Consider the following 84,792-nt stretch of genomic DNA (forward strand, 5'->3'; position numbering starts at 1 on the left):
GAGGTTATGAGGCGGCCTGATTACGAGGTCAGTACGCAAGAACTACTAGCTGCGGGCATTATTTTTGCCCAACAGCTGAGAAAATATGGCTGTGCGCTGGGGGATTTATGAGGGGATCCTTCAGTGCTTCGTTAATGACTAAAAAAAGAATAGAAATGCTAAATGCTGAGCGGATTGATAAAAATCAAGCATGACCGCACCAGCTGATAGAAGCTGGGTAAATAGTGTGGTTATTATGAGGCGAGTTAGTATTATCTATCTCTTTCAATCAAGTAGCTCGTTTTTCTGAGGATCATAGATAATGGTTCCAGGGATTGTTTCCAAAAAAACCATCATATATAAAATCTCATTTGTGAACTCTCTTTGCTCATCATCCGCAAATAAAACACGGACTCTTTTATCTACACCAGATAAACCCTCTACAGAGTTAGGAGGCAAGATCTCTGCGATTTCGCATGATGATTGTGCGACCAATTCTCCAGATTCAAAAAATACTCGAATCCACCAATCTCCCCAACGCAGGAGAAGGTTTTGAGATTCTTCCTCAAACGGATCATCTTCATATTCAATTGAGAAATTTTCGGTTTCCTTAAAGAAACTACTTAATTGCTCACTTAGCTTCTCAATGTTAAGTTGGCAGCTTCCATCGGTAATTAAGCCTAATAAGTTGAAAGACATTTACTTACTCCTAACGCAGTAGCCTGTTTCTCCAATATCAATTCTTCTTATGGAGCCTGATTCTTGATGGCGGAAAGCTGGGAGAAAGCTGGGGGAGAAAGCTGGGACACCCACCAAAATAAATAGGCAATTTTATACCAAGCCACCACAACAATTGCCAAATCTTATTTACTGATTAGCGACTAGATCATCTGCTGATGCTTCGTTAATGACTAAAAAAGAATAGAGATGCTAAATGCTGAGCGGATTGATAAAAATCAAGCATGACTGCACCAGCTGATAGAAGCTGGGTAAATAGTGTGGTTATTATGAGGCGAGTTAGTATTATCCAACCCCACTCAGTCGATTACATGCCGTTTGTCCTCGTGTCCAGCAGTGGCCAGCTCTAATGCTATGCGCAGTAAGATACTCCCAGCTGCCTGCGGCGCTGCCAAAACTTCGGCTAAAGTGACTGACCAGTTGCAACCAGCTATCTTGTTCAATACCCAGCTCATGTAATAACTTGGGTTCTTCGGCGGGAATATAGCCGCGCTTATCGTCTCGAATGGCTCGCCCTGTCCAGTCTACCAGTTGCAGGTATTCTTCAAAATAGAATGGAATTTCATGGGGTTGGCGAGTGTCGAATTGGCGCTCAAAGGGTAACAGTTCGGACTTCACAATCTGATCATTCTGCTTCACTTTATATTGCTGAATACGCTCATAAATCGAGGTGAATTCTTGCTCTTCAACACGCTGGCACATATCGGCGCGGATGGGGTTTAAATCAACGTAAGTCATACAGGTAAGTAAAGCTTTTTCATCCAGTAAGGCTTGGCTTTTAAAGCGCCCCTCCCAAAAATGCCCTTTGCAGCTGTCTTCTTGATTGGCCTTGCGCGCAATGTCTTCATTTAAACAGCGCATAAACCAGCTGATGTTTTTAAGGCGACTGCGCCATTCAGCAATTAATTCAGCCACTACCGCTTGCTCTGCACCTGTTTGCTCTTTTCCCATTAACCAATCATCTACCAGCATGGGCATGGCAAACAACTGCTGCCAACGAGCTGCGACTTCTGCATCCGATAAGTTACGGTTTTCAGCTAAATTAATGTGCAATATCAGATGGTAATGATTACTCATAATGGCGTAAGCGCAGACATCGATGGTGAAAATGCTCGCCAGTTGCTTTAGTTTATCCAACACCCACGGCTTGCGATGTTCGTAACTCTGCTGGGTGTAGTGATCGATGCCGCATAAAAAAGCACGGCGCACGCAACGGCTGATGACATGATAGTACGGAGTTGATTCAGGGCAGATCAACTGACCGCGAGGTAAAGTCATGGCCACATCCTGCTCAATAAGTGGTTTTTAAACTATGGCTCAGGATGTGAATTAGTGCAAAAAGTGATGGAAAAGTGATGGATGTCCTGATATCTCCTGAAGATGAACTGCACATTGCACCTCTTCTCAATCAAGAGTGCATGATGTGTGGTGTGAGGTTAGAGACCTCCGGCTACTCGATTATAGCAAAACAGGTTCGTCCCGCATTCTTTCCCATGTTTGTACCATAAGCTTCTTGGCGGGGCCCCAACGGTAACCACCAAGCGCACCACTCTGCTGTATTACCCGGTGGCAGGGAATAAGTAAAGCAACAGGATTTGCTCCAATGGCGTTACCAACCGCTCTTGCAGATTGGGGTGCATTGAGTGCTGTGGCTACCTGAGAATAGCTGGCCACTGCGGCCGGTGGTATTTTCAGCAGCGCCCGCCACACAGCGATCTGAAAATTCGTACCTTTCACATGGAGCGACAGCGGACCATGTTTGGCAGCTGTATCACTACCAAAAAACGCATCAATAACATAGCACGTAGATGTGATGCTCTCTACGATCGAACTGAATGGCCAAGCGTTACGCAAGTCATCCAGCAGCTCTTCAATGTCATTGAAGTCCATGAACTCTGCCCTACAAACACCACGCTGTGTTACAGCTACAAACATAGGTCCCAGTGGTGTAGGGTGCACACCGTATTCGATACGTAGCTGTTTGCCCTTATTTTTATACTCCCCCGGTGTCACTGCCTCCAGCTGTACAAAGTGATCATGCAACCTTGAACTGCCGCTTAAGCCAATCTCATGTGAAACATCGAGCAGGGAGCGGGATTTATCTAACAACTCCTTGCTGCGTTCCAATGTCAGGACCTGCAGAAACCGCTTTGGCGTAGTACCCGCCCAGCGACAAAACAACCTCTGAAAATGATACGGACTCAGATGCACATGGGCCGCGATCGCTTCTAGATCGGGCTGGGTAGTTGCACGATCTACCAAGTAAGCCATAGCGCTTGCGATTCGGTCATAGTCTGACATGGATCGGCCTCTCAAACACGATTGATGGATACACCGCCATCTACCAACATCGCAGAACCAGTTGTGAAACTGGATGCATCGGATGCTAAGTACAATGCGGATTGAGCAATTTCATCTGGTGTCGCCATACGTTTGAGAGCATGCAGGTTATGCACAAACGCCAATGCTTCTGGCGTATTAGCAAACTCACGCCCTGCTGGCGTATCAGTACCACCAGGTAGAAGGGCATTGACCCGGATATCCTGAGGTCCATGCTCTGACGCCAGCACTTGAGTCAAACCAATAAGGCCAGCCTTACTGGCTGCGTAGGCAGCCATGCCTGGCATACCTGCGGTGTAACCAACGAAGGTAGAGGTGAAAATTAATGAGCCTCCTTTTCGCGCAGCCATAGCCGGCAGTTGGTACTTTGCGCCCAAAAATGCGCTGGTTAAATTCGTCGCAATAACTTGATTCCAGTCCGTGAGTGACATCTCCGGAACAGGGCCCATAGCCCCCAGAATGGCAGCATTGTTAAAAGCAATATCCAAGCCACCAAAGTGGCTTACTGCCTTATCTACCAAAGCTTTGGCAAAAGTCTCATCACTAACGTCACCCGCAAGTGCAAGAGCCTGCCCACCTTCCGTATTGATTAAGTCCACCAGTTCATCAAGCTCCCTCTTCCGCCTTGCAGCCACCACAACGGCAGCACCTTCTTTGGCAAAAAGCTTCGCAGTTGCATAGCCAATACCGGTGCTGGCACCAGTAACAATAGCAACTTTGTTGGCCAATATGTTCATCGATTATTTCTCCTAGCTCTGCTGACAATTTAAAGGGTACATGCCCAAACAGATGTCATATTAGAAGGCGAAATGGTTACTGCCGACCCGAATCTTGCTGAATTTCAATTGCGCTATAACGCTCGTTAGAGCGCAACTCACTGCTAGCCATCAAACCTAACATTTAATTCATCGATAACTGTATTACCTTGAATGAGTTGAACTTGAATTTTGTTCACATCAGGTAAGTTTTGAAATGGTCCCGATGGGTCATATGACTTGTAATATAAACGAACCCGACAACCATCAGATTCAACTTTCTGAACGTCCATTCTCATATAACTGAATTCACCACTAATTTGCCAATCTAGTTCCTTTAATGCGTTAACAAAAGTACCTGTATCTAAGTCTAACTCTGCTTTTCGAACTAAAGATTTAACGAACTCATATGTTTCTGAAGCTTTCATTTTTCTTCTGCGCTATAGCGGTTCAATAACCGGCGCGCGCTTTTTACGCTCCCGACATGGGCATTAACTAATGAGGTGAGAGTCCTCTGTAGGAAGATTGTTGTGTTAATAACTTACTGTTATTTAAAGATAAATTATAGCGAATGGCAAGGGCTTTTCCGTGAGGAAAGGTCTGGTATCACTGAAGGACATTTGGATGACTATTCATTACGGAGGATGAACTGCCCATTGCACATCTTCTCAATCAAGAGTGCATGATGGGGGGCTGGAGATGACTAAAAAAAGAATAGAAATGCTAAATGCTGAGCGGATTGATAAAAATCAAGAATGACTGCACCTTCTGATAGAAGCTGGGTAAATAGTATGGTTATGCGGCGAGTTAGTATTATCCGAACCCACTCAGTCGATTACATGCCATTTGGCCTCGCGTCCAGCAGTGGCCAGCATTTCTGCTGTGCGCAGTCAGATGCTCCCAGCTGCCTGCGGCGCTGCCAAAACTTCGGCTAAAGTGACTGACCAGTTGCAGCCAGCTATCTTGCTCAATGCCCAGTTCGTGCAAAAGATTTGGTTGATTGGCGGGAATGTAGCCACGCTTATCATCACGAATGGCGCGTCCTGTCCAGTCTACTAATTGCAGGTACTCTTCAAAATAGAATGGAATTTCATGGGGTTGGCGAGTATCGAATTGGCGCTCAAAGGGTAACAGCTCGGACTTCACTGTTTTGTCATTCTGTTTCGCTTTATATTGCTGAACTCGCTCGTAAATCGAGGTGAATTCTTGATCTTTAACGCGCTGGCACATTTTGGCGCGGATGGGGTTTAAATCGACGTAAGTCATGCAAGTAAGCAGTGCTTTTTCATCAAGCAAGGCTTGGCTTTTAAAGCGGCCTTCCCAAAAATGCCCCTTGCAGCTATCTTCTTGATTGGCCTTGCGCGCAATATCTTCATTTAAACAGCGCATAAACCAGCTGATGTTTTTAAGGCGACTGCGCCATTCAGCAATTAATTCAGCCACTACCGCTTGCTCTGCACCTGTTTGCTCTTTTCCCATTAACCAATCATCTACCAGCATGGGCATGGCAAACAACTGCTGCCAACGAGCTGCGACTTCTGCATCCGATAAGTTACGGTTTTCAGCTAAATTAATGTGCAATATCAGATGGTAATGATTACTCATAATGGCGTAAGCGCAGACATCGATGGTGAAAATGCTCGCCAGTTGCTTTAGTTTATCCAACACCCACGGCTTGCGATGTTCGTAACTCTGCTGGGTGTAGTGATCGATGCCGCATAAAAAAGCACGGCGCACGCAACGGCTGATGACATGATAGTACGGAGTTGATTCAGGGCAGATCAACTGACCGCGAGGTAAAGTCATGGCCACATCCTGCTCAATAAGTGGTTTTTAAACTATGGCTCAGGATGTGAGTTAGCGCAAAAAGTGATGGATGTCCTGTTATTCTCCAAAAAGTGATGGATGTCCTGATATCTCCTCAATAGCATTAGAAGTAGATTAACGAAAAAGGCGAGATTCTATGAGCACTAATCTAGTAACAACTGAATGGTTAGAGAAAAACTTAAATCGCCAAGATTTAGTCGTCCTTGATGCGACAATGGGTAGTATTTCAGGCGATAACAGCGACCTCGATAATAGGGTTTATATTCCAACATCTCAGCATTTTAATATCAAACATGATTTCAGCAATAGCTGTTCAGACTTGCCATGTACACTGCCGACATATGATGTTTTTTGTCAAAAGGTTAGAAAGCTTGGAATTAGGAAAAATAGTCTAGTAGTCGTTTATGACGCCAAGGGCATCTATTCATCCCCTAGAGCTTGGTGGCTATTGACTCTGATGGGTCACAAAAATGTCTTTGTACTGGATGGCGGTCTGCCCAAGTGGGTACAAGAAAATAGGCCGGTTACGATATCAGCCTGTGAGTCGAAAAGTAATGTTAAATGGGAAGGGCATTTATTGAGCGAACTAGCAGTCGATAAAGACAAAGTTGCAATGGCACTTGGTGAGGCAAATATCGTTGATGCCAGAAGTCATGAGCGTTTTTTGGGGGCTGTACCAGAACCAAGAAGGGGCATTCGATCTGGTCATATTCCCAGCTCTAAAAATCTACCATTTGAACGCTTACTAAGTCGAGGTAATTATCTTCCGAAAGAAGTTTTACAAGCTCGGTTTGACGCATTAGGGATAAACATGAGCGCACCCACTTATTTTTATTGTGGCTCAGGAGTAACGGCATGTATTGTGCTGCTGGCAGCTCTTGAGGCAGGAATGAAACAGCTAGCTATTTACGATGGTTCTTGGTCTGAATGGGGGGCGGATCTTGGGTTGGGAATTGAAATTGGAGCGTAAGCAATGGGATGGACACAACTTCACTGATATCTCACACACTATTTGATATCAGTCGTTAGATTAGTGACGTTCTTATTATTACTTGATTACTGCCGATGCCTGTTAGCATAAGCATCCTTGCAGGCATCGGCGCGGTTTGAATACTTGAGAAAATAAGCTGTTCGAGCATTTTATCAAAGCTAAAGTGTTATGCGGTGAGTTAGTATTATCCAACCCCACTCAGTCGGTTACATGCCGTTTGTCCTCGTGTCCAGCAGTGGCCAGCTCTAATGCTATGCGCAGTCAGATGCTCCCAGATGCTCCCAGCTGCGCTGCCAAAACTTCGGCTAAAGAAAAAGAGGTGGATGTCCCGTTATTCCGTTCGTAACTCTGCTGGGTGTAGTGATCGATGCCGCATAAAAAAGCACGGCGCACGCAACGGCTGATGACATGATAGTACGGAGTTGATTCAGGGCAGATCAACTGACCGCGAGGTAAAGTCATGGCCACATCCTGCTCAATAAGTGGTTTTTAAACTATGGCTCAGGATGTGAGTTAGCGCAAAAAGTGATGGATGTCCTGTTATTCTCCGTTATTCTATTATTTCAGGCAAATTACTCTTCATATGTGATCGTTTCTACTCCTTGGGAGCCAACTTCTCTAGTGAAGACTAACTCTCCCTCCTCATCATATTTATACTCAACATATTCCGTTAGCTCCCCCTTATTTGACAGCCTAGTTTCCCTCACTAAGTCCCCAGAGCTATCCACTTCCTCTTCAATTATAAATTCCAACTCTCCATCATTAGAGCAAATATACCTTTTAGTTACGGAGCTTTTATCTATATTCTGATGACAAGATTTATCCCATATCTCTGCCCTACAGCTTTGATAATTTATTGAGTGTTGTTGCCTTATCGACTCTGCTGGCCAATGGGTGAAATAAATCACCGAAAATAGAGTGCTTGCAGATCTTATTTCACATTTCACTACTACATCAAGATCATCAAAATATGCAATTACCCCCCCCTGTTCACGAAATATTTCACTTGAGATTTCTGTGCTCAAGGCCATAGATTCAAAATATTTCGTATTCATTGTTGTTCTCTTAAAAGCTTAAAAATGGCCCAAGGTCATATTCGCTACCCTTTTTGATCAGGGAGATCTGAGTAGGCAACTTAAAGAAGTTGTCTTGTACAACTGTTTTCATACTCTTTGGCTGAATTGGGGCAAACATATTCTGGGTTAACTTACCTTTTCTAATCCCCTTGTTTATCTGTTTCACAAAAGCTGGAAAAGCTGGTAAGGAAAAGCTGGGACACCCACCAAAATAAATAGGCAATTTTATACCAAGCCACCACAACAATTGCCAAATCTTATTTACTGATTAGCGACTAGATCATCTGCTGATGCTTCGTTAATGACTAAAAAAGAATAGAGATGCTAAATGCTGAGCGGATTGATAAAAATCAAGCATGACTGCACCAGCTGATAGAAGCTGGGTAAATAGTGTGGTTATTATGAGGCGAGTTAGTATTATCCAACCCCACTCAGTCGATTACATGCCGTTTGTCCTCGTGTCCAGCAGTGGCCAGCTCTAATGCTATGCGCAGTCAGATGCTCCCAGCTGCTTGCGGCGCTGCCAAAACTTCGGCTAAAGAAAAAGAGGTGGATGTCCCGTTATTCCCATAGCAAACAGCTGCTGCCAACGCGCTGCAACTTCACTATCTGATAGATTGCGGTTTTCAGACAAATTAATATGCAATATCAAATGGTAATGATTGCTCATAATCGCGTAAGCACAGATATCTACGGTGAAAATACTGGCCAGTTGCTTAAGCTTTTCAAGCACCCAAGGCTTGCGGTGCTCGTAACTTTGTTTGGTGTAGTGATCGATGCCGCATAAAAAAGCACGGCGCACGCAACGGCTGATGACATGATAGTACGGAGTTGATTCAGGGCAGATCAACTGACCGCGAGGTAAAGTCATGGCCACATCCTGCTCAATAAGTGGTTTTTAAACTATGGCTCAGGATGTGAATTAGTGCAAAAAGTGATGGATGTCCTGATATCTGACAAGCTTCAAATTTAGGAGGGTGTCCTGTAAATTCCAACCAGCAACAAGAATCAAGAGCCAGAACAACTAATTACTGGCATTTTTATTGATTATATATAGTGATAAAATCACTAAATTACCACATAAAAAAGGAATTCAATTTTGCTAAAGAAAAGCATAGCACTTGCCTTAGCTAGTTTATCACTGCTTGGCGGGTGCTCAACACCATATCAAGAATCAGGCATTATGAGTCAAGGAATTGTGAAGCCAATAAACAAAGAGATCACTCTTATCCGGTTTTACACGAACCAACACACACCAGTTCAGCATGCTTCAAAATTTGCGATGTTTCGAAGTGCTAAATTTGCCAGCGAGAATAATAAGCCTTACTTTTACTGCTTCAAGAGCTTAACAGATGCAGCAAATAACCAACCATCCCCCAATGCGGCAATTGATATCAGTCCACTGTCTACATCAGGTGCGTGTTATGTCCAGCTATTAGACTCCTATAAAAATGGATCTATTGAAACAAACAAAGCTATTCAAGAAAGAGATGAATTCATGGAAGGAGAAAACCATGAAAATTAATATTATGGCTTGTGCACTGGCAGCCTTAATTGCAACAGGATGTTCAGCTCCATATGAACCAAAACAAGGTGAAGAAACGGCGCGAATTAAGCCCCTAACGTCACACCCCTATCATACTATTTGTAAAAATGAACAGGAAAATGAACTAATTGGGAAAAGCGAAGATGGTTTTTACACCATCCCAGCTGGCGAGAGAATTTCACTTAAATTCAAGTATTACGAAACCAATGGCGTTGCTAGTTACTCGTGCTGGCCATCGCTTAGCTTTGTGCCAAAATCTGGAATAGATTATTACTCATCAGTTAAGTTACGTGGTGGCGCTTGCTACATAGAACTCCTTAAGAGGGATGATAGCAGCGAGGTAGGCTTATCGAATGAGAAAACGGTTAAGCCAATGACTTGTAAAAAATGGAACACTGGCAATTAAAGAGCCTGTAAATAACTTTGTGTAACTGCAGCGCAATTCGGGGACAGGCACCACTTTGATAGCGGCTATGTTGCGGCCAGATTGCCGAACAGCAGGGGAAACACATAAACGCACTGAGTGATAAGTAGCGTTTTCTTAGACGAATATCTGCCGCTGGGGTGCGGCAGTTAAGCCATCAAAAGCTTTTGAAGGATGATTCCACGGCGTTTCGTATAATAAAAAGTGACTTGTCTGAGGAAAGTACTCGATTATTGTACGTTCATGCGTTCGACCTGTGCCAGCAGTGCTTTTAAATTGTTTGTTACCTTATTTATACCGCACCTTTGGCTCAGGCGAAGCCCTTTATCGCGGAATAATTTCCGCTCCTACCCTTGTTGTTGCAACCTTGCCAATACCTGATGCAATGATGGCGAAACGTGGTGACCAAGGGCAAGAATCTCCGCGTCTGGCTCGGTTAGGTCGGGAATTTGAAAAGTGATCATATTGGCTGATACTGCGGCGCGCACGCCGTTGTTGGAGTCTTCAAACGCCAAACAATGCTCGGGTGCGATGCCTAAGCGCTCGGCCGCGAGCAAGTAAATATCAGGGGCGGGTTTGCCATGCTCCACCTCACAGCCTGTGGTGAAATGGTCGAAGTAGTGATCAAGTCGAGCCAATTTTAGCTTAGTGCCTGCGACCTCTTTCTTGGTCGAGGTGGCGACCGCCGCGGGTATGTTATTGGCTTTAAGCCAGTCTAACAACTCAATCACCCCGTCTTTTACTGGGATGGCCTGATGCAACACAATGGCGTTATAGCGCTCACGCCAAGCTTGATGTACGGCGGGGTAGTTATCGCGATAGTAGTTACGCAAAATATGCTCAATGCCCGTTGCATTACGGCCGATGATGGAAAGGTAGATGGTTTTATCAAACGGTACTTGTACTTCATCGCAAGCTTGCTGAAATACCTGCATACACACCCGCTCGGTATCGAGTAGTAGACCATCCATGTCGAAAATTGCGGCTTTAAATTTCATTGGTTTACTCTCTTGGGAAGCGTTGCCGTTATTGTCACATATTCTAATGCATTGAGGTATGGCTAGGTAGAGGCCATGGCGTGAGCCATTTTCAGCGTTAATTGCACCGCTTAGCTATTTTTGGCAGCATGCTTGCCACACGGAGTTTTCTAACGGAGTTGTATTCATGCATTACCATATTCACGCTATTGATCCTAAAGCCCATTTATTTGCCGTTACCCTGACCATTGAAGCAGCTCAAGCGCAACAAGTGTTGTACTTACCCGCATGGCTACCGGGCAGTTATATGATCCGTGATTTTGCTAAAAACCTGATTGATATTCAGGTGCAAGACGCCAACCAACAGCCATTAGCCTTAACTCAGTTAGACAAGCAAACTTGGCGAGTGAATAATGACGCAGGGCAAATTCAGTTAACCTATCAAGTGTATGCGTGGGACTTATCGGTGCGCACCGCCCATTTAGACACCACTCACGGCTTTTTCAATGGCAGCAGTGTGTTTTTAGCCGCGAAGGGCTTAGAAGAAACTCCTCATAGCGTGACCATCGCTGCGCCAGCATTAAGCGAGCTGGCCGATTGGATAGTGGCGACCAGCATGACCCGCACCGCCGGCGAACAATTTGGCTTTGGCGAATTCAGTGCGCCTAATTACGATGACTTGATTGACCATCCGGTGGAAATGGGCGATCTCACCATCAACACCTTTATCGCCGCTGGCGTGCCACACGATGTGGTGTTAAGTGGTAAGCATCGCTGCAATATGGCGCGCCTATGCCAAGATTTAAAAGCCATTTGTGAATATCAAATAAACTTGTTTGGCACGCCCGCGCCGTTTGCACGCTATGTATTTATGACCACGGTATTGGGCAATGGTTTTGGCGGCTTAGAGCATAAAGCCTCAACGGCCTTGATGTGTTCACGGGGTGATTTACCCACCGCGAGCGATCTTAATGCGCCGGTGGAAAAAGGCTACCGTACTTATTTATCCCTGTGTAGCCATGAGTATTTTCACAGTTGGAATGTCAAACGGATCAAGCCTGCGGAGTTCACCCCGTTTGATTTGTCGCAAGAGGCTTACACCCAACAATTATGGGCCTACGAAGGCATTACTTCTTACTATGATGACTTTATTACCTATCGCTCGGGCTGTGTCGATCAAAGCCAATATTTGACCATGCTCAGTGAAATTGCCACTCGCGTTTATCGCGGCAAAGGCCGCTTTAAACAAAGCCTGAACGACTCGAGCTTTAACGCGTGGACTAAGTTTTATAAACAAGATGAAAACGCCGCCAACGCCATTGTTAGTTATTACACCAAGGGCTCGCTGTTTGCGCTGTTTTTAGACCTGACCCTGCGCACCGAAAGCCAAGGCCAATACAGCCTAGACGACGTGATGCGCCAACTGTGGCAAGACTACGGCTTAACCGGCAAGGGCACGGATGTGACCAGCCATCAACGCATTGTTGAGGGCTTATTAAATCGCAACTGCGACGACATCTTTACATATCTGAGTAACACCGATGATTTACCCCTTGCAGATTTGTTCGCCAAAGTGGGCATCAAGATGGAACTGCGCAGCAGTAAAGGCAGCACAGATCAAGGCGGCGCAGGGGTAGAAGGTGACAAAATTGGCTTTGGCGCTCGCACCAAGGCTGAAGGTTTTGGTTTGCGGGTATTAACCGTGAGTCAGGGTAGCCCAGCGCATCAAGCCGGTTTAAGCGCGGGCGACTTATTAATTGCCGCCGATAACCTACAAGTAAACGCACAATTTGAACAACAGCTGCAAAGCTACTCAGTGGGCGCCGTGATCAAGCTACATTGGTTCCGCCGTGATGAATTAATGCAAGGTGAATTGCGGGTGACAGAAGCGGTTAAAGACACCGTGAGCTTAAGTATTAGTGACGCCGAATTAAGCAAACTGTGGTTGTTGTAACCGGTTGTTGTATAAGTGTTGTGGGAGCTGAGCTTGCTCAGCGAAAAAAATAACTATTCCCTGAGCAAGCTCAGGTCCCACAAAAAACACAGGCCGTGCAGCTTAACGGCATGTTGATGTACGGTGTGCCGCTATTTGTGGGGATGTCGTTTATTGCTAATCAGCCATTTGCGTAAGGTTTACCTACGCCAGCGCCGCCATTCACTTAGATTTTTGGTTATTCATTGGCCAAGTGTTTGGGTTGATAACTTGGTTTATCAATGAAAAGCGCTTTTTAAAGAAACTAAAAACCGCGAAAGTCATTAAAAGGTGCGTGGGACAGGCATCTTTTCTAACCGAGCAATTAAGAGACTGTCCCGCTCTTTCGTTCTTTAGTCCATGCGTTAAGGGTTGGAGCCGAAGTCATTCGGCGATATTGATAGTATTAAACATAGTAACCATTTGTTTTTTAATTACTTTAATGGTTCCTGTCCAATCATTTTTTACCCCGATTTTCTAAATAGGCTTAGGTTGTGATGCTACTTCACCTAATTTTATTTATTAGCTATAGCTACATTTATATAGCAGGGTAATTTAACATTACAGAGTAAGCTTTTCGGGGTTTAATTTCTTTCACAAGCTTCTATTTTGTCCATGTTATTAATCATAATACGGGCTATCTTATTTTTCGCCTGAGGGTCTGATGTAATCGTTTTTTGTAGCTCTAATGGCGTTGCCTCTACAATTACGTCAGTTTTACAAGCACAAATTTCTTTGGCGTTAGGGTACTTAATCTCGCAGCTCATTTGCATTGCCATTCTAAACGTTTCGTCGTGTGTCTTTTCACTGGCTTCATGCTCCACTGTTTTTTCCGTAGAACTACAGGCTCCTAATAACAAAGTGAAAGCTAAAACTACAAAAACTTTCATTAATACATTCTCCTAGATAATATGAAAAAATTAACTGATTTCAGCAAGGCGTAGGGAAGATAAAATACCTTTCCTATGCCTTGCTGGTACAGTATCGCGGAGTAATTTACCAGAACTAGTGACCATATGGTCGAATAAATGAGACATCTTTTTCTAAGCGAGCAATTGACAGGGTGGCTGTGCCGCTCTTATGCGTATATTTTCTGTTTTTTACGCGTTCTTGTTTTGAGCTTAGTGGTTAAAATATTTATCTGGATTATCATATATGATAACGATGAGTGGTAAACGAATGACTTGGAAAGTGGATTTTTATGATGGTGTAGAGGATGAAATTTTGTCAATGCCACCAAAAATCCAAGCTTGAATGATTAAACTCTTAGAGCTTATAGGTCGAGGCTTGTTTTGTTATCTAAAAGGCCAGCATGTGTATGTGTTAAGAGCTTTGCAGAAAAAAGAGAGCGAGGTTGCTCGTGGCAATCCTAGTTTTAAAACCTTGGTGAACTATGCTCATGCGTGCGGTTTCAAACTCGATTTAGGATTTAAACATGCTTAGTGGTACGTTATTTTAACGCACTGGCTGGTTACTAATGTTAAATTCCGCATCGTTTTCCAAGTGCAAAAAGCCGCTTTAATCCGGCTTACTTGTTGTAGTACCACTTGCCATTAAAATAAAGCAATCTTGTTCGCTGCTCGTTAAAAGAGCCAGGCAGGTCTCTTTGCCTAGCATCTTCGCGGTTTACCTTTAATTCCCTAATTCGGTCTATTCTGTCACCTGCTTGAGCAGGGTTTCAAGGGTAATACTCCCTGCTCGGTGCTCGATGCTATCGTTTTTATTAAAGGCGATATGGCCAGAGTTCAGCCCCTTGGTCATTTCGATAAAGCCAGCCAGTGCCGCGGGTGAAAACCCTTGCCCTGACATGGCTTGTTGCCAATGACTTTCAGGTATGGCGACCGCAGTTATTGGTTTATCAAGCTGTGCGGCCAAGTGATGCGCAACATCATGGGGTGAATAATCGGCGGGGCCGGTCAAATTGATCGCTCTTGTTCCCTGCCAATTCTCGCAAAGTACTTGGGCGGCAATTTCGCCGATGTCTTGGCTTGCGATCATCGGAATTTTACGTTCAAGAGGTGCAAGAAAGCTGGCTAACTCGCCTAGCGCTCTGGCTGGTGAGATTAATGGCTGCCAGTTTTCCATAAAATAAGCCGCACGTAAAAAAGCAACGTTTAAACCGGTTTGACTTAAGCGTTGCTCTAGCACTCTGTTCATGGCTATCCAACCTGTGCTTGATGCCTGCTCAGCTCCCACTGATGATAACGCCACCATTTTAGGCAATTTTGCCGCAATGGCAGCCTCGGCAATGGCATTCGCCATGACTTCTGCTTGCGTAAATAAATCAGCTCGCGTGTATTGCTGAGGGCTGATGATATAGGCGGCTGTTACACCTGACAGTGCATTAGCCAGCGTCGCCGAATTGCTTAAATCGGCAACGGCTACTTCTGCCCCTTGTTGTTGCCAATATGCCCCTTTCGTTGCATCGCGTACCACCACGCGCACCTGTTTGCCTGCTGTTATTAAGGCTTGAGCGGTGGCGGCTCCTGTACGACCACTCACCCCTGTCACTGCATATAGCTCTGCTTTAGTCATTATTTTCTCCCGTTATTTGACGCCGTTATAGAATCAATAACGCTGATCTTATAGACTGCAAAAACATAATAAAAATGCATGTTTGTAATGCTGAGTATGCTTAAAATGGATTTAAATGGGGTTGACCTTAACCTACTCAAGTTATTAGGCGCACTTTTAACTGCGCGTAGTGTCACGGTAGCAGGGCAAATGGTGGGCTTGAGCCAGCCGGCGGCGAGTCGAGGGTTGGCGCGGTTACGTCAGCTATTCAATGACCAATTATTAGTACGCAGTGCTCAAGGTTGGGAGTTAACGCCGCGCGCCGAGGCATTGTCGGGGTCAGTCGCGAGGCTGCTCGAAGACGCAACAGCCATTGTCGCGCCAGCTACGTTTGAGCCGAGCACGGCGCAGTGTCGGTTTACGATTGGCACCGCGGATCATTTAGCCGCGCTATTGATGCCTAAGTTACTGTCTAAATTGGCCAATCATGCGCCGGGGGTTGATTTATTAATCCCTGTCATGGCGGGTAACAATATTAACTTGGTTGCAGACGGCGGCGCAGATTTTGCTATTGGCGTTTATGATGATTTACCGGCAAGATTTTATCAACGCAGGCTGTTCAATGAAGACTTTGTCTGCCTTGTTCGCCGCGATCATCCGGTACTGGCTAAGCCCTTTACCTTGGCGCAATTTGCTTCATTGTCACATATCTCAGTGAGTATCACGGGGATGGGCAATAGTGCAGTCGATGAAGCCCTAGCTAAGCAGGGCCTGAAACGAAGAGTAGCGGTGCGGTTGCCGCACTTTTTAGCAGCGCCCATGTTAGTGGCTGAAACGGACATGGTGTTAACACTACCAAGACGGTTAGCGCAGCAAATTGCCAGTATGCTCCCTGTTGCAGTGCTGGCGCACCCTCTCAACATTGACTCTTTTACTCCTTCAATTATCTGGCATGGCAGGCAACACGACAATCCTGCGCATATTTGGCTACGAAACTTAATGGTAGAAATAGCCGAAGAGTTGTAATGAGGGTGAGAGTTGATTTTTTTCCTTAATAAAAACGGGCAATGTATTTCTTTTAGCTAGTCTGTAACGAACGGAGAGCGCCATGTCACCCATCCCGCAATCTAAAGATGAACTACTGTTTGCCATTAACGTTACCTTTACCAAGTTGATGCAAGATTATCGTGCTATTCCCACTAGCATTGCCCGCGAGCGCGGCGTGGAAGGCAATATTAAAGGTACGCAAATCAGTGTTTGCGACACAGTGGCTTACCTAATTGGTTGGGGCCAGTTAGTGTTGAAATGGCAGCGTTTGAAGTCGCAAGGGCTACCCGTTGATTTTCCGGAAACGGGTTATAAATGGAACCAGCTTGGCTTATTAGCAGAGCATTTTCATCAAGAATACCGCGATTGGCAGTACGATGATTTACTCAATCAGCTTGAATCCACAGTGGCTGATGTCGTTGACTTGATTTCAAGCTTAAATAATACCGAGCTTTATGAAAAACCTTGGTATAACCAATGGACATTGGGTCGGATGATCCAATTCAATACCTCATCACCAATGAAAAACATACGCACTAAGGTAAGGCGTTTTAATAAAGCGAAACAGTGACCTCTCTAGTCAAAAGCAATTGCCTGTGCCAGCTGAGCGTACTTGTACGATAAGCTCTCGCTGACTATGCCTACTGGGGCTCGCCCACCCTTAGCTGGCGACGGATACTTTTTATGGCTTAACCCTCTATTCCAAACTAGTCGTTCAGTGGCCAGCCTATAACACTGAGATTTGCTTTTACGTTCGTTTAGCTTGTAGGTGAATACTTTTGCTTATTAGATAATGACTGCCATACTTGCGTAAGAGGTGGTCTATGAAACCGAATTGTCGTTATTATTTGTTGTTTATACTGATCATTAGCAGCGGCCACTCTTACTCAGAAACGGTAAAAATAGGCTATTTTATTCTTCCCCCGCATATGGACGTCGGTTCCAAAGGTGAGGCGCAAGGCGCTTCAGTAAGCTATGTCGACGTAATATTTAAGCAAATGGGCTACGATGTCGAATGGGTAGGCCCGATGCCATATATGCGTTTGATGAATAAAATCGAAAAGGGTGAAATTGATGTTCTGCCCTTGATGCAAGAGTCTGAAAAGGAACCCCATTTTTATTTCCCTGACCATCCTTACTACCGCCCTCAGTCAGTGTTTATTATGAAAAAATCTCACCCTTTAGCCGAGATACGGTCTGTTGACGATATTCGAAACCTAAAAATTGGCTTTATCGCGGGCGTTGAGCCGTCACCGTTTATCCAAGCTCACCTGCAAGAGCTATCGATAGAGTACTTGCCACAACAAAACTGGCTTGAACTGAATTTGATGAAGTTACAACGGAGCCGAATTGACGCAATTTATGACTTAAATCAGATTTCAGCGTTATTACAAGCCAGAAAAATGGGTATGGAGGACGATTTAAAAATATTGAGCTTGCCTGAGCCTGTTGGTGAAATGTTTATCGGAATTTCAAAGAAATCTGCTTTAAGTAAAAGGATAATCAAAGATTACAACCGCTTACATGACAACTTCAAGGTTGAGTATGAAGATCTTTTGGCAGATGAGCTGCATCGATAATGATTCATTTAGGTTTAAAAAGCCCGATTTCAGATAATAAGTGCGACATTCATGGAAAGGCGTAGAAGAGGAAGCCAACTGCTGAAAGTGGTACGCTCTTCTCGCCAAAGAAACAAGCAGTACTACCATGAATTATCAGCAGTTGACCGAAGACAGAAGATACCAGATTTCTGCTCTTTTGGAACGGGGTGTTTCGGTTTCTGAAATAGCTAAAGCTGTTCAGTGCCATCGCTCTACGGTGTATCGAGAGCTTAAACGAGGATGCAACAATAATCGCTATTGTCCAAGTGAGGCCCACGCGTTATCTATCAAAAAGCGTACTTGCGCACGTAAATACCGTATACCACAAGAACGCGTTGATTTTATCCGTCTTCTTTTAGAAGCAGATTGGAGTCCAGAGCAGATTGCCAATGTATTAACGAATGTAGGTGCAGCCGTTAGTCATGAGTGGATTTACCGTTTTGTCGCTCAGGACAAGCGCTTGGGCGGTAAGTTATATCGTCATTTGAGGCAAGGCCACAAGCGGTATCGTCGTGGTAAAAAAGAGAAAGCGCCAGCAATAAAGAATGCTGTTTCGATTGATGACAGGCCGAGTATCGTTGACAGTAAAGAGCGGTTTGGTGACTGGGAAATCGACACGGTGTTAGGCAAGCATGGCATCGGGGCTATGGTGACGATTTTAGAGCGTAAAACCCGGTTTTACTTGGTAAAGAAAGTGCCATCTAAGTCAGCAGATGATGTAACCAAAGCAACCATTGAGCTACTCATGCCTCATAAAAAACATGTCCATACTATCACTGCAGATAACGGGCGAGAGTTTGCAGCTCATGAAACCATCGCAAAAGCGTTAGAAGCTGATGTGTACTTTGCTCACCCTTATAGTTCTTGGGAGCGTGGCGCTAACGAGAATGCGAACGGGCTTTTAAGGCAGTATGTAAAGAAAGGAACCGACTTAACAACAGTGACGGACATCGATATCGAGTTCGCTTTATCGCGGATAAATTATCGACCAAGAAAATGTTTAGGCTTCAAGCAGCCAGCCGTTGTATTTGAAGCAATGGCCTTTGCTGCTTGATATTGGAGAATATCGCACTTCGCAGTTGAATTCGGGAGTAACTTCTTATTAATTATAATGGCTTGTTTGTTGTTCCCCTAAGTTACTCAAACAAGCATAACCTACCGAGCAAGGGCCTACTTAATTCCTGGAGTTTCGAACCTTGAAAAGTGAGACAGGCTCTTTTGTCTTTTACAAATAGGCCCATTTAGGTCATTTTTCTCCTTATCTTTAGAAAATATTGACTATTTTCCACTGTCTACCTTGCAATACACAGTTCCTGTTATTATGATGTGTTTGTTGTACTGTGTAATGCACAGTAGCTAATGGAGAAGCAAAGTGAAAACACAGTTAAAAAAAGGTGCGCTTGAGATGTGCGTGCTGGCTGTATTAGCGCGTGGCGATAGTTATGCCTATGAAATAGTTAACACCCTTGCTCATTCAATGGCGATGAGTGAAGGAACTATCTATCCCTTAATGCGGCGACTACAGGCTCAAAAGTGGGTAACAACCTATCAGGTTGAATCTGTGAGCGGGCCGTCGCGTAAGTATTATTGCTTAACCGAGCATGGCCGAGAGAGTTTGTTGCAAATGCAACAAGAGTGGGCAGAGTTTATTAGTGAAGTGGAACAGGTACTTAAGATCGGAGAATCAAAATGAAGCAAGCTGATTTTATTGGTGAATTGAGATCGCAATTGTCAGGTATGGGTGAATTTGAGCGAAAAGAGATTCTTCTTGATTACGAAGAATATTTCCGCGATGGCAAAGCCAGTGGTCGCAGTGAAGCTGAAATAGCGAGCGCATTGGGATCGCCTAATCAAATAGCACAAGATATGCTGGAACAATACTCTGAACAGGTATTGCCAGTAACTTCTAATGCAGGCTATGTAACCAAGGAACACTCTGGACTTAGCTGGTTTAAACATGCTTGGCACCTGTGTAAACAAGCCCCTTTAATGTGGGCTTTACTCGCTGCGGTGTTTTTTGTTATTGAAATGACGACCGAATCCAGCGAATATTATTTATTATTATCATATATTAATGATGCTTTTTTCACTTATTTAGTTGTGCTTTTTGCCTTTGGTATCGAGCAAAATAAATCATTACTTAAATGTGTGTTTAATAATAGAAACCTGACCGCGCTGCCAAACATTTTTTTGGCGTTGCTGGTTTGGTTGTTGTTGATTTTTGTTATTGAATACACCGCCAGTGTCATTGGTGGGCGTGATTTTAGCCTCGCTTTTCCTGCTGCTGAATCTACTTGGCCTGAGTTGATATTTTCCATTCTGAGCGGCATTTTTTTCAGTGTCTTTGTGTTGCTTATTCCGGCTTTAATTGTAATAAATGAAATTCGACCTGTGCGAGCTTATCAAATGAGTGTTATAGCGGGACTGCAGTACTGGCGACAAATGTTAAGTGCAATTTTGATTAGCGTGGCATGGGGTCTAGCATTGGTTGTGATAGTGCTTGTGTTCTTAGCTATTAGTGCATCGATAACGGGATTAAGGTCGGAAATGGGGAAAATTCTTACTGAGGAGTTCTTTTTTACGGCATTAATTTGGTTCGCTCTGCTGCCACTTGGCATAATCAGCTATACCGCTTGGGCGGCGATTTTTCGCGATGGTTCGCTGAGTCATAAAGTGAGTTGAGTGAGCATAATAAAATGTTGAATATACAAGGGATTATTTGATGTTTCTTTTCCTTGCCATAAATAAATAGCAAGTTTAAACCTTTGGCTAGACTTAATACGTAAACTAATAGTAAGTTGACTGGGATTGCCCAATAAATCACTGGCCAAAGGAACGATATGTTCAACGTAAAATTAAAAAAAGAATTAGAACAAGCAAAAGTCTCTGCGGCACATAACCAAGCTATTTTGGATGGCATTAATAATAGCCTTGCTACCCTTTATTTCTCACTAGAAGGGCTGGTAACGGGGGCTAATGAAATTTTTCTAGGCTTAATCGGGCGTTCACTTGAGCAGTTAACAAATAAGCATCACCGTGATCTCTGTGACAAAAGCTATACTCAAGGCATTGAATATAAAAGCTTCTGGGAGCGACTGAGAAAAGGGGAAGTGATTAAAGATACAATCCCGTTCCTTGATGCGAAAAACAAGCTAGTTTGGTTAGAGTCGACTTATTTTCCCGTTAAACAGAATGGCAAGGTTAACAAGGTGATGAAAATTGCTGTTAACGTTAGCCAAGAAAAGTTGCAACTGGACGATCAGCAAGCTGTGTCTAACGCGTTGAATAAATCCATGGCGGTGATTGAGTTTTTACCTGATGGCACCATTATTCAGGCGAATAATAATTTTTTAAGAGCGATAGGGTATTCAAATCAGCAAATCAAGGGCAAGCATCATCGGATGTTTTGTCCTGATGAGTTTTACAGCGAGCATCCTCAATTTTGGCAAGAACTTGGCCGGGGCGAATTCAAAGCAGGGCAGTATGAGCGTCGTGATGCCAGTGGTCGGTCGCTGTGGCTAGAAGCGTCATATAATCCTGTTTTTGATCACAACGGCCGTGTTGTTCGCGTGGTTAAATTTGCTTCTGATATTACGCAACGAGTCGAGCAAGAGCATGCGGTGCGCGAGGCCGCAGAAGTGGCTTATGTTACCTCGGTAAAAACATCCCAAATTGCCAAGCAAGCTGCCGAGGCGCTAGAGGCAACTGTCACAACTTCGCAGTCAATCTCACAGCAGGTTGCAGAAACGTCAACGTCTATTTCTCACCTTAATGACCAATCAAAAAGCATTGAGGCGATTGTATCTACTATCAGTGATATAGCCGATCAAACGAATTTACTGGCACTGAATGCTGCCATTGAAGCGGCTCGTGCCGGTGAACAGGGCCGTGGTTTTGCCGTTGTTGCTGACGAAGTGCGCCAGCTTGCGGCGCGCACGAGTAAATCAACGGCAGAAATTGCCAACGTCGTGAAAGAGAACCGTGAACTGACAACGCAAGCAACCAAGAACATGTCGCGAGTTTCCGAGCATGCAGAAAAAGGCCGCCAGCAAATTTCAGAAGCGGCATCAGTGATGGAAGAAATTCGCAGCGGTGCTGAAAACGTTGCGCATACGGTATCTGGATTAAACGGCGGAAATTCATAGTTTTACCTCTATCTCTAAGCGCAACCTAGGCGCTCTCCGGGACAAGGGGTGAACGTATTTTATACAATCTGTGATTGGTTATTAGACGGGTATTTACCGCATGGATGCGGCAACTAAGCCATCAACAGCTTTTGAGGGGCGATTTTACGGCGATCCGTATGATAATTAATCATTAATGCGTTTACCCTGATTTGTTCCCCAGTAATGAATCCGCTGATTTGCACATTGCCACTTGATTAGGCCGGCCCCCGTGCTCAAGATAGTGATTCAAATAAATTCATTTTGTTACTCAAGAAAAACAGGCGGTTCAGATGAAGTATGTGGTTTACTTATCAGGTGAGATTCATAGTGATTGGCGCGAGCAAATTATCCAAGGCTGCGCGCGCAAAGGGCTCGATATTCAATTTACCTCTGCCATTACCGATCACGAATCCAGTGATGCCGCGGGCGATGGCTTAGGGGCTGAAACGTCTTCTTTTTGGCGTGACCATAAATCGGCTAAGGTAAACGCCATCCGCACCCAAACAGCGATAAAAAACTGTGACTTAGCCGTTATACGTTTTGGTGCTAAGTATAAACAATGGAATGCTGCGTTTGATGCCGGCTATTGTGCAGCACTGGGTAAGCCCTATATTACGCTACATGATGAAGATTTAATTCATGCCTTAAAAGAGGTGGATGGTGCCGCTCAATCTTGGGCAACCACTCCTGATCAAGTGATAGAACTGTTAGCGTATTTGGCCGCATAACCCTTGTAAATGCACTAAACATCATGGCTCTGGATTATTCCTCATTTATCTGCAGTGGTTACCAATCTGGCTGTACTGCGAGTTGATTGCGACAGCCAGAGCCATCATTTTGTGACCTCAGGTTTAACTCTTCTGCGTCATCATCCCCCCGCGGGTTTAAAGCTTTGGGTATATACTTAATCATCGCTCGGGGTAGGTATCTCGATTTAGCGAAATAACAGCGTAGGGGTCGGTTGGTGGCAAAACAAGCTATTGAGCTCAGCTACGCAGTCCGCTTTCATGTGGTGTTCAAATATTTTGGCCAACTTTGTCTATTGCTTGCCGCACTGACGTTGGCCCCCTTAGCGGTATCAATCTTCTTTAATGATCTGTCTATTAGCCTTAAATATGGCTTAGTGATCGCGGGCTTGGCGTTGTTGGGCGGCGCGCTGATCCAGCTTAACAGCCCCAGTAAAATTCAACCCAATGAAGGCATCGTGCTGGTTGCGATGATGTTCGTATTTACGCCGCTGGTGATGTCGTTTCCGATTATGGGCGCGGGATTAAGCTTTATTGATGCGCTCTTTGAAGCGATATCTGGCGTCACCACCACGGGGTTAAGTACACAAAGCTCATTGCTTACTGCCTCGCCCACATTTTTGTTTGCACGCGCTTGGATGCAGTGGTACGGCGGCTTAGGCATTGTGGTGTTGTCGCTGGCATTGGTCATGCAACCTGGCATATTAGCGAAGGGATTAGCGGTTGAAGAGGTTGAACAGGATAACTTGGTCGGCAGCACACGGGCTCATGCGCGACAAATACTGATGGTATATGCTGCCTTGACCCTGCTCGGGGTCAGTGGTGCTTGGTTGGCTGGGATTGGATTTTTTAATGCCGTGCTCTACACCTTTGCTGCGGTATCTACCGGTGGGTTTGCGCCAATGGACGGTAGCTTAGCGGCATTAAGCTGGCCGCTGCAAGCTGGGATCACGCTGCTTTGTTTTGCTGGGGCTATTCCCCTCACACTCTACTATCAAGTCGTTAAGCAGAGAAAGTTAAGTGCGGTTGGTTTTTTACAGTTGTGCACGCTGATGATAGCTTGTGCGCTCGTTGCTATTGCTGTCGCTACGACAATGACGTTAACCGGCGATATGAGCTGGTCGCAAGTGCTGCAACATGCACCTTTATTGGCTATTTCGGCGCAGTCGTCGGCCGGTTTTTCGTCTATGCCTACCGAACAATTAGATGCAGGCTCGAAGCTGATGTTGATTTTTTCAATGTTAATCGGCGGCAGTGCGGGGTCGACTGCGGGCGGCTTGAAGCTATTGCGACTATTAATCGTCATTAGCGTGTTGCGCCTAATTATTTTGCGCACCTGCCTGCCAAAACATGCGGTGGTTGAGCCTAGGTTGGCGGGGCGACGCTTAGGCAGCGATGAAATACAAGTCGCGCTACTGCTGATGCTGCTGTTCGTTGCGGTGGTTGCACTGTCTTGGTTGCCCTTTGTGGTAATGGGTTATGACCCGCTCGACGCCCTGTTTGAAGTGGTGTCTGCCACGGGCACTGTGGGGTTATCGGTAGGGGTGAGTAGTGCGTCTTTACCACCCTTGCTTAAAGGTATTTTATGCGCCGACATGCTACTCGGACGGCTAGAAATCATGGCCTGGCTGGTGGTGATATACCCAAGAACGTGGTTTGGTAGACGAATGGAGGATGCATGAGAACAGTATTTGTCGGCGCGGGTCAGGTTAGTGTTGAAACGGCTAAAGCCTTATCGGAAAAAGGCCACGAAGTGGTCATTATCGAAAACAATAAGGATAAAATTGATGAATTATCTGAAGAAATGGATTGTAGCTTTTTGCTGGGGGATGGCAGTCATCCGCAGATTTTGTGTGAAGTGAGCCCCAATCAAACCGATTTTTTGTTTTGCCTTACCAATAGCGATCAAGCCAATGTTATTGCCAGTTTAATCGGCCACTCCCTTGGCTTTAAGCGCATTGTCACTAGCATTACCGACCCGCAATTTGAGAGTATTTGTCATGAGTTAGGCTTGATGGATACCATTATTCCTTCTCGCACAGTTACCCGTTATTTGGTTGATATGGTGAGTGGCAGTGAGAATATTGACCCTTCTTCTGTCATTAAAGACGAGGCCCGACTCTTTATGTTGGTTGTGGCAGAGGAAGAGGCGGTCACTGCTATAGAGTTAGATTTACCTGAAGCGGCTCGCGCCATTTGCTATTACCGCGAGGGTGAATTTTCGCTGGTTGATGATACTGAGCCCTTTGTGGTTGGTGATGAGGTGGTGATCCTGACTGACAGCAAGCACTTAGCCGAGTTGAAAAAGCGCTGGCCGTCGACAGTTGTAGCGCAAGATTCAGATGAGCCAAAAGAGTAAGAATGATGGTTAATCCGAACTAGGTATAAAACCACTGCGACTAATTACTATTTGGCTCCATTTTTCGTCTGCTATGTGCTTGATTTTAATACTTCGAGTCTCATTAGGCGGGCTTTTCGTTTTGCAGCTGCGTTAACTCGATATATTACACTTTTGTTAATTGTGTTGTTTAATTGATATTTCTATCTTTATATTTCTGATAAATAACAAGGAGTGTTAACGTGGAAGCAGTTAAAGTCTTCAACAATAAAATATCAACAGTACTGATCACCGCGGCTATTTTTGGTCCTGTGGTGATGCCAGCCGTACAAGCAGCAGAGCAAACAAATCTTATCCAGCCGCAGATTGTCGGTGGTGGCCTTGCTAACACCAGTGAATGGCAATTTTATACGCAAATCTTAAACTCCAACACGCCAACCGCTTTTTGTGGCGGTAGCTATATTGGTGACGGTTATGTGTTAACGGCTGCACACTGTGTAAAAAACAAAGCCACGCGCTTTTTGCATGTTGAGGTAGCAGGGTTTGTTCTTAACGGCGGCGTTGGCGATCGTATTCAAGTTGCCGAAAAATTTGTGCATCCTCTGTTTAATACCACCACGTTAAATCATGATGTGGCGTTATTAAAGCTCGAGCGTGAACCGACGGTCGGTCAGCCAGTTAGCTTGGCGCAAGGCAGCGTGGCGCAATATGCGCGTACGGGTGACTTAATTACCGTGGCCGGCTTAGGTCGTTTAAGTGAAAACGGTGGTCGTGCGGGGCAATTAGAAGAAGTAGACGTGCCACTGGTTTCTGATGCAGTATGTAATCAAGCTGGCGGCGCTTATGCCAATGTTGGCGATGTGGCTTTTTGTGCCGGTTATCCACAAGGTCAAAAAGACTCTTGTAGTGGTGACAGCGGCGGCCCTATTGTTGTCGATACCGGCGGTCAGCGTGTACAGCTGGGTATTGTAAGCTGGGGTGTAGGTTGTGCTAGACCGGGTAAATACGGTGTTTATGCCGATGTTGCCGCCCTAAGAGATTGGATTGACGGTATTAAAGCCGGTGAGAAACCCCTTTCATTATCTTATGTTGCTAATCAAAAGCTAGCTGACTTTGCCTTAGGTACAGTGGTTAATCATACTTTCCGTATCCGCAATAGCAGTGACGGCGATGTATCATTTAACCGCTTAAACTTGAGCGCGAGCGGCGTGGCAACCGCGCCAGTCACTACTAGCGATACTTGTAGCAGTGCGACGCTTGCCAGCAAGCAAAGCTGTGAAGTGGGCGTTGAGTTTGGCGCTAGTCAGGCGGGTGTCGCCAAAGTTGCGTTAAATTTCAACGTCGACCAAAGTGAGCTAACTTACACGGCTAACGTCAGTGCCACCGCCGTTGACGAAGATGTTGTAATTCCTGATACCGGTATTACACCGTTTGTTGCGGGTAAAACCAAGCCAGTAAATGGTCAAGTTTACAGCTATGCAGGGCAATGTTTTAAAGCTAAAAACACCCCAGGTGTTTGGGAAACACCAAAAGCAGGTTCGTGGTTCTGGAGCGTTACTGCTTGTGCAACAACACCAACTGTTGAACCAACCATCGAGCCAACGGTAGAGCCGACAATGGAACCTACGGTTGAGCCTACTGTCGCTCCAACCATTGCGCCGACGATTGCACCAACGGTTGAGCCAACTCCGCCGCCACAAGGTGTGATTGAGTTCGTATTAGGTCAAACTAAGGTAAATAATGGCGACATTATCTCTTACCAAGGTGAGTGTTTTGCGGCGAAAAATAACCCAGGTACATGGGAGCCACCAAAAGTGGGTTCTTGGTTCTGGACTGCAGTTACTTGCCCATAATAGCTTGATTTAAAAAGTAACCAAAAGGGATGCATTGCATCCCTTTCTGTTGATTAAGCTAACGACTTGCCATGATCTGATCAGCATAAATATCATTAGCTCTAATTCAGGGGGGAGCGAAATAATATATTTTTGCAAAAGCTTAGGAACAGAATTAACCATGCGGAAAATGTGATATGACTACTTGATCTTCCACCAAGATTGAGTGTCATCTAGTTTGATATCTCCAAGCTCTTGAGGGCCAGACAGCTTCCACTTAATAGCTTCTTCAACTGTCAATTTGCGAATCCCGCAATTTTCAACACTACATGAAATAATTCGCCCATCGATTAATGAAACACCTTCAATGTTTCTCCCAGCTTCATCTAGCTCGATACATAAACAAGGATGGAAATTACAGCTTTCAAAGTAATCTCCAACGAGTACTTTACCAACAGAGTTTATTCTTTCGGCCATATTAAATTACACCTAACGCTTCTGGATTTATGTGGATGCTCTACAAGCCTCACGTGCTATCGCGCGGAAATATTAGTTTTGTAGAAAAATTAATTTTATTCAGTCTATTAAACGTTCTTTCACAATCTATAACAAGCAAGATATTGAAAGAGTCATTATACGTGTTTATAAACAGCCACCCGCTCGGTGGCTGTTCTGATTATGAATTAACCCTGCGAAAAGAACACCAGTGGCTGACTCTGCTGTTGATTTAACTTATCCGCCTCCACTCTCTCTAGCGAAGTGTTAGGTTTTATCGCCACTTCATTGGCGGTTAAAGTAAACGTTACCCGCGAGGTTGCCAGTTGGTAAGGATCGGCTTGTAGTGTTAGCGGGAGTGATAACATTTCACCGGGGGCGAGTGTGACGTCGGGTGAGTTTAGTAATGTAAGAGGCTGATCACTATTAATCACTAAACGATATTGCTGGGTATGCTGGGTTTTATTGAGCATTTTTACAGTGTAGGTATTTTCTACCCAGCCCTCATTATTTAATCGAAATAACTCACTGCGGTCGCGTAATACGTTGAGCTCAAGGGGTTTTAAGTTGATGCTTTGTACGATAGTGGCACTGGCAATTAACGTGGCAACGATGGCATAGCCCCATACCCTAATTCGACTTGGTTTGGCGGTTTGCCCTTGCAAGCTGCCCTCGCTGGCAAAGCGAATTAGGCCTTGCTCGTAACCAAAGTTTGCCATGGTTTGATTGCAAGCATCGGCGCACAGGCCGCAGTTAATGCATTCATATTGTAAGCCGTCACGAATATCGATACCGGTTGGGCACACTTGCACACATAAATTGCAGTCAATACAGTCGCCTAAGCCTGCTTGTTTCAGTTCAGCTTGGGTTTTGTTGCGTTTGCGAGGGCCGCGTCCTTCACCGCGAGCGGCATCATAGGTAATGGTTTTGGTATTGGCGTCAAACATGGCTGACTGAAAGCGCGAGTAAGGGCAGCAGTGTAAGCACATTTTTTCTCGCATTAAGCCAGCGTTTACATAAGTACAGGCAACAAAAAACCAGACCCAAAAACCCTGCCAGAATGACACTTCAAAACTAACTACGTCGGCCAATAGCGTATTAATAGGTAAAAAGTAGCCAATGAATGTGACGCCACTAACAAAGGCTATCAGCAACCAAGCACTGTGTTTGGTTAGTCTAAGGCTGGCTTTTTTCAGGCTCCATGGCGCTTGGTCGAGTTTTTTACGTTGGTTAGCACTGCCTTCAATTTTGTTTTCAAACCACACGAATATCAGCGTCCAAACAGTTTGCGGGCAGGTAAACCCACACCACACTCGGCCGTATAAGTTGGTTATCAAAAACAGCATGAAGGCGGAAAAAATAAGTCCACCTGCTAGTAAGGTAAAATCTTGTGGCCAAATGGTGATGCCGAAGAAGTAGAATTTTTGCTCGCTAATTGAGAGTAAAATTGCTTGGCGATCTTGCCACTCCAGCCAAGGCAGGATGAGAAACAATAAGAATAAAAAGCCACTGAAATACTGGCGAACACGTTGAAACTTGCCCTGAGTTTCACGGATGTAGATTTTGCCGTCAGGGCTGTTTGTTGCATCAATCACTTTAACGGGGATCGGTTTTGCTTCCATTTTCATTACCACATTGTTTTTTATTTTAGTGGTTGGAGCATGGCAAGAAGTATGCCGAAATTGCTTTACTGTAAGGTGTTGATTTTATATGTTTATTTAGTTTTTGTTGTTGCTTTTTTTCGTGATATTTCGCTAATTCGCTATATTTAGCGAATTAGCCATTGGGTCGCTAAGGTTATCTTTTATCATACGGCGTTTATTTACGCTTATGAATACCGAGCTTTTTCATTTTTGAACGAAAGGTACTCTCCGGTACGCCGGCAATTTGCGCGGCACCATGGGGGCCGCTGATCCGACCTTGAGTTTGTTTAATCAGTGCACGTATATACTCTGCCTCCATTTGCTTGAGGCTTTTGTTGTGGTTTTTCTGCTTGCCTCGATCAGCATTAAGTGGCGTGGTTAAAGTCAGGTAGTTGTCTTGGCAAATAATGGCTTCACGCTCTAATACATTTTGTAGTTCGCGAATGTTGCCCGGCCAAGAATAAGCCATTAACTCATTTAGGGTTTGGCTGGTAGCATGGGTGATTGATTTACCAAGTTTTTTGTTTAGTTGCGACAGGATGCTCGAGACTAATAAGGGCACATCTGCAATGCGTTGGGTAAGGCTAGGTACTTCAATAGGAAATACATTTAAGCGATAAAACAAGTCCATTCGAAAGCTGCCAGCTTCAACCATTTTACTCAAATCGCGATTGGTTGCGGCGATAATACGAATATCCACCTTGATGGTTTTACTGCCGCCCACCCGCTCTAATTCCTGCTCTTGTAACACGCGCAATAATTTTGATTGCGCCGCAGGGCTTAGCTCACCAATTTCATCTAAAAATAAGGTGCCTTTGTCGGCCAATTCAAAGCGGCCTTTACGACGCTCAAACGCACCGGTGAAAGCGCCTTTTTCATGACCAAATAACTCACTTTCCAATAAGTTAGGTGAAATTGCGGCGCAGTTTACTTTCACCAGTGGCCGATTTTGGCGTTGGCTTAAACTATGTAGGCTGCGCGCGACCAGCTCTTTACCGGTGCCGTTTTCGCCGCGTATTAACACCGTACTGTCGGTGCTTGCCACTAGCTTAATTTGCGCCATCATGGCATTGAATACAGGGGTGTTACCCACCATGCCATGAATATTATGTTCGTTGTCGATTTCGGTTTTTAGATAGAGGTTTTCATCTTGTAGCTGCTGCGATAAGGCTTGCACTTGTTTTAATGCATTGCGCAACGCTTGCTCGGTTTGCCGTTGTAGTGATATATCGCGAAATATTGCCACCACGCCAATCATGCGATCGTCTTTGTAAATAGGGGTAGAAGTGTATTCAACAGCAAAGCAGCTACCATCTTTGCGCCAGAACACTTCGTTATCGATATGTCTAGGTTTGCCGTCGTGTAAGGTAGCGTAAATATGGCATTCTTCCATTGGATAATGGCTGCCATCACTGTGGCTATGATGATGAAACTGATGAATAGATTGGCCGATTAACTCATCTGCACGCCATTGGGTCATTTGCTCGGCGGCCTTATTAATAAATACCGCATGGCCATTTAAATCAAAGCCATAAATTCCTTCACCCACGGCATCAAGCAGTAATTGGTTTTCCGGTAAAAACTCGGCTACGCCTTTTTTCATTGGTTAGTTCCATCATCCATGGGTTTATTCGTTGTAGTATACAAGTTTTCGCGAAATATCACGACATGTCTATTGGTATCAGTCCTAATTGTGCATGACTCACCCAGCCTTTACGCTTCTTTACCCAAGTTGACAGTCGCTTTAGGTCAATTCTTGTTATATTGCACTTTCTTCGTGTTTTAATCGTATGTCTGGTTTATTGGCAGCATAGTTAGGTGGGAATTTTTGATGACCAAGACAAAGTGGTCGATGTTACTGTTAGCGGGTGGTTTAGCGACTGCATTATATTACGGCTGGATTGGCGCAAGTGAAGCGGTTAAACCTAGTGCCAAAGCAGTGCGTAAGGTTGAGGTGGTGACAGACGAAGTGCAGGCTTATGGCGTTGCGCAGCATTTAAATTTGGTTGGGAGCTTAGCGGCGCAGCAGTCAGTTGATTTAGCTTTTCAAATATTTGCACCAGTGGCTAAGATTTTAGTTAACGCCAATGCTGAAGTGGTTCCTAATCAAGTGTTGGTGCAGTTAGATGACAGTAAGGCTCGTGCGGCCTTTGTTGAAGCGCAATCAGTATTAACTGAAGAGCAACGTAAACTCAAAGAGTTTCAACGTATTGTCAGTCGCGGTGCCATCACCCAAACCGAACTTGACGCGCAGCGCGCCAGTGTTGATGTCGCTAGCGCGCGGTTAGCAGCGGCGCAGGCAGCCCTTGATGATCACCAATTACGTGCGCCCTTTGCGGGTACGCTGGGGTTAATTGATGTCAATTTAGGTGACATGAAAGCCGTTGGCGAGGCGGTGATGAACCTAGATAACCTCAATGTTATGCAGTTAGATTTATCGGTACCAGAGCGTTATCTTTCACAAATTTCTAGGGGCATGAGCATTACCGCCAAGGCGCGTGCTTGGCCCGATCATGACTTTGTCGGCCAAGTGGTCGCCATTGATTCGCGCGTTAATCAAAACACTTTAAACGTGCGGGTGCGGGTGAATTTTGAAAATCCCGATCAGCGGCTTAAGCCGGGCATGTTTATGTCGGCAACAATGACCTTTCCTGAGCAAACGGCGCCGGTTGTACCGGTACAAGCATTAGAATATTCCGGCACCAAGCGTTTTGTTTATGTGTTGCAAGCTGATGGCACCGTGGCGCGTACTGAAGTGGTGTTGGGGGCTCGCGTGAAAAACGAGGTGTTGATTGAGTCTGGCCTAGCGGTAGGTGATCGCATTGTGGTGCAAGGTTTAGTGAATATGCGCGACGGCATCAAAGTACAAGATTTACAGACACCAGTGCAGGAGCCAAGCTAGATGTTACTTTCTGATGTTGCGATCAAGCGCCCTGTTTTCGGTATTGTATTAAGCTTACTGTTGGTGATTTTTGGCTTAGTGTCGTTTAGCAAAATGTCAGTGCGGGAAATGCCAGAGGTGGAAAACCCCGTTGTCACCATTAACACTTCCTACACCGGTGCATCAGCTTCAATCATGGAAAGCCAAGTCACCAAAACCCTAGAAGATCAGCTCAGTGGTATTAGCGGGATCGACAATATTACCTCCGTCAGTCGCAATGGCATGTCGCGCATTACCATCAATTTTTTGCTGGACTGGAATATTACCGAAGGTGTCAGCGACATCCGCGATGCAGTGGCCAGAGCGCAAGGGCGTTTGCCAGATGAAGCCGATGATCCAGTGGTATCGAAAGATAATGGCTCTGGTGAGCCCTCGATTTACATTAATTTAGAATCGTCAGAAATGGATCGCACCCAGCTGACTGACTATGCCGAACGCGTGCTGGCGGACCGTTTTAGTTTTATTTCTGGAGTGAGTGACATTGGTATCAGCGGCGCCTTGTATAAGGTGATGTATGTGCAGTTAGATCCTGTGTTGATGGCGGGTCGTGGCGTTACCTCTAGTGATGTGCTGAATGCATTAAAAAAAGAGAACATGGAAACACCGGGTGGTGAAGTGCGCAATGACGTAACCACCATGCCCGTGCGTACCAGTCGCCTTTATTTAGGGCCAGAAGATTTTGAGTACCTCGCGGTAAAACAAAACCCCAATGCCCCGCCAACCTATTTAAAAGACATCGCCAAGGTGTGGGTTGGTGCGCAAAATGAAAGCTCAACCTTTAAAAGTAACGGGGTGCAAAATTTAAGTTTAGGCATTATTCCCCAGTCTGACGCTAACCCTCTGACGGTAGCGAAGAAAGTGCGCGCTGAGGTGGATAAGCTACAAAGTGTCTTACCCGCGGGCACTCAGTTGTATGTGGATTACGATGCCACCCTCTTTATTGAGCGTTCTATTCAGGAAGTCTATAACACATTAATGATTACCGGTGGCTTAGTGATTTTGGTGTTGTATTTGTTTATTGGCCAAGTTCGCGCCACGTTAATCCCTGCTATTACTGTTCCGGTGTCGCTGATTTCGGCGTTTATCGTGGCGTATTTCTTTGGTTTTTCAATCAATTTACTGACGTTGATGGCGTTAATTCTGGCCATTGGTTTAGTGGTGGATGACACCATAGTGGTGGTTGAAAATATTCTGCATCATTTAGAGCAAGGTGAGTCCCCTTTGGTGGCCGCATTTAAAGGCTGTCGTGAGGTGGGGTTTGCAGTGGTTGCCACCACGTTAGTGTTAGTGATGGTGTTTATTCCCATCGCCTTCATGGAGGGCATGATTGGCCGCTTGTTTACCGAGTTTGCGGTGCTGCTTGCGATCGCAGTGAGCTTTTCTTCTTTTGTCGCACTGACCTTATCGCCAGTGCTGGCGAGTAAGTTGTTTAAAGGTGAATTAAAAAAAGGACCGATCGCACTAAAAATGGATGCAGGCTTTAGCCGCATAGAGCAAGGCTATCGTCGCTTATTAAGTAAAGTCGTGATTTATCCTTGGTTATCACCTGCTGTGATCTTGGCTTGTTTATTGGGCTGTTATTATTTAGTGCAAGAGGTGCCCAATCAGTTGGCGCCGCAGGAAGATCGCGGGGTGATTTTTGCTTTTGTGAAAGGCGCAGAGGGCACCAGTTATAACCGCATGATCAAAAATGTGGAACAAGTTGAGCGACAACTATTACCTCTGATTGGTCAGGGAACCATTCGCTCAATGAGTGTGCAAGCACCTGCTTTTGGTGGTCGTGCTGGTGATAACACCGCCTTTGTGATCATGCAGTTAGAAGATTGGGAACAACGTGATGTTAGCGCGTCTGACTCTTTGAAGTTGGTTAAAGATGCCTTAGTGGGAATACCGGATGTGCGTGTTTGGCCAATGCTGCCGGGCTTTCGTGGCGGCTCAAGTGATCCGGTGCAGTTTGTATTGCGTGGCAGTGATTATAAAGAGCTGTTTGAATATGCCAGCCAATTAAAGGAAAGGGTGCAACAGAGTGGTTTGTTTACTGGGCCAGATTTAGATTATGCCGAAACCACGCCTGAGCTGGTGGTACATATTGATCGCGCTCGCGCCGCACAACTTGGTGTGAGTGTGCAAGAAATTGCTGACACGCTAGAAGTGATGTTGGGTGGGCAGAGTGAAACCACCTTTATCGAACGCGGTGAAGAATACGATGTGTATTTGCGCGGCGATGAAAACAGGTTTAATAACGCCAGTGATTTAAGCCAAATATACCTGCGCACGCAAACCGGTGAGTTAATCACCCTCGACACCGTCACCGATATTGAAGAAGTGGCGTCGGCGCGGCGCCTGAGTCATTTGCAAAAGCAAAAGTCGATAACCTTAAGTGCCAACTTAGCCGATGGCGTGACTTTAGGCGAGGGACTTGCCTACTTAGAGCAACAAGCTCAGACCATATTACCTCCAGATATCAGTATGGATTACAGCGGTGAATCGAAAGACTTTAAAGATAACCAAAGTGATATCTTAATTGTGTTTGCACTGGCTTTGCTGGTGGCTTATTTAGTGTTAGCGGCGCAATTTGAAAGCTTTATTAACCCACTGGTGGTGATGTTTACGGTGCCCATGGGCATTGTTGGTGGCTTGCTTGGCTTGTGGTTAACGCAGGGCAGCTTAAACATTTACAGCCAAATTGGCATGATCATGCTAATTGGCATGGTAACCAAAAATGGTATTTTGATTGTTGAGTTTGCCAACCAATTACGCGACAAAGGCATTGCTTTTGAAGAGGCTGTGTTAGCGGCGGCATCAAGACGCTTACGCCCGATTTTAATGACCGCATTTACCACCTTAATAGGTGCTATTCCTTTGATTATGTCAACGGGAGCGGGCGCGGAAAGTCGCATCGCGGTGGGCACAGTGATCTTCTCAGGGATGGCACTGGCGACCTTAGTCACCTTATTCGTGATCCCGTCTATGTACCAGCTGATGGCGCGTCATACTCACTCGCCAGAGCATGTAAGTCGGTTATTAGCACAACAGCTTGCGGAGAAATAGCAGGGGAAGCATACCATTTCGCTTATTGAGAATCAGGCAAGGTAAGGTTCATCACAGGTTGTATTAGTGGTGTTAGCCTACCTTTTGATTCATCTCCCAAGCTGTGACTTGGTTTCTGCCGTTCATTTTTGATTGATACAACGCGGCATCGGCTTTGCGTAAAATAGTGGCTACTTTTTCTGGTTGATTAATGGTGTAAAGGCCAATACTGATGGTGGTTTTTAGTGGAGTGGCTTGGTCAATATCAATATTCAGCTGTTCTATCGCTAATCGAATACGTTCACCAAGGTCAACCGCACCGTATTGATCATTGGTAGTTGCTAATACAATAAACTCTTCGCCACCAATACGCGCGAGAATGTCATTGTCTCTAGTCATATTGCTTAATGCATTGGCGACTTCTATCAGTACTTTGTCACCAATATCATGGCCATGAGTGTCGTTTACTTTTTTAAAGTGGTCGATATCAATAGCAATAGCACACAAGGTTGCCTTGTTGCGCAGAGTGGATTTGATTAACTTGGGCGCTTGTTCATTAAATGCGCGGCGATTACTGAGTTTAGTCAGCGGGTCGGTTCTTGCTTCGTACTCAGCTTGTTCCTTGGCCTGTTCTAGCTCTTTAGTTTTTTTAATAACCTGATTTTCCAGTTCGGCTGAAAATTGCTCTAACTGATGAACATGAGATTTAAGAGCATGGTCGCGCTCGCGTTTTAAATCCAGTACTCGATAACCCATGGATGCCGTTAACAGGCACATTTCAATCATTGCACCAATCGCACCACTATAAATCGTAATGGGAAGATGAGGCACTAACCCCACCTGGCGCAGCGCAAACTGAATGCAAATAGCGGTGCCGTAGATAAACCAAGCTAAGGTAAATAACCGCACATGCTGTTTTTTTGCTAGCCATAAATAGAGGGCGATAAAGGGCACGAGTAAGATTACGCCCATGCTCGACATCATCAGCATGCCTGCGATTTCTGTATGCCCAAGCAACCCTAAGACGATGATGATAGGACCAATCCACATCGCGGTTAATGTTAGCTTGGATGCCCAAGGTAACAAGGTGTTGAGTTTGAGGTATTCACGGGCGAAAGCGAGGGCCATAAACAGATAAGCGCCACTCCAAATTACCGCATTGTTGATTGACACGCCGCCGGGCTGAAAAAACAAGCCCCAGTGGTTATCAAGATTCATTAGGCTAATGGCAGAGGTAAAAGTGAGCCCTGAATATAATAAAAAAACGCGGTCTCGAGTGGCGAAAAATATCACCAAGGCAATAAACGAAAAAATAAAAAAGGAGGTGTAAACGCCACCATAAAGCGCGGTTTCTATGGTTTCATGCTTGATAAAGTGATGGGGTCGCCAAATTGAAAATTGTGAAAACAATCCGCCCATTTTATGTTCAATGCGAGCATAAACAGTCAGCTCCTCACCTGGATGCAAGGTGATAGGAAATACTGCGCCGGGATTGGGGTAAGGCTTTTCTGCAATGGGTTTTTCGCGATGGTAGTGATATTGGCCTTCTATCTCGTCACGATGGGTGACCACATACATATCAATTCTATATGGCCCTGGGTCGGTATATTCTAATAGGTATTGTTGTTGCCTGGTATCGCTATTGGTGATCTGAAAGCGCATCCAGACCGGGTGCGTTAGTACGCCTCGTGTTACATCGCCGCTGTGTTGTTGCCAGTCAAAGGTCGAGCCAGTATGGTAAAGAAATTGGTCAATACTGAAACTATCATTTACATCATTAAGGGTGTAATAGTTGCGATCGGTTGAAGTCTCTGTTGATAAATCAATAGGGGGTTGAACACTGGCAATAGCAAGCGAACTCAGCAAGTATAGAGTCAAATAAAAAAGTTTTTGTAACAAACGTTTAGGTTTCATTTGGCTTCAATTTTGCTGAAATGAGAAAGATATAAATGTTGTATTTTTGTTAATGTTTTTATTTGTGTTTTACTTTGTGATAACAACGTTAGAATTATATATTGATAATGGCAATATATCCTGTTTATAACAATAGCAAATATAAAAAGGATCTCTATGCCACTCAAGCCAGACCAATTTGGTCTTTATCACCCAGCCAGTAATGATGACGTTATCGCATTAGTTAATTTTGCCCGTGAGCACAAAAAAAGCGTGCGCACTTGCGGCGCAGCCCATAGTCAAAGTTGGGCGATATATACTGATGCTGCGATGTTACAGCCAAATGTAACCAATCAGTCGCCACCTGAAGTAGATAGTAATGAAATAAATATTATTTTAGATCAGATGATGAAGGTTGAAGTAGTCGACTGCCCACTTAATATAGTACGGGCGCAGGCTGGTGTGCACTTAGGTTATGATCCTAGCGACATTACAGGTCAATCGAGTGAGCAAAATAGCCTGCTATATCAATTGTGGCATAACTATAAGTTAACGGTTTCAGAGCTAGGTGGCATTACCCATCAAACCGTCGGTGGGTTTATTTCTACGGGCTCGGCTGGCGGCTCGTTAAAATATTCTTTTCAAGACAACATCGTTGGCATTCACTTTGTCGATGGTCATGGCCGCTTACAGTATGCAAGTCGTTATAAGAATATTGATTTGTTTTATGCTGCAATGGTGTCGATGGGGTTATTGGGCGTGATAGTGGCGGTTGATTTACAGTGCGAGCCAGCCTTTAACATATGCGGCCAAGAAGCCACCGTGTCTTATGATGAGTGTAAGTTTGATATGTTTGGTGAGTCAAAGGATAAGCCTTCATTATTAGATTTTTTTAATAGCGTGGATTACGGGCGGGTTAATTGGTGGCCGCAACCTGGGGTAAACCGTTTATTGCCATGGCAAGCTCAAAGGCAGCAGCAAGTGGTTGGATTTAGTCCGCGTCCTTATGAGGAATTCACCAGTTATCCTGAAGCGGCAGAGCCAGTTATTAGTATTATTTATGCCATTTTGGGCAACTTAGACTCGCCAATACGCCTTTACGAAAAGGTGCAGACGGGTATCATCGCGCTAGAGAAAGTGATTAATAGTATTACTGATTACAGCCAATTTGGCATATTTGCGCCGCTGTTTGAAAAAATTATCGAAGCACTTAAGGACGTTTCGCCGTTAGCATTTGTGGCCTTAATTGAAAAGGAAAGAGGCTGGATTAAGCAGAATCTGCCGGTTATTTTGCAGCAAATTATCAATGTTTTTCAGTCGTTAGACAGCAATAAATTGGGTAAGCTCAAAGGTACGCCGCAGGTATTTCAAGATCATGCTCCTTTGGGGCTACCTATGGATAATGAAGCGTCAGACGAATTACTTGATATTGAGTTTTCTGAACTGTGGTTCCCAGTGGGCCGCACCAATGAGGTGATGCAAGTACTGCGCGATTACTTTGATAGTGCCGAAAATGATCAAGAGAAGTTAACCCGCACCGGTTTATTTACCATCGAGGTGTACATGGCTAAGGCTTGTCAGGCTTGGATGGGCATGGGTTATTCTGATCAAATGGATGAATGGAAAGAGGGTGCCGTTCGATTTGAACCACTGTGGTTTGTTGATTTTGATGAAGATCCAGCCTTAGCTTTCTATCCTCAGTTTTGGCAATTGTTTAAAGATAAAGGCATCCCGTATCGTTTACATTGGGGCAAAATGTTACCCAACCTTGGTCAGCCGGGTAGCCATGAATGGATGGATTATGTGCGCCAGCAATATCCAAAATTAGCCGATTTTCTTGCCTTACGCGCCGAGCTGGATCCGGAGCAAATCTTTGTCAGTGATTATTGGCGCGGACATTTAAAAATTGAGAGAAACGGCCACTAAAAGAGGCTAGCCGACTCATCATCTCAATTATCTGTTTCAATTTTCGAGTTGGCTAACTCACGTTGCAAGGGCGGGCATAGATTGCCGTCCTTTACTATTTGCTGTTGTAACCAACGGCGAAAAATTTGTGCTTTTTCACTGACCGGGCGGTTTTTCGCGGTAACCAAAAAATAGCCGTAGTCAGAGGCGATACTGGTCTCAAATAACCTGACCAGTTGGCCATTGGCCAGCTCTTCTCCCACTAAGCTTTGGCGTGCTAATGTTACCCCTTGTCCTGATACTGCTGCTGTGATTGCGAGGCTAGCATCACTAATGCTTAAGTTGTCTTTTAACTTCAAGGCCGGATAACCTGCGGCGCGAAGCCAAGTATTCCAGCTGGTATTGGTGGTCAGAAAATCATTAATAATAGTGACTTGAGTAAGATCAGGTGCGCTCGCTAATGACTTGTTAGCAAGCTTCATGCTCTCCAATAATTTAGGCGAACAGACCGGAAATAAGTTGTCACTCATCAAGGCTTCACTGTCGCAGTTCGGGTATTCACCTAAGCCAAAACGAATCGCTAAATCAAAATCCGATTGTGCTAAATCGACTACTTGTAAGCTTGGCGTTAAACGCACTTCAATCTCGGGATATTGCTCCAGAAAATGCCATAACCTTGGCACCAACCAACGGGAACAAAATGACGGTAACGCCGAGATATTTAATGCTCCAGTGGTGCTAGAAAGGGATACTTTTTGCATGCCGTCGGCGAGTAAAGTTAGGGATTGGCTGACATAAGGCAAAAACGCAAGGCCTTGTTCGGTCAAGCTTAAACGACGGCTGTGACGTACAAATAAGGGGGCACCCACTTGTTGTTCAAGGTTGCGAATGTGCTGACTAACGGCGGCTTGGGTAATAAATAAATCTTGTGCCGCTAAGGTAAAACTTAAATGTTTGGCCGCACTTTCAAAGCAGCGCAGCGACATGATGGGTGGCAGGTGAGTATTCATATAGATAAGTTTTACTTATGTAAAGATAAGAATCTATCGTTTGTTTATTAGTCAGGTCAAGCCTAAATTATTTATCAAACCTAGATGGATAGTGAGGCTTTATGCAATTAGTGACTAGATTGGTGAGTGTTGATAAAGGGTGGGCGAAACTTAAAAATATTTGCCTTGTAATAAGCTGTACTTACAATGAAATGCAGCGGCGCCGACGCACTCGTCAACAATTAGCACAGTTGTCGGCTCATCAGCTGAAAGACATTGGTATTGATCCTGCTCAGCAGCAAGAAGAAATTCGTAAATATTTTTGGCAACGATAGTGTGTGAGTGAGGTGTTATTGCTATTTTGGCTGACAGTCTCATTTGGAATTAACAAAGGCGTAAGTAATGACTGATATTCAAGGTAGCTGTTTATGTGGACGGGTGGTGTTTAGCTGCGACAATCGCTTTAGCCAATTTCATTTTTGTCATTGCCAGCAATGCCAAAAAACCTCGGGCTCGGCCCATGCAGCCAATTTGTTTACAGAGCCGAGTAATATTAACTGGCTCAAGGGGCAAGATCAGATCAAGCGCTTCGATGTGCCCGGTCGTGCTATTTCAAGCGCCTTTTGCCAACACTGTGGCTGTGCCATGCCGTACCTGTCTGGCACGGGTAAGGCTTTGGTGGTACCGGCGGGTTGTTTAGATGGTGAGCCGAATATCGCCGTGGATGATCAGATTTTTTGGGCAGAGCGTGCATCTTGGTATGATGCAGCCTTGGCTAGTCAGTGTTTTTTGGGGTTTCCTAGGGTCTGTTGATCTTTGCTGGTTAATTTTTGTTCGAGATAAAAGCGTTTTGAGCAAGGCGAGCAGTGTGTTGCTTAGCATTCTAAGTAAATACTGCTCAACGATGGGCAAAACGTTTTTAGCCGAATCCGTAGGACAGCGTTTGTTGGGTATTTCTACTGCGTTATCGCCTTTTCGTGTAGCTAGCTACACCACAAAAGCGCTGCCTTGTATAAATACCCAACAATTCGCTGCAAAAACAATCACGAAAGATCAACAGACCCTAAGTAATCAGCAAGGTTTACTCGCCTCTTTTAATGCTTCAGCTAGATGCTCGCTGAGGTAGTGCCAAACTTCGTTGACTGCCCGGCTGCGCGCATTTTTTTCTAAACAAACCAAATGAATAGGAGCCGCATCAGGGTGATGCCATTGGCTTAGTACAGGAACCAGCTGGCCTTTTTTTAGCTCGGGCTGAATTAATATGGGATCAACTCGAATAATCCCCATGTCCATACAAGCGAGTTCTACTAAGGTGCGGCCATCGTCAGATGCGGTGGATGGAGTAATACGTAAGGTTTGTATTTCGCCACTTGGGCTGCAAAAGTGCCAGTGATCCATTGTCAGCTTTTGATGACGGAAGATTAAGCACTGGTGAGCAGTCAGATCGTCAGGCTTATCAAGCTTAGGCGCGTGTTTAAGGTAGTTAGGACTAGCAAAGCAAGCCCATGATTTAGTGCCAATATGACGAGCAACTAATGACGAATCAGGTAATTGACCCACCCTTAGTGCGATGTCTATGCCTAGTTCAATCAGGTCAACGACGCGATCATCAAGGTTAATTTCTACCACTATGTCGGGAAATAGGTGCTTTAAATGTGGCAACAAAGGCAATAGGTAACGTTGGCCGATAATAGTGGAACTGCTGATTTTCACCCGCCCGCTGGGTTTGGCTTGGGCTTGTTCGGTTAGCTTGGCGGTATTGTTAAGTAGGTCGGTTAGTGAATCAGTGATGACGAGTAATTCTTTGCCGGCATCAGTGAGGTTTAACTGCCGAGTGCTGCGTTGCAATAACCTCAAACCCAATTGCTTTTCAAGCTGGGCAATTTTTTTACTGACTGAGGAGCGCGGCAATTGCAGCGCGTCAGCTGTGGCTTGAAAACTGCCTAATTGAGTAACACGACGAAATAGGTACAGATTAGGCAGTTGCAAGTGCAAAGTCGTGGTATCAATATTCATTTTGGTTCCCATATAGAAACAATATGTTTCTTATATCGTGTCTTATTGGAAATAATTCTCCAAGGTATGCTGTTCTTCGTCAACTCATATATTCAGGAGATCAGTTATGTCATCGACACTACAAGGAAAAACCATATTAATCACTGGCGCAACCGCAGGCATTGGCTTTGCAACGGCGCAATCGTTACTGCAAAAAGGTGCGCGATTAGTGATCACTGGTCGCAATCAAGAACGCTTAAATCAAGCCGTCAGAAAGTTGGGCGAGAGGGTGATACCCGTATTGTGCGACAGTGCTAATGTTGCGCAAATCCAACAAATGGCAACTCAGTTACAGCGCGATAACATCAAGCTTGATGGGCTAATTTTAAACGCCGGCGTTTTCTATCCGGTGGCCTTTGAGCAAATGAGCTTAGATAACTTAAACACCACCATGGCGGTGAACTTTAATGGCCCTGCGTTAACTTTGCAGGCGTTGCTACCTTGTTTGAATAACCCCTCTAGCGTGGTCTTTATTTCCAGTGTTGCGGTGCTCAAAGCCTTTGCTACCGCGGGCGTTTATAGTGCCAGCAAAGCTGCTTTTGAAGGGTTGGCAAGGGTGCTTAATTTAGAGCTCGCTGAGCGCGGTATTCGCATTAATTCGATTCGCCCAGGCGTAACGGCAACGGAAATCCAAGCTAAAGCAGGCATGGATCAAGACGCTATTAGTGGATTTTTTGAATCGTTGAGTAGCACGCCCGTGGGCAGGGTGTTAACGCCAGAGGATTTAGTGCCTGCTATTAACTATTTAATTTCCGATGCGAGTATTGGCTTACGCAATGCGTATATCGACATTGATGGTGGTTTTGGTCTTTAGTCCGAGCCCTAAGGAAGAGTACCCTTTATCAAAGTGTAAAAGCATCAGGTTAAGCTTGGTGCTTTTTTCGTTAACCCAAAAAGGTGCTCACGGGCTTGCAGGTACTGTGATAACTCTCCAGTTGGATCAAGCCTTGTAAAATAAAGCCGTGGTAACGAGCTTGAGCAAGTTGATGATCAAGGCTCGGCGCAAAATAGTAAGTTATGTCCTCAGCGCCTGTTTGCTCTACCGGAATAAGCTGTAACTCACCCCAAGGCGCAAGCTGAGTGGTGATAGGGGCCTTAACTTGGTATTGATAAGGCTCGATGCCGTCGGAAGCTTGGCGAATTAAGCTAAACTCCTGTTGCCCCTGTAGCACCAGCTCGCGGATTTGAATGGCTAAGGTGTCAACATCGCGCAGTGGGATTTGCGTTGAGTGGTAGCTTGTTGTTTTGCCATCCAGCTCAACTAGAGAGTCGAGGCCGTTATTGCTAAATGAAGCGCGCATGTTTCGCGATCTAAACCCCGACACCTGTTGCTGAAATTGCGTGGTGAGCCATGCTTTTTCAGTGTTAGACCAAGTCAGTTCGGCGCGCTGTTGATACTGAGTGGCAATCCCTAAAATAGCGGCGTGACTGTTTGAGGTGATCACCGCTGACTGACCCTGCCAAGCTTCCACTCTGGTCATGGTTCCAGTATGTAAACCGCCAAGGTAAACAGAATAGCTAGCCGCACGACTGCACTGTTCGCCGCGATTACTGGCTGACACGGGATCGCTCGCCATTAGGCACGCTAGCAATAACATGGGGAGATGCATCCAGCGCATCTCAGTACAGCCTTTAAAATACTTCATTAACATTGAGATAGAAGTTAGTGTCATTTTTGCCAACACCTACGTCAAAGCGTAAATTGATCTGGTCTTTAAGATTAAAACGAAAGCCGGTGCCAAAAGAGGTGAGTACGTCATCATTGAGTTTGCTAACGTGAGAGGCAACACTGCCCGCCGCGCCCCAAAATACCATGCCAAAGCGTTGGTAAATGGGTAAGCGGTATTCAACCTGTCCCATCATCATTTGCTCATCACGATAGCGACCCTTGATATAGCCACGCATGGCATTTGAACCGCCTAAATCCGGCAATAAATTCCATGGCACATCGCCATCGGTAAAATGCCCTTGTAGTTGCCAAGCGATCAAGCCCGGTGCTGACGGCAGGTCAATATAGTTGGCTAATTCAACGTCATAAGTTGAAAACGAAGCATATTCATCATTATGATAAAGTCCCGCGTCAATCTGAAATAGCCAGCCTTTGCTGGCGTTTAAGCGGTAATCTCTTGAATCGTAAATACTGCTGAGCACCGCGCCCGCACTCACATTGCTAGGTAATACGCCCTCGGCATCCACCTTGGTACCTGTTTCGACAAATTCTAACTTGTCTGCGCTGGCGTAAAGCAAGTCAGCCCCGACGCCAAGAAAGTAATTATCAGCAAACTCGGTCATCCAACGTGGCTTAAAGCGCAACAGCTGTTCATCAAATTCATGCTTGTTAGTATCAATATCGCCATTAAGGATGCCGCGTCCATAATAGACGGCGGCTTCATTATGTAGTTCTAATTCCAGCAACAGCCGCTGCCTGCCTTGATTTAAAAAGGTCATGCTTTCTACTTCAACGCCGTAAGATTTATTGGCAGAAGCAAAAGAGTTAATGACTAAAGAAGAAGGCTGCTCTTGCTTGGCCGCACCGTCAGCCTTATACAAACCAACCACCAATAATCCGACACCAAATTTTTTCTCTGGCGTGTAATAAGCGGTGGGCAAATAACTCATATCGATGGTTTTACTGTCGTCAAACCCTCCGTCAGCACCAAATACCGATAATGTATTGTCAATCCACGTTGGCTCCATGTCTGCTGGTGTATCAAATAAAGGCTCAACAACGGCATGCGCGCTATTGGCGCACAGCAACAGGGATAACAATACTTTTCGGGTCATAACGGCTCGGTTCGGGTAAGGGGAATTATTTGGTGGATTTTTATAACATACTTTAACGCATCATTAGGTGTGGATTATTGCATCCTTATGTTTTATTTTTATGATTATTTGAACTTACCTTGATGCCAATTGGGGCTGATAAAGGACTATTTATGCCTTCTTTCCAATTTTTTAAGCGCTATGACAGCGGCTCATTAACTTATCTAGATGTTGATTCAGCGACCTTTGCGGATGAAAAAACGCAGCTACTTGAGCAAGGCTTTGAAGTGGCTAATAATTATTATATTCAAGCTGCCACTGCTGAAGAAGCCTTGACACTAGCTGCCCAGCCACAATTAGAAGCGCTGGATAGCTATGGCGCTTTAACCCAGTCAATGATTGGTGTGTATGAATTAGCCAAAGAGCAAATAAAGAAAGTGCGCAGTTAAATCGACTAACTTTGTCAGTGATGAAAATATGCCCATCATGTGGTAACAGCGGAGTCGCTAGCTGGCGTTTAATCTGTGCTGCGGTCGGCATCACTTGTTTCTCAAGCTGCGCTAGCTGTGGCTACCATTATGCTGTCAGCAAGTTATGGCAGTTGGGCGTTGTATTGATAGCGCTTGTTAGTTTTATATTGTCTGTGACGTTCAGCGTTGTTCATCAAGGCTTTTCCCCCTACCTGATAGGCGTGTTAGCCGTGGCATTATTCTTAATTATGCTGATGAGGTTTGCTGAACCCGTTGCCGCCTCGCCGCAAAAAATAAAAAGTCCTTGGGTCTTTTTATTTTTTACTTTGTCGATGTTGGTGCTGTTTTCATTATTGCAGCTGGCGCGCTAAGTATCAGAACTGCTGACCGATGCAATATCATCAAGGAACCGCGTGTGGCGATTTCATCAAAGTTTAAGAATATTTTGAATAAGTCGAAGGCCTTTTTCACCAAAGCAGCTTTAATTATATTAAAAGTAATATTTGCCATAGTACTGGTTCAGGTTTTACTGGTAGGTGTAGTATTTGGTATCAATCATTATTACCGCACGCCCTTGCAACAGTTTTGCTCGGAAGTTGAGTTAAATAAGCCTGTTAGTGATGTGATAACGCTGGCCGAAGGGCACTCGTTTTTTATTTTGGATATGCGTGACAAATACGACAGGGTGGGCATATTGAATCATCGGGCGCATTATTTTCGCTACGAATGTGCGATCACTGTGGTGAATGATGTTGTGACCGAAACTAAGATGGTAATCGCAGATTAACCCAAGGGATTAAGGTAATGATTGCAGTAAACGGACGTTTTAATATTTACAATCAAGTGGATAAGGTTGATTTAGCGAGAGTAAAAGCCTTACTCGGTTTATCCTATTGGGCGGCGCAGCGAAGCTTAGAAGACATCGCCACTTCAGTGCAACACTCGCAATGTTTTTCCCTTTATGATCAGCAGCTCCAAATCGGTTTTGCCCGAATTGTCACCGATTATGTGTCGTTTGCGTACTTAGCCGATGTCATCATTGACCCTGAATATCGCGGCCAAGGGCTGGGTAAATGGTTAGTCGAAACCGTGGTCAGCGATCCGCGTTGGCAAGGTAAGCTACTGCTGTTAGCCACCGATGACGCGCATGGTCTCTATCAACGTCATGGCTTTGCCGAAAGTAGCAAACTGATGGGCATGGGTATCAGAGAGCAAAGATAATGCAGCCGATTGATGATGGCTTGGTAAGCGCGGCAGAAACAGCCTTTTTAGGTAGCTACCTCGTATGTAACGTGCGAGTTTAAAAGTATGTGATTGTTAATGAATAGAATTCATAGTAAAGATTTATTTAGGCGATTAAAGTTTAGGTATCGATTGTTAACACGATTTGTAGCGCTTTCTGCGTTGATGCCATCTGTTGGAGTAATGTTTTTCTTTATACCTTTCTTTGAATCTATAGAGGAAAATTATTCAAGAAGTATTGTTGGGCTCGTTGCTATTACCTGTATTTTGCCTATGTGTGTCTGCAATTTCGTAGCAGTATTTTATGGGTATCGATTTATCCTTAAGAAGAGAATCGGAATCACTAACGAGCAATATAAGCTTTTGGCATGGTGCAAGTGGTATCCAGCATCGTGGCTCAAACGTTAGGTGTTGTCGGTGATTTTGTTGTCTACGTTGCAAATGCATGCGAGATGCAAAATGGCAATGAAGTAGAGTTTGAAGAGGTGTATGAGACAATAAAGTGTTTCCTATATCGTGATTTTGATATCCCTAGCAATGAAATAAATCTGAAATCTCGTTTTGTCGATGACCTAGGAATGGGGTAGTAATGAAAAAACGGGCTATCATTAAATGATCGTTAGATTGAGCAAAACATGACCATATCATTTGTAACGCCAAGGTTAACCGTAGTTGAAGTGGAAGCCGACATTTCCTTGTCTGAGCGCTCGCAATTACTTGCTTGCGTGCCAACGATCCTGACGCCTGCGGTGGTTGCTGCGTTACCGGCTGATTTTCATGATGTGAATACACCCGCTGCGGCCGAAGTTTGGCTGGATAGTATGTTGTCGCAAAGCCGCTTACTACTAGTAAAATCCGCCAGTAATGATGTTATTGGCTTCTTATTTGTTTATGTCACACAGGGAAACTTTGCCCATATCGGTTATTTATTGGCGCAAGCTTATTGGGGTAAGGGGTTAGCAACTGAGCTGTTGTATGGGTTCATGGCTGATGTTGGCAATACACAACCTTGGCAAAAGCTAGTAGCGGGCGTTGACCAAACCAATATTGCATCCGCTAAGCTCCTTAAGAAGTTAGGTTTTGTTGAACAAATGCCCGATGAAAGTAGTGTGGCTATGTTTGAGTATATTTTGCCCCAAACACAAGTTTGAAGCAGCTACCAAAGCTAGAGAGTGTAAAACGGAACTGTCACTATTTACCTGGCGCTCAAATGTCCTCATCCTGATACGGATGCCCTTCAAACCAAGCCTCTAAAAACTCAATGAAATACTTAACCTTAGGCGGTGTGTACTGACGCACAGGGTAGAGGGCAAATAAGGTCATAATGGGTTTAGTTGCATCGTCTAGTATTTCTACCACTTCTCCTGCTTGTAGGGCGCGGTGGCAGATAAACCGAGGAATATAGCCTATTCCTAGCCCTTGCTTGATCATTTCCAGTAAGAACACTGAGCTATTAGCTTTGAGCGGACCCGCTATGGGCACGGGGTCTACGCCAACTGGCCAAAGGTTTTTATGACGAAAATAACTGTATTCAAAACAGTGATGTTGCTGTAAATCTTGCGGTGTTTGGATGGTAGGGTGAGTGGCTAAATATTCAGGTGAGGCACAAATACTATAGCTAAACTTGGTGATTTTTTTGCCGACATAGGCTGAGTCAAACTCACGACTAGCGACCCTAAGGCCAAGGTCAAAGTTATGCTCAAGTAAATCTTGTGCCATATCGCTCAGCTCAACGTCTAGCTCAATTTGTGGATATTGTTTCATAAATGCCGCCAGTGCGGGTGCGAGCACGGTTGAGCCTAGCGCCATCGGCACGTTAATACGCAATCGTCCCTTCGCCGAGTGCTGTGACGCTTGTAGCTGTACTTCGGTGTCTTCAAGGCGTTTTAAAATTTCGCGGCAGCTGACTAGATAGTCTTCTCCCAACTCCGTCATTTGCAGGCGACGGGTTGATCTTTGTAATAAACGAACCCCTAAATTGTCTTCTAACTGGCTGATTTGTTTGCTTATCATTGATTTACTTGTACCAAGCTGCTCGGCCACGCGGGAAAAGCTACCTAGCTCAACCACGCGAACATAAAGCTGCATTGCTTTTAACTTGTCCATTGTTATTGTTTCCGTAAGGGAAAAAGACTTTGCTAATTGTGACTATATATCAGTTCAATAGCGGGGTTTATAGTGTACTCAAATCAACCACACCACAAACAGAGGTTAAACATGTACACACTATATTTCTCACCTGGCGCTTGTTCGCTGGCTACTCAAGTTATTTTACGCGAACTAAATCTGCCTTTCACCTTGGTTAATCGCAACAATGTAGAGGATTTTCAGGCTATTAACCCCGTTGGCGCGGTGCCTGCTCTAGGCCATCGCGACCAGGTGATCACCGAGGGTGCGGCGATTATTTTACATTTGCTGCAAAATCATCCGAATGACTTGTTACCACAAAGTGCAGTTGAAAAAGAAGCAGCCATTCAGCAGCTATTATTTGCCAACGCAACAGTACATCCTGCTTATAGCAAGTTGTTTTTTATTGCTTCGGCACTACCTGAGGGCGAGGCACAAACCACTGCACTACAGGCCGCAGCGGTTGGGATTAATAAACTATGGGTTCATATTGAGCACATTTTGCAACAGCAGCCTTATCTTGCTGGTGAGCGCCTGACGCCTGCGGACATACTATTGAGTGTGTACGAAACTTGGGGCCAATATTTTAATGTTGATATTCAACTAGGGCCAAAAACTCAAGCCTTGCTGCAGCAAATTCGTCAACGTGACAGCTATGTTGCTGCAGTTGCCGCTGAGCAACAGGTGGCTTAATCATGGCTGAAGCTGCGTCGGATCTAGCCATTATTGAATCTATGATTGGTAGTTATTTTAAAGGGTTACATAGCGCCGATACCAAGTTGTTAGACAGCTTGTTTGATGACAACGTCAGCCTGTATGCCCCTGGGATCCGCCGCACTAAGGCGCAGTGGCTCGAGTTGGTCGCTAATCGTCCAGTGCCGCAGGCCCTTGGTCATCCATATCGCTATCAAATCTTGTCAATTGAGCTTTGCGGTGAGCAGGCATTCGCTAAGTTAAGCTGCCCATTGCTCGGTGAACAATACATAGATTTTTTAGGTTTTTTACATGAGCAAGGGCAGTGGACTATTGTTTCCAAACAGTATGCCAACAACCCATTTTTACAATTAAAACAATAAGGAAAGGTTATGCCATATGTGAACATCAAGATTACCAATGAAGGTGTAAGTACGGCGCAAAAGCAGCAGCTAATTGCGGGTACCACCGAGCTGCTGGTAAAGGTGTTAAATAAAGATCCCGCCACTACCTTTGTACTAATCGAAGAAGTGAATACCGATAACTGGGGAGTTGGTTATGACTCTGTAACCACATTGCGCCAGCAGAAACAAAACACTAAATCCTAACGCTAAGGTGCTGGTTAGGTCATATTTGCAGCGGTTAGATTGTGTATAAACGACCTTCGGTTATAGTGACCTAGCTAAACAAATAATCAACGGTGACCCTAAACTAGGGTCATTTCATGTTTGGCTATCTCATTGCACTAGTACCAGCTACGCCTTTTTTCACTGTAAGCGCCTTGTTCAAGATATAAAAAAGCTGCAAAAGCCGATAAGTTAAAAGGGTGAGCCCCGATGGTCAAAATGCCCTTCTCCAAAAAAAGTAGTACTAAATCTCCCAACAAACCGCTAAATCAGCATAATCCTCATCCAGTAGAAAAAGACTAAACGATTGAATCAAAATAGGAACTCGGCTATGGTTTTGTGTGTCAATAAAATGTTAAAAATAAGTGAGCGTTAGGTTCACCTATGTGATTTGGCAAGTTTGGCACGAACAAATGTAACTTAATGGAATACAAATGAATAAATTGAGTAATGATTATTTAACTGAATGTAAGAAAGCGCTAGATGCAGAGCAAGCTCATAGCTTGTCAACTACCAATAACTGGGCGCATGTGAATAGGGAGCTTGTCCACCAAGATTGGGATGTTCTGTATAAAAAATTAGCAAAATACGCAGATGAAACAGCTGTTGATAACGTAAATGTTCAGGCACTAATGAAAGAACACTATGAAATAGCATGTAGATTTTATACCCCTTCTAAAGAAGCATACATAGGTATGGGGATATTTTATAAAGAAAATGAAGACATGAAAAAATTTCACAATTCGTATCATCCAGACATGGTTGATTATTTGGGCGATGCAATTGTTCATTACGCGGACAATAATTTATAAAATCTTATAGTAGATAGGTATAGATTAGGTTTGCGGCGCACCTGATTTAGGCGCTAATAACGCTATCGTGATGTTATTGGATTATGACAATAGTTTATTGAAAACGTCATTGGGTAAACTAACTTGAATGACACTGGGAGTGGTAACCAAGATGCATTCAATTCAATGCCAGTGCGGTAGCGTCCGCGGCCAACTAGAAGGCAGTGGAGTCCACAATCGACTCATCTGCCACTGTACCGATTGCCAAGCGTTCGCAAAGTTTCTTGGCAAAGCGGCTGAGGTATTAGACCCGCAAGGCGGGACTGAGATTGTGCAAGTTGCGCAACCGCGTCTTCGCTTTTTGCATGGAGAAGATCGACTTTCTGCTGTACGCCTGAGTGAGAAGGGCATGGTTCGTTGGTATGCGTCGTGCTGTAACACTCCTATCGGCAACACGATGGCCAACCCAAAAATTTCATTTATTGGATTAATTCATTCCTCTCTCGATCATGCCCAGATGGATAAAGACTTCGGAACAAATATTGCGATCTTAAATACAGATACCGCTCTGGGTGAGATAAAGCCCAAGCAGCGTGGTCTTATAGGCGTTATAACACGTTTTATCTGGCTTCTTGTCACGATGTGCATCAGTGGCCGCTACAAAAATTCGCCGCTGTTTAATGCATCAGGCTCGCCGCGAGTGGTGCCATCGATACTTACGTCCCGAGAGTTGGCGCAGTTGAAGGATGACGCATAACTAATACCTCATAACTTGGTTTCCAGCCCTTTTCTTGCTTCTGGTAATAAATAAAACCTTAGGTTAGAGTGCTTTAGATAACAACATGATTAAGGGAATATCAACATGCGCGTATACGGCGATGTGCAATCAGGTAACTGCTACAAGGTAAAACTGTTGATGGCGCTGCTGCAAATTGAGCATCAGTGGCAGGCGGTAGATATTTTAGCGGGTGATACCAAAACACCTGAATTTTTGGCTAAAAATGCCAATGGCAAAATTCCGTTAGTGGAGCTAGATGATGGCCGTTTGTTAGCCGAATCGAATGCGATTTTGGGTTACTTTGCTGCCGATACGGCGCTAATGCCAAGTGATAAATTCCAAGAAGCTAAAGTGTATGAATGGTTGTTCTTTGAGCAATACAGCCATGAGCCTTTTGTCGCAGTAGCCCGTTTTATTCAGCATTATTTAGGCATGCCAGCGGCGCGCCTAGCTGAGTATGAATCGCTACAAGCCGGTGGTAATAAAGCTTTATCGATCATGGAACAACAGCTCACGAAAACCCATTTCTTAGTGGGTGACAGTTTAACTATTGCAGACATTGCACTATATGCTTACACCCATGTGGCCGGGCAAGGTGGTTTTGATTTAAACCGCTATCCGCATATTCAAGCTTGGTGTCAGCGCATTGCGCAGCAGCCGCATTATGTGGCGCTGGGTTAAGTAATGAGGCTGCTGTTTAATGTTATGGTGACCTTGGCGTTGATAGCGGCGGGCTTGATGGCAATCTTTACGTTTACTGCGCCGCCGCTGGTGGAAGCTAATTTTGCGGAAAAAGCGCCTAACTTTTTTGTATTGGCGAGAACAAGCAAAGGATACCAAAAAATAAAGCTAGCGCATGCCTTGGCTAACCCGTCTGATTATCAGTTTTGGCTTGACCAAGAAGAAGTAGCGTTAAATGTCGGCGATATTCACCACATCCGTGTGTTGCAGTCGGATCGGGATAGCCAGCTGATCCGCTTTAATTATGTTAACAGTTACAGCTCAACCTCTATTTATCGGGTCAGTAAAGACCAGCAATTAACGCCTGTGAGTTACGAAATAAACCATCAAATGGGGCAAGGTGTGATTGTTATGATTGCGTTTATTCCTTTAATATTTATTGCCCGCTGGCTGGCAAAATTATTGGCAAATAGATTATTCCCCCCCGCGATTAAGCAAACTAATTCCTCAACTTAGGCCACATTGAGGAATTTAAACACTGCCCTTTAACCTTGTTCTTCACTAATATTCATCAGTAGGTGAATTATTGTTGAGGAGCGAGTATGGCAACGCTGAGTGAGCGGGTTGCGGGGCGACCGAAAGGGGATTCTGATGCGCGAAGTAGGTTAATTCGCGCGGCGTTGCAGCTATTCGGTAGTCGCAGCTTTGCGACGGTTTCAACGCGAGAATTAGCGCGACAAGCTGAAGTGGATGCTGCAATGATCCGTTATTACTTTGGCTCTAAAACCGGCTTGTTTGAAAGCATGGTGCGTGAAACGTTGGCACCGGTTTTAGCCAATCTACGTGACATGTCGGCCTCGGCTGCGCCCAGCGATCTTGCCAGCTTAATGCAAACTTACTACCAGGCCATGGCTCCTAACCCTGCTTTACCGCGATTAATAGTGCGAGTTTTACAAGAGCCAGAGCACAGCGAGCCGCAGCGGATTTTATTAAATGTTTTTGCTGATGTAATGGAGCTATCTCGCCAATGGTTGGCTCGTGCGTTGATTAACTCTGGCAGCTTACGTGATGAAGTGAACCCCGAATTAGCGCGTTTAAGCTTAGTTAGCTTAATGGTCTTTCCCTTAATCGCTCCGCCGGTATTGATGCAACAGTTTGGTTTTAGTGGTCAGCCCAATGAGTTAGCGCAATTAGTGGCGCATAATATCAGTGTATTACAGCATGGCTTGCTGAAGTCGTCTGACTCGGAGGACGCATAATGAAGTACTTAACTTTACTTGCTGTGTTAATGATCATCACGGGATGCACCGAGCCAGAGCCAAGGGCTTTTGGTCAGGTTGAGCGGGATCGGATGACATTAACCGCGCCTGTTAATGAAGTAATCAAGCAAATTTTGGTTGAAGAAGGGCAGCAAGTGAGTGCGGGTGACGCCTTACTGCGTTTGGATGATACGGTTGCCCAAGCACAACTGGCACAAAAACAAGCCGAGCTGGCGCAAATCCAAGCCAAGTTAGCAGAGCTGGTAGCTGGCGCGAGAGGCGAAGAAATTGCCCGTGCTAAAGCCAGCGTAGCGGAAGCGAAAGCCAATGTTACCGAAGCGCAGCAAGACTATGTACGTACTCAGCGCTTGTATAAAACGCGGGTGTTGACCAAAGCAGATTTAGACCAAGCCAAAGCTAACTTAGACACGGCAGATGCTAAGCAAGCCCAAGCCCAACAAAGTTTGAACGAGTTACAAAACGGTACGCGCAGTGAGCAAATAGATCAAGCTCGTGCCATGGTCAATGGTGCCCAAGCAGGCGTGGCCATTGCGCAAAAAAACTTGGCAGATTTAACCTTAATTACTGCACAGGCTGGCATTGTGGATGTTATGCCGTGGCAAGTAGGCGACCGTGTGGTCAAGGGGTCACAGCTGGTGGGGCTACTTGCTACCGAACGACCTTATGTAAGGGCTTATATTCCTGCCACTTGGCTCGATCGGGTATCAGTGGGGGCGCAGGTTAATGTTTTAGTGGATGGCCGTGAGCAAAGTTTAACCGGCACTGTGCGCAAGGTGCGCAGTGAGCCTGCTTATACGCCATTCTATGCATTAAACGAGCGCGATCGAGCGCGCTTAATGTACCTAGCAGATATTGATTTAGACGCCGCTGGCCAACAATTGCCCACGGGCATGGCCCTTGAAGTGGAGCTATTGCCATGAGCGCATGCTTGGCGATTGAAACTCATGGCATGAGCCGTGAGTTCGCTGGTGTGATGGCGGTTGACCAAGTCGATTTAGCCATCGCTACGGGCAGTATTTACGGCTTTTTAGGGCCGAATGGCTGCGGCAAATCTACCTCTATTAGGATGCTGACTGGATTATTAACGCCCAGTGCTGGTGAGATTAAAGTTCTCGGTGATAACTTATTTGGTGCCGAGGAAAGAATACGCCGCCGCATTGGTTATATGACGCAAAAATTCTCCTTATACGACAACTTATCGGTGTTGGAAAATCTGGAATTTGTTGCGCGAATTTATGGCTTAAAGCGCAGCGAGCGCCGCAGCCGTTTAGCTGAGTTGTTAAGCTTGTATGAATTAGCAGGGCGTGAAAAACAATTGGCTGGCTCAATGAGCGGAGGGCAAAAGCAGCGCTTAGCCTTAGCTGCTGCGACATTACATCGCCCTGAACTGCTATTTTTAGACGAGCCCACTTCGGCGGTTGATCCCGAAAATCGCCGCGAATTTTGGGAGCGCTTGTTTGATTTATGCGACCAAGGCACCACCATTTTAGTCTCAACCCATTACATGGATGAAGCCGAGCGGTGTCATGGCCTGGCTATTTTAGAGCGCGGTATTAAACGCGCCGATGGCTCGCCGCAACAATTGATGGATGCGATGAATGCACAAGTGGTTGAAGTAGCTGGAGAAGATCTGCGCTCGCTGAAACAAACCTTAGTTAAACTCCCTGAAGTACTTTCTGCCGCGCAAATTGGCAGTCGGTTGCGGGTGCTGGTGGCGCGAAAAATTGCTGACCCCCTCGCTTGGTTAAAACTGCAAGTAGGCGAGCGAGATCTGTTCTTGGTGCAGCCTAGCTTAGAGGATGTATTTGTCACTTGTACGGGAGGGGATCGGCATGTGGCTTAGGGTTTTAAAGGCTATCGTTGATTGCGCTCGAACAATTACTGCAACTCGAATGCTGGATAAACGAAAGAGTATGTTTTTCCCGCAAAAACGCGGTGAATATGTCCCTATACGCTTTGCGTTTTCATCCCTGAAAACGAAATTTTGCAGTAACAACAGACTCTACTCGACCGCGACAGGTTTAAGCAAAGCGCAGGTGAGCGTATGGGAGATTACATATGTTGCTTAGGATCTGGGCCGTTGTAGTAAAAGAGTTGCGCCAGCTTTCGCGCGACCGCATGACCTTTGGCATGATAGTGATGATCCCGCTGGTGCAGCTGATGTTATTTGGCTATGCCATCAATACCGATGCACGTCACCTTCCTGCGGGGTTAGTGAATTTAAGTGACAGTGCCTATGCACCGCGGATTGTGGCGGCCATGCAGGCCAGCCAAGTGGTTGATTTTAAATTTAACTACGCCAGCATTAACGAGGCTGAGGCGGCCATTACTAAAGGTGAGGTAAAGTCGGTGTTGTATTTACCGCCCGATTTAGCTGAGCGCTTAGTGCGTCATCCCTCGGCTAGTGGCGGGCATTATTTCGCGCAACCAGTCGGCCAATGGCTGGTGGACGGCTCGGATACTGTGGTGGCGGCGACCATCAAAACACTCAGACAAATGCCGCTGTATGATGTGATGAATTTGCCGCCCACTCACACTGTGCCCAGTTTTGAAGTGGTGCAATATTTCAATCCCGAGCAGCGTTCGGTAGTAAACATCGTGCCCGGTTTGCTGGGGGTGATTTTAACCATGACCATGGTGATGTTTACCTCGGCGGCGATTGTGCGCGAGCGTGAGCAAGGCAATATGGAGTTTTTAATCACCACACCAGTACGGCCAATGGAATTAATGGTCGGTAAAATAATGCCTTATGTGTTGGTGGGACTAATACAAGTGACCATAGTGCTAGGCGCAGGACATTTGCTATTTGACGTGCCATTTCGTGGTGGTATCGACTCAATGGCGCTAGCATCACTGTTGTTTATTTGTGCCAGTTTGACCTTAGGCTTAGTGATCTCGACCATCGCGAAAACTCAGCTCCAGTCGATGCAATTGACTATTTTTATTTTGTTACCTTCCATTTTGCTGTCGGGCTTTATGTTCCCTTACGAGGCGATGCCTGTGGCAGCGCAATGGATTGCCGAAGCGCTGCCCGCTACTCATTTTATGCGAATGTCCCGCGCCATTGTGCTACGTGATGCAGAGGTGATGGATCTAAGCCTAGATGCACTGTGGTTACTAGGATTTACTGCTATCGGTTTGTTGGTGGCGAGTTTACGTTTTTCAAAGCGGTTGGATTGATTAGGTGGTGAATTTAAGCGAACTCAGCATCGTTGAGTTCGCTTAACCAGATTACAATTCGTCTACGTTAATGCCGATGGTGATTGCGCCAATTGGAGCACCATTCTCATCGACTATGGTGGCGCTCATTTGTGACTGAAACATTTGGGTAGATTCATCTTCTTCTACTTCATCAACAAAAATAGCACCCGCCCCCATGGAGTAAGTCTGTTTAAATTTATCTTCATCCCCTTGCCAGTAGTCACTGGTCATGGAGCTTTGACCAACATTAAGGCCTTTGTTATCCATGATGAATATTTCTGTGTAAAGGCCTGCAGCGTCTGTTTCAACCTGCTTTAAGTAAGTTGAAAGCTCATTATTAAGTGTTTTATCTATTAAGGTAGTATCTCCGCCATCGACACCTGTGCGCCATTGTTGATCGAGCGAATTGATGTCGTTATCTGTTAACGACATGTTTCGTTGATTTTGTGCCTTTACTGCAGTGATAACAGTAGGAGTATTTAGCCAAGAGCTTACTTTGGTTGCAAAATGCTCTTTCATTTGTGGCGCAAAATCATTGGCTTGAACGCTGCTAGCTGCTATTAGAAGCGCGCATAAAACAATTTTTTTCATCTTTACCTCACTTTATAATGATCTATATGTCAACTACAGTTACAGCATAGTCTATTTTTTACGTTTGCTTCCTTCGCTTTTGAGTCTGGTTCTTTGGAGAATACTTTCATGCAAAATTGGTCAATCAAGGTTACTTTGTCTTGCATTATTATTGTGTTGCTCGTTGCTGGTTCGGCCTTATCATTTGCGCTAAACCGCCACCACGTTCAAACGTTAGCAAAACATCAATTTCAGCAACAAAGTTTACTAATGAGTTCTGCCATTTCGTTAAAAATTGCGGGGGCGACTCGATTCGGTAAAGTAGAAAATATTGCTGAAGATATTCAGGTTGTGAATCAGCAAAATCCCAATAGCATACTGTTTTTGCAAGTACTCGATAATGACGGTAACGTAATTTACAGTGCCGACGATTTATCGCTACAGGCAGGGCAAATAAAGCTCGTTGCTGACCACGAAAGCCAGTATCAAACCGTTAATAATACGGACTATTTAGAGGTTTGGCAGGAGATTAAATACGGTAAAAAAGACGATCTCGTAGGTCATTTAGCCGTGGCCTATAATTATCAAATGATTGCCGATGAAATTAATTCGAATAGCCGTACTTTGATTGGTTTTTTCATTGGCCAGGTTTTATTTATCACTTGCGTGGTTTACTTCTCTATCCACTGGTTGCTGAGTAAACCATTACAGCATTTTGCCTTAAGTATTAGTCGTCTAAGCAAAGGCGATGCAAATTTAAGTGCTCGTATAGAAGAGAAAGGAGCGCCAGAGCTAAAAAATATTGCGCAGTATTTTAACCAATTACTTGAAGCGTTATCTCAGTCCTTCACCCATCTTAGTGAGCAAACTTCACGATTGACGCATTTGAAAGATAACAGCCATCAATACTCACAACAATTGATTGAGTTGATTGCCAAACAAGCTGACGACGTACATCTTGCCCAGCAACAAATCGATCAAGTTAATCAAATGAGCGAAAGCATTATTAGTTCATCTTCTACCTCGAATACTAAGGTGGCAAGTATCAATCAAGATGCAACTCGTACTAATGGCACCATAGAAGAATCATTAACAGGAATAAAAGCATTTGAACAAGAAATGACGTTAACGGCAGCATCCATCAAAAATCTATCAGAGAACACGCTATCCATTACCGGTGTACTGGATGTCATTAAAAGTATTGCCGACCAAACAAATTTATTGGCCCTTAATGCTGCGATTGAGGCTGCTCGTGCGGGTGAGCAAGGCCGAGGTTTTGCCGTGGTTGCTGATGAAGTGCGCTCTTTAGCGGGTAAAACCAGTCAATCGACAGAAAAAATTAACACGATGATTTCCACGTTACAGCAAGGGGCACAACATGCTGTGGATAGTATGAATGCTAGCCAAGCTACTTTACACACTAATGTGGCGGCGATTGAGCAAGTGAGCAGTCAATTTGGTCAAATATTTGTTGAAATAGTTGACGTGATGGGTATCAACCAAGAAATAAAATCACTCGCTCTTAATCAAAATCAAGCAAGTGCAGAGCTACATCAGCGTTTAGAAGAGTTAGTTTTACAGGCGCAATCAGGCCAACAAGTGGCGACTAATGCTCATCATGCGCACCGTGAAATGGAGCAAGAGCTGACTAAAACCGTGAATTTGGTTAAGCGTTTTAATGCTGAGTAAATCTACTCTTGACCGCCTTGCCAAAACTGGCTGACGTGTTCAATAAACGCCCGTAGTTTGGCAGAGCGGTTAGCTTGATGCGGAAACAGTAAATAGATATCACGACTTAAAGTGGTGAACTCCGGCAACACTTGGATTAATTGATCTTGGCTAATCAGTGGATTAAGTAAAAAATCAGGTAGCTTGATAATGCCTTGGCCTTGCAAGGCGGCTTGAATCAGTAGCATGTTGTCGTTGATTTGCAGCGTGCCGTGGGTGTCGACATCGTATTGATTGTTTTGTTGCTCAAAGTGCCATCGCGTTAGATTGGGATCTGACAAACAGCTATGATGCGTCAAATCTAACGGTGTCACTGGGCGGCCATTTTTTGCTAAGTATTCCGGCGATGCGCAGCAAATATGTTGATAACTCAATAGCTTTTTCGCCACCATATTTTCTGGCGGCGTGTTGGTGGCACGAATGGCAAAATCAAACCGGCTGCTGGCAAGATTTTCATTTTGATAGCCAATGTTGAGGTCAAAGGTGATGCCCGGATATTGCTGCTGAAAGCGAGCACATAAAGGCAGTAAATAACGTTGGCTAAATAGCATTGGCGCGGTAATACTAATTTGCCCGGTGACATCAGTGGTGACCTGGTTTAAGCCTTTTTCTAAATTGGCAACAGATGCGTTTATTTGCCGCATTTTTTGCAGCACCTGATGCCCCGCGGCGGTGAGTTTGACGTGGCGGGTGGTGCGGATCAGTAAGCTTACTGCCAGCTCTTTTTCTAAGGTGTTAATTTGCGTGGATAAATAGCTGCGCGAGATTCCCAGGTTTTCAGCGGCTTTGGCAAAGTTTAAGGTTTCCGCCACTTCACTAAATAAGTGGTAACGTTCAAAGCGTTTATGGGCTTTTTGCATGGCGCTAGTCTCTCTATATCTCACAATACGACTCATTGTGGTTAATCATCAGCAAAAATGCATCCTATTGTTCGCTATATCGAACAGTTAGTTTTTGTTTTGGCCTTTAATCTGACCCGTTGGCGGCATAGGATGGGATCAGTAAATGATATTTTCTACTTGGTTAGGAGCTTTATTATGAATGCATTACCTTCATCGTTATTTTCCCCATTAGTGCAAGGCTATTGGCGCATGGCCCATTGGAACATGACGCCGCAGCAACGCCTGACGTTTATTAAGCAACACGTTGAGCTAGGCGTAACCAGTGTCGATCATGCGCCGGTGTATCAAAGTGAAGCCCTGTTTGGTGAAGCGTTAGCGCTCGAGCCGAGTTTACGCGCCCAACTGCAAGTGATTTCTAAGTGCGGCATCATTCCAGGTCAAGGCGAACAAGTGGCCCATTACGACAGCGGTCAGGCCGAGATTATTACCTCGGTGGAGCGTTCGTTAACCAATTTGCAAGTTGAAAAACTGGATGTGCTGTTAATTCATCGCCCTGATTTATTAATGCAAGTAGATGAAATGGCAGAAGCTTTTGCGCAGTTAAAAGCAGCGGGAAAGGTTGAGCATTTTGGCGTGTCTAACTTCAGCGTGGCGGAATTTAACCTATTACAATCGCGCTTAGATGTGCCGCTGGTGACCAACCAAATTGAAATCAACCCAATCAATATGCAAGCCACCGAAGATGGCACCTTGGCACAAATGCAGCAACTAAAGGTGCGACCCATGGCATGGTCTTGCTTAGCAGGCGGGCAGTTGTTTAATGGTGAGTCAGAGCAGGCCAAACGCGTGCAACACACCTTACAACAAGTGGCGGATGAAATTGGCGCAAGCTGCATTGATGAAGTAGCGTATGCTTGGGTGATGAAGCTACCCGCCAACCCTGTACCAATTATTGGCAGCGGCAAAATTGCACGGGTGCAAACTGCGGTTAATGCCCTTGAGTTAACCATGACGCGCGAACAATGGTATCGCATTTGGACTGCATCAAAAGGGCATGGTGTGGCTTAGTTCTTAATCGTATTTATCGCCCCATCACTGGGGCGCCTTGTATGTTGAACTTGTTGATTCGTGTTTTTTGTGGGACCTGAGCTTGCTCAGGGAATTTGTGATATTCGCAGAGCAAGCTCTGCTCCTACGTTGGCGCAACATCATGTAGAGCAGCAGTTATTCTGCGATAACTGCTGCGATTATAAGCAGCACCTAAATCTAGGCTTAAACCAAACACATCAACATTTTTTATGAATAGTTTACTCAGTCTTAGCCCTTGTCAGTGCAGCACTTAACATGAACAAGTTACATTTGTATCGAGTCTGTTGAAGAATAATACTTGTCTTACATATCAATCATTGAATTTCATGTATCTATCACATTTATCGTGCAAAGAATCGTTTCGGCGTCCGCAAATAAGATAAGATTAAAACTCACATTTTAATCAAGGAATGATCATGAAAGGTTTGTCGCTATCTTTATGTGCGTTATCTGTTGTTGCCTCAAGTGCTGCAATGGCATGGAATAATACAGAATATTCACATACCAATGGATTGGTTGAACGTATTCAAGTGTATGGTGAGTCACTAGAAAATAATGTTGTTGGTGATTATGCTAGCCGAGAAGTGTTTGTCTATCTTCCTCCCAGTTATTACGAAAATGATGAAAAAAACTACCCCGTTGTTTATGTGCTGCATGGTTTAGGTGGCACTGCACAAGGCTTTTTCGCTAATGGTGAAAATGATCCTAACTTAGATAAAGTGATGGACGATCTGATTGCTTCGGGTGACATTAACGAAATGATTTTAGTGGTGCCTGATACTTACAATTACACTTTGGGCAGTTGGTATCAAAATTCAGCGGTGACAGGTAACTGGCAAGAGTACTTGTTGGATGACTTAATTCCGACGATTGATGAGCGTTTTCGCACTATTGATGATGCCCAAGGGCGAGGCATTTTAGGCCATTCTATGGGTGGTTATGGTGCCATCTCTACAGTGTTGGCAGAGCCGGAAGAATTCTCAGCGGTTGCTGCAATGAGCCCATCATTTCTTGTTAATGATTTCTCGCCTAGTTTATGCGGCTATTTTTATTCGTTGCAAATGGATACCCTACAAAACTGGAATGGTAACCCGAGTGAATTAAGTTACGACACCTATGTCACTTTTTCATTAATGCAACTTTCTTCTCCCGATCTAAATAATCCACCTAGCTATGTTAAAAAAGAGCTCGGCTTACAAGATTTAAATGCTTGTGCGGCGTTAGATTTACCGTCACAAATTAGCGCTCAGCAACCGAGCGTGAAAGATTTTGGTCATATCGCGGTTCGAACGGAAATTGGTAATCAAGAGATGTTAACTCCTGCAACCTATCAGGTAAGTGAGTTATTAAAAGGTCTTGGTATGCAAACCAGTTTTAATGAATTTGAAGGTGGTCATTTAGACAAATTAAGTGTGACAATTTACGACAACATTAAGTTTATGAGTGCAAATCTAGCCGCTTCTGAGTTAGATGATTAACCAGTAAAAGTGCCTTATCGCTGTATTAATCAAAAATAGACGCTGCTCCTACGTGCGTTTGTAGCATGTGTAGGAGCAGCAGTAATGCTGCGATATGCTGATAATTACACCAAACTCATCAACATTTCTTCTGAGTATTCAACCAACTCTTTGCCTTCGCGAACGCGGGCTACGTAGTCAGGGTTGGCAATGAACGGGCGACCAATCGCTAATAAATCATACTTATTTTCGGCGATGGCGGCGCTGCCCATCTCGGCGGTGAGGCTGCCCACACCCACTAAGGTTTTGTTGTAATTGGCGCGAATGTAACTGGATACGCGGCCACCTAAGTAATCAAACTCGAGTGCGTCATCAAAAATACCGACGTGAACAAAAGCTAAGTTACGGCTTTCTAATTGCGCGAGTAGGTAATCAAATACGGCGCGATCGCGGGGATCGGCGGGCAAATGTACATAAGCGCCCGGAGAGATGCGAATAGCGGTGCGATCTTGACCGATTTCGGCAATCACAGCATCTACCACAGCAAGGGGAAAGCGCGCCATGTTTTCTGGGGTTTCACCAAACTCATCACTACGTTGGTTACTGCCGTAATGTAAGAACTGATCGATTAAGTAGCCATTTGCGCCGTGAATTTCCACGCCGTCAAATCCAGCAATGATCGCATTGGCAGCCGCTTGTGCGTAGTCTGCTACGAGTTGTTCAATGTCTGCTTTGGTTGCAGGTGTTGGCTTTTGATAAACCAGCTCGCGCATTCTAGGCACCGTGCCTTCAAAGGCGATGGCAGAAGGGGCGATAACCGCATCACTGCCGGTTTTTTCACTGAAAAAGTGTGGGTGTGCTACGCGGCCTGTGTGCCATAACTGCGCAAAAATTTTACCACCGTTGTCATGCACGGCTTGGGTCACTTTTTTCCAGCCTTCTACTTGTGCTGCAGTAAATAAGCCCGGGGTATTGGGATAGCCTTGGCCATCAGGGCGAATAATGACCGCTTCTGAAATGATTAAACCCGCCTCGGCGCGGCGACCATAATACTCAGCCATGGCTTGAGTCGGCACTAAGTCGTCATCTGCCATGCAGCGAGTGAGCGGCGCCATTAGAATGCGGTTGTTTAGGGTAATCGTTTCATTAAGGGCAAAAGGTTGAAAAAGATTGTCCGTCATATGGCCTCGGTGGTTACTGTTGTATTTTGAATGTTCGTTCAAGATATGCTTATTTGAATGCTTGTTCAAGTATTATTTTGAACAAACGTTCAAAATTAAGTACAATGTCAGCAATCCGATATTGCATGAGTATGCCGATGAGAAACGCCGAATTTGACCGAGAAAAAGTGCTGCGCTCAGCCATGACCGCCTTTATGGACAAGGGATACGGCAAAACCAGTATGCAAGATCTCAAGGCCGCGACGGGATTGCATCCGGGCTCGATTTATTGTGCGTTTGATAACAAACGTGGTTTGTTGTTGGCGGCTTTAGAGCAGTATCGGCTGGATCGTAGCGTTGAGTTTGCCGATTTTTTTTGTGGCGACGAGCCGGTGCTGACACAGCTAAAAACCTATCTCGACGATCAGGTACAAAAATGCCTCAGTTGCGATAGCAGCCAAACTTGCCTATTAACCAAAGCGTTAAACGAAATGGCCGAACAAGATGCAGAAGTACAGCAAATTATCGCTGACAGCCTCGCGGCATGGCAACAGGCGTTAACGCAATTATTTGAGCGGGCGACGATGCAAGGGGAGCTCACTTCAGGTCGAGATTGCGAGCATTTAGCGCGTTATTTGGCAATGGGTATTTATGGCCTACGCACCTTTGCTCATACCCATCCTGATGCTGAAACACTTCAAGCTTTGGCTGATCAACTTTATCACGACATTTGTGCTTAAGTAGGCACTAAATATTTTTACAAGGATGCAAAATATGATAGTGATTTATGGTATCGATGAACAACTCAATCCAATTAAAGCCAAGCTTTCTGATGTGATCCATAACGTCATGCAAAGTGTGCTGGGCATGCCGGAAGACAAACGCGCCCATCGTTTTATACCTATGGATAAAAGTGATTTTTATGCTCCCGGTGGTCGTAGCGATGCTTATACCGTGATTGAAATTAACCTAATGGCGGGGCGTGAAATCGAAACACAAAAGCGACTAATTAAAACGCTGTTTGTCGACATTGAACAACAGCTTGGCATCAAACCGGTGGATATTGAAGTGATCATTAAAGAGCAAGCGCCTTATCAATGGGGTTTTCGTGGTATGACTGGGGATGAAGTGACTGATTTAACTTATAAAGTGAATGTTTAGGTAGCCTGATGTGATGGCGCTGCGACAGAGCATGTTTTTTCTGCAAAACGCATTGAATTTATCCCGATACGCTTTGTTTTCCCCCTGAAAGGAATTTGCCGAAAAAAATACCTATTAGTTTTCTAGCCCGCGCGATGGCGCGTCGGTTGGGTTGATGTCTGTAATGACTTACGGAATATAATCTTGCCAAGCCTTACAATTGTTAACACTAAAACGAATCAAAAACCATTATCTTCAGAATGAACCTTATTCGTTGCAACTGTGTTTTTGTGAGGATTTATGAATCGTTTCTTAAAAATGGTAGTACTGCCGTTGGTATGTTTACTTTCAGCATGCAGTAATGCCCTAGATAATATTCTGTTTAATCTTGTGCCTCATCCACAAGAGCCGCAAGAGAGGCAATATAATATTAGGCAAGTGGAATTCGTTAACCCTATTGATGGCACCCTGTTAGCTGGCGAGCTGACTTATCCAGCAGAAGGAGAGAGTTTTCCTGCGGTGGTGTTAATTTCAGGTCATGAAAGCGGGGCTCCTCCTGCGAGTCGGAATGATGAGATAGCAGGGCATCAATATTTTTTAGTTATTTCCCATTTATTAACTCAGCGCGGTTATGCGGTACTTCGTTACGACAACCGAGGAGTTGGCGATAGTACGGGAGATTATATGACAGCTTCTGATAATGAGTTTTCTGCTGATGCGGCCGCTGCCCTAAAATGGTTGCGTGAAAATTCAAATATTCGGCTGACTTCATCTGGTTTTTTGGGGCACTCTCAAGGAGGTATTAAAGCCTTGCTTGCCGCGGAAATAGAGCACCCTGATTTTATTATTAGTTTGGCAGGTATTAGTGTAGAAACCACCGCTCAGGCTGTGGTGCGCCAGAATCAAGAAATCAATCGTGCCAATGGTATTCCGCAATCTTTATCTGATTTGCAAGCTAAAGAATTAAAAGATATTTTTGAAATTCTTAGGATCTCAAGCACAAAAGAGCAAGCCCAATCATTATTACGAGAATATACCCTTAATGCAGGGATCACAGATGCGGATCATATTCAAAATGTGGTAGACCAATTTGGATCTAATTGGTGGTTCACTGAAGCACATCGGGATATAAAACCTTTAATTAAGAAATACCGCGGCCCTATATTGGCGTTATTTGGCTCAAAAGACCTACTGGTCTCAGCTGCTATTAATGAAGCTCCAACTCGTCATTTGCTGCGCCATCCGCAATCAGAAGTGCACACTTTTGACAACTTAAATCACTTATTCCAAACGGCGAAAAAGGGAACGGGGCCGCAAGAATATTGGGAAATTGAAACCACTATTGAGGAGTATGTGATTGAAAAAATTGATGATTGGACAAAGTCAATCAGCAGCATGCCCTGATAAGAATGGTGGCATTTAGTATTAATTAAATCCAACACTCGGATTTGGCGTTGTGCACTAACAAAATCGCCGCTAAATCTTACAATTGCTAACACTAAAATGTATTAAAAACCATTATCTTATCTGAGTAAGAAATTGGCATTAGTTATTTACATTAAAAGGGAAAAGGACATGAAATCAACAAGGTTTGACGTAATTAAGAAATGCTCGTTATTGGGTTGCTTGGTGCTCAGTGGATTTGTATTGAGTGGTTGTGGCTCGAGTGACTTGAAAAAACTAATCGAAACTAAGGCGCATTTCACCTATATCAATACCACAGATAAAGCGGCGAATTTTTACTTAATGCGTGATGATGTATTAGATGATGACGAGCAAGATGAGCTGTTTAATGGCGGACATCAAGTGTTCAGTAACGTTGCTGTGAATGAGGCGCAAACATACTCCCACACGTATAGAGCGCATCAAACTGGCGTGCATTTAGGTGTTAGTGATAGTAACACACTGATAAAACAAGCTAAAACGAGCGTTAATCTCGACTTTGAATATAAAGAAACACCTAAATTATGGGTCGTTGCTTGGATGATGAGCTCGCAATTTAAGCTGACATACTTTGGCAAAGAATCATCGGATCAAGACGGCGTTTACAAAGTTCGCCTATTCACCCATACCGCGATGCCAGTCAGTATTAATGGCTCAGGTCAAGTCGACCTCACCACTGAACAAGGTAAAGCGACACGGGCTTTAGCGATTAACAATTGTGCTTCAGGGTTAGAAGTGGGTGGCAATAAAATTGATTTGTGTAATGCCGATTTAGGCCGCTCTTACTTAGTTGTTATCGACCAAACCGGTCTGCGCAGCTTAATGCCTGAATCATAAAATAGACTGTTAGGAGGCGCGCGATGGATATTAATATTAGCCAATGGAAGTGGTTGATGACATTGTGGTTGACCATTTCTTCTTTCATTTTGTTTCTATTCATTTCAGCGGTGAACGCCAATGCTCAGCCGATAACGTTCCAAGATGGTGAAAATAAACTATCGGGTGAGTATTTAACGCCTTTACACAACCAGCCAGCGAAAGCTGTGCTGGTGTTTGTTCATGGCGATGGCGCGCAAACGTATGATGCCGATGGTTATTATGAGTTAATCTGGGATCAATTGAGAGCCCAAGGCTATGCCGTTTTGAGTTGGGATAAGCCCGGAGTGGGTGACTCTTTGGGTAACTGGCTCGATCAAACTATGCAGGATCGTCAACAAGAAGTGATGGCGGCGGTTGAATGGGTACAACAAAACCATGGTTTTACTGCTAGCAACACTGGTTTGATTGGCTTTAGCCAAGCGGGTTGGGTCGTGCCTGCATTGGCAAGCAATGATAATAAAGTGGGGTTTGCTATTGGGGTGGGGTTTGCGAAAAACTGGATAGAGCAAGGTCGCTACTATACTCAGACCAAGCATCAATTAGCCGACGATAATAAGGCGGATATTCAGGCGGCAATCGCCCAATACAATGATGAGGTTAACTTCTTTAAATCGGCATTGCCTTCTGATTACAAACGTAACGATTCGATGTCGAGACAACGGTTTCAGTTTGTTATTAAAAATATTAACGCTGACGCCAGTGCAGAATACAAAAAGATTAATATTCCCACTTTATTGTTGTGGGGAAAGGATGACTTGAATGTTGATGCCAAAGCTGAATTTGCTTATTGGCAACAGCAGCCTAACCCATATGTCACTACGGTTTTATTGGACGACGCTAACCACGGTTTACTCGACTCGAAGCAGTTTAGTCGCCAAAGCTATGGCATTAAAGATTGGTTAAAGCTGGCTTGGCTGGGAGAAGATGCAATGGCGAGCGATGTGATGCCGACGCTACTTCGTTGGCTAGAGCAGTTACCACTTCCTGAGCCGATAAAGTAAAGCAGGCCATGCTAGCTTAACTTTTAACTTGATGATTAATAGTAAATTATTAAGGTAGAAAAAATGAATTTCACCCTACGTTTTATTTTTACCTTGCTGTGCGCTGGCGTTTTGTCTGCTCATGCTAGCACTGTACCGCCGTCCTCTGAACCATTAGCCGATAAGATATTAGGCGATTGGCACTGTTCATTTGCAGTAAAAGAAAGTGGCGCTAAAGTGTCGATAGAATCTGATGATCGATTTATGCGTGGCGGCCAGTTGGCCAGCAAAGGGGTATTAAAAGCCACATTCTCCCCTGAATTGCCCGAGATAGAATATGCCGTTAATAGCAAGGCCAGTTGGAAGGTAGAGCAGGGTTACTTGGTGACCACTCTAACCGATGTGAGCGTGGTGAACTTAACGGATCCTGAATTTGACGACATCGTTAATCCGCAGCAATTGTTCCCCGTTAATGTGAGTGAGTCATTACAAATTTTGGCTATTTCGAGCTCAAGTATGGTCTTGAAAAGTGCCGCTGCAGGGCAAGAATACCGTTGTAAAAGAATTAATTAGTTTTAACGGGGCGTGACTAAAAGTTCGCTCTCAGAGTAGGCAGTCTAAATTAAGCTCATATAATGAGCTTAATTTGGTTGTAAAAGCGACTTTACAAAATAGTTAACAATCTTGGTTGAGTGTCGGCAGGCTCACTTTAGAATAACGACGTTAACTTTACATGCTCAGCAAGCAGCTGAATCAATGGAAAAGATGGTTAAGGATGGGGTTTTGAATAAGCTAAAGATATTGTTACCTGTTTTAGTGCTCGGATTGGGTGTTGGTGGATATTTTGGTTTGGCTTCTCTAGAGCAGCCGCCACAGCAGAAACCACCGGAAACCAAGCTGGTACAAGTCAGTGTGCTGGAAAACCATTATCAACCCATGACCTTAACCGTGTCTTCTTATGGCATTGTTAGTGCAAAATATGAAACTGAACTTGTGGCCCAAGTGGGTGGTGAAATCACGTATTTGTCACCGCAGTTTATTCGTGGTGGTTTCGTTAAAAAAGGCGACGTACTGGCCAAAATTGACCCTAGTGATTACGAAGTCGATTTAATTCAAGCCCAAGCAAATCTAGCGGCCGCCAAAGCTGCGTTGGTACAAGAAGTGGCCTACGGCAAAGTGGCTAAAGAGCAATGGTCTGACATTAAAAGTAAGCTACCAACCGAGCTCAGCTTGCGTAAACCACAACTGGCACAAGAGCAAGCCAAGTTAAAATCGGCTGAGGCAGGTTTAAAACAAGCGCAGCGTAATCTTGATCGCACTATTATTCGCGCCCCTTATGATGCATTAATTGCTAGTCGCAGTATTGGCCCCGGTGGCTATGCCGCTCCCGGCTCAGTGCTCGGTCGTTTACTGAGTACCGAGCAAGGTGAAGTGCGCTTGCCGCTGGCACAGCAAGAATTTAAGTACTTAGCGAATCAAGGCATTGGTGCTGGCGTTATATTTACCTTAGGTAAAACCTTATTCCACGGCAAAATTGTCCGTAATGAAGGGGTGATTGATAACAGTAGCCGTATGGCCTATTTAGTCGCAGAAATAAAAGACCCTTATGCACAACAATCGGCGAACGTAATCTTGCCCTTTGGTAGCTATGTCAGCGCTGAAATTGAAGGCATCAGCGCGGGTGAAGTGAGCGTGTTGCCGCGTCATTTGGTGACGGATGATCAAGTAGCGGTACTGACCTCTGAGCGTACCTTAGCGTACCGCCAAGTGGAGGTGTTGCGCTATAACGCCGGTGAAGCGGTTATCAGCTCAGGCTTAGAAGACGGTGATATGGTCATTAACTCAGCACTCGACTATGCCATGCCGGGCATGAAGTTGGATTGGGTCGATGACCCTGAAAAACCAGTAATAGAGCATGAAGGTTCAACTGAGCCAGCCAGTAACGATGCGCTCGCACGTGAAAGTGCAACTGAGAACGCGGTGAAGGAGGGTTAATGATGCTGGATACCAACAAAGGCATCATTGCTTGGTTTGCCCGCAATAGCGTGGCGGCAAATTTATTAATGATCATGATAATTGTCGGAGGTTTGCTAACCGCTGGGTCGATCAGAAAACAATTCTTCCCGCAAGTGGAAGTGAACTGGATTAAGTTCAACGCTGCCTTGCCGGGCGCCGCGCCGCAAGAAGTGGAAGAAGGCATTCTCATTAAATTTGAAGATGCCCTTGAACAAGTACAAGGTCTAGAGCGGGTCATCGCTTACGCCGATCGCGGCTATGCCACGTCTTACATTGAAGTAAACGAAGAATACGATGCCACATTAGTGCTCGACGAAGTCAAAGCGGCTATCGACAGCGTGTCGAATTTTCCTGTCGAGATGGAAGGCAAGCAAATCGAGCGTATTAAAATGCGCCAAGACGTGATGTATATCAGCCTCTATGGCGACCTAACGCCTCGTGAATTAAAACAAACTGGCAAGCTTATTTACGATGAAATTCGCCAGCTGCCTGGCGTCAGCATCACCGAGTTTTACGGTGGATTAAATGATGAAATTTCGATTACTGTTAGTAAAGATAAGCTGCGTGAATACGGCTTAACCTTTAACCAAGTTGCCCGCGCTGTGCAGCGTCATTCTGGCAATATGTCAGCAGGTGGGATCCGCTCGGAAAATGGTTATATTAACCTGCGTGTAGCTAACCAAGCCTATGGCGAGGCCGACTTTGCGTCAGTGCCGTTATTGACCCATCAAGATGGCTCGTTACTTACCTTGGGTGACGTGGCGCAAATTAATGATGGCTTAGAAGAAGGCATGCATTATTCACGTTTTAACGGTAAAAACTCGGTAACGTTTTATGTTGGCGCAGCGGCAGACCAAAGCTTAACCGCGGTTGCTGACACCGTAAAAAGCTACTTAAAAACCAAGCAAGCGAGTTTACCTCAAGGCTTGTCTCTTGAGCCTTGGGTCGACATGACCTACTACCTAGAAGGCCGCTTAACCTTAATGCTCGATAGCATGAAAAGTGGCGCGGTGTTAGTGTTTTTGATGTTGGCACTGTTCTTACGCGTACGCTTAGCTTTTTGGGTAATGATGGGCTTACCTGTGTGTTTTCTCGGCACCTTGCTCTTTATGCCAATGAGTATGATCGACGTTACCATTAATGTAGTGAGTTTATTTGCCTTTATTTTAGTGCTCGGTGTGGTGGTGGATGACGCCATTGTGATGGGCGAGAGCGCCCACAGTGAGTCGAGTAAATATGGGCAGAATATTGACAGCGTGATCAGTGGCGTGAAGCGCGTCGCCATGCCGGCTACGTTTGGGGTGTTAACCACCATCGCGGCGTTTTTGCCCTTAGTGTTAGATGATGGCCCATCGGCCGCATTTGGTCAGGCGATTGGTTTTGTAGTGATACTGTGTCTACTGTTTTCATTGGTTGAATCAAAGTTGATTTTGCCAGCCCATTTAGCCGCGATGAAGCCGCCGACAGTGGTCAAATCGGGTTCAAAAAATCCACTGGATTGGTTACGCTTAGGGGTTAACTATTTACAAGCTAAGGTGGACAGCGGCTTAACTTGGTTTATTCAGCGGCTTTATCGGCCCTGTTTAGCGCGCGCATTAAGTTATCGTTATACCTTGATTATGCTATTCATTAGCTTGATTTTGGTGTGTGCGGGCTTGTATCAAGGTGGCTTAGTGCGCTTTGTTGGCCAGCCGAAAATTCCTCATGACTTTCCGACCATTAGCTTGACCATGAATGTGAATGCGTCAGAGCAGGCCACCTTAGACATGGCGTTAAAAATTGAGCAAGCGCTGTATCAGGTTGACCGCGAACTAGAAGCTGAATTTGGCCAAGGCATGATTTCAGACATGCAGGTGGATTTACGCAGCCGTACCGAAGCGGAAGTTTTAGTGCGTTTAGTGCTGCCAGAGTTAAGGCCAATGGATACTTTTGCCGTTGCACAGCGCTGGCATAAAGCGATCCCCCCCTTACCGGGAATGAAAACCCTGACCATTCAAGACAACTTGTTTGGCAATGACCGTGATGACGGTGATATTAGCTTCCGCTTGCAAGGCTCAGATCAGCAGCAGCTTGATGCCGTAGTTGCCGCGTTAAAACAACACCTTAATAGCTTAGCTGGGGTGGGTAATGTTAACGACAGTAGCCAAAGTCACAGTCAAGAAGTGCAATTTTCTCTTAAGCCTCAAGCCCATAGCCTAGGTTTAAGCTTGGCTGATATTGCTGCGCAGGTGAACCAAAGCTTTTATGGCTTAGAGGTGCAGCGGATTATTCGTGGCGGCGATGAAGTGAAAGTGATGCTGCGTTACCCTGAGTTTCAGCGTAACAGCATTAGTCAGGTCGATAAGGTATTGATCCAAACCGAGACGGGCGTGCAAGTACCCCTGTCGGAAGTAGCGCAAGTTAATTTTGTTGATGGTATGAGTCAAATTCGCCGTGAAAATGGCAGTCAAACCGTCAGTGTTTGGGCGTCAATTGATGCTTCTCAAGTGGAGCCCTTCAAGTTGGCTCAGGATGTCCGTGATAACTTTATTCCCAAGCTGTTGCTGCAATACCCTAGAGTGAGCAGTGAAATGGGCGGCAAAGTACAGCTTGAAATAGGCAGTGCCAATGAGCAGCTACGAAATTTTGCGCTGTCAATGTTGTTGGTTTACAGCTTGTTGGCGGTCCCGCTGAAGTCTTATGCCCAGCCGTTGATTATTATGTCGGTGATCCCGTTTGGTATTATTGGTTCAGTGGCGGGCCACCAGTTAATGGGCATTGATCTTAGCTCGCTATCCTTGTTCGGTATTATTGCTGCTGCAGGGGTGGTGGTGAATGATTCCTTGGTATTGGTTGATCATATCAACAAAACCCGCGACCAAGGCAAGCCTCTGCACCAAGTGGTATTGCATTCAGGATGCCGCCGTTTTCGCGCGATTTTACTCACTTCGTTAACGACCTTTATTGGCTTAATGCCAATTATGATGGAAACGAGTATGCAGGCACAAATGGTGATCCCGATGGCGGTGTCGTTGGCTTATGGTGTGTTATTTTCAACAGTGGTTACGCTGTTGTTGATCCCATCTTTGTATTTGATGATTGATGATACACAGCGGGTTGTTCAGCGCATACGGGGTAAAAAACCTGCGGCAAAACCCGCGCCGGAGGCGTTAGCGGAGTAAGGTTTTGCATTGCCTGTGGGAGAAGTCCATACATCTCCCACATGGCTCGCAGCAACATTTATATTAAGGAAGAAAATGGATTTTAAAGATCAAGCTTTACAGCAGTCTGCACACCGATATTTTTCGGCTAGTTGTTTTAACCAAACGTGGGGTTTTTTAGATCAAGACAAGCCCGATATCAGTGCTATGCTTGCTTGTGCTTATAGCTCACTGCACCACTGGTTGAATCGTGAAGATGTCAGTCCAGAAAAATTAGTCACCAGCCATTGGTTACTGGCAAGAGCATATGAAAAAGGGGGCTTCGCGTCAGGTTGCCAACTGCACGCGGAACTGTGTTATGAACTGTGTCAACAGAATGAATTTAAAGGATTAGATCTTATTAGTGCTTATGAAGTACTTGCTCGATCAGCTGCCCTTACCCAGCAGCTAGAGCAAGCGGTTGAATATCAATCGTTGGCTTTAGCGCTATTGGAATCGCTACGTGCTGAGATTGGCGAAGAAGAATACGGTTATTGTAAAACAGACTTAACCAGTATCAACTTAAGTTTGTGCGCATAGAGTATTTTGTTTCGCTGTATAAATACATCTCCCACAGGGTTATCGCAACAAGTTAGCTGTGGCAGCCTAATGCAAACCCTTCACCCTACTGACAGTTCCTGTCACCGCCTCGGATTATTCTTATCCCGTTGATAACAATAACCCAAAGGAAAGAACATGAACTCAGTAATTGAAATGGTTAGTTTTAAATTGGCAGCAGGTGTAACCGAGCAAGATTTTATGGCAGCAGTGGCGCGTAGCCAAAAGCCGATTGCTCAGTTAGCCGGTTTTCAATACCGCTCACTTAGCTATAATGCAGAGCAACAACGCTGGACAGACATATATTATTGGCAGTCAATGACGGCCGCAAAAGCGGCTGATGAGGCCTTTATGAGCAGCGTAGATTGTCAGGCTTTAATCGCATTGACTGATAAAGATTCGGTGGTGATGCAACATCAAGAGGTCCACTTCTCATCATGTGATAGCGCAGAGTAAAGCGAATAAATATTCTAACTGGGCTTTTGTGTATTGCACAAAAGCCTAATTGAATTAAGGAATAAAGTGAGTAAATCAGAGCGGCTGTTTGCCTTATTAACTTTATTACGTAGCAAGCGTTACGCCGTAACGGCGGCGCAGCTGGCCGAAGTCATGATGGTGAGTGAACGGACCATTTATCGTGATATTCAATCACTGATCTTGTCAGGGGTGCCGATTGCAGGCGAAGCGGGGGTGGGGTATGTGCTACAAGCTGGCTCTCATTTACCGCCATTAATGTTTAATGAACAAGAAATGGTTGCCCTTGAGTTGGGGATGCGCATGGTGCGGGCATGGTCCGATCCTGAATTAGCCAGTGCCAGTAATACTGCGTCACAAAAGATACTGTCGGTACTGCCGGATCACTTAAAGCGCCAATTAGAAAGCTTTCCTATTTTGGTTCCTGACTACCACATCCAATCAAAGACCGCGGAGCACAGCCAGCTACTGCGCCATGCCACCGATGCGATGCAGAAAATTTGCATTGATTACGTTGCTGAAAATGGGGCAGTTACATCGCGCGTATTGCAGCCACTGGGGCAAATATTTTGGGGTAAAGTATGGACCATGATCGCTTGGTGCGAGCTCAGGAACGCTTATCGTCACTTTCGTATTGATAGGATCCAGCATCTATCAATCTTGCCTGAGCATTTCACTACCGGCCCAGAAAAATCGTTACCCCACTACATCGCGCAGTATGTGCCACCAGACAGCTAACTAAGCTGCTATTACTTCTTGTAAGTTTTAACAGTGTAATCGCGTAACCTAATTTTAAAACCTTGTGACAATTCTCGGCCTAAGGCTCTGGCGGGAGTGACAGAATAAAACTTGTTGATATCGGTACGCTCATCATTGACCAAGGAAACTATATAGTAAGACTTCTTACTATTAACCTCACCAGAATCAACCTGCCTAAGTGCAACCTCAACGTGGTGCGGACGTTTAATGGTGACTTTTTTCGAACGTCTTGGGCCAAAAAAGCCAGTTGAGTGGGTAAGGGTGTTACTTCTAAATTCAATCAGGGTGTCACTGTAGCCATAGCTGCCCAGAAAAAGTGCTAGTGCCGCCAAGGCAAAGAATGGGATGGCGATAATTTTTTCATCATCTGCAAGCGGGTCTTGAAGGATCATGATTGCCATATAACTAAGTATGGCGACTAATAAGAGGGCGAGTATCCCCCAATAGCGTCTTTTAATGGTTCGTACTGATTTGGCTGGTGCTGACATAGCTTATCCATAAGGTGTAAAAGTCAATAAAGACATGATGTTACTCCCTATATTACAGCTAAACTTTGAATCGCCTCTCGCTATTAACTCGTTGTTATGGGGGATAAGGTATTTATTTGTCGCCCTCACTACCAAGCTGATCTTTTGGCGCGCCTTGGTCGCATTTTAAGCAATTAAGTTGATGCCCTATCATGACTTCTCTACCTGCTTCAGTGATCACCCAAGGGCGCATTTGCCAAGGCGGATCGTGGCGCACATGTTGAAAATGGCCGCAGCGAAGCTCGGCGACCCAATGATTTTCTTCATCTAAGTGATAGCCACTGATGCCTTGCTTCATAAGGGATTACTTCCTATCCGCAGGATGGTTAACACCATCATTAGTAACGACTTCACCGAGCTCGAAGGGATTAACGCCCTCTAAGCACCCCACATTATAGCCGTATTCGTTGGGGGACGAGCGACGTTGGTGATGAGTATAAATGCCGCATTCAGAACAAAAATAGTGTTTGGCGGTATGTGTATTAAATTGATACAGCTTAAGTTTCTGATGTCCCTTAATAATATTTACACCATCAAGTGCAACCGAGGCAACAATCGCGCCGCGGCGACGGCACATAGAGCAATCACATCGTCTGGGTTTTTCAATACCATTAGGTAAGCTCAGCTCCAATTGCACCGCGCCGCAATGGCAACTGGCCATATGCTTCTCATTGATAACGGTATTGCCCACTTGCTTAATCATAAAAAGTTCTCTCTTTGCAAAAATATGTGCTATGCCATCTATTATGTTGTTAATCAGCTTAACAGTTTGGTTGTAAATCACAATTTCACTAAGTGTTGTGATTATTGATTGTGCCCTTACTGTCTATCGGGTATGAACGTATTTTATTTGATTTTAAGTGTTGGTGATGAAAACTGAAAAATTCTTTAACTACTTGGGCTTGTTAGGCGTTTTGCTGCTAGTCATCACGATTATTGTGAATAAGCTCTCGCCGCAGGACTTTTTTCTACGCGAACACTATTTAAAGTTGTTGTTGGTTTCATTAGTGGTCACCTTTGTACATTATTGCTACCTTGGCATGCGATCAGTACAGCAAAAACAATGGTGGTGGGCTGGCTTGTTGCTTCTTGCGCCAATACCGGTTTATTGGCTTTATTTTGCTTGGGAGTTAGTCAAGGGCTATTGCACATTTTTGCCCTTTCTTAAGACTGAGCCTCATCAGTGATTTTGCCTGCTTGATGATTGAATTCGCTGTATAAATACAGCTCCATTGAGCTAGTTGATTGGTGTTTTTTGTAGGACATGAGCTTGCTCAGGGAATTTGTGATTTTCGCAGAGCAAGCGCTGCTCCGGGGGGGGGGAATACGCTTAATGCTTTGGTTATGGCGCTTGAGTTTTCGCAGCATAAATGCTGTTCCTACATCAAGTGTACGGCGAAAGAATGCAGGAGTTGTCGCAGAATAAACAATCAAACATGGGGTTTTACATTGATAAATATGGATAGTGATGGCTCAATTTAGCATTAGCAGATTACATACCTCGCAAGGTATTTTTCGACTCACCGGAGACCAAGGTTGCAATGATCCAGTTAACCCTGAATCAGTTCGAATAGAGGTCGAAACCATTGATGTTATGGGCACCGATGGTTGGGTTGCGCTTGATGTCAAAGCCAGCAAGACGCAACAGTTATTGCTGCAGATTGACCCAGAGATTGTTAGCCACCTGCTTACTTGAGCCTATTCGCTCGTTCTTCTTAGTTTACGGTTTAACCATTGCTGGCTCAGCAGCGCGGCGATGATCAAGCCTAAGCCAACTAAGGTTGAGGCGTAAATGGGCTCACCAATAATCCAATTTAGTAAAAACAGCGAAGCAAAGGGCGATACAAAAATCAGATTGCTGATGCTGGCGGTGTGCTCGGCGTATTTCATTGCGTTCAGCCAGCAAACAAATGCCAAACCCATTTCAAAAATGCCGATGTAAATACCGCCGACCCAGCCTTGCCATGCAAGCATTTGAAAATCATCAAGATACCAAGTGGCGAATACAACAAACGGCAGGCTCAAACTAAAGCAGGCCAGCAAGGCAACAATGGGATCCCCTTGTTGGCGGGTGTTTAAAATCCAATACAAGGCCCATAACAAGGTGCTGGCCAAGGCAAGGGCGACACCAACGGGATTTTGAAAATCTAACGCTAATAGGTCGCCTTGGGTGGCGATTACCAACACGCCGCCATAACCCAATAAAATAGCCAAGCCATCCGCCTTGGTGAGCTTTTGCCCTAACAGCGGCACCGCCAGCAAGGTAAGACTGATTGCCCAAGTGTAATTGAGGGCTTGAGCCTGCTGTGCTGGCAATAAATCATAAGCTTGGAACAGTAATAGATAATAAAAAAGTGGGTTGATTAAGCCTAACAGCAGTAACAAGCCGCCTTGTTGTTTGAGGTAGCTAGGCAATAAAGACAGCTTTTTTTGCCAACAACAAATGCCACCAAGTAACACTATGCTGGTTACAGTGGCGACTAAAATCATTTGGATTGGGCTGAAGTAGCTTAGGGTAACCTTGAAAGCGGTGGCAACGGTAGACCACATAGCAACGGCTGCTAGTGCAAATAGCACGGCCGTCTTTTGATTTTTTCCTAACGCTTGTTGATTAGCAGACAAAATTAATACCCAACATTAACTAAATATTGGGCAGAATATCAGGCACAGTTAACCTTTGGCGACTTTTTTATCGTCTTTATCGGTTTGTTTTTTATCAAAATCGACAATGTTCTTTTTTTCTTCGTCTTTGTGCTTACGCACACCAAAGAATTGACCGCCTTTATCGATGCGAATATCGCTACTAAATAGCTCACCATTTACTACGCCTTTGTTTTCAATGTTCAAAATATCGCAATGGGTTTCACCTTCAATGGTGCCCGACACAAACACTTCGTTTGCTTTTAATACGCCTTTGAGAATACCGCTGCGGCCTAAGGTAACATTGCCAACACAATTAATATTGCCTTCCACGGTGCCATTAATGATGACTTCACCTTGTAGATTGAGATCGCCAGTAATAGCGCAATTTTCTGATATGTAGGTTAAGCCTTCTTCTTTAGTCTTTTTAAACATAATGCTAATTCTTTATTTTTTAATACGAGAGAGGGGCTTAGCTTACAAAATGAGCGAAATTTAGGCAATTGATAGGGGGTAAAAGTGAGGTATAGTGAGGGTTTTATGTGTCAGAGCAATATATGCCCAATATAAAACCAAGGATAACCTAGTACGATGTTAAAACGCGTTTTAGCTACACTGCTCGCTACTTGCTGCAGCATGAATATCGCACAGGCCAATGAGGTCAGGGTATTAGTCGCTTCGTCATTACAACCCGCCATGCAACAGTTAGTGCAGATTTATCAATCAACCCATAGAGATGTGAATATCACCTTGGTTACTGGCGCCTCATCAGCACTGGCTAGGCAAATTGAGCAGGGTGCGCCGGTGGATATTTATGTTTCTGCTAATCAGAAGTGGATGGATTATTTACAACAGCAGCCTAGGGTGAGCATTGGCCAAAATAGGCCCTTGTTGAGTAACCAACTTGTGCTGGTGAGTAAAAAAGCACAACCAGGTTTTAATTTAACTCAGCTGCAAAGCTGGCAAAATGCCCTTGCTGGGCAACGGTTGGCGGTGGCCGACCCGCAACATGTGCCAGCCGGTATGTATGCGCAGCAAGCCATGACAGCTTTAGGCTTATGGTCTGAACTAAAAGGACAAATGGCCTTTAGTCACAACGTGCGAGCTACCTTGGCTTTAGTTGAACGGGGCGCAGCAGCATTGGGAGTCGTGTATGCCAGTGATGCGTTCACCTCGAAACAAATAGTGACAGTGGCGAAATTTTCTGACGCCTCGCACTCTCCTATTGTTTATCCTGCTGGGTTGTTGTCTGAGCAAAGTAGCGCTCACGCATTTTATGATTATCTTTGGTCTGAGCAGGCGAGAAACACTTGGCAGGCATTTGGTTTTGTTAATTTAAAACAAAACGTAAACTAAGTAAAAAATGGACACGATAAATATTCATGTTAACCGATTATGAATCACAGGCTTTACTACTTAGCTTAAAGGTATCCAGTGTCGCGGTGTTATGCAGCTTGCCGATTGGGCTGGTGGTGGCATGGGTGCTATCGCGCTGTCAATTTTGGGGTAAGAGCGTGTTAGACAGCTTAGTGCATTTACCATTAGTGCTGCCGCCCGTGGTGACTGGCTACTTATTATTGCTGTCATTGAGCCCGCAGTCTGCCTTAGGGGCTTGGCTAGAAGAGTATTTGGGGCTGAGTTTTGCTTTTAGTTGGCGCGGTGCCGCCTTGGCCGCTGCAGTGGTGGCCTTTCCATTACTGGTGCGCTCATTGCGTTTGGCGTTTGATAACGTTGACCCCAAGCTAGAGCAAGCGGCACGCACCTTAGGCGCGGGGCCCATTCGTGTGTTTTTCACCATTAGTTTGCCATTAATTTATCCCGGCTTATTGGCAGGCTTGGTGTTGGCTTTTGCCCGCAGTTTGGGGGAGTTTGGTGCCACTATTACCTTTGTTGCCAACATTCCTAATGAAACCCAAACCTTACCGCTGGCGATGTTTAGCTTTATTGAAACGCCGGGACAAGAGTTTGCCGCCGCGCGTTTGTGCGTGATTGCTGTGGTGCTGGCGTTAATGGCGCTACTTGGCTCGGAGTGGTTATCACGTAAAAACCAAACCAAGCGTAAGGGCGGGCGATGAGTGAATTAGCCAATTTGGTATTAGCCTGTGACAAGCGCTTGGGTGATTGCCGGTTAAGCCTTAATATCAGCTTGCCGCTGCAAGGGGTTGTGGGCATTTTTGGCCTATCAGGCTCGGGTAAAACCAGCTTAATCAACCTGATTGCGGGATTAATTAAACCTGATGCGGGGCGGATTGAATTTCAGCAGCAATGTTTTGTTGATCGTCAGCGCAAACGTTGGTTAGCACCTGAGCAACGACGCATTGGCTATGTGTTTCAAGATGCGCGGTTATTTCCCCATTACACCGTGCGCGGTAATTTACTTTATGGCCATCCAACCCGCGCCGACACGCCGGAAAAGTTAGCGCGAATTGTTGAATTATTGGGTATTAAATCACTGCTAGCGCGCCACCCTAATGGTTTATCGGGCGGTGAGCGGCAGCGGGTGGCAATTGGTCGCGCGCTATTATCAGACCCACAATTGCTATTAATGGATGAGCCACTGGCCTCACTAGATGAACCGCGCAAGCAAGAGTTAATGCCTTATCTAAAAGCGCTCTCTAGCGAGTTTAACCTGCCGATTATTTTGGTTAGCCACAGTTTAAATGAAGTATTACAGCTGGTGGACCATTTGGTGCTAATGGATGCAGGCAAGGTTGTGCAGCATGGCCCACTTGAGCAAGTGTGGAACAGCCCCGCGATGCAGCCTTGGCTTGGCGTGACCGAACAAAGTGTATTATTAACCGCCAAGGTCGCCGAGGTAACCGACGATCACGGCATGTTACCCTTGGCGTTAGCGAACAAAGCTGACGAGGGCGGAAAACCATTGTGTTTGTGGAGCAGCTGCCATCGCGAGAAAGAGAAAGGACAGGTACTGCAAGCCGGTCATGACGTGCGACTAAAAATTCGCGCCGCGGATGTTGCGGTCAGCCGTGTTCAGCCAGAGCAAACCAGCATGCGTAATATCTTGCCTGTTACCTTAGTGAGCATGACAGAACTCGCCGATCAGCAAATCGAGTGGCTAATGGCCGTGGGCGAGCAATTCATTAAGGCGCGGATCACCGCTTGGGCGCAACAAGAAATGCAGTTAAAAGCGGGCGAATCGGCATATGCCTTGATCAAAGGAATTAACGTACTCGGGGTAAGTAAAAAGAGTTAACAGCTAGATGATCCTTGATAAAGGACTCACCACACCATGCGCGCCTTGCTGTATATACCCAATCAACTTGAAGATGCATGTTTCAGAGCGCCACCGTGTTTTCAATACTAGGCACGCTAATGCAGGAATGTAGGCACCTTTCAAATTAGCGTAACAACGTAGTGGAAACACGGCGGCGCTCCCAAAGGGCAAGTTTTACACGCGTTTATGCTGTGTTATTGATTTTGATAAGGGGAAGCCATTACCTGCAATCAATGCCTTGCCTAAACGCGTGTAAAATCTTGCTGAAATCAAGCATCTCCAGGTTGATTGGGTATATATGGGTATAAATTTGAGTGGTGCGAACATCACTATGACCAAGCTGCGCCTGAACGGTACGAATGTCTGCACCGTTTTGTAGTAAGTGCGTTGCAAATGAATGACGTAACGTGTGCGGAGTGACATGTTTTTTTATGCCCGCTTGGTAAGCGGCTTTTGTAACGGCGCGTTGGAGCTGTTTTTCATCAATATGATGGCGGCGGATCAGCTTAGTTTCAGGATCTTGGCTGAGCTTGTGGGAGGGAAATAAGTACTGCCAGCCTAACCGTTTAGTTTGGCTTTGATACTTTATCCGCAAGCGATGCGGCATCCAAACACCTGAAAAATCAGGGTTGTTGAGATCTAAAGCCAAACAGCTCTCAACCGTATTAATTTGTGCTAGCAGCGCAGGAGTCAGTTCTTGAGCTAAAGTGACAATGCGATTTTTACCCCCTTTGGCATCCCAGACGCGAATGCACTTGTAATTAAGATCGATGTCTTTGACCCGTAAGCGAAGTACCTCGGTAATACGTAGTCCACTACCATACAATAGACTGCAGGATAAATGATGTTTGGCGCAGCATGTTTGAAAAAATTGTGTAACTTCTTCAATGCTGAGTACAACTGGCAATTTTGGCGGGCGCTTACTTTTTACAAAATTGAGTTTCAGGGAAAGTGGGCGTTGAATAATTTCTTTGTATAAAAAGCTCAACGCATTAAGGGCCTGCACCTGAGTGCCTGCTGCGACATTCTGCTGATTCACCAAGTGGCTTAAAAAATGTTCCACTTCTAAATCTGACATGTTGTTAGGGTGGCGCATACCACTGAAGCGGATAAAGCTCGCAATCCAAAATAGATAGCTCTCAATGGTGCGTTTAGCATAGCGGCGGCTATACATGTGCTCTTTTATCATAAGGAGAAAGGCGGACTTCATGTGACAAACCTTTTATCATATTGGATACTGTATTTATAGACAGTATTATGTAAAGTGTCCAATAACATTATTAGTCACCGTTTTGTCGGAATATAACAGCGAAGGCTCTATGAAGCCGATAATTGATTGTTTACTATAGATAAAAATGATGTAAATATTGTGGATATGTTTTAGACGCCGTTTTGGGGCGTTTTATCACCCCATTATGGGATCTAAGAAGCTGTTATGTTTCGCTAGGAATCAGGGAATGGAAATTACTAAAGAAGAAAAAGAATTACTGAAGCAGTATCAAATCCTGTCTGATTCGATGCCTAGTCTCGCAAATAGAGTAGCTATAGAAGTTGTTCCACCCGTTATTTTCGTTGCAATTGGCTTAGTAACTGGTCAGGTAATTTGGTACCTGGTGGTTATCACTCTCATGGTTGTTTACAACGTACAAAGGGTGTTGCGGCAATATAAAAATATTGTCAAACTTAAATCAATTTCAGAGAAGGCAATTGGCAATGTCAGCGAAGAACCAAAAACATAACAAACCGCTGCACGCCGACACATACTGCTACGCTCGTTTTTGTGTGTCGCTGCGCGCCATTTTACACAAAAACGCTCTCCGCAGTATGTGCGGGTGAGCGGGGCGTTAGCTTTAAGGTTTTATCCAATGAGTGATTATATAAAAGATATACGAAGTAAAATTGGCAATATCCCTCTGATGTTACCAAGCGTGGCGGCGGTTATTATAAATGGCGACGGGGAACTATTGCTTCAGGAAAAAACAAATGAGCCTTGGAGTTTACCTGCTGGAATGATCGAACTTGGGGAGTCTCCAAAAGAAGCTATGGTTCGTGAAGTAAGAGAAGAAACAGGTTTAGTTGTTAATCCAACTGAAGTGCTAGGAGTATTTGGTGGCAATGAATTTTCATATACTTATCCAAACGGGCATCAAGTTGAATACACAATCATATTGATGCTGTGTGAAATTGTTGGGAAGAGTAATAATAAATTAGATCCTGAAACGAAGTCTTTAAATTATTTTTCTAAAGAAAATATGCCTGAACTTGCTCTACCTTATCCTGTAGAAGTTCTATTTAATAAAGCTTCATCAGTATTCATAAAATAAAGCTAACAAGTTGCTTAAACGTAACTAAAACAGTGGGTTACGTTTCGCTTCGCTCCACATTATAACCCACAATTTTAGTCCGCTTAGCAAGGCGTTGAGGTTGTAGAATTTCTCTTTTTTAAGAAAAAAAGCCTGTTTTATGGGTTCCAAATGCATTACCTAATGACTTAAAAGCGCTTAGGATTGATTGCAGGGACTCGTTTTTTAGTCAAATCTGGCTGTTGGAGTTATTCTACAGTCTCGTTAGTGCGTCAAGCGAAGCTTGATGCATCTTGCAGGGTGCAAGTCCCTGTCGGGTAAGGTTTAACTCGCCACCCGTATCGAGTGTTGCGCCTATGGCGGAGCTGTTTTTTTTTTCAGCGAACAAGATAGGTGAAGCGTACACAGAGAATTAAGTAGGCCACAGGGGATGCGTGTCCCTGAAGTGCTGGTATCGCTCCGATAAATACAGTCTGACTGACGAGGTTTGTAACGCCACTGAAGTCCAAGCAAAGCAACCGTAATGAGTGAGGTTGTGGCGAGTCAGCGGAGTTATTAAGCCGTGGCATGTTTAAAGAGATGCATCAGGAACTTGAGAGAGCCAAGGGTGTTCCGCAAGGACGCGGTAGGGAAGCTAAGCCAAAAGCAAGGCCAACGATGACCCTCTGGCAGTCAGATTAACCCATAGTAGTTCGAGACGGGAAAGCCGATCACATGGCGAAGGGGTTAACAGTTATATCCCGTGTTTAGCAGACACATAGGCCGGACAATGTAGGGCTGGAACCACTATGACAACCGAACTAAACGCGATCACATTTAAATCACAGCGCCACCCCAAACACAGGTTTCAGAACTTATACGGATTACTAAGGGAAGACTGCCTGTATCAAAGTTGGGGTCAGCTCAATAAACAAGCCGCCGCCGGTATTGATGGCATCACCATGCCCGCTTATCAGCAGCAACTTGTTGGCAACATAACTCGACTGAGCGATGCCCTTAAGCATAAGCGCTTTCGAGCCCATGACATTAAACGTGTCTTTATTCCCAAAAGCAATGGCAAACAGAGACCGCTGGGCTTGCCCACGGTGGATGATAAATTGGTGCAACAAGGCGTGAGCCAGATATTGCAAAGTATCTGGGAAGCGGACTTTCTGCCCAATAGCTATGGCTACCGACCGAATAAAAGCGCCCATCAAGCGGTGCACAGTTTAGCGAAATATCAGGACATCCATCACTTTTTGCACTAATTCACATCCTGAGCCATAGTTTAAAAACCACTTATTGAGCAGGATGTGGCCATGACTTTACCTCGCGGGAAGTTGATCTGCCCTGAATCAACGC

89 protein-coding genes are annotated in these 84,792 nt (G+C 45.0%); 59 read left to right on the plus strand and 30 right to left on the minus strand.

Going from position 1 to position 84,792, the window contains the following annotated elements; translation table 11 throughout:
* Positions 1–264 precede the first annotated feature (264 nt).
* From K6Y31_RS16460 to K6Y31_RS16485, 6 genes are all read right to left on the minus strand, one after another.
* Entirely contained in the window at positions 265–678 is a 414-nt protein-coding gene (locus K6Y31_RS16460; RefSeq protein ID WP_233054030.1) for a hypothetical protein, read from the minus strand.
* 324 nt (positions 679–1,002) lie between these two features.
* The gene (locus tag K6Y31_RS16465; RefSeq protein ID WP_233054031.1) at positions 1,003–1,995 is read right to left on the minus strand and encodes a transposase; all 993 of its coding nucleotides are present in this window, start codon (positions 1,993–1,995) and stop codon (positions 1,003–1,005) included.
* A gap of 180 nt (positions 1,996–2,175) precedes the next feature.
* Entirely contained in the window at positions 2,176–3,018 is an 843-nt protein-coding gene (locus K6Y31_RS16470) for a bifunctional transcriptional activator/DNA repair enzyme AdaA (protein WP_233054032.1), read from the minus strand.
* Positions 3,019–3,029: 11 nt separating this feature from the next.
* Positions 3,030–3,794, minus strand: coding sequence for an SDR family oxidoreductase (locus K6Y31_RS16475; RefSeq protein ID WP_233054033.1), 765 nt, complete (start codon positions 3,792–3,794; stop codon positions 3,030–3,032).
* A gap of 143 nt (positions 3,795–3,937) precedes the next feature.
* Entirely contained in the window at positions 3,938–4,240 is a 303-nt protein-coding gene (locus K6Y31_RS16480) for a hypothetical protein (RefSeq protein WP_233054034.1), read from the minus strand.
* 385 nt (positions 4,241–4,625) lie between these two features.
* Positions 4,626–5,618 (minus strand): transposase, encoded by a 993-nt coding sequence (locus tag K6Y31_RS16485; RefSeq protein ID WP_233054035.1) that lies wholly within the window; start codon positions 5,616–5,618, stop codon positions 4,626–4,628.
* Between the two features lie 157 nt (positions 5,619–5,775).
* Here K6Y31_RS16485 and K6Y31_RS16490 point away from each other — a divergent pair, with 157 nt between their 5' ends.
* A complete protein-coding gene (locus K6Y31_RS16490) occupies positions 5,776–6,609 on the plus strand; it encodes a sulfurtransferase (RefSeq protein WP_233054036.1) in 834 nt (277 codons plus the stop codon).
* A gap of 282 nt (positions 6,610–6,891) precedes the next feature.
* Here K6Y31_RS16490 and K6Y31_RS22520 read toward each other — a convergent pair whose 3' ends face one another.
* The 3 genes from K6Y31_RS22520 to K6Y31_RS16505 form a co-directional block, all read right to left on the minus strand.
* On the minus strand, positions 6,892–7,092 hold the full coding sequence (locus K6Y31_RS22520) for a hypothetical protein (protein WP_427901910.1): 201 nt from the start codon (positions 7,090–7,092) through the stop codon (positions 6,892–6,894).
* A gap of 110 nt (positions 7,093–7,202) precedes the next feature.
* Entirely contained in the window at positions 7,203–7,685 is a 483-nt protein-coding gene (locus tag K6Y31_RS16500) for a hypothetical protein (protein WP_233054037.1), read from the minus strand.
* Between the two features lie 556 nt (positions 7,686–8,241).
* Entirely contained in the window at positions 8,242–8,577 is a 336-nt protein-coding gene (locus K6Y31_RS16505; RefSeq protein WP_233054038.1) for a transposase, read from the minus strand.
* Between the two features lie 228 nt (positions 8,578–8,805).
* On the opposite strand from K6Y31_RS16505, the gene K6Y31_RS16510 reads away from it, so the two are divergent.
* Together K6Y31_RS16510 and K6Y31_RS16515 are read left to right on the plus strand one after the other, a co-directional pair.
* Entirely contained in the window at positions 8,806–9,231 is a 426-nt protein-coding gene (locus K6Y31_RS16510) for a hypothetical protein (protein ID WP_233054039.1), read from the plus strand.
* On the plus strand, positions 9,221–9,658 hold the full coding sequence (locus K6Y31_RS16515; protein WP_233054040.1) for a hypothetical protein: 438 nt from the start codon (positions 9,221–9,223) through the stop codon (positions 9,656–9,658). The genes K6Y31_RS16510 and K6Y31_RS16515 overlap by 11 nt, the downstream gene beginning before the upstream one ends.
* Before the next feature lie 365 nt (positions 9,659–10,023).
* Here the strand turns inward: K6Y31_RS16515 and K6Y31_RS16520 are convergent, their stop codons facing one another.
* Entirely contained in the window at positions 10,024–10,674 is a 651-nt protein-coding gene (locus K6Y31_RS16520; protein ID WP_233054041.1) for an HAD family hydrolase, read from the minus strand.
* Between the two features lie 166 nt (positions 10,675–10,840).
* Between K6Y31_RS16520 and K6Y31_RS16525 the strand changes: the two genes are divergently transcribed.
* Positions 10,841–12,607, plus strand: a complete 1,767-nt coding sequence (locus tag K6Y31_RS16525; protein ID WP_233054042.1) for a M61 family metallopeptidase — start codon at positions 10,841–10,843, stop codon at positions 12,605–12,607.
* A gap of 602 nt (positions 12,608–13,209) precedes the next feature.
* Here the strand turns inward: K6Y31_RS16525 and K6Y31_RS16530 are convergent.
* Together K6Y31_RS16530 and K6Y31_RS16535 are read right to left on the minus strand one after the other, a co-directional pair.
* Positions 13,210–13,515, minus strand: coding sequence for a hypothetical protein (locus tag K6Y31_RS16530; RefSeq protein ID WP_233054043.1), 306 nt, complete (start codon positions 13,513–13,515; stop codon positions 13,210–13,212).
* Positions 13,516–14,275: 760 nt separating this feature from the next.
* Positions 14,276–15,160, minus strand: a complete 885-nt coding sequence (locus tag K6Y31_RS16535) for an NmrA family NAD(P)-binding protein (protein ID WP_233054044.1) — start codon at positions 15,158–15,160, stop codon at positions 14,276–14,278.
* 105 nt (positions 15,161–15,265) lie between these two features.
* On the opposite strand from K6Y31_RS16535, the gene K6Y31_RS16540 reads away from it, so the two are divergent.
* The 11 genes from K6Y31_RS16540 to K6Y31_RS16595 all read left to right on the plus strand — a co-directional run bounded on the left by K6Y31_RS16540 (position 15,266) and on the right by K6Y31_RS16595 (position 26,890).
* A complete protein-coding gene (locus tag K6Y31_RS16540) occupies positions 15,266–16,165 on the plus strand; it encodes a LysR family transcriptional regulator (RefSeq protein ID WP_233054045.1) in 900 nt (299 codons plus the stop codon).
* 82 nt (positions 16,166–16,247) lie between these two features.
* On the plus strand, positions 16,248–16,757 hold the full coding sequence (locus K6Y31_RS16545; protein WP_233054046.1) for a ClbS/DfsB family four-helix bundle protein: 510 nt from the start codon (positions 16,248–16,250) through the stop codon (positions 16,755–16,757).
* 253 nt (positions 16,758–17,010) lie between these two features.
* Positions 17,011–17,766, plus strand: coding sequence for a substrate-binding periplasmic protein (locus K6Y31_RS16550; RefSeq protein WP_233054047.1), 756 nt, complete (start codon positions 17,011–17,013; stop codon positions 17,764–17,766).
* A gap of 127 nt (positions 17,767–17,893) precedes the next feature.
* Positions 17,894–18,841 (plus strand): IS30 family transposase, encoded by a 948-nt coding sequence (locus tag K6Y31_RS16555; protein WP_233054048.1) that lies wholly within the window; start codon positions 17,894–17,896, stop codon positions 18,839–18,841.
* A gap of 318 nt (positions 18,842–19,159) precedes the next feature.
* Positions 19,160–19,480, plus strand: coding sequence for a PadR family transcriptional regulator (locus K6Y31_RS16560; protein ID WP_233054049.1), 321 nt, complete (start codon positions 19,160–19,162; stop codon positions 19,478–19,480).
* Positions 19,477–20,469, plus strand: a complete 993-nt coding sequence (locus tag K6Y31_RS16565; RefSeq protein WP_233054050.1) for an HAAS signaling domain-containing protein — start codon at positions 19,477–19,479, stop codon at positions 20,467–20,469. Before K6Y31_RS16560 ends, K6Y31_RS16565 begins: the two co-directional genes overlap by 4 nt.
* 158 nt (positions 20,470–20,627) lie before the next feature.
* Entirely contained in the window at positions 20,628–21,932 is a 1,305-nt protein-coding gene (locus K6Y31_RS22360; protein ID WP_282560192.1) for a methyl-accepting chemotaxis protein, read from the plus strand.
* Positions 21,933–22,243: 311 nt separating this feature from the next.
* Positions 22,244–22,681, plus strand: coding sequence for a YtoQ family protein (locus K6Y31_RS16580; protein ID WP_233054051.1), 438 nt, complete (start codon positions 22,244–22,246; stop codon positions 22,679–22,681).
* A gap of 236 nt (positions 22,682–22,917) precedes the next feature.
* Positions 22,918–24,381 carry a TrkH family potassium uptake protein gene (locus K6Y31_RS16585; protein ID WP_233054052.1) on the plus strand — a complete coding sequence of 488 codons (1,464 nt, stop codon included), beginning with the start codon at positions 22,918–22,920 and terminating at the stop codon, positions 24,379–24,381.
* Positions 24,378–25,058: a potassium channel family protein gene (locus tag K6Y31_RS16590; RefSeq protein ID WP_233054053.1), complete on the plus strand. Its 681-nt coding sequence runs from the start codon at positions 24,378–24,380 to the stop codon at positions 25,056–25,058. The genes K6Y31_RS16585 and K6Y31_RS16590 overlap by 4 nt, the downstream gene beginning before the upstream one ends.
* A 221-nt stretch (positions 25,059–25,279) precedes the next feature.
* Positions 25,280–26,890, plus strand: a complete 1,611-nt coding sequence (locus K6Y31_RS16595; RefSeq protein ID WP_233054054.1) for a trypsin-like serine protease — start codon at positions 25,280–25,282, stop codon at positions 26,888–26,890.
* Between the two features lie 180 nt (positions 26,891–27,070).
* Here the strand turns inward: K6Y31_RS16595 and K6Y31_RS16600 are convergent, their stop codons facing one another.
* The 3 genes from K6Y31_RS16600 to K6Y31_RS16610 form a co-directional block, all read right to left on the minus strand.
* A complete protein-coding gene (locus K6Y31_RS16600) occupies positions 27,071–27,346 on the minus strand; it encodes a hypothetical protein (protein WP_233054055.1) in 276 nt (91 codons plus the stop codon).
* A gap of 206 nt (positions 27,347–27,552) precedes the next feature.
* Positions 27,553–28,986: a cytochrome c oxidase accessory protein CcoG gene (ccoG, locus tag K6Y31_RS16605; RefSeq protein ID WP_233054056.1), complete on the minus strand. Its 1,434-nt coding sequence runs from the start codon at positions 28,984–28,986 to the stop codon at positions 27,553–27,555.
* Positions 28,987–29,182: 196 nt separating this feature from the next.
* Entirely contained in the window at positions 29,183–30,610 is a 1,428-nt protein-coding gene (locus K6Y31_RS16610) for a sigma-54 interaction domain-containing protein (RefSeq protein WP_233054057.1), read from the minus strand.
* Positions 30,611–30,838: 228 nt separating this feature from the next.
* Between K6Y31_RS16610 and K6Y31_RS16615 the strand changes: the two genes are divergently transcribed.
* The gene (locus K6Y31_RS16615; RefSeq protein WP_233054058.1) at positions 30,839–31,909 is read left to right on the plus strand and encodes an efflux RND transporter periplasmic adaptor subunit; all 1,071 of its coding nucleotides are present in this window, start codon (positions 30,839–30,841) and stop codon (positions 31,907–31,909) included.
* On the plus strand, positions 31,910–34,999 hold the full coding sequence (locus tag K6Y31_RS16620) for a multidrug efflux RND transporter permease subunit (protein ID WP_233054059.1): 3,090 nt from the start codon (positions 31,910–31,912) through the stop codon (positions 34,997–34,999).
* A gap of 72 nt (positions 35,000–35,071) precedes the next feature.
* Here K6Y31_RS16620 and K6Y31_RS16625 read toward each other — a convergent pair whose 3' ends face one another.
* A complete protein-coding gene (locus K6Y31_RS16625) occupies positions 35,072–36,892 on the minus strand; it encodes a sensor domain-containing diguanylate cyclase (protein WP_233054060.1) in 1,821 nt (606 codons plus the stop codon).
* A 156-nt stretch (positions 36,893–37,048) separates the two neighbouring features.
* On the opposite strand from K6Y31_RS16625, the gene K6Y31_RS16630 reads away from it, so the two are divergent.
* The gene (locus K6Y31_RS16630; RefSeq protein ID WP_233054061.1) at positions 37,049–38,797 is read left to right on the plus strand and encodes a D-arabinono-1,4-lactone oxidase; all 1,749 of its coding nucleotides are present in this window, start codon (positions 37,049–37,051) and stop codon (positions 38,795–38,797) included.
* 23 nt (positions 38,798–38,820) lie between these two features.
* On the opposite strand, the gene gcvA is transcribed toward K6Y31_RS16630, so the two are convergent.
* Positions 38,821–39,786 (minus strand): transcriptional regulator GcvA, encoded by a 966-nt coding sequence (gene gcvA, locus K6Y31_RS16635; RefSeq protein WP_233054062.1) that lies wholly within the window; start codon positions 39,784–39,786, stop codon positions 38,821–38,823.
* Between the two features lie 101 nt (positions 39,787–39,887).
* Between gcvA and K6Y31_RS16640 the strand changes: the two genes are divergently transcribed.
* Both K6Y31_RS16640 and K6Y31_RS16645 read left to right on the plus strand, forming a co-directional pair.
* The gene (locus K6Y31_RS16640; RefSeq protein WP_232803320.1) at positions 39,888–40,100 is read left to right on the plus strand and encodes a DUF1127 domain-containing protein; all 213 of its coding nucleotides are present in this window, start codon (positions 39,888–39,890) and stop codon (positions 40,098–40,100) included.
* 67 nt (positions 40,101–40,167) lie between these two features.
* Positions 40,168–40,578, plus strand: coding sequence for a GFA family protein (locus tag K6Y31_RS16645; RefSeq protein WP_233054063.1), 411 nt, complete (start codon positions 40,168–40,170; stop codon positions 40,576–40,578).
* A 258-nt stretch (positions 40,579–40,836) separates the two neighbouring features.
* Here the strand turns inward: K6Y31_RS16645 and K6Y31_RS16650 are convergent, their stop codons facing one another.
* Positions 40,837–41,781, minus strand: coding sequence for a LysR family transcriptional regulator (locus K6Y31_RS16650; RefSeq protein ID WP_233054064.1), 945 nt, complete (start codon positions 41,779–41,781; stop codon positions 40,837–40,839).
* A gap of 106 nt (positions 41,782–41,887) precedes the next feature.
* Between K6Y31_RS16650 and K6Y31_RS16655 the strand changes: the two genes are divergently transcribed.
* Positions 41,888–42,634 carry an SDR family NAD(P)-dependent oxidoreductase gene (locus tag K6Y31_RS16655; protein ID WP_233054065.1) on the plus strand — a complete coding sequence of 249 codons (747 nt, stop codon included), beginning with the start codon at positions 41,888–41,890 and terminating at the stop codon, positions 42,632–42,634.
* A gap of 70 nt (positions 42,635–42,704) precedes the next feature.
* Here the strand turns inward: K6Y31_RS16655 and K6Y31_RS16660 are convergent, their stop codons facing one another.
* Both K6Y31_RS16660 and K6Y31_RS16665 read right to left on the minus strand, forming a co-directional pair.
* The gene (locus K6Y31_RS16660) at positions 42,705–43,493 is read right to left on the minus strand and encodes a hypothetical protein (RefSeq protein ID WP_427901911.1); all 789 of its coding nucleotides are present in this window, start codon (positions 43,491–43,493) and stop codon (positions 42,705–42,707) included.
* The gene (locus tag K6Y31_RS16665; RefSeq protein WP_233054066.1) at positions 43,453–44,604 is read right to left on the minus strand and encodes a BamA/TamA family outer membrane protein; all 1,152 of its coding nucleotides are present in this window, start codon (positions 44,602–44,604) and stop codon (positions 43,453–43,455) included. Before K6Y31_RS16665 ends, K6Y31_RS16660 begins: the two co-directional genes overlap by 41 nt.
* A 152-nt stretch (positions 44,605–44,756) precedes the next feature.
* Here K6Y31_RS16665 and K6Y31_RS16670 point away from each other — a divergent pair, with 152 nt between their 5' ends.
* From K6Y31_RS16670 to K6Y31_RS16690, 5 genes are all read left to right on the plus strand, one after another.
* Positions 44,757–45,032 carry a hypothetical protein gene (locus K6Y31_RS16670; protein ID WP_233054067.1) on the plus strand — a complete coding sequence of 92 codons (276 nt, stop codon included), beginning with the start codon at positions 44,757–44,759 and terminating at the stop codon, positions 45,030–45,032.
* Positions 45,033–45,357: 325 nt separating this feature from the next.
* Entirely contained in the window at positions 45,358–45,840 is a 483-nt protein-coding gene (locus K6Y31_RS16675; RefSeq protein WP_233054068.1) for a hypothetical protein, read from the plus strand.
* A gap of 17 nt (positions 45,841–45,857) precedes the next feature.
* Positions 45,858–46,274, plus strand: a complete 417-nt coding sequence (locus K6Y31_RS16680; protein ID WP_233054069.1) for a GNAT family N-acetyltransferase — start codon at positions 45,858–45,860, stop codon at positions 46,272–46,274.
* Between the two features lie 398 nt (positions 46,275–46,672).
* A complete protein-coding gene (locus tag K6Y31_RS16685) occupies positions 46,673–46,882 on the plus strand; it encodes a hypothetical protein (RefSeq protein ID WP_233054070.1) in 210 nt (69 codons plus the stop codon).
* A gap of 48 nt (positions 46,883–46,930) precedes the next feature.
* Positions 46,931–47,446, plus strand: coding sequence for a GNAT family N-acetyltransferase (locus tag K6Y31_RS16690; RefSeq protein WP_233054071.1), 516 nt, complete (start codon positions 46,931–46,933; stop codon positions 47,444–47,446).
* A 55-nt stretch (positions 47,447–47,501) separates the two neighbouring features.
* Here K6Y31_RS16690 and K6Y31_RS16695 read toward each other — a convergent pair whose 3' ends face one another.
* The gene (locus K6Y31_RS16695; protein WP_233054072.1) at positions 47,502–48,401 is read right to left on the minus strand and encodes a LysR family transcriptional regulator; all 900 of its coding nucleotides are present in this window, start codon (positions 48,399–48,401) and stop codon (positions 47,502–47,504) included.
* Positions 48,402–48,512: 111 nt separating this feature from the next.
* Here K6Y31_RS16695 and K6Y31_RS16700 point away from each other — a divergent pair, with 111 nt between their 5' ends.
* From K6Y31_RS16700 to K6Y31_RS16750, 11 genes are all read left to right on the plus strand, one after another.
* A complete protein-coding gene (locus K6Y31_RS16700) occupies positions 48,513–49,115 on the plus strand; it encodes a glutathione S-transferase family protein (protein WP_233054073.1) in 603 nt (200 codons plus the stop codon).
* A gap of 2 nt (positions 49,116–49,117) precedes the next feature.
* Positions 49,118–49,498 carry a nuclear transport factor 2 family protein gene (locus tag K6Y31_RS16705; protein ID WP_233054074.1) on the plus strand — a complete coding sequence of 127 codons (381 nt, stop codon included), beginning with the start codon at positions 49,118–49,120 and terminating at the stop codon, positions 49,496–49,498.
* Between the two features lie 9 nt (positions 49,499–49,507).
* Positions 49,508–49,723, plus strand: coding sequence for a 2-hydroxymuconate tautomerase family protein (locus K6Y31_RS16710; protein WP_232803305.1), 216 nt, complete (start codon positions 49,508–49,510; stop codon positions 49,721–49,723).
* 452 nt (positions 49,724–50,175) lie between these two features.
* On the plus strand, positions 50,176–50,553 hold the full coding sequence (locus K6Y31_RS16715) for a TipAS antibiotic-recognition domain-containing protein (protein ID WP_232803304.1): 378 nt from the start codon (positions 50,176–50,178) through the stop codon (positions 50,551–50,553).
* Positions 50,554–50,704: 151 nt separating this feature from the next.
* Complete coding sequence (locus tag K6Y31_RS16720) at positions 50,705–51,289, plus strand: DUF6151 family protein (protein WP_233054075.1); 585 nt, start codon at positions 50,705–50,707, stop codon at positions 51,287–51,289.
* A 105-nt stretch (positions 51,290–51,394) separates the two neighbouring features.
* Positions 51,395–51,991 (plus strand): glutathione S-transferase family protein, encoded by a 597-nt coding sequence (locus K6Y31_RS16725; protein ID WP_233054076.1) that lies wholly within the window; start codon positions 51,395–51,397, stop codon positions 51,989–51,991.
* A 3-nt stretch (positions 51,992–51,994) separates the two neighbouring features.
* The gene (locus K6Y31_RS16730) at positions 51,995–52,507 is read left to right on the plus strand and encodes a hypothetical protein (protein ID WP_233054077.1); all 513 of its coding nucleotides are present in this window, start codon (positions 51,995–51,997) and stop codon (positions 52,505–52,507) included.
* Between the two features lie 86 nt (positions 52,508–52,593).
* Positions 52,594–53,250, plus strand: a complete 657-nt coding sequence (locus K6Y31_RS16735) for a TetR/AcrR family transcriptional regulator (RefSeq protein ID WP_232803300.1) — start codon at positions 52,594–52,596, stop codon at positions 53,248–53,250.
* A gap of 29 nt (positions 53,251–53,279) precedes the next feature.
* Complete coding sequence (locus K6Y31_RS16740) at positions 53,280–54,191, plus strand: HlyD family secretion protein (RefSeq protein WP_427901912.1); 912 nt, start codon at positions 53,280–53,282, stop codon at positions 54,189–54,191.
* Positions 54,188–55,114: an ABC transporter ATP-binding protein gene (locus K6Y31_RS16745; RefSeq protein WP_233054079.1), complete on the plus strand. Its 927-nt coding sequence runs from the start codon at positions 54,188–54,190 to the stop codon at positions 55,112–55,114. Before K6Y31_RS16740 ends, K6Y31_RS16745 begins: the two co-directional genes overlap by 4 nt.
* Positions 55,115–55,329: 215 nt before the next feature.
* Positions 55,330–56,451, plus strand: a complete 1,122-nt coding sequence (locus tag K6Y31_RS16750) for an ABC transporter permease (RefSeq protein ID WP_233054080.1) — start codon at positions 55,330–55,332, stop codon at positions 56,449–56,451.
* Positions 56,452–56,502: 51 nt separating this feature from the next.
* Here the strand turns inward: K6Y31_RS16750 and K6Y31_RS16755 are convergent, their stop codons facing one another.
* On the minus strand, positions 56,503–57,063 hold the full coding sequence (locus K6Y31_RS16755; RefSeq protein WP_233054081.1) for a hypothetical protein: 561 nt from the start codon (positions 57,061–57,063) through the stop codon (positions 56,503–56,505).
* 108 nt (positions 57,064–57,171) lie between these two features.
* Here K6Y31_RS16755 and K6Y31_RS16760 point away from each other — a divergent pair, with 108 nt between their 5' ends.
* Positions 57,172–58,731: a methyl-accepting chemotaxis protein gene (locus tag K6Y31_RS16760; protein ID WP_233054082.1), complete on the plus strand. Its 1,560-nt coding sequence runs from the start codon at positions 57,172–57,174 to the stop codon at positions 58,729–58,731.
* Between the two features lie 2 nt (positions 58,732–58,733).
* Here the strand turns inward: K6Y31_RS16760 and K6Y31_RS16765 are convergent, their stop codons facing one another.
* Complete coding sequence (locus K6Y31_RS16765) at positions 58,734–59,630, minus strand: LysR family transcriptional regulator (protein ID WP_233054083.1); 897 nt, start codon at positions 59,628–59,630, stop codon at positions 58,734–58,736.
* Positions 59,631–59,807: 177 nt separating this feature from the next.
* Here K6Y31_RS16765 and K6Y31_RS16770 point away from each other — a divergent pair, with 177 nt between their 5' ends.
* Both K6Y31_RS16770 and K6Y31_RS16775 read left to right on the plus strand, forming a co-directional pair.
* Complete coding sequence (locus K6Y31_RS16770; protein WP_233054084.1) at positions 59,808–60,680, plus strand: aldo/keto reductase; 873 nt, start codon at positions 59,808–59,810, stop codon at positions 60,678–60,680.
* A 437-nt stretch (positions 60,681–61,117) separates the two neighbouring features.
* A complete protein-coding gene (locus K6Y31_RS16775) occupies positions 61,118–62,179 on the plus strand; it encodes an alpha/beta hydrolase (RefSeq protein WP_233054085.1) in 1,062 nt (353 codons plus the stop codon).
* Positions 62,180–62,283: 104 nt separating this feature from the next.
* Here the strand turns inward: K6Y31_RS16775 and K6Y31_RS16780 are convergent, their stop codons facing one another.
* Positions 62,284–63,339 (minus strand): alkene reductase, encoded by a 1,056-nt coding sequence (locus K6Y31_RS16780; RefSeq protein ID WP_233054086.1) that lies wholly within the window; start codon positions 63,337–63,339, stop codon positions 62,284–62,286.
* Positions 63,340–63,476: 137 nt separating this feature from the next.
* Between K6Y31_RS16780 and K6Y31_RS16785 the strand changes: the two genes are divergently transcribed.
* The 11 genes from K6Y31_RS16785 to K6Y31_RS16835 all read left to right on the plus strand — a co-directional run bounded on the left by K6Y31_RS16785 (position 63,477) and on the right by K6Y31_RS16835 (position 74,725).
* Complete coding sequence (locus K6Y31_RS16785; RefSeq protein WP_233054087.1) at positions 63,477–64,058, plus strand: TetR/AcrR family transcriptional regulator; 582 nt, start codon at positions 63,477–63,479, stop codon at positions 64,056–64,058.
* A 34-nt stretch (positions 64,059–64,092) separates the two neighbouring features.
* Entirely contained in the window at positions 64,093–64,479 is a 387-nt protein-coding gene (locus K6Y31_RS16790; protein ID WP_233054088.1) for a tautomerase family protein, read from the plus strand.
* A 279-nt stretch (positions 64,480–64,758) separates the two neighbouring features.
* Complete coding sequence (locus K6Y31_RS16795) at positions 64,759–65,862, plus strand: alpha/beta hydrolase (protein WP_233054089.1); 1,104 nt, start codon at positions 64,759–64,761, stop codon at positions 65,860–65,862.
* 171 nt (positions 65,863–66,033) lie between these two features.
* Entirely contained in the window at positions 66,034–66,738 is a 705-nt protein-coding gene (locus K6Y31_RS16800; RefSeq protein WP_233054090.1) for a hypothetical protein, read from the plus strand.
* Positions 66,739–66,761: 23 nt separating this feature from the next.
* On the plus strand, positions 66,762–67,781 hold the full coding sequence (locus K6Y31_RS16805) for an alpha/beta hydrolase family protein (RefSeq protein WP_233054091.1): 1,020 nt from the start codon (positions 66,762–66,764) through the stop codon (positions 67,779–67,781).
* 63 nt (positions 67,782–67,844) lie between these two features.
* Positions 67,845–68,333 (plus strand): hypothetical protein, encoded by a 489-nt coding sequence (locus K6Y31_RS16810; protein WP_233054092.1) that lies wholly within the window; start codon positions 67,845–67,847, stop codon positions 68,331–68,333.
* A gap of 210 nt (positions 68,334–68,543) precedes the next feature.
* A complete protein-coding gene (locus K6Y31_RS16815; protein ID WP_233054093.1) occupies positions 68,544–69,755 on the plus strand; it encodes an efflux RND transporter periplasmic adaptor subunit in 1,212 nt (403 codons plus the stop codon).
* Between the two features lie 2 nt (positions 69,756–69,757).
* Entirely contained in the window at positions 69,758–72,937 is a 3,180-nt protein-coding gene (locus K6Y31_RS16820) for an efflux RND transporter permease subunit (RefSeq protein WP_233054112.1), read from the plus strand.
* A gap of 75 nt (positions 72,938–73,012) precedes the next feature.
* Positions 73,013–73,495, plus strand: a complete 483-nt coding sequence (locus K6Y31_RS16825; RefSeq protein ID WP_233054094.1) for a hypothetical protein — start codon at positions 73,013–73,015, stop codon at positions 73,493–73,495.
* Between the two features lie 156 nt (positions 73,496–73,651).
* Entirely contained in the window at positions 73,652–73,969 is a 318-nt protein-coding gene (locus tag K6Y31_RS16830; protein WP_233054095.1) for a hypothetical protein, read from the plus strand.
* A gap of 66 nt (positions 73,970–74,035) precedes the next feature.
* Positions 74,036–74,725: a helix-turn-helix transcriptional regulator gene (locus tag K6Y31_RS16835; RefSeq protein WP_233054096.1), complete on the plus strand. Its 690-nt coding sequence runs from the start codon at positions 74,036–74,038 to the stop codon at positions 74,723–74,725.
* Between the two features lie 11 nt (positions 74,726–74,736).
* On the opposite strand, the gene K6Y31_RS16840 is transcribed toward K6Y31_RS16835, so the two are convergent.
* The 3 genes from K6Y31_RS16840 to K6Y31_RS16850 all read right to left on the minus strand — a co-directional run bounded on the left by K6Y31_RS16840 (position 74,737) and on the right by K6Y31_RS16850 (position 75,976).
* On the minus strand, positions 74,737–75,234 hold the full coding sequence (locus K6Y31_RS16840) for a hypothetical protein (RefSeq protein WP_233054097.1): 498 nt from the start codon (positions 75,232–75,234) through the stop codon (positions 74,737–74,739).
* 112 nt (positions 75,235–75,346) lie between these two features.
* The gene (locus tag K6Y31_RS16845) at positions 75,347–75,571 is read right to left on the minus strand and encodes a DUF3565 domain-containing protein (protein ID WP_233054098.1); all 225 of its coding nucleotides are present in this window, start codon (positions 75,569–75,571) and stop codon (positions 75,347–75,349) included.
* 6 nt (positions 75,572–75,577) lie between these two features.
* Positions 75,578–75,976, minus strand: a complete 399-nt coding sequence (locus K6Y31_RS16850; RefSeq protein WP_233054099.1) for a GFA family protein — start codon at positions 75,974–75,976, stop codon at positions 75,578–75,580.
* A 166-nt stretch (positions 75,977–76,142) separates the two neighbouring features.
* Between K6Y31_RS16850 and K6Y31_RS16855 the strand changes: the two genes are divergently transcribed.
* Both K6Y31_RS16855 and K6Y31_RS16860 read left to right on the plus strand, forming a co-directional pair.
* Positions 76,143–76,460: a hypothetical protein gene (locus tag K6Y31_RS16855; protein ID WP_233054100.1), complete on the plus strand. Its 318-nt coding sequence runs from the start codon at positions 76,143–76,145 to the stop codon at positions 76,458–76,460.
* 281 nt (positions 76,461–76,741) lie between these two features.
* Positions 76,742–76,969 carry a hypothetical protein gene (locus K6Y31_RS16860; RefSeq protein WP_233054101.1) on the plus strand — a complete coding sequence of 76 codons (228 nt, stop codon included), beginning with the start codon at positions 76,742–76,744 and terminating at the stop codon, positions 76,967–76,969.
* Between the two features lie 2 nt (positions 76,970–76,971).
* Here K6Y31_RS16860 and K6Y31_RS16865 read toward each other — a convergent pair whose 3' ends face one another.
* Both K6Y31_RS16865 and K6Y31_RS16870 read right to left on the minus strand, forming a co-directional pair.
* Positions 76,972–77,895 (minus strand): DMT family transporter, encoded by a 924-nt coding sequence (locus K6Y31_RS16865; protein ID WP_282560193.1) that lies wholly within the window; start codon positions 77,893–77,895, stop codon positions 76,972–76,974.
* 48 nt (positions 77,896–77,943) lie between these two features.
* On the minus strand, positions 77,944–78,348 hold the full coding sequence (locus K6Y31_RS16870) for a bactofilin family protein (protein ID WP_233054102.1): 405 nt from the start codon (positions 78,346–78,348) through the stop codon (positions 77,944–77,946).
* Between the two features lie 156 nt (positions 78,349–78,504).
* On the opposite strand from K6Y31_RS16870, the gene modA reads away from it, so the two are divergent.
* From modA to modC, 3 genes are read left to right on the plus strand one after another with little or no spacing between them, the layout of a single operon-like run.
* Complete coding sequence (gene modA, locus K6Y31_RS16875) at positions 78,505–79,269, plus strand: molybdate ABC transporter substrate-binding protein (RefSeq protein WP_233054103.1); 765 nt, start codon at positions 78,505–78,507, stop codon at positions 79,267–79,269.
* 26 nt (positions 79,270–79,295) lie between these two features.
* Positions 79,296–79,988 carry a molybdate ABC transporter permease subunit gene (modB, locus tag K6Y31_RS16880; protein ID WP_233054104.1) on the plus strand — a complete coding sequence of 231 codons (693 nt, stop codon included), beginning with the start codon at positions 79,296–79,298 and terminating at the stop codon, positions 79,986–79,988.
* Positions 79,985–81,127 carry a molybdenum ABC transporter ATP-binding protein gene (modC, locus tag K6Y31_RS16885; protein ID WP_233054105.1) on the plus strand — a complete coding sequence of 381 codons (1,143 nt, stop codon included), beginning with the start codon at positions 79,985–79,987 and terminating at the stop codon, positions 81,125–81,127. The genes modB and modC overlap by 4 nt, the downstream gene beginning before the upstream one ends.
* 241 nt (positions 81,128–81,368) lie before the next feature.
* On the opposite strand, the gene K6Y31_RS16890 is transcribed toward modC, so the two are convergent.
* Positions 81,369–82,358 carry an integron integrase gene (locus tag K6Y31_RS16890; protein WP_233054106.1) on the minus strand — a complete coding sequence of 330 codons (990 nt, stop codon included), beginning with the start codon at positions 82,356–82,358 and terminating at the stop codon, positions 81,369–81,371.
* A gap of 247 nt (positions 82,359–82,605) precedes the next feature.
* Between K6Y31_RS16890 and K6Y31_RS16895 the strand changes: the two genes are divergently transcribed.
* The 3 genes from K6Y31_RS16895 (at position 82,606) to K6Y31_RS16905 (ending at position 84,698) form a co-directional block, all read left to right on the plus strand.
* Positions 82,606–82,887, plus strand: coding sequence for a hypothetical protein (locus K6Y31_RS16895; RefSeq protein ID WP_233054107.1), 282 nt, complete (start codon positions 82,606–82,608; stop codon positions 82,885–82,887).
* 126 nt (positions 82,888–83,013) lie between these two features.
* On the plus strand, positions 83,014–83,472 hold the full coding sequence (locus K6Y31_RS16900) for an NUDIX domain-containing protein (protein WP_233054108.1): 459 nt from the start codon (positions 83,014–83,016) through the stop codon (positions 83,470–83,472).
* 767 nt (positions 83,473–84,239) lie between these two features.
* On the plus strand, positions 84,240–84,698 hold the full coding sequence (locus K6Y31_RS16905; protein WP_233054109.1) for a reverse transcriptase domain-containing protein: 459 nt from the start codon (positions 84,240–84,242) through the stop codon (positions 84,696–84,698).
* Positions 84,699–84,792: the final 94 nt, after the last annotated feature.

It is taken from the genome of Motilimonas cestriensis, from assembly GCF_021295315.1.
In the GTDB taxonomy this organism is placed as follows: Bacteria; Pseudomonadota; Gammaproteobacteria; order Enterobacterales; family CBDFNC01; genus Motilimonas; species Motilimonas cestriensis.

Excerpts from the sequence above, each read along its gene's own strand:
- K6Y31_RS16770 (WP_233054084.1), top strand. The coding sequence starts at position 59,808 with ATGAATGCATTACCTTCATCGTTATTTTCCCCATTAGTGCAAGGCTAT.
- K6Y31_RS16515 (WP_233054040.1), top strand. The coding sequence starts at position 9,221 with ATGAAAATTAATATTATGGCTTGTGCACTGGCAGCCTTAATTGCAACA.
- K6Y31_RS16735 (WP_232803300.1), top strand. The coding sequence starts at position 52,594 with ATGGCAACGCTGAGTGAGCGGGTTGCGGGGCGACCGAAAGGGGATTCT.
- K6Y31_RS16820 (WP_233054112.1), top strand. The coding sequence starts at position 69,758 with ATGCTGGATACCAACAAAGGCATCATTGCTTGGTTTGCCCGCAATAGC.
- K6Y31_RS16790 (WP_233054088.1), top strand. The coding sequence starts at position 64,093 with ATGATAGTGATTTATGGTATCGATGAACAACTCAATCCAATTAAAGCC.
- K6Y31_RS16700 (WP_233054073.1), top strand. The coding sequence starts at position 48,513 with ATGTACACACTATATTTCTCACCTGGCGCTTGTTCGCTGGCTACTCAA.
- K6Y31_RS16465 (WP_233054031.1), bottom strand. The coding sequence starts at position 1,995 with ATGACTTTACCTCGCGGTCAGTTGATCTGCCCTGAATCAACTCCGTAC.
- K6Y31_RS16460 (WP_233054030.1), bottom strand. The coding sequence starts at position 678 with ATGTCTTTCAACTTATTAGGCTTAATTACCGATGGAAGCTGCCAACTT.
- K6Y31_RS16725 (WP_233054076.1), top strand. The coding sequence starts at position 51,395 with ATGCGCGTATACGGCGATGTGCAATCAGGTAACTGCTACAAGGTAAAA.
- K6Y31_RS16905 (WP_233054109.1), top strand. The coding sequence starts at position 84,240 with ATGACAACCGAACTAAACGCGATCACATTTAAATCACAGCGCCACCCC.
- K6Y31_RS16630 (WP_233054061.1), top strand. The coding sequence starts at position 37,049 with ATGCCACTCAAGCCAGACCAATTTGGTCTTTATCACCCAGCCAGTAAT.
- K6Y31_RS16600 (WP_233054055.1), bottom strand. The coding sequence starts at position 27,346 with ATGGCCGAAAGAATAAACTCTGTTGGTAAAGTACTCGTTGGAGATTAC.
- modA (WP_233054103.1), top strand. The coding sequence starts at position 78,505 with ATGTTAAAACGCGTTTTAGCTACACTGCTCGCTACTTGCTGCAGCATG.
- gcvA (WP_233054062.1), bottom strand. The coding sequence starts at position 39,786 with ATGAATACTCACCTGCCACCCATCATGTCGCTGCGCTGCTTTGAAAGT.
- K6Y31_RS16690 (WP_233054071.1), top strand. The coding sequence starts at position 46,931 with ATGACCATATCATTTGTAACGCCAAGGTTAACCGTAGTTGAAGTGGAA.
- K6Y31_RS16545 (WP_233054046.1), top strand. The coding sequence starts at position 16,248 with ATGTCACCCATCCCGCAATCTAAAGATGAACTACTGTTTGCCATTAAC.
- K6Y31_RS16805 (WP_233054091.1), top strand. The coding sequence starts at position 66,762 with ATGGATATTAATATTAGCCAATGGAAGTGGTTGATGACATTGTGGTTG.
- K6Y31_RS16830 (WP_233054095.1), top strand. The coding sequence starts at position 73,652 with ATGAACTCAGTAATTGAAATGGTTAGTTTTAAATTGGCAGCAGGTGTA.
- K6Y31_RS16470 (WP_233054032.1), bottom strand. The coding sequence starts at position 3,018 with ATGTCAGACTATGACCGAATCGCAAGCGCTATGGCTTACTTGGTAGAT.
- ccoG (WP_233054056.1), bottom strand. The coding sequence starts at position 28,986 with ATGGAAGCAAAACCGATCCCCGTTAAAGTGATTGATGCAACAAACAGC.
- K6Y31_RS16710 (WP_232803305.1), top strand. The coding sequence starts at position 49,508 with ATGCCATATGTGAACATCAAGATTACCAATGAAGGTGTAAGTACGGCG.
- K6Y31_RS16825 (WP_233054094.1), top strand. The coding sequence starts at position 73,013 with ATGGATTTTAAAGATCAAGCTTTACAGCAGTCTGCACACCGATATTTT.
- K6Y31_RS16780 (WP_233054086.1), bottom strand. The coding sequence starts at position 63,339 with ATGACGGACAATCTTTTTCAACCTTTTGCCCTTAATGAAACGATTACC.
- K6Y31_RS16615 (WP_233054058.1), top strand. The coding sequence starts at position 30,839 with ATGACCAAGACAAAGTGGTCGATGTTACTGTTAGCGGGTGGTTTAGCG.
- K6Y31_RS16540 (WP_233054045.1), top strand. The coding sequence starts at position 15,266 with ATGGATTTAAATGGGGTTGACCTTAACCTACTCAAGTTATTAGGCGCA.
- K6Y31_RS16535 (WP_233054044.1), bottom strand. The coding sequence starts at position 15,160 with ATGACTAAAGCAGAGCTATATGCAGTGACAGGGGTGAGTGGTCGTACA.
- K6Y31_RS16860 (WP_233054101.1), top strand. The coding sequence starts at position 76,742 with ATGGCTCAATTTAGCATTAGCAGATTACATACCTCGCAAGGTATTTTT.
- K6Y31_RS16680 (WP_233054069.1), top strand. The coding sequence starts at position 45,858 with ATGATTGCAGTAAACGGACGTTTTAATATTTACAATCAAGTGGATAAG.
- K6Y31_RS16620 (WP_233054059.1), top strand. The coding sequence starts at position 31,910 with ATGTTACTTTCTGATGTTGCGATCAAGCGCCCTGTTTTCGGTATTGTA.
- K6Y31_RS16650 (WP_233054064.1), bottom strand. The coding sequence starts at position 41,781 with ATGAATATTGATACCACGACTTTGCACTTGCAACTGCCTAATCTGTAC.
- K6Y31_RS16895 (WP_233054107.1), top strand. The coding sequence starts at position 82,606 with ATGGAAATTACTAAAGAAGAAAAAGAATTACTGAAGCAGTATCAAATC.
- K6Y31_RS16670 (WP_233054067.1), top strand. The coding sequence starts at position 44,757 with ATGCCTTCTTTCCAATTTTTTAAGCGCTATGACAGCGGCTCATTAACT.
- K6Y31_RS16745 (WP_233054079.1), top strand. The coding sequence starts at position 54,188 with ATGAGCGCATGCTTGGCGATTGAAACTCATGGCATGAGCCGTGAGTTC.
- modB (WP_233054104.1), top strand. The coding sequence starts at position 79,296 with ATGTTAACCGATTATGAATCACAGGCTTTACTACTTAGCTTAAAGGTA.
- K6Y31_RS16655 (WP_233054065.1), top strand. The coding sequence starts at position 41,888 with ATGTCATCGACACTACAAGGAAAAACCATATTAATCACTGGCGCAACC.
- K6Y31_RS16755 (WP_233054081.1), bottom strand. The coding sequence starts at position 57,063 with ATGAAAAAAATTGTTTTATGCGCGCTTCTAATAGCAGCTAGCAGCGTT.
- modC (WP_233054105.1), top strand. The coding sequence starts at position 79,985 with ATGAGTGAATTAGCCAATTTGGTATTAGCCTGTGACAAGCGCTTGGGT.
- K6Y31_RS16480 (WP_233054034.1), bottom strand. The coding sequence starts at position 4,240 with ATGAAAGCTTCAGAAACATATGAGTTCGTTAAATCTTTAGTTCGAAAA.
- K6Y31_RS16500 (WP_233054037.1), bottom strand. The coding sequence starts at position 7,685 with ATGAATACGAAATATTTTGAATCTATGGCCTTGAGCACAGAAATCTCA.
- K6Y31_RS16800 (WP_233054090.1), top strand. The coding sequence starts at position 66,034 with ATGAAATCAACAAGGTTTGACGTAATTAAGAAATGCTCGTTATTGGGT.
- K6Y31_RS16775 (WP_233054085.1), top strand. The coding sequence starts at position 61,118 with ATGAAAGGTTTGTCGCTATCTTTATGTGCGTTATCTGTTGTTGCCTCA.
- K6Y31_RS16660 (WP_427901911.1), bottom strand. The coding sequence starts at position 43,493 with ATGACACTAACTTCTATCTCAATGTTAATGAAGTATTTTAAAGGCTGT.
- K6Y31_RS16530 (WP_233054043.1), bottom strand. The coding sequence starts at position 13,515 with ATGAAAGTTTTTGTAGTTTTAGCTTTCACTTTGTTATTAGGAGCCTGT.
- K6Y31_RS16900 (WP_233054108.1), top strand. The coding sequence starts at position 83,014 with ATGAGTGATTATATAAAAGATATACGAAGTAAAATTGGCAATATCCCT.
- K6Y31_RS16750 (WP_233054080.1), top strand. The coding sequence starts at position 55,330 with ATGTTGCTTAGGATCTGGGCCGTTGTAGTAAAAGAGTTGCGCCAGCTT.
- K6Y31_RS16760 (WP_233054082.1), top strand. The coding sequence starts at position 57,172 with ATGCAAAATTGGTCAATCAAGGTTACTTTGTCTTGCATTATTATTGTG.
- K6Y31_RS16640 (WP_232803320.1), top strand. The coding sequence starts at position 39,888 with ATGCAATTAGTGACTAGATTGGTGAGTGTTGATAAAGGGTGGGCGAAA.
- K6Y31_RS16665 (WP_233054066.1), bottom strand. The coding sequence starts at position 44,604 with ATGACCCGAAAAGTATTGTTATCCCTGTTGCTGTGCGCCAATAGCGCG.
- K6Y31_RS16550 (WP_233054047.1), top strand. The coding sequence starts at position 17,011 with ATGAAACCGAATTGTCGTTATTATTTGTTGTTTATACTGATCATTAGC.
- K6Y31_RS16565 (WP_233054050.1), top strand. The coding sequence starts at position 19,477 with ATGAAGCAAGCTGATTTTATTGGTGAATTGAGATCGCAATTGTCAGGT.
- K6Y31_RS16795 (WP_233054089.1), top strand. The coding sequence starts at position 64,759 with ATGAATCGTTTCTTAAAAATGGTAGTACTGCCGTTGGTATGTTTACTT.
- K6Y31_RS16730 (WP_233054077.1), top strand. The coding sequence starts at position 51,995 with ATGAGGCTGCTGTTTAATGTTATGGTGACCTTGGCGTTGATAGCGGCG.
- K6Y31_RS22520 (WP_427901910.1), bottom strand. The coding sequence starts at position 7,092 with ATGACTTTACCTCGCGGTCAGTTGATCTGCCCTGAATCAACTCCGTAC.
- K6Y31_RS16520 (WP_233054041.1), bottom strand. The coding sequence starts at position 10,674 with ATGAAATTTAAAGCCGCAATTTTCGACATGGATGGTCTACTACTCGAT.
- K6Y31_RS16590 (WP_233054053.1), top strand. The coding sequence starts at position 24,378 with ATGAGAACAGTATTTGTCGGCGCGGGTCAGGTTAGTGTTGAAACGGCT.
- K6Y31_RS16475 (WP_233054033.1), bottom strand. The coding sequence starts at position 3,794 with ATGAACATATTGGCCAACAAAGTTGCTATTGTTACTGGTGCCAGCACC.
- K6Y31_RS16505 (WP_233054038.1), bottom strand. The coding sequence starts at position 8,577 with ATGACTTTACCTCGCGGTCAGTTGATCTGCCCTGAATCAACTCCGTAC.
- K6Y31_RS16485 (WP_233054035.1), bottom strand. The coding sequence starts at position 5,618 with ATGACTTTACCTCGCGGTCAGTTGATCTGCCCTGAATCAACTCCGTAC.
- K6Y31_RS16695 (WP_233054072.1), bottom strand. The coding sequence starts at position 48,401 with ATGGACAAGTTAAAAGCAATGCAGCTTTATGTTCGCGTGGTTGAGCTA.
- K6Y31_RS16625 (WP_233054060.1), bottom strand. The coding sequence starts at position 36,892 with ATGAAACCTAAACGTTTGTTACAAAAACTTTTTTATTTGACTCTATAC.
- K6Y31_RS16810 (WP_233054092.1), top strand. The coding sequence starts at position 67,845 with ATGAATTTCACCCTACGTTTTATTTTTACCTTGCTGTGCGCTGGCGTT.
- K6Y31_RS16720 (WP_233054075.1), top strand. The coding sequence starts at position 50,705 with ATGCATTCAATTCAATGCCAGTGCGGTAGCGTCCGCGGCCAACTAGAA.
- K6Y31_RS16785 (WP_233054087.1), top strand. The coding sequence starts at position 63,477 with ATGAGAAACGCCGAATTTGACCGAGAAAAAGTGCTGCGCTCAGCCATG.
- K6Y31_RS16610 (WP_233054057.1), bottom strand. The coding sequence starts at position 30,610 with ATGAAAAAAGGCGTAGCCGAGTTTTTACCGGAAAACCAATTACTGCTT.
- K6Y31_RS16525 (WP_233054042.1), top strand. The coding sequence starts at position 10,841 with ATGCATTACCATATTCACGCTATTGATCCTAAAGCCCATTTATTTGCC.
- K6Y31_RS16740 (WP_427901912.1), top strand. The coding sequence starts at position 53,280 with ATGATCATCACGGGATGCACCGAGCCAGAGCCAAGGGCTTTTGGTCAG.
- K6Y31_RS16555 (WP_233054048.1), top strand. The coding sequence starts at position 17,894 with ATGAATTATCAGCAGTTGACCGAAGACAGAAGATACCAGATTTCTGCT.
- K6Y31_RS16705 (WP_233054074.1), top strand. The coding sequence starts at position 49,118 with ATGGCTGAAGCTGCGTCGGATCTAGCCATTATTGAATCTATGATTGGT.
- K6Y31_RS16490 (WP_233054036.1), top strand. The coding sequence starts at position 5,776 with ATGAGCACTAATCTAGTAACAACTGAATGGTTAGAGAAAAACTTAAAT.
- K6Y31_RS16890 (WP_233054106.1), bottom strand. The coding sequence starts at position 82,358 with ATGAAGTCCGCCTTTCTCCTTATGATAAAAGAGCACATGTATAGCCGC.
- K6Y31_RS16840 (WP_233054097.1), bottom strand. The coding sequence starts at position 75,234 with ATGTCAGCACCAGCCAAATCAGTACGAACCATTAAAAGACGCTATTGG.
- K6Y31_RS16855 (WP_233054100.1), top strand. The coding sequence starts at position 76,143 with ATGAAAACTGAAAAATTCTTTAACTACTTGGGCTTGTTAGGCGTTTTG.
- K6Y31_RS16645 (WP_233054063.1), top strand. The coding sequence starts at position 40,168 with ATGACTGATATTCAAGGTAGCTGTTTATGTGGACGGGTGGTGTTTAGC.
- K6Y31_RS16715 (WP_232803304.1), top strand. The coding sequence starts at position 50,176 with ATGAATAAATTGAGTAATGATTATTTAACTGAATGTAAGAAAGCGCTA.
- K6Y31_RS16580 (WP_233054051.1), top strand. The coding sequence starts at position 22,244 with ATGAAGTATGTGGTTTACTTATCAGGTGAGATTCATAGTGATTGGCGC.
- K6Y31_RS22360 (WP_282560192.1), top strand. The coding sequence starts at position 20,628 with ATGTTCAACGTAAAATTAAAAAAAGAATTAGAACAAGCAAAAGTCTCT.
- K6Y31_RS16850 (WP_233054099.1), bottom strand. The coding sequence starts at position 75,976 with ATGATTAAGCAAGTGGGCAATACCGTTATCAATGAGAAGCATATGGCC.
- K6Y31_RS16765 (WP_233054083.1), bottom strand. The coding sequence starts at position 59,630 with ATGCAAAAAGCCCATAAACGCTTTGAACGTTACCACTTATTTAGTGAA.
- K6Y31_RS16845 (WP_233054098.1), bottom strand. The coding sequence starts at position 75,571 with ATGAAGCAAGGCATCAGTGGCTATCACTTAGATGAAGAAAATCATTGG.
- K6Y31_RS16870 (WP_233054102.1), bottom strand. The coding sequence starts at position 78,348 with ATGTTTAAAAAGACTAAAGAAGAAGGCTTAACCTACATATCAGAAAAT.